This is a genomic window from Rhizobium leucaenae USDA 9039 (assembly GCF_000426285.1).
In the GTDB taxonomy this organism is placed as follows: Bacteria; Pseudomonadota; Alphaproteobacteria; order Rhizobiales; family Rhizobiaceae; genus Rhizobium; species Rhizobium leucaenae.
The window spans coordinates 54998-170340 of the sequence record NZ_AUFB01000006.1 but is presented as its reverse complement, the minus strand read 5'-3'; the positions used below and the strand labels follow the sequence as shown (position 1 = coordinate 170340).

Genomic DNA, 115343 nt, shown 5'->3' with positions numbered 1-115343 from the left:
GGCAGTGCGACGCCGAAGGCTGCATCCGCCTTGCCGCCGCGTACGATTGCACCATGCCGAGTGGGGTGCGGGATGGGAGCTTCGACTTTCTTTGCGGGGGTGATCGTCATCTCCCAGGTGTCGATGATATCGACGTCGTAATTGGTGCCATCCTTGGGCAGGCCCGTCGACCAGACCACGGGCTGGTGTTCGCCGAGATAGATATAACGAAGCTCGCCGTCCCGGGCGCCCGAGACGCGGGTCCAAGGCCATTCGCCGAATGATGCCATCGGTTCGAGGCCGTTGACGACATCCTGCTCCAGCAGATCGCGCAGGAAGCCGATGCGCTTCCACGCCTCGCCGCGCAGTTCGCCGCCCTTGGCCCACCAGATCAGATCCTGCGGGTGCGAATAGGTTTCGCCATGGCCGGCATAGCCGCCGCGCGTCACCGTGATCCAGAAACGATGCACCAGCTCCTGTGCCGTCAGATTGCCCCAGGACTGAATGATATTGCCCTCATATTCCGGCTCGTCGTTGACGATGGGCTTGCCATAGGCCTCACGCCATTCCTGCGTGCGCTTCACATCCCAGTTCTGAATGCAGGTGTGCGTCACCCAGGGCTTGCGGTGATCGAAGTTCATCGTTGGCTCGCCATTATGGATGGACTTCAGGTGACCGTAGGGATCGTTCTCTTCGAGAATGTGGAAATAGCGGTCCCATTGCTGCAGCGGCTTGGTGTCGAGGAGGAAATCATATTCGTTGGCAAGAGCCCACCAGACGTTCCGATAGGCGGCAAGCCGCGCCGCGAGATAGGCAACGTAGCGGAAATCTTGTTCGGCCGACATGTCCGCATAACCCCAGCGATCATAGGGGTGGAACATGATGATATCGGCTTCGATACCGAGATCGCAGAGCGCGGCCACCTGCTTTTCGAAATGCCGGAACAGGACCGGGTTCGGCCGATCGAAATCCTCCTTGCCGTCGGCGCCTTTTTCAAAGCAGGCATACAGCGGTTCGTTGACGTTATAGGGATAGTCCTTGGGAAATACGCCCATGCGGATCTTGTTGAAGCGCGCCTTCTTCAGCGTTTCGAGCGTCTGGGCCTGCATCTCCAGCGGCTGATGCGTCCAGGCATAGCAGGTCGTGCCGAACGACAGGAAAGGCTTGCCGTCGGCATAGGCGAAGTGGAACTTATTGTGGACGTGCACCGGGCCGTGATTGCGCTCAGACGGTTTGGTCGCGACAAACGAACCGGTCTTGCCATTCAATTCGGCCGTCTTCGAGCGCGTGCGGAAGGACCATTCGCCTTCATTGTTGGGCATGAAGCGAACGCGATAGACGCCGTCGCCATCGTAGAAGCCGGGTACACGGATTTCGCGGCTGTTTTGGCTGAACACGGCATCGAATGCCACGTCGAGATTGGGGTTGCCGCCCGAGGGGCCGTTGAAAGCCGCCTCGAAGACGCCCCATTTTTCGACGGTTGCATTGGACATGATATTCTCCTCGAAAGACTTGCCTATTGGGTTGATGATCAGCCCTTGACGGCGCCGGAGGTGAGGCCGGAGACGAAGTATCGCTGAAAGATGAGGTAGACGAGCGTCGCCGGCAGCACGGTCATGACGATCGCTGCATTGAGCTGCCCGTAATCATTGGAAAACTGCCCTTGGAAAGACATAAGGCCGAGTGGGAGCGTCCACATGTGCTGATCCTGCAGAAGCACTAGCGCCATGGCGAATTCGTTCCATGTGGAAACGAAATCCAGGATCAGCAGCGCGGCGAGCACCGGCAGGCAGACCGGCAGGAATATCCGGCGGAAGATGGTGAAATGGCTTGCTCCGTCGATCAGCGCGGCTTCCGACAGCTCCTTCGGAATGCCTCTGAAGAAACCATGCAGGATGAAGACCTGATAGGGCACGCCGAAGGCGATATAGGGCAGGATGACGCCGGGATAGGTATCGATCAGGCCGAGCGAATTGACCAGCATAAACAGCGGCGCCAGCATGACCTGAAACGGGATCATCGTGCCGAAGACGACGAGGAGCAGCAGTAGCTTGCTGAACCTCAGCCGGATCTTGGCGAGCGCATAGGCGGCCATGGCCGACAGGATGAGCCCGAGCGGCACTTTGATCACGGTGATAATGGTGCTGTTCAGGAAGGCGCTGGCGAAGTTGCCACGACCCCAGGCGCTCGAATAGTTCTCGAAGGCCGGATTGAGCGGCGGCACGAAGGCGCCCGTCGTCGTCACATCAGCCTGCGTTTTCAGCGACGTGAAGACGATGAAGACAAAAGGTGCAAGCCAGATCGCGGCGACGAGGAGCAGAGCGATCCATAAGCCGATCAGGACCGGATCCCGCTTGCGCTTTGCCGGGGTGACGGTCTCGAAGTCGTCCGACATGGATGATGCCGATGCAGCCGTCATTGTTCGGCCTCCTCATGCTGCTGCGTCCATCGCAGGTAGGGAATGACGATGGCGATGGTGATGAGCAGCAGAACGACGGAGATCGCAGCGCCGCGGCCGAAATCGAAGATCTGCATGGCCTGCGTGAAGGCCCAGAGCGCCAGCATCTGCGTGGATTGCGCCGGCCCGCCGCCCGTCAGGCCGTAGACGATGTCGAAGGCCTTCAGCGAGGAGATCACCGACAGAACCAATACGATGGTGAGCGTGGTGCGCAGTGCGGGGAGGGTGACGTATCGGAAGATGTTCCAGCGACCGGCGCCATCGATGCGTGCGGCTTCTACGAGCGTCTGCGAAACATTCTGCAGACCTGCGAGAAATAGGACCATGGAGAAGCCGACGGACTGCCAGAGATAGGCGACGAAGACCGAATAGAGTGCGATGTCCTTGTTGCCGAGCCAGTCCTGGATCCAGTCCTGCAGCCCCATCGACGTCAGGATCTCGGTGAAGAGGCCGAAGAAGGGATCATACATCCACTTCCACATGGTAGCGACTGCGATCGGAGCGATAATGACAGGGAGATAGAAGATGGCGCGGAAGGTATTGCGGGCGAAAAGCTTCTGATTGAGGCTCAGCGCCAGCAGCAGGCCGATCATTGGCGGAAAAATCACGCACATGATCGTCCAGATCACCGTGTTGCGGAAAGCGACCCAGAACACGGGATCCTGCGTGAAAATATATTGGTAGTTCGCGAGGCCCACGAACGGGCGCTGGGGATCGAGGCCGTTCCATCTCTGGAAGCTCAGCACCACCACGTTCAGCATCGGGTAAAGCGCGAAAATCGCGTAGATCAGCATGGCCGGGGCGAGCAGGATCGCTGCCTGGACGCGGGGATCATGTGTTCGATTGCGGAATGACATTCTGATTGCTCCCGGCGGCAACTGACGCGTGGGCATGAAGTCAGGGAAGCCGTCCGCCGCGATTTTGCGATCGGAGCAGCGGGCTCCCTCGAGAGATCAGGTGCGACCCGCGATGAAGGTCTGAAGCTGCTTGGCAGCATCGGCCGGCTGGATATTGCCGGAAGCAACGTCGTTGATCACCCGGAAGTATTCGGTGGTGACGTCAAGCGGAAACGCCTGGTCGCCATTCATATAGACCTTGCTATAGGTCTTGAAGATATCCAGCCATTTCGCCTCAAGCGGCTTCTGGTCGGTGTACTGGACATTCTTGTTGACCGAGATCGAGCTGATCTGGCCGACGAGGTCCTGCTGCACCTTGGTCGACAGGAAATAGTCGAGGAACTTGGCGGCGAGATCCGGATCCTTGCTCTTGGTGCTGATGTAATTGTACTCGGCAAAGCCATAGAGACGGTTGGTGTTCGTCGGGAAAGGCACGACGCCGTAGTCGTCGAGGTTGACCTTGCTGCCGCTCAACTGGCTGACCAGCCAGTCGCCTTCGAGCATCATCGCGGCGCGGCCGGCGACGAACAGCGTGTAGGACTGCTGGTTGCTGATGCCCATGAAGGGTTTCAGCGTGTAGTCCTTGGTCCACTTGGCAAATTCAGTAAAGGCGTCGGTCGCGCAGGGCTCCTTGGTCCAGTCGGTCTTCATGGCCATCAGCGCGTCGTGCTTGTCGGCGCCGCATTTGGTTTCGAGCAGCACATCCATCAGGCGCATGACGTGCCAGTTGACCGAGCCGCCGAAAGTGAAGGCCGGGATTCCAGCAGTCTTAAGCTTTTCGGCGTCTGCGAGCAGCTCTTCGTAGGTCTTCGGCTCTTGCGTGATGCCGGCCTTCTGGAAGAGCTTCTTGTTGTAATAGATCGCTTCGCCCTTGAAGGTGAAGGGAACCCCATGCTTGCCGCCCGGATAGAGATCGGCAAAGGCGGCGGCAGACGGAAGCAGCTCGTCGTTCCACTTGTACTGGGTGTAGTACTTGTCGAGCGGCAGTGAGAGACCGGCTTTCACATATTCGCCGCCGAGACCAAGCCCGGCCCAGCTAAAATAGATATCGGGGCCTTTGCTGGAGCCGGCCGCCACGCGAAGGGCGGTCTTGTGTTCATCGACGCCGCGCTGGACGATTTCGATATGGGTCCCGGGATTGGCGGCCTCGAAATCCGTCGCCACCTTCTTGAGGGCACCGTTTGCTGCGCCGTTGTCGAAGTTGAGCGTCCACAGCGTCAGGTCTTCCGCGGCGACATTCGTCGCCGAAAAGGCTGCCACAGCAATCGCAGCGGCACCGAACCAACGCGCATATTTGGAGTTGATAGCCATCTCCCGTCCTCCTCTGAGCAAAGCTGAGGTGGTTTTGACAAATCGCTATCAACATGTCAACTGGTATGATGAGGTCATCATCACTCTGATGTGAAGTGAGCCTTAAAGCAGGATATAATCACCACAGCCGAAGCCGCTCCCGGATCGATGTGCCCGAGAGCCCGCTCGCCAAGGCGCGATGACCTGCCCTTTGTTGCAATCATATTCTTCGTCGCTTCGGCTCCCGCCTCGCCAGCCTTGAGGCCAGCGGCCAGACATTCAGGCAGCGACAAGCCTTGATCCCGGGTGGCTCGGCAGGCTGCGGCCGCCGGTGCCCAGGCATCGACCATCGTCTTTTCGCCGATCTCTGCCTTGCCCCGATCCTGAATGCCCCTGGCAAAGGCTGCAAATAACTCCACCATATCATCATCGTTCAGCGATGGTTTCCCCTTGGCGACTGCGCCGGCACGCATCAGGGCCGTCGCATAGAGCGGGCCGGAAGAGGCTCCCACGGCATTGAGGAAGGACTTCGCTGCCGTGTTGAAGACCAGCGTCGGATCGGCGGTCGTCGAATCCAGTTCCGAGACCGCTTTGGCGGCGGCCGAAAAACCGAGCTCCATGGCGATGCCATGATCGGCATCACCGATTACGCCATCCAGCTCGCAGAGGCGATCCTTCTCGCGTGCCATCGCTTCGGCGATCCGGACAAAAAGGGCCTTCAGGTCTTCCGTTGAAACCGTCATCATTGCAGCGCCTGGCCTGAGCGGAACATCGCGCAATCGCAGGGATGATCGATTAGCCGCTGCAATTCGTCGTCCAAATGCATGAGCGTAATCGAGGCGCCGGCCATCTCCAGCGATGTGCAGTAATTGCCGACCAGCGACAGGTGAATGATAAGGCCTGCATCGTCGAGCGTCGCCTTGAGCTTGCGCATCATGATGTAGAGTTCCATGAGCGGCGTCGAACCCAATGAGTTGACGAGCACGGCGACCCGATCGCCACGCGCCGGCTTCATCTCGTCGAGGATCTTGCCGACCAACTCGCTCGTCACCTCATCCGCCGATCGCATCGGTCCGCGGACGACGCCCGGCTCGCCGTGGATACCCATGCCGATCTCCATCTCGTCAGGGCCAATCTCGAAATTCGGCTTCCGTGTCTGCGGCAGGGAGCAGGGCGCAAGCGCGACGCCCATCGTGTAGGTGCGCTCATTGGCGAAGCGCGCGACGCGTTCTACGTCGTCAAAGCTGTACATGAGATCGCAGGCAGCTCCCGTGGCCTTGAAGATGAAGACGTTGCCGGCAACGCCGCGACGGCGCTCCTTCTGATCGACCGGCGCGGACGCGACGTCGTCCGTCGTGAGCACGGTGCGGACCTCGATGTCATCCATGGCGAGCATGTCGGCCGCCATATCGAAATTCATGACATCGCCGGCATAATTGCCATACATGAACAGCACGCCGGCACCGCCATTAGCGGCCTTGGCGCATTCGATGATCGGATCGGGTGGCGGAGAGGCAAAGACATTGCCGATGGCTGCGGCATCGGCGAGCCCCTTGCCGACGTAACCGAGGAAGGTCGGCTCGTGCCCCGAACCGCCGCCGATGACCAGGCCGACCTTGCCGGGCCTCGGCCCCTCATTTGCAACGATGGAGCGCGGCGATCCTTCGACGGCGCGGAGGTGCCGGGAATGAGCGGCCAGGACGCCCGCCAGCATCTCGTCTACAGCGGCGGCGCCGTCGTTGATAAGCTTCTTCGTCTTCACGTGAGTCCTCCCGGTCATTTCATTTCGGAAGACTAAGTTGCCCTTCTCGACTGTCAGGTCAATCCTTCAACGCGATCGAACAGACGGCAAAAGGCTGCAGTGTCACGCTGCCGCTCTCGCGTTTCTCGGCGAGGCGGAAGGATCCAAGTTCGACTTGCTGTGCCGTGGCGGTGATGTTCACCAGCAGCATTTGCGATGCCCCATCGGCAGGCTCCGCGACGAAAGAAAGGACGGCAGTCGGATCGGATGAGACGCATTCCCGCCAGTGACTGCCGGCGAGGCCGGCAAGCCTGGCGACCGTGTTGAAGATCGGGCGCTTGCGGCCGGCTGGAGACGGCTCGTCCTTGCCGGCGATCACGCCGAACGGCCCCGTCAGCGCCGAAAGCGTCAGGCATTCCAATCCGGCATCGAGCACCGCAGCCGCATAGCCAAGTGCGAAGGCTTCCGCGAAACGGCCATTATGCCGGGGGTCGCTGTTTGCCATCGGAATGCGGCCACCAGCGGCATTGTCCATGGTCCGGCTGCCATAGGGGTTCTGGCGCATCGGAATGGTGGAGGGGCCGATGCGATAGGGCTTGTCGCCGTAAATGGCGCGCACCGAGCGCGTGATAAACGGCAACGCTTCCAACGTCTGCATGACGCTGAGATCGTCGGCCGCATGGACGATCGGATTCGTGCAGTGGCTGATGAAATCGAGCGGTCCGGAAGGAACACGCTTGCGGTTGAGTTCGGTGAAATAGCTCAGCATGCCGCCGCCAAGCCGGACATCCGGAAAGGCGGAACGTGCCGCCGCATAGACCTCTTCCAGCGGCGGACATTCCGGCCATTGGCTGCCCGGAGGAGTCGATTGCCTGTCCACGGACGGAGATATGACGATCGCGTCCGGTTTGAAACCGGCCGCATTCATCCAGGCTGCGATCTCCTGTGCCTCGGCATGCGGCGACTGTTTGCACGGCAATGCGACTTCGAAGGTCGACGTGCCGGCCTGAAGCTTTGCGATAGCACCGAACGCTCCGAAGACGGTGGCGTCATGACCGGCATTCGGATCGAAATGAAAGAGCAATTCCTGCGGCCCGATCTTCGCCAGGGTGTCCCGGGCTTCAAGTGTCGCCTCCGCCTCTTCTGGCGTGATCACCAGCCCCATCGACGGCATCGTGCCGCGCTTGCTCCCTTCCGTGATCGTGACGGCTCGGCCCTCACACAGGACGGATGCAGGGGCGCTTAGCGTTTGCCGCTTATCCTGGAAACTCAGGACAATGCGCTGGCTGACGGATTGGCCGGCCGGTATCCGATATGGCCAGGGGAGGGCAAGGGGACGAACATAGGTCTTATAGGAGGCATCCGACCAATTGCGTTGGTCTTCCATCTCGAACGTATCGCCTTCCATTCGGCATTCTGCCGTCACGTCAGGCATGACGGTATGCGTGATCGCACGCATATCCTTGAAGGGCTGCCAGGGCTCGATGAGATCGGGAAAGCGCGTACCCTCGCGGCGACCGTCGACATGTTCCACCGAGACCGGTGTTCCGGCAACGCCGACGATCGGATGGAGTATGCAGAATCCGCAACGGTTCGTCTCGAAGCCGGTCTTTGACATCGCTTCCGCTTCGAAGACCACAGCACCTCCGGCTTCGGCGGAGATATGCACACGGATTTCGAGGTCCGTATCGTCCGGGCCGGTGCAATGCGCAAGATAACCGATCGAAAATCCATCCTGACCCTGATCGATCTTCAAGTCCGATATTCGCGGGGCGTAAGTCCCCCAATCGCGGTCGCGCACGAGATAGGATACGGCGCGGAGCACTTCGGTTCCGTCGTAGGTGATGGCGCGGAGATTGCCGTCCTTGAAGTCGACAGCCAGCCTGCCGGCGGCGAGCCGCTGCGGCGGTACTTCGGTTTCGCGCGTACCATAAAGTTGAAAAGGGTCGATTTCAGCGGTCATCGCAGCAGTACCCCAATATCGACTGTCCTCCCATGAGCGGCACTGTCATAGGCTGCTTCGACAAGCGCGAAAGTCTTCAGATTGTCCGCACCGGACGTGGACGTTTCGCCGCCCGATGCGAGACGGTCCGTCCAATGCTGCTGGATGGCGAGGACGCTTTCCTGAATGTTGTGCCATGGGCGGGAAGCCCAGGGGAGAAGCTTGGGCGAGGCATCCGAAACGGTGGTGCCCTCTGCGCTGTTGACCTCTAGGCGATAGCCCTGCGAAAGCCGTATCGTTCCCAGCGTTCCGTCGATCTCGATCAGCGTTTCGGGAAAAGGCTCTGTCCCAAGCTTGGTCGCATAGCTGACGTCGACGATCGATGTCGCGCCATTTTGATGGTCGAGCATGATCGTGGCAACGTCTTCGCCCTTGATCTTCGGATTGACCCGTTTGGTGCGCGCGGTGAGCGTCGTCACATCGCCGAGGATGAAGCGTGCTATATCGAGCGTGTGGATAGCGAGATCTTCGATAATGAAGCGCTCGCCTTCGGCAAGATAGGGCTGGCCGGAAAAGACGTCGTAGCCGGAGCGGAAGGAAAAGCGGCCCCAGAACGGCTCGCCGATTACCCCTGATTGGAGCATAGACTTCACCGCCTGTATCGGCGTTTGCCAGCGGAAATTCTCGTGAACCATCAGGGGGATTGCCGCGTCGGCGCAAGCTTTGACCATCGCTTTGGCGTCGCTCAACGTCTTCGCAAAAGGCTTTTGGCAGATGGCCGGAATTTTATGGGCGGCTGCCATTTCCACCAAAGCGCGGTGGCTTTGCACTGTCGTCGCGATATCGACGAAGTCAAAGCCGCCATCGGCGAAGAGGGCCGCCGCATCGCTGTAACGGCGTTCAATGCCGAATTGGTCGCCGACAATCTTCAACCGCTGGGGATCACGATCGCAGATCGCGACGACCTCCGCGCCTTTGACGTCCTTCCACGCATGCATCTGGTTTATCGCGAAGAAGCCGCAGCCGATGAGCGCACCCTTGAGTTCCGTCATTCTCAACCTGCCTTTGCCATTTGCATGAGTGTGACACGCTGCTGGAGACGGCGCTGCGCCTGGTCGACGACCACCGCAATGATGATGACCAGCCCTTTGATGACCATCTGCCAGAAGGACGAAACGCCCATCATCACCAATCCGTCGGACAGGATACCGATGACGAAAGCGCCGATGATCGTGCCGCCGATCGTCCCCCGCCCGCCGGACATGGAGGTGCCGCCGAGGACGGCCGCGGCGATGGCGTTGAGTTCGAAACTCTCGCCGGTCGCCGGATGCGCGGCCATCAGCTCCGACGAAATGACGATGCCGACGATGGCAGCGCACAATCCGGAGAACATGTAGACAAAGATCTTCACCAGATCGACGCGAATGCCCGACATGCGCGCCGCGCGCTCGTTGCCGCCGACGGCAAAGATATGCCGGCCGATCGGCGTCGAGCGGGCGACATAAGCGGCAAGCAGCGCCAGAACGATGAGGATCCAGATGGAGACCGGAAGGCCGAGCAGCCTTCCGGCGCCGAAGACATCGAAGCCGGTCGTGTCGAATTCTGGCCTGCCGACGAGGTTCGGAAAGGTCTGGCCGTCGGAAGACAGCAATGCCATGCCGCGTGCGATGTAGAGCGTTCCCAGCGTCGCGATGAAGGGCGCAACGTTGAGTTTGGTGATGAGCAGTCCGTTGATCAGCCCGATGACGATACCGACGGCAAGGGTGATCAGCACGATTTCATAGAGGTTGAAGTAGACGGTATATCCGATCGGCAATTCGACTCCGTTGAGGATCAAGGCGCCAGTGACCATTCCGCATAGGCCGACGATCGAACCGACCGAAAGGTCGATGCCGCCGGTGATGATGACGAAGGTCATGCCCATTGCCAGGAAGGCGTTGAGCGCAACGTGTTTCGACATCAGGATCATGTTAGCCGTCGAGGTGAAGTTCGGCGCAAAGACGGCGAAGAAGATGATCACGGCAAAGAGGGCGATGAAGGTCCTGAGCTTCATCAACGTCAGGAGGATAGAGCCGTTCGACCGCTTGGCCGCAAATGAAGAAGATGTATCCGCGGTCATGAGGCGAGTTTCCTTGTATGTCCGTGTCCCTTGGCCGATGCGGCGACGATGGCCTCTTCCGTCGCATCCTTTCTGTCGAAGACGGCGATCAACTGGCCGTTGCTCAAAACAGCGATGCGGTCGGAAAGCGCCATGACCTCTTCAAGGTCCGAGGTTGAAAACAGGATTGCGAGACCCTTGCCGGCGAGCTTACGCATGGTGCGGAAGACATCGGCCTTGGCGCCGACGTCGATGCCCCGGCTCGGCTCGTCCATCAGAAGGACCTTGGGATCGGTCATCAGCGCCTTGCCGATGACGACCTTCTGCTGGTTGCCGCCCGACATCGATGTCACTTCGAAATCGGGATTGGGCGCCTTGATCGAGAGATCGCGGATCATGTCGCGAATGGCACGCTTTTCGGCGCCGGCATCGATATGAAAGAAGCTGGCGAAGCGGCCAAGGCTTGCAAGCGTCAGATTGCTGGCGATGGAGAGCACCTGCACCAGACCCTCGCGTTGCCGATCCTCCGGGATCAGTGCTAGGCCGCGCCGGATTCGGCGGGTCGTGTCACGTTCACGGACCTCGACGCCGTCGATGAAGATCTTGCCGGTCGAATGCATATGCCGGCCCATGATGCATTCGAAAAACTCGCTGCGGCCGGCGCCCATCAAACCGTATATGCCCAGGATTTCGCCGGCGCGAACCGAGAGCGAAACGTGGTCTACGGCAAGGCCGCCGGTCGGCCGCGGCAGGCTGATGTCCTCGGCGCGGAAAGCTTCCTTGCCGATTGTATGGCCGCCGTCCCTTGCAAAATCCTTGGCATCCGATCCGATCATGGAGCGGACAATCCATTTCGTGTCGATATCGCGAACCATCGCCTGGCCAGTGATCTGCCCGTCGCGCAGCACGGTGATGTAATCGCCGATGCGCATCAGTTCTTCCAGCCGGTGGGAGATATAGACGAGCGCCACACCCTGCGCCTTCAGTTCGGCGATTACCTTGAAAAGAATGTCGACCTCCGCCGCTGAAAGCGCCGAAGTCGGCTCGTCCATGATCAGGATACGGGCATTCAGCGAAATGGCCTTCGCGATTTCGACAAGCTGTTGCTGCCCAATCGGCAGATCCTCCACCATGGTCTCGGCATTGATGCCCGCGTCCAGCTTCTTCAGAAATTCGTTGGCCTTGGCGATCTGCGCCTTGTGGTCGATGCCGAAAACGCCGCGCGTGATTTCGCGTGTCGCAAAAATATTTTCGGCGACAGTCATATTGGCGAAAAGATTGAGCTCCTGGAAAATCATGCCGATGCCCCGCGCTTGCGCGTCAGCGGGGCTGTCGAAATGAACGGCTTCGCCCTCTAGAAGGATGCGGCCGGCGGTCGGACGCTCGACTCCGGCAATGATCTTCATCAGTGTCGATTTGCCGGCGCCATTTTCCCCAACCAGCACATTGACCGCGCCACGCCGTAGTTCGAGGTTGGCGCGCTTGACCGCGACGATGCCCGAATAAACCTTGGACACGTCCTCGAGACGAAGGATGATGTCTTCCTGGGTCGTATCGCTCATTGTCATTGTCCCAACGTCAGCGCCGACGGGGTAATCAGGGGAAGCTGGCCGGATGTGGGCAGCGGAAACGCGCCGGTTACATCGACTGTCTTTCCCGTCAGGCCATCTCTCGGCAAAGCGGCGAGAAAGGAGGTGTTCACCTTCTCATTGAACGCCTTGCCGAATTGCGCCCATTCGATCTGGTTCTTGAATTCGTTGAAGTCCACGAAATCCAAAGCGTCGCGCAATGCCGTGCCGCGGATTGCCGGGCCGATCTGAACCTTCGCATCTGCCTTGCCATCGCCGTCGACATCGACGTCGAGCGTTGCGGCACGGGATGCTGTGTCAGCGGCGACGATCTTGCCCTTGAACTTCACTGCATAGGTCCAGGGCGACGTGCTCTGCTTGCGCGGATTGCCGTATTTTGCGCCGGCCTCGTCCGGGTTCGACGCCGCCGCCTGCATCACCGTCTTGAGATCGCCGGCACGCTTTTCAAGATCGGGTACCGCCTGCGATTGCCAGATCGCATCCACCTTTGCCGCGGGATCGAAGGCGCTCTTTGCCGCCAGCGCCGCCTTCTCCTCGGCCGTCGGCGTCTTGATGATCTTACAGCCGGGCAGTGCTGCGGCCAACATGAGGGCCACAACGGCGCCTCTGATCCTCAACATGCAATGCACCTCATCTCGCAGAAAATGTCAGGAGAGCGTGGCTTTGCCACGCCCTCCGCAGTGCTTGGTCCGCCGTTAATTTTTCAGCGCAAAGGTCTCAAGCTTGTCGGCGTTCGCCGCCGTGATGAGAACGCAGTCCATGAGCTGCTTCTCTTCCTTCGGGGTCGTCTTGTTCTTGATATACGCATCGGCCTGCTGAACAGCCATCTGGGCTTGGGCATAGGCAGGCTGCAGCACGGTCGCTTTGATGCCGCCCGCCTTGATCGAGTCGCGCACATCGTTGGAGCCATCGAAGCCGACGACGATCACATCCTTGCGTCCGGCGGCCTGAAGTGCCGCGATCGCACCCATCGCCATCGTATCGTTACCCGAGATCACGCCTTTGATGTCCGGGTTGGCCTGCAGGATGGTTTCCATCTTCGCATAGGCTTCGGTCTGGCTCCAGTTCGCCGATTGCTTGGCAACCAGTTTCAGGTCCGGATAATCATCGATGACGTCGTGATAGCCCTGCGAGCGGATGCCGGCATTGGTGTCGGATTCCTTGCCGACGAGCTCGACATAATTGCCCTTTTCGCCCATTTGCTTGACGAATTCCTGCGCGCCGAGTTGCGCACCCTGATAGTTGTTGGAGACGATCTGGGCGGCGGCGACACCGGTCGCATTGATTTCGCGGTCGATGAGGAAGGAGGGGATGCCGGCATCCTTGGCCTTCTTGACCGCGGCCACGGTCGCATCGGCACCGGCATTGTCGAGGATGATGGCCTTGGCGCCGCGGCCGATCGCGGTGTCGATCACTTCCGACTGCTTATTGGCGTCATCGTCATGCGTCATGACCAGCGCTTCATAGCCCAACTCCTTTGCCTTGGCTTCGGCGCCGACAGCTTCAGCCTTGAAGAACGGATTATCATGTGCGGGCGTGATGATGGCGATCAGATCTGCCGAGAAGGCAGGCATTGCGGTGCCCAATGCAAGGGCGCCGGCAAAGGCGGCAAGAGTCAATCTGCGTGTCAGTTTCATGGTTTCCTCCCAATTGTGAAACGGGCCCTATTCCCAGCAGGGCTAAGAAGGGAGGGGCCAGCCCTCCCGGGATTTCGGTCAGGTGATGCGGCGGATGCTCTCGGCGATCTCCTGGGGCTCAAAGACATTCTTCCAGTCGTCGCGCATCAGAGCTGGGATGCCGAATTCGATCGCCTTGTTGCAGGCATCCGAAAACACACCCTCGACCTGGTTGAAGATCACGGCGCCGAGGACGTTCATGTGGCCGAGCAGGAAATCGCGGGCAGCCTGTTCCGGCACGCCGCGCGCCACGCACTCGTCCATCGCCTGCCGCATCACGACGAGCAGCGATGCGCAGACAGTCTCCGAGAGCCCCGGTTCGAGCATCGCCATCTGCTCGACGGTGACCCGATGCGAGCGCATGACCGGCGCCCAGATGAGCTTGGCGATCTCCTCCCCGAGCGCATAGGCAGCTTCCGGCCCCTGCATCAGCGCGGACACGATGTGCTGCTTGGCGAACAGGCCACCGAAGTGGTCGTTCTTCGCCTGCATATCGGTTTCGTCATTGAAGATCGGCGGATGGCAGGGATGGGTGACGAAATAAGTCAGGTCATCGCGCTTCGGCAGGTGGCCCGCAAAGGGCGCGGCGGCGTCGAGAGCGACCACCATCGTCCCCGGCTTCAGCTTGTCGACGATCCCGGCGGCGACCTTGCCGATGGCTGTGTCCGGAACGGCCAGAATGACGACTTCGGCGCCATTAAGGGCTTCGTCGGCGGGGACGCATGACAGACCGAGGTCGTTCTTCAGGCGGGCTTTACCAGCATCGCTTACCTCGACATGACGAACATCGAAACGCGAACCTTTGAGGTTTTTGGCGAGCCGGTACCCCATTTTTCCACCGGCACCGAAAAGAGCAATTCCAGTCATGTTTTTCACCTCGTCGATTTCGAATTGTGGTATAGCAAGTGGTATGATGAGTCAATAAGCACACCATTACTCTGAAGGACTTAAGCTCATTTTTCTAAGCGCTTCTTCCGTCGCGGATCTGCGGAAAATAGCCGTCGGTTCCGACTTGCCCGCCTTTCAGCGCGATCTGCAGTCCATTGGTCGGAGCGTAGCTACCGTGAGCCACACAGAGCGGCGAACCCGGCGTCTGCGGGAGAGGGAGCAGCGTCGTCAGGGCTTCGACGCGTAATTCCTTCAGCGCGTGGCTCGACGTATCGCCGCCGGCGATGACCGCACGGCTGAGCTTTTCGCCTTCGACGAGCCGACGCAGGATGATGCCGAGGGCTTGCCCAAGCCGATGCCGGGCGTCCGGAACACGGTCGATGGCGCTGCCACGATCAGCCGAGGGGCCGAGGGCCGTGTGCAGGATGACGCTGCGGCCCGTCTTCAGCCTGCCAATGCCGGCATTGACGGCATCTTCGATCGCGCGGTCAGCGCTTTCGCCGGTAAGTGCCAGGGGATCGAGATCGATGCCATCGAAACCATCAGTCATCGCATGACGTATCTGCCGTTCCGTCGTCGGCGAGACGCTGCCCGAGACGACTGCCAGGCGTTCGACCTTTCCCGGCAGCGCGAAATCGGGGCACTCGCCAATCAGTCCCTCACGGCGCCAGGCATTCAGCAGCGCGTATTCGACGCCGGAGGAGCCGGCGACGAAGGAACCGTCTTTGGCGGCGCGCCGCCAAAGCTGCGTCCCCGCCGCAGCCTGCGTTTCGGCGCTGTCGACGTCGATCAGCATGATTCCTGCCGTGGCGGCGTGTTCGTCGACCCGATCGTCCGCATCCGTGGCCGCAAGGGTTACAAGATCGACGAGGCTGACGGGGAGGGAGGTCTGCTTGCCGAGATGCAGCGCCAGATCGGCTTCGTCCATCGGCGTGACCGGATGGCGGCTCATCACCGGATGGCGGTCGATGCGGTAGACCCGGCCTTGATAGGCCGCGAAAAGGTGACCGAAAGCCGTGTAGCGTTTAAGCTGCGGCGCCCCCACGACGACCGGCACCGAGGATTGCGAAAAAAGCTCCCTGCCGATCTCGATTGCCTTGCCGATATTGCCGATCCGCGGACTGGAATCGAAGGTGGAGCAGACCTTGTAATGGCATATCTGCGCTTTGAGCCCCTTCAGCCATCGCAATGCCGGAACGAGATGCTGCTGCATCCATTCCGGGGTCTCGCTGCGGCTTGTGCCGGCAATGCCGATCGCCCGGCATTGGCTGAAGCGCTCCAGCAGCACAGCATCCGGAATACCGAGAAAAAGCGCCGTCGGAACGCCGTTCGACGCCAAAGCCTCCATCACGTCGGTGGAGCCGGTGAAATCGTCGCCATAATAGCTGATCAGAAGATTGCCCGTCGCCATCATGCACCCTTGCCGTCACTGAATTTTGTGATCGAGGCGGCGAGTTCCGGATGGTCTTTCGCATAGTCCTCGAGCGGGATGTCTGCGACCGCGGCCTGCCACGCCTGTTGGATCGCCCGGACACCGGCGGCCGGTCCGAAGGGATGGCTGACGATGCCGCCTCCGCAGAGATAGAGCAAATCGGTGGTGCGGCCGGTGCGCTGGTAAGTCTCCGGCGCTTGGCCGCCCCATTGACCCGAGCCGGCAACAGGGAGCGGGCAATCGGACGGATCGAACAGCGGTGTCCTGAGAGCCTTGAAGGACTCGACGAAACTTTCGTCCGGCTCCCAATATTTTACGCGGATGCCGTTGATCTGGAACTGGTCGACGCCGAGCAGACGCCAGAACTGTTGATAAACCTTGAAATCCATGCCGGCGCCGGGATGACGTGTCAGTATATCCCAGCCGTTGCGGTGGGCGTGCAGCACCAGTCCCGAGCGCTTGCGAAGGAAGCTCATGCCGCCGAAGCCGATGGAATTGATATTGACGACGGCACAGTTGCCGCCGGCCTTCAGGACAAGGTCGTGGTTGCGCATCATCTCATCGGGATCGGCATGGGTAATGCCGAAGGCATACATCACCTTCTTCCCGGTCTTCTGTTCGTGGTCGTGGATCAGCGGCATGATCGCCTCGACACGTTCCTTGAGCGGCGAATAGGCAGGGCTCATCAGCTTTTCATCGTCCTTGATGAAATCGACGCCGGAGCTGATGAGCTCGCCGACCAATTCCGCGGTCTCTACGGGACGAAGGCCGAGAGCCGGCTTGACAATCGTGCCGATGATGGGGCGTCCTTCGACGCCCGTCAGACACTTGCTGCCGGCAATGCCGAATTGCGGACCCGGATGCACCCCGTAAAAATCCCCGGGCAGCTTCATATCGACGATGCGAATGCCCGTCATGCCTTTGATCGAGTAGACGCCGCCGATCGCAATCGTCATGAGGGCTGAAAGATCGGTGCCAATCGCTTCGAGCGGAAAGGCAATATCGACATCGGCGCGATGAAGAGGACCATGACCGGTCGCAACTTCGGGCCATGTCGGCCGCCCTGCATCCTCCAGCCGCCGAATGCCCAGAACCCGCGCGGCGACACGTGATTTCAACTCTTCCGTTTCACCGGGAACCGGCACGAAGGTGCCCGTCGACTGATCGCTGGCGATCTTGTCGGCCATCGCTTCGATGTGGCCGGGCGTCTCAATGCGGTAGGTAATGATAATGCTCATAAGCAGGCGTTGCTCCGTTCGCCGGCGATTTTGTCGTGGCGTCAACTTGTGATCTGGTATAATGAGTATTCCAATTTGTGCAACGATTTTTTTGTTCAGGAGGCCCTGTGTCGTTCCGAACGGGCTTTCTCGACGCTGTCTGACATTGCATAAGGGAGAAAAGCTTTGAGCCAGCGAGATGCCATGAGCCAGCCAGTCGAGCAGATTGTACGTCGGAAACTCTCCGACGAGGTATTCGACCGATTAGAGCGTTTGATCACGTCCGGAGAACTCAAGCCCGGCGATGAGATGCCGTCCGAACGTGTTCTCATGGAGCGCTTCGGCGTCGGGCGTCCGGCAATTCGTGAAGCGATGCAATCGCTCGCCAATATGGGATTGGTCAGCATCTCGCATGGGGAGCGGGCGAAGGTGCTGCAACTGACGGCGAAGTCGATTTTCCGGCAGGTCGATTTGACCGCGAAGATCATGCTATCGCAGTCGTCGGACACCCTCGAACATCTGAAGAGCGCGCGCATATTCTTCGAGCGAGGCATGGCCCGGGAGGCCGCACCGCGCGCAACGGAAAAAGATATTGCCGACCTCAGAGATATTATCGAACGCCAGCGAACTTCCTTAGGGCATGCCGAAGAATTCATTTCGGCCGACATGCAGTTTCATACCCGGATTGCCCAGATTTCCGGAAACCCGATCTTTGTCGCAGTCAGCGAGGCGATGCTGGCGTGGCTGAAGACCTACCACACGGACATGCTCATCTGGACCGGCAAGGAAAAGTTCACGCTGGTCGAGCATGAGGAGATATTGGAGCGGCTTTCCGACCACGATGCCGACGGTACGGAAGCTGCGGTCCTGAAGCATCTGGAGCGGTCGAGGGCCCTCTACACCAAATAGACGGCAATCGATTTTCCGTCCGAGCCGGTTGCTCGGCCCAATGCGTATGCCGAAGCCGCGAATAGCGTTGCATAACCAACGCAATATTTGTGGCTGGAATGAAGAGCGTCACCTCTGGAACACGCCCTCCCTAATGAAGTTAGGGATATCGTTTCACGGAGGAGCAAATGATGTCTCCACTTGATCACGATCAAAACATCGGCAATTTGCAATTTCGCGGCGAGACACCTTTCCGCGACCCTCTTATGGGCAGCATCAGCAACGAGCTTGCCGATAAAGGGTTTCTTGTCACAAGCACCGGATGAACTCATCACCTGGGCGCGAACGGGATCTCTGATGTGGATGACGTTCGGGCTCGCCTGTTGCGCAATCGAGATGATGCAGATGTCGATGCCGCGCTACGATGTCGAGCGCTTCGGCACTGCGCCACGCGGCAGTCCCAGACAATCGGATCTGATGATTGTGGCGGGGACCCTATGCAACAAGATGGCCCCGGCCCTTCGCAAGGTCTATGACCAGATGCCTGAACCCCGCTATGTGATCTCGATGGGTTCATGCGCCAATGGCGGCGGCTATTATCATTACTCCTATTCCGTTGTTCGCGGCTGCGACCGGGTCGTGCCGGTCGATATCTATGTACCCGGATGCCCTCCGACGGCAGAAGCGCTGCTCTATGGCATCCTGCTCCTGCAGCGCAAAATCCGCCGCACCGGCACGATCGAACGGTAGTCAACACCGGACGGGCTGGGGGATCGGCCCGGAAAGTCGCGTCGACCAGGCCCATCAACGGCTGGCCATCCAATCGCACAAGTCTATCAGGTTTTACGTTTTCGCCTGCCGAACAGCGCCTTGGCAATATGTTCGATCTCAGCGGCTTTTTCACACAGGATGAAGCCGGGAAATCCGGCGGGAACGAGAGGTGGTCCATCTCCCTTTGCGAATATGTAGGGAAGCTTCAACCTCTCAAGCGTTTCCGCCATCGAAAAAGCAAGTCGAGCGTTGAGACGAAGATCAAGGATCACCGCATCTACTTTCTTGCTTTTGATGAGTTCGAGAGCTTCTTCGGCCTTGCGAACCGGGCCGATCAGGATAGCGCCAAGTTCCCGCAATTTTTGGCTCGTCTTTTCAGAGAGGAAATATCCATCCTCGACGATCAAGAGCCGCTTGCCCGAAAACATCTGGCTATATGTCACCGTCGAGTCGCTCATTTTCGATCCAGAAACTGCCCCGCACACCCACGAACATTCAAAGGCAACGGTTGTTCCCGAGCCGGGAAGACGATCTCAACGGCGCTGCGGGACGTAGTGCCTCGGCTTGCGCGCCGCGGGGACACGCCAGCGCCGCGGATGCGATGTCGTATCCCTCAAATAGCGCTCCATCCTGCGGGAACAATCATCCCGAGGCACGGTTTGGTGGCCGATAGGCAGAGCAAACGATAGGCGGAGCAAAATGAACGAGATCATCGACGTCAAATTCAAAATGCTCTGGAATGCACCGGTTTGCGTGGCTGTAGGCGGTCGCTTCACCTCACTCGTGAACGGGCCGGAAGACGCGATCCATTTCCTATCCGTCAGATGGCCGTCCGAAAGAGGTTCATATTATGTGGAGGCCAAGGAAAAGTGCCTCGCAGCCGTTTCACACCGCGCCACCCTGGAGGCTGCGCGCGAAGCTTTTGTTATGGCCTGCCTCGAAGCGCGCCTGATACCGGATGATGGATACGTCTGGTGAGGACCGCCGATTGCGTCCGATCGACACGGAACAAAGAGAGCGGGGATCGGTTGACGAGGGTGTGACGTTCAAATTGCAGCGAGCCTCCCATGCTCGATAAACACTCTTCGCCCGATACCGGTCCTTCTCTTAAGCCCGATCACGCCGATGCGGCGACGCTTGGCGAACTCCGCCACCAGGCCGAATCCTGCACGCGCTGCGACCTCTATCGCAATGCGACGCATCTCGTCTTCGGTGAAGGCCCTGAAACCGCGGAGGTGGTACTGGTTGGCGAACAGCCCGGCGATAAAGAGGATCTGTCAGGCAGGCCGTTCGTCGGGCCGGCGGGCCGTCTGTTGGATGCATGTCTCAATGAGGCGGGTGTCGATCGCGACCGCTGTTACGTCACCAATGCGGTCAAGCATTTCAAATATCAGATGCGCGGTAAGAAGCGGCTGCATTCCAGGCCCAATGCCGGTGAGATACAACGCTGCGCCTGGTGGCTCGGCGCCGAACTTGAGCTATTGAAACCGAAACTCGTCGTAGCGCTCGGTGCGACGGCCGTATCCTCACTGCTCGGATCGAAGGTGCGGGTGATGCGCGACCGCGGCAGCATTCTTCATCCACTCGGCGAACTCGACATTCTCGTCACCATTCATCCGTCTGCGCTTCTGAGGATCAGGGAAGCGGACGAAAAGGAACGGAGCCGATTGGCCTTCATCCAGGATCTGAAAAAAATCCGGAATTTCCTGCGGCATTGACTCCGATTCCTTAGCCAACTTGGCGCTATTCGTCGCCCGGAATGTGCGCGTCGACGCCCGTCGTCCGAAGGTTATTTTGAACCTCCACAACTCCGGGGATGGACCGAACGATGGCTTCGAGATGACGAGCCAATGGGATCGTCTCGACGCTACCCTCCAACGTCACAACGCCATCATTGGCGCGCACGTCGATGCTGTCGATGTCGACTCCGCTCTGTTCAAGCCGCTCGGTTATGACTGCTTCCAGCTCGTCGCTGTCAATACGGTCGGTCGGAAGAGGTCCGGCCGTATGATCCTCGGCGCGCTCGAGGCCAGTCTGATCGGCTGTATCTATGATGAAATCGCCATTTGATTCCTCGTCGAAATTGGCGGCGGTATCGCCATATCCCCTGTTCTCGGGGCTCTGCGAGGCACTTCCACTTCCGTCCGAGTACGGCCAACCGTCACGAAGATTGCGATCCTCATAATCGCGATAGTCTTCTTCGCGCGATAGTGTTTTGGGCTTTCGAGGCTGCGTCATGTCGAGCTCCTTTCCTATCAAAGGTCAAACAAGACAAAGCCGATTTTGTTTCATCGATACTCCGGCTTAACCTCGAAGCAATTGCGACAAGAGGGGCGCTCAGGCCCTGCGGCGTTTGAGCATTCCCGGATGAATATATTTTTGATTGTTTCGCTCTGTCTGGAACCAAGGCGAAGAGTGTCCGTTTTCCGGGCGGAGGAAACAATTACATGTCCAAATATTTGTGGAATCGTTCGGTGACGGTCGTCACCGGAGAGAACAGCCACCACGTCACGATCAATAACACCGAACAGGCCTTGAAATTTCTTCTTCGCGAATGGCCAACAGGCAAAGCCGATCGTGTTCATGCCATGGCCAAAAAAACCTTAATCAGCACCTACCATAGTCAAGGGTCGGTAGACGAAGCGTGCGATGCTTTTTTGGCGGCCGCCGTTTCGGCCGGCATTGTGGTAAGGGATTGATACATCGTCAAAATACGCTCGTCGCGACCGGGCCGTCCCGGCAACTTTGCACCAAGGTCGCGCGCTGGATTTTTAGCCTACCTGGCAATCCATTCATGCCGTTCCACTTGAAATCGGAAGCGCTCGACCGCATCTAAGCGTCACTTCCCGTGTTGATGGTCTGCTGCTCGACGCCAGTCGCGGCGTTTCAGGCTGTCCGGGTTGGAAAGGGCGCTCCCCGAATGGGTTGAGCGCCCTTTCTCGTTTTATGCTTGGAATCGAGCCGAAGGCCGGCTTGCTCGCAACAACATTGCAGGCTTCTTATTCTCTCGCTCTAGATTGCTATCCGCGATGGTCCTCCGCCAAGCGTCGGGCAAGGCGATCCTTGAGGATCTCTGCCTCAGGGATTGCCAAGCCAACGCTCGACTGCCGGTGTCTTACCTTTGCGATGCAGCCAAGTTGGACACATCGCCAAGTCCGTCAGCCGGAGCCGGTATTGCCGAAGGTATAGTCTATATCGACAATGCCTTCCGCAAACGGGCAAACAGGCTCGGTGGCCGCCCGGCGACCAACGGACGGATGGAGCGTGCGACTACGGCAGAACTGACCGTCTCGCCGAAATGGCAGTAGCAGACAATTCCGTGCAGCTCATGGTCCGTGAGTTCAAAGAAGCGCTTGGCTTCTCCGTAGCTGTCGTTTTCCAAACCAGCGGCGCGAAGAACCGGATCTGCAAAGGCGACGGAGATTGGGGAGCTATCCGTCCGCATTGCCGCCCTGGTTTCGCTAGGCTGAAATTCGGTTTCGCGCAAAGTGGAAAGAAACTGTCGGGGACTCCGCTCGAGAAGATCTATCCAACGTTCGAGCCGTTGGCTTCGCGACATCTCTCGATTAAGGAAATCCTGATCGACTTTTGCAATTTTCTGCAAGTCATCGCGTGCATGCTGCTTCATCTCGGCCTCCTATTTGGCGATAGTTGGTCCCCTTCGATGTCACTTCAGCCCGCATCAATGGTGATCCCAAAGAGACGAGATGTCCAGTCATCTTGGGGTGCGAGACGATCTGTGGAACGAGAAAAATTATGTCCCGGGCTTCTTGTCCCTCTGTCGGCCGGACATAGACACCATGGAAAGTTTGCATTTCGGAGCCGATGCCTGTCTTTCGACGGAGGCATTCTGCCCTTTTGCAGGCGATCTTGTTCGATCGTTTAGCGGCGATCGCCTTATCCGAAATGATCGCGAAAGGCCTGCGGCGTGGTTCCGAATGCCCTGAGAAAACTCCGCCGCATGGTCTCTTCCGAACCGAAGCCGCAGCGCGTACGTGCCTGACGAACAGACAAGCCCTGCTCCAGGAGACGCCGCACGGCCTCGACACGGATATCCTCGACTGCCCGGGCCGGGGTGCGCCCCGTCGTCTGGTGATAATGCCGCGAAAAGCTGCGGGCACTCATGTTCGCCTGCTCGGCGAGCGCCGGCAGCGAAAGGTCGGCGCGCAAATTGTCGATGATCCATCCGTGCAGCCGGTCGAAACGATCGCCGCTCTCCCGCAGCGAGAGCATGGTGCTGAATTGCGCCTGACCGCCCGGCCGCTTCAGGAAAACGACGAGTTCGCGTGCAACGGCGAGCGTCAGTTTTCGGCCGAGATCCGCCTCCACCAGCGCGAGCGCAAGATCGATGCCGGCGGTAACGCCTGCCGACGTCCATGTGTTGCCGTCCTGGATAAAGATCGGATCGGGTTCCAGTCGGACCTTTGGGAAACGCTTGGAAAACTCCTTGCATCGGTGCCAATGCGTTACCGCCCGTCGGCCATCCAAAAGTCCGGCTTCGGCGAGAAGAAAGGCGCCGCTGCAAACCGAGGCGGTCCGTCGCGCCTTGGCTGAACGCCGGCGGATCCAGTCGACAAGGCTCCGATCCTCGCACGCTTTATTGACGCCGATGCCACCGGCGACAATCAACGTATCGATCGTCTCATCGTCACGAGACAGCAGTGCTGTCGCAAGCGTCAATCCCGAAGTTGTTGCCGTCTGCGTGCTTGTTGCAACAGCAATCGCGTCATAGGGCCTCGGCTGGCCGGCCGCGAGTGCCTCCTCGTTGGCGCTGGTGAATACCTGCAAGGGCCCGGTGATATCGAGCAGTTGGGCATCTTCGAAGGCAAGAATTTCAATGCGGCGCATAGATTGGCTCAAAATGAAGGGACTTTGGCAAATACGCCAGATAGTGATCGCGTAAGTTCGCCGGAGTCAACCAATGGAGAACGCATTATGACCATTCGCTTTGGATTGCTTGTCTTTCCTGGCATTCAACAGCTCGATCTGACGGCCCCCTATGAGATCTTTGCCTCGACGGAAGGTGCGGAGGTCCATCTGATCTGGAAAGACACCTCGCCGGTCATCTCGGCGACGAAATTGCCGCTTCAGCCGACGACCACGTTCGCTGAGTGCCCGCAGCTCGATGTTCTCTGCGTGCCCGGCGGTGGCGGCATCAATGCACTGCTCGAAGATGAGATCGTGCTGTCCTTTATTCGTGCGCGGGCAGAACAGGTGCGTTTCATCACCTCGGTCTGCACCGGTTCTCTTGCGCTCGGTGCCGCCGGTCTGCTCAAAGGCAGGAAGGCGACGACGCACTGGAATGCCCTGGATTTTCTTCCAAGCTTCGGCGCCGTCCCGACCGCCGGACGCATCGTCCGCGACGGTAATCTCATCACGGCGGGCGGAGTTACCGCCGGGATCGACTTCGGGCTGGCGGTCGTTGCGGCCCTTATCAGCCAGGAAGAAGCGGAGACGGTTCAGCTATCGCTGGAATACGCGCCCGCACCGCCATTCCATTCGGGCACCCCTGAGGAGGCGACAGCCGATGTGATCGCGAGGACGAAGTGGCGCCTTGCCGGCACACGGGCGGCGCGAGAGGCCATCATCGCCCGATGGACGGCGTCTCAGCGCGAACTGGCTTAGGCGGGCATCTGGGAACCTACCGAGAGCGATCTCGGCTGCTGCATCGCCGGCGGTTGCTTCCTCTCGATTGGAAGGTTCGCAACCGCTGGCGATGTCACTTCGGTGCAATCGATTGCAGATAATAACGGACTGGGTAGGCGATTCACCAAGGCATCTATCGAGGTTGCGATGAGTAATCGGGCAAATAGGATACTTCCCCACCATCGGTTTTCACATTCTCTCGGCGCGCCGCTGGCTCGGGTCCAGGGCACGATAGCACATGTATTCGAGGCTCCAGAGAACCACCACGGTGCAAACCACCAGCATTTCACGGTGAAGATCGAAATGGTTCTGAAGTTTGACGGCGGCGATGACGATATCACCGGCCAGATCGTCTTCGTTGCCGTGCGTTTCGGCGACAATGAAGGGCTCGACCACGAGATTCCCGATTTGAGGGCAGGGGAAGCAATCGAGCTGCAGGGCGAATATATTTCCATTGCGTCGGCCTACCCCACGGAAGATAACAGCAATCCAGTATTGCGGTTCTCCACTTTACGCACCACCCTGTCGGTTACGTGCTGTATGAAGGGGTGCACTATAGCTGAGTTTCGCGTTGCGTGATTCCACGGGCATTCTTAGGCCCGTACGCCTTGTCGGGATCGTGCAAGGAAGAGGCCATAGTTATTGCTGGTGGCCTGTTGGCCGGCTCTCTGACCGCGCCCGTCAGGCTTGACTCAGACATCAATTCTGCGACCGTGGGATCGTAATACTGCGCCGGGTCTTCATGGCAGAAAGGCTAATCGTATGAACGGATTTTGGTTTTTTCGCTTCATGCGCCTTTTTGTGGCTGTATTGATCGCCACCGTCGCGATGATCCTTTTACCGGTGCTGCCGACGTCAACGGCCTATGCGCTTGACGCCGCTTCACAGACGAAAGCGTCGAACAATCAGATCGACAAACTCACCGAGGCCTTGCGTCAAACCTATGCCGCTCAGGACCTTCGCCAAAGGCGTGCCGCCTTCGAAAGGCTTATGGCGTCCACGCCGGATCCGACGCGTGTGCAGATCCGCCATGTCGATGCTAACGGGGTCGACGCCGACCTAATATGGCCCGCACGGCTGCACCATCCGATTGGCCGGCGCGCTATCCTTTATCTCCATGGAGGAGGGTTCTACAGCGGCTCCCTAAGGACGCATCGGAATATAGCGGGTTCGCTTGCCAAGGCTGCGTCCGCCGATGTTCTCCTGGTCGGCTACCGTCTGTTGCCGGAGAATAGGTTCCCGGCCCAGGTCGATGACACGCTGGCCGCCTATCGTTGGCTTCTAGCCTCAGGATACAGGCCGGAAAATGTGGTGATTGCCGGAGAGTCCGTTGGCGGCACTTTGGCAATCGAGGCGACCCTTTACCAGCTTCGGATCAAGGCACCTTTGCCGGCGGCGGTGGTCGCCATGAGCCCCGTCACCGATTTCGCCGCAACCGGTGAATCCATGACCGCCAATGCCGAAAATGATCCGTTCATGGGCAAAGCCGAGCTGGAGATCATCCGCAACGCCTATATCGGCGACAAATCTCCGGTCGCTCCTGAGCGATCGCCGCTCTATGCCGATATGACTGGTTTTCCGCCCCTCCTCTTGCAGGTCGGCTCGCGTGAGACGTTGCTCGACGACACGCGCCGGCTGGAAGACAAGGCACGCAAGGCCGGCGTTGATGTTACCGCGGAGGTTTGGCCGGGCATGATCCATCAGTGGCAGATCTTCCCATTCTGGATAGAGGATGCGCGCAAATCGAACAGAAAAGTCGCCGAGTTTGCCGTCTCTCACTTTGCCGACGGGTCCGAAGAATAAGCATTTCTCCGCGGCAGGCCGGTGTGGTCTGCCGTGTCCATAAGAGCGATCAGAGGGGTGTCGTTTCAACCCGGCGGCTTGTGGTCGCTTCTTATCTTCTGCGCATCCAGATAGCCATGCTCATATGCCTTTGCGCGACTGCTTTCCTCTGGATAGGGATTTTTCTCGGTCTCCGCCTCTCTTCTGCCGGCCTCGGCTCCGCGCGCATACGCGGCTTCATCATCGTCGTCTGCGCCAGCATCATTTGCTGCAGTATCTATCTTAGGCGGCTCTACCGATTGGGGCTGGATAGGATTTGGGAGCCCCGCTTCCGGAGCTGGGCCCGGGGGTGACGTTGGATCATATTTTGCCATGGCGTTGTCCTCCTCTAAGAAAACGCCATCGCTCCGTTGCGGTTCCTTAAGAGACCCAAGAGCGACCATTCCGCTTCGTTGTACACGCCGCTTGTTCGCAGAGCCTCATGGGCCGCATCACCGATCCAACTTGAGAGAAAGCTGCAAGCCGCGTGGCAACGGTGGCAGCGGCCGGCTGATATCGACGCGGCGTTTCCAGGCGGCACGCCGTTCCTGCTCGCGTTCCCGCAGCGCTTTCGAGACGGCGACAAAGGTCATGGCGCGTTCTATGACTTGCTCAGTTTTCGTCATGGATACCTCCATTTGTTCACTATATGTTCTCACGATGCCCTGCGTTCGTCAAGACGGTTACGAAGTCTTGCGTAAATGGAGTCCCCGCTTGTTGATTGGACTCTACTGCCTTTGCCTCCAATCTTTTTGAAGGAAAGGGGCCGGTTAACAAAACTGGCTCTAGTGCCGGAACAAAGCCCGCAAGATATCGTTCAATTCCATTGGGTTCACCGGAGATTTGTCGGATGTCGCCGCGTGCGCAGTGGAAAGGTTATTTGCAATTCGGTCTGGTGACTTGTCCGGTGGCGCTTTATACTGCGGCGTCCACGTCCGAGCGCATCTCTTTTCACACCATCAATCGTGCGACGGGCAATCGTGTCCGGCGCGAATTCGTGGACAGCAGCAGCGGGAAACCCGTAGCGCGCGAGGATCAGGTCAAAGGCTACGAAGTCGGCAAGGACGATTATGTGATCTTGGAGCCCGATGAAATCGCCTCCGTTGTCCCCGGAAGCGACAAGACCCTTCATCTCCAGGCATTCGTCGCATGCTCCGATATTGACGACGTTTACTTCGACAAGCCCTATTACCTCGCGCCGAGCGATCGGGGCAGCGAAGAAGCCTTTGCGCTGATCCGTGACGGAATGCAGAAAAAGAAGGTTGCGGCCATCGCGCGAACGGTGCTTTTCCGGCGCCTGCGGACCTTGTTGATCCGTCCCTACGACAAGGGCCTGCTCGCGACCACGCTGAACTTCGACTACGAGGTCCGCTCCGCCAACAAGGCTTTCGACGATATACCAGACATCAAGATCAAGGGCGAAATGCTCGATCTGGCAAAGCATATCATCACCACGAAAAGCGGCAGGTTCGACGCTCAGACGTTTGATGATCGCTATGAGGCGGCACTCACCGATCTGATCAAGGCGAAGCTCGAAGGGCGCAAAATTACGGTACGCAAGGAGCGCAAGCCGGAAAAGGTGGTCGATCTCATGGAGGCGCTTCGCCAGAGCGCCGGCATGAAGGGAGAAAAGAAGCAGCCGCCGAAACGAGCCGCTTCCAACGCCTCCCGGCAGCGAAAGGCAGGTTGATCCATGGCGCTTGAGACCTATCGCGAAAAGCGGGATTTCTCGAAGACATCGGAACCGAGGGGACGCACGCGTAAGAGCGCCGGCCATAACAGCTTTGTCATCCAGAAACATGCAGCGCGCCGCCTGCACTATGATTTTCGCCTGGAGCTTGACGGCGTTTTGAAGAGCTGGGCGGTTGCAAAAGGTCCGAGCCTGGTTCCAAGCGACAAACGCCTGGCTGTTCAGGTGGAGGATCACCCGCTCGACTATGGTGATTTCGAAGGCACCATTCCCAAGGGCGAATATGGCGGCGGCTCGGTGATCGTCTGGGATCGCGGCACCTGGGAGCCGGACGGCGATCCGCACAAGGGCTTGACGAAGGGTCACATCGAACTCGAGCTGCATGGCGAAAAGCTCCACGGCCGCTGGCATCTGATCCGCATGGCAAGACGCGCTCGGGAAAAGAAGGACAATTGGCTGCTCATCAAAGGCGACGATGAGGCCGCCCGTCCCGAGGGCGCCGATGACATTCTCGAAGAGCGGCCGGAATCCGTGAAGACCGGCCGCTTGATCGAAGAGCTCGAAGGAGAAAAGCCCGGATGGTCTTCGAAGACGGGCAAGATCGAGCAGCCGACCGCCAAGCGCAAGCAAACCCAACGGCCGGCAATGAAAACTGCGGCTGATCCTTCGTCTGCGAAGAAGGCTAAAAAGATGGCTTTGCCCGATTTCGTGCCGCCGACATTGGCGACGCTGACGAAAAAGCCGCCAAGTGGGAAGCAATGGCTCCACGAGATCAAGTTTGATGGCTATCGTGTGCAAGCCCGCATCGAGGACGGTCGCGTCAAGTTGCTGACGCGCAGCGGTCTCGACTGGTCGGACAAGTTTGGGAAAACGCTTCTGACCGAGCTTGCCCATCTTCCGGTCAAAACAATGCTTGCCGATGGCGAATTGGTGGTCGAGACTGGTTCCGGTGCATCGGATTTCTCGGCCCTGCAGGCCGATCTGAGCGACGGCAGGAACGATCGTTTCGTCCTCTATGTCTTCGATCTCCTCTACCTCGACGGATATGATCTGCGCGACGCCCCGCTGGTAGAACGAAAGAAAATACTGGAGAAAATCATACCCTCGGGGAATGGCAAACTCCGCTTCAGCAGCGATTTCGATGCCGATGGCGACCTGATGTTGGAACATGCATGCCGTTTGAGCCTGGAAGGCATCGTGTCGAAACGCGCCGATGAACCCTATCGCTCCGGCCGTGGCAAAGGTTGGCTGAAATCGAAGTGTTCCTTCCGGCAGGAGTTCGTGATTGCGGGCTATGTGCCGTCATCGACGGCGCGCAAGGCGATCGGCTCGCTCGTGCTTGGCATTTACGACAAAGATAAGCTGCAGCATGTCGGTCGCGTCGGCACCGGGTTTACCAACAAGGTTGCCGAGGCTCTCTATTCTCAGCTCGAGGGCATGCGCGCTGACGAAAGCCCGTTCGATAAACGCCTCAACGCCGAGGAAGCGCGCGGCGTCCGTTTCGTTCGTCCGGAACTGGTTGCCGAAATCGAGTTCCGTACCTGGACCGGAGATGGCCTGCTCCGGCATGCGGCATTCCGAGGTTTGCGCGAAGACAAGCCGGCAACCGAAATTGTCCGGGAAACTTCTGCCAATACGGCCACCGAAGCTGAGCTGCCGAAGCGGACGGTTGTTCTCACCCATGCCGACCGCATCTACTGGCCGGACGAGGGCGTCACCAAGGAAGGTCTCGCCGATTATTACACCGATGTCTGGAAATACATGGCGCCCTTCGTCGTGCAGCGGCCATTGGCGCTGCTGCGTTGCCCCGATGGGGTCAACGGCCAAAGCTTTTTCCAGAAGCATGCGTGGAAAGGCCTGAACAAGAACATCGTTCTCATCCATGACCCGAAGGAAAAGGATGAGGGCCCGCTGGTTAGCATTGATGATCTCGATGGCCTGCTTGGTCTCGTGCAGGCGGGATCGCTGGAACTCCACCCATGGGGCATCACGATTGCCGATTGGGAACATCCCGATATGATCATCATGGATCTCGATCCCGGCCCCGGCGTGCCATGGGAGCGGGTGATCGAAGCGGCGGAGGAAACGCGCGATCGAATGAAAGAGGCTGGGCTCGCCGCCTTCATCAAGACATCGGGCGGCAAGGGTCTGCATGTCGTGTCGCCGTTGAAGCCAAAGGCCGACTGGCCGGCCGTCAAAGCCTTCACGAAATCCGTTGCCGATCAGATGGCAGCCGACAGCCCCGAACGCTACGTTTCCACCATCACCAAATCGAAGCGCCAGGGCAAAATCCTGGTTGATTATCTGCGCAATCAGCGTGGTTCGACGGCAGTGGCTCCCTATTCGACGCGAGCGCGGCCGGGCGCTGCGGTCTCGATGCCACTCGCTTGGGAGGAACTCAGTCCGGCGATCGGCCCGGCCTATTTCACCGTGAACAATACGCCCAACCGGCTCGCCGCACTTCGCTCTGACCCCTGGGAAGATTTTCGGGCAGCCGCGGCACCTTTGGAACAACTGAAATCTAAAAAAGGAAGAGTTCGCTAGCGTTTGGCTTTCGAGGCGGCCGCAACGCTCTTTTTCAATGCATCCAGGATGTTGATAACATTGCTCGGCGGTGCTTCGGCCTCAGGCTTAGATTTGGCCGGCCGTTTCCGACCCTTCTTTTTCGCGGCAATCAGATCGTGCAGCTTGTCCTGCACGGGATCGCTCGCCATCGAAGGCGTCCAAGGCTTCTTTTGCTCGTCGATTAATTGCAGGACGAGCGACATCAAAGACGGATCGGGCTTGTCCGCTTTGACTGTTTCGAAATAGGAGGCCGCATCGCGAACCTCGTCGCCGTAACGCAATGTCCACAAAACAATGCCTTTGTCGCGGGGCTCGAGCATGACTGCCCGCTCGCGGCGATACATCACCAGGCGGGAGATGCCGACCGTCGCGGTTGCTTCCATGGCGTCGCGGATGACGCAGAAAGCTTCCTCGCCGACGGGGTCGTCCGGGGTCAGATAATGCGGCTGGTCGAGCCAGATCCATTCGATGGAGTCGCGCGGCGCGAAGACATCGATATCGATCGTGCGGGTGCTTTCGAGCGCGACGGAGTCCAGCTCGTCGTCTTCGATCAGCACATAGTCACCCTCGCCACGCTCATAGCCTTTGACCTCGTCGTCCTCCTTCACAGCCTTGCCGGTGACGGAGTCGACATACTGGCTGACGACGCGGTTCCGGGTCTCGCGATTGAGGGTATGAAAGCGGATTTTCTCATTCTCGGACACGGCCGGGGTCATCGCAACCGGGCAGGTCACGAGCGAGAGTTTGAGATAACCTTTCCAGAAGGAACGCGGCGCCATGTATCGATCTCCCGGTTTTCAAAACGGGAGAATCGGCGCTTTGTTCCGTGCCGCGACCAGCCTTTGCGTCGGCTATTCCGCCGCCGTCGCAAGACAGCCATCGATGATCCCGCGGATTTCGGCGCGGCAGGAACCGCAATTGGTTCCTGCGTTCAGCGCTTTGCCGACAGCCTCGACGCTATGACAACCATTGCGAACCGCACCGACGATCTGGTTGACGCCGACGCCGAAACACGAGCAGACCGTTGCACCGGGATCTGGCGTATTGGCGCCCGGCCGTCCGGCGACGAGGGCAAAGCGTTTGCGCATATTGCCGTGCGATGCGGAGAGTTGCGCGATCGCCCAGTTGCGGGCGACGGCCACCGGCTGGCGCGCCAGAAATAGCGCCGCAATCAGCCGGTCTCCGTCGAAGAAGGCCAGACGCAGATCGCCGGAGGTCTGATCGGCATAGCCGAGCGGCTCGACATCTGGAGGAATGTCGAAAGTGGTGCGGCACCATTCCGCCCAATCTTCGACGGGATCGTCGAATGCCAGTTCCATCCGCCATCCACCATTGGCCTTGGCGAGTGCCCAATAGGCGGCTTCGAGGTGCTGCGGCTTTGCGGTGGAAACAGCAAAGCCATAATGCGATGCCTTGAAAGGGCGCGCGGCAACGGCAACATTTTTCGAAGCCGGCTGACCGGAAAAGGGATCCGTCACGGGCGCGACGACGGTATCGATGCGCGCCTTTGCGGCGAAGCTGTCATTCCAATGCATCGGCACGAACAGGCTGCCGCGCGCCTGCCGTTCCGTCACCAATGCCCGAACGATGACTTTGCCTTGCGGGCTTTCGATCTTGATCAGGCTGGCGTCGCTGACGCCGATTTCGATCGCATCGCGGGGATGGATTTCGGCAAAGGGCTCGGCGATATGGGATGACAGCCGAGCGCTTTTGCCGGTACGGGTCATCGTATGCCACTGGTCGCGGATGCGGCCAGTATTGAGCGTGAACGGGAATTCCGCACTCGTGCGGTCCGAAACGGGCATCTTGACGGCCACGAAACGGGCCTTGCCGTCGGCGTGAAAGAATCCGCCTTTGGCGAAGAAGCGCGTCGTCTGCGCCGCCGCGCCCGCAGCCTGCGGCCATTGGAACGGCGAAAGCGTTTCATAGTCTTCGGCCGCTATCTGCGCGCAGGCGCCGATATCGAAATCGCGGCTGCCGTTATTCTCAAAGCTGGAAAGAGCGGCATGTTCGGCAAAAATGCCAGCCGGCGAGCGGAAGGAGAAGGCCTCAGTGAAGCCCATCCGACGACCCACTTCGGCCATCTGCCACCAGTCCGGTTTTGCCTCGCCGGGCGAGGGGAGAAAGCTGCGCTGACGGGAAATCCGGCGTTCGGAATTGGTGACGGTGCCGTCCTTCTCGGCCCAGCCGATGGAGGGCAGCAACACGTCCGCATGTCGCGTCGTATCCGTCTGCCTCAGGACGTCGGAAACGACGACGAAGGGACAGGCCTTGATCGCCGCTTCGACGGTATCCGCATCCGGCATCGAAACCACAGGATTGGTCGCCATGATCCACAGGGCTTTGACGCGGCCATCGGCAACCGCGCGAAACATGTCGACGGCCTTCAGCCCCGGCCGCTCGGCGATGACGGGGGATTTCCAGAAACGCTGCACACGATCCCGATCGTCCGCATTCTCGATCGCCATGTGGGCGGCAAGCATGTTGGCGAGCCCCCCGACCTCGCGTCCACCCATGGCATTGGGTTGGCCAGTCAAGGAGAAAGGCCCCATGCCGGGGCGGCCGATGCGTCCCGTGGCGAGATGGCAATTGAGGATGGCGTTGACCTTGTCGGTGCCGGAGGATGATTGGTTGACGCCCTGGCTATAGCAGGTCACGACCTTTTCCGTTGTCTCGAACAGGCGGAAGAACTCGCGCAATTGCATCGCCGGCAGACCGGTCTTGTCGAGCAGGTCACTGAAGCTTAGCGCCGAGGCTTCGGCGAAAACGTCCGAGAAGCCCTCTGTATGGGTCGCAATGAAATTCTGGTCGATGGCGGAGCTCTGGGCCAGACGGGCAAGCAGGCCCGTGAATAGAGCGACATCCCCATCCGGACGGATTGCCAGATGCAGGTCGGCGATATCGGAGGTCACCGTCCGGCGCGGATCGATGACGACGACCTTCATTCCCGGGCGCTCCGCCTTGGCGGCGGCAAGACGCTGATAGAGGACGGGGTGGCACCAGGCGAGATTGGAGCCGGTCAGGATCACCAGATCGGCCAATTCGATGTCCTCGTAGGTGCCGGGCACCGTGTCCGAACCGAAGGCACGGCGATGACCCGCCACCGAGGACGACATGCAAAGGCGCGAATTGGTATCGATGTTGGCCGAGCCGATAAAGCCCTTCATCAGCTTGTTGGCGAGGTAATAATCTTCGGTCAGAAGCTGACCGGAAACGTAGAAGGCGACCGAATCCGGACCATGCGCGGCCACGGTTTCGGAAAAATGGTTCGCCACAAGATCGAGGGCATCGTCCCAGCTCGCACGTTCACCGCCGACTTCCGGATAGAGAAGCCGGCCGTCAAGATCGATCGTCTCCGCCAGCGCCGACCCTTTGGAACAGAGCCGCCCGTAATTGGAGGGATGATCGGGATCGCCTTTCACGGAAACCTTGCCGTGATCATCGATGCTGGCGATGACGCCGCAGCCAACGCCGCAATAGGGGCAGGTCGTTTTGGTCTCAGCGGACATCAAGGGGTCCTCCAAGAGCCGAAGACAGAGCCGGGTGCAAAACCATCTATTCCGCCGCCATCATGAGGCTATCGAGCCTGATCGACAGCACTCCGTCCTCATTGCGTACCGGGATGGTCCGAACCGAACCTTCATCCGCCCCAAGCGCCTTGCCGGTCTCGAGCGAGATGACCCAATTGTGCAGCGGGCAGGTGACGGCTGCGCCGTGCACGATCCCTTGCGAAAGCGGTCCGCCCTTGTGCGGGCAATGATCCTCGATGGCGAAGACCTCGTTTTCTGCGGTCCGGAAGACCGCGATCTTGCCCTGTGGGGTCTTAACGCAGCGCGCGCCGCGCATGGGGATGTCCGAGATGTCGCCGATTGGATGCCAGTTTTCATTGGGCCAGTTCATGTCCATCTCCTTACTCGGCGGCCTGCGGGTAACCGATCGTCGCCATCGGCTTGAACTCATGCTTGTCCTTGCCGGAGACGCGCTCCGACCAGGGGTCGACCTGGGCGAATTTCTGGCTGAAGACGAAGCGCTCGTAAAAAGCCTTGCGCTTTTCACCGTCTTCCATGATCTGGCGGCGGATTTCGTCGAGGCCGATGCGTTTGGCCCATTTGTAGATGCGCTCGAGATAACGGGCCTGCTCGCGGTACATCTGCGTCAGCGCCACGATATGCTCCAGCGCCTCGTCCTCGGTCTTGACGAGGCCGAGCACTTCCGTGCCCTTGATGTCGAGGCCGGCAGCACCGGCGAAATGGATTTCGAAGCCGCTGTCGACGCAGACGACGCCGATGTCCTTGCAGGTCGCCTCGGCGCAATTGCGCGGACAGCCGGAAACCGCCATCTTGAGCTTGGCCGGTGTCCACGAACCCCACATGAACTTCTCGATGCGGATGCCGAGGCCGGTGGAATCCTGCGTGCCGAAGCGGCACCAGTCGGAGCCGACGCAGGTCTTCACCGTGCGCAGGCCCTTGGCATAGGCCTGGCCGGAGATGAAACCCGCCTTGCCGAGATCGGCCCAGACGGCGGGCAGGTCTTCCTTCTGCACACCGAGAAGGTCGATGCGCTGGCCGCCGGTCACCTTGACCATCGGGATCTCGAATTTGTCGACGACATCGGCGATGGCGCGCAGCTCGTTCGAACTGGTGACGCCGCCCCACATGCGCGGCACGACCGAATAGGTGCCGTCCTTCTGAATATTGGCGTGAACGCGCTCGTTGATGAACCGCGACTGATAGTCGTCGGCATATTCATCCGGCCAGTCGCAGACGAGGTAGTAGTTCAATGCCGGCCGGCATTTCGCGCAGCCGCAGGAGGTCTTCCATTCCAGCTCCTGCATGACGGCGGGGATGGTCTTCAGCCCCTTGGCCTTGATCAGCCGGCGCACATCATCGTGGCCAAGCTCGGTGCAGGCGCACATCGGCTGGACGGCGGCCGGGTTATAGCTGTCGCCAAGGGTGATGGACATCAATTGTTCGACGAGCCCCGTACAGGAGCCGCACGAGGCGGATGCCTTGGTATGGGCACGCACCTCGTCGAGGGACGTCAGACCCTTTTCAGTAATTGTCGAGGTGATTTTGCCCTTGCAAACGCCGTTGCAGCCGCAGATTTCCGCATCATCCGGCAAGGCTGCAACGGCCGCCATAGGGTCCAGCGGGGACCCTCCCTGGTAGGCCTGGCCGAAGATGAGCGTCTCGCGCATCTCCGAAATATCGGTCGCCTTCTTCTTCAGGTCGTTGAACCATGCGCCGTCGGCCGTCTCACCATAAAGCACGGTGCCGATGATGCGATTGTCCTTGAGGATCACGCGCTTGTAGACGCCGGCTGCGGCGTCGCGCAGCACGATTTCCTCGCGATCGTCGCCATCCGCAAAGTCGCCGATCGAAAAGAGGTCGATGCCGGTGACCTTGAGCTTGGTCGGCGTATCGGAATGCACGAAGCCAGCAGAGGTGTCGCCGGCAAGCTGCGCGGCGGCAACACGCGCCATCTCATAGAGCGGTGCCACCAGGCCGTAGACCTGACCGCCCACTTCGGCGCATTCGCCGAGCGCATAGATATCACCGTCTGACGTGCCCATGCCAGCATCGACGACGATGCCCCTGTTGACGGCGAGGCCGGCGTCCTTCGCAAGGCCAGCGCTCGGGCGGATGCCGACTGCCATGACCACCAGCGTCGCCGGCACGATGGTGCCGTCGGCCAATTCAACACCTTCGACTTTGCCGTTGCCGACGATCGCCTTGGTGTTGGCCTTGGTGATCACCTTAATGCCGCGCTCCTCGACGGCTTTTTGCAGAAGGTAGCCTGCAGCAGGATCGAGCTGGCGCTCCATCAGCGTCGGCATGACGTGCAGCACGGTGACGTCCATGCCGCGCGAGCTGAGGCCCGCCGCGGCTTCGAGGCCGAGCAGGCCCCCGCCGATGACCACCGCTTTGGCGCGGGATTGTGCGGCCAGCAGCATAGCGTTGACGTCGTCCAGATCGCGATAGCTCAAGACACCAGGCAAATCGTTTCCTGGAACGGGAATAATGAAGGGCACGGAACCGGTGGCGATCACCAGCTTGTCGTAGCTCTCGGTGACGCCGTGATCCGACGTGACGGTTTTGGCGGCGCGATCGATCGCGACGATCTTGTGGCCCTTGTAGAGGGTGATGTTGTTTTTGATGTACCAGCCATCGCCGTGGATGATGATCTGCTCATAATCCTTTTCGCCCGAAAGAACCGGCGACAGCATGATGCGGTCGTAATTGACGCGCGGCTCGGCGTTGAAGATCGTTACTTCATAGCGGTCGGGCACCTTTTCGAGGAGATGTTCCAGCATGCGGCCGGGCGCCATGCCGTTACCGATGATGACAAGTTTCTGGGTCATGAGGGAATTCCGATCCGAATTACTGGGCAAAAACGCTAGCGTTTGCAGTCGATGCGCTGTTCCGCCGCAATTGGCGGATGGAGAGATGCATCCATAGCAGCGAGATGGCGACGATCGCGAAGAGCAGCATGAAGCAGCTCGACCATAGGCCGGTCATGTCCTTAAGCAGGCCGAAGGCGATCGGCAGGATGAAGCCGCCAAGGCCGCCCATCATGCCGACGATACCGCCGACAGCGCCGACAGCGCCGGGATAATAGGCGGGGATGTGTTTGTAGACGGCCGCCTTGCCGAGGCTCATGAAGAAGCCAAGGATGAAGATGACGACGATGAAGATGGCCGGCGTGATGCCGAAGGCCGGGCCGGCTGCCGTGGCGGCCGGCAACGAAAGGATCAAGGTGGTAACTGCCGACACCGCCAGCATCGTGTACATGACGCTGCGTGCGCCCTTCTTGTCGGAAAGCATGCCGCCGAAGGCGCGGAAGATGCTGCCGGGGATGGAATAGGCGGCAGCGACCATGCCGGCAGTTTCGAGGTTGAAGCCGTAAACGCCGACCAGGTAACGGGGCAGCCACAGCGACAAGGCGACGAAGCCGCCGAATGCGAAGAAGTAATAAAGCGAGAAGCGCCACACCTGCACGTTCTTCAACGGTGCGAATTCCTGCAGCAGGCTCTTGGACGTGCCGCCGCCGTTGCGACGGGCGCGGAAGGCCGGATCATCGGTCGTGGTGAACCAGAAGACGACGGCCATGACTGCAAGCACCAGCGCCCAGATTTCCGCAACAGCCTGCCAGCCCCAAGCGAGGAGGACGAAGGGGGCTGCGAACTTGGTCACCGCGGCACCGACGTTGCCGGCGCCGAAGATGCCAAGCGCCGTTCCCTGCTTTTCGGCTGGGAAGAAGGGCGAGATATAGGCGACGCCGACCGCGAAGGAGCCGCCGGCAAGGCCGACGCCGAGGCCTGCGATGAGCATCTGCGTATAAGTATGGGCATAAGAGAGCAGGAAGGTCGCCAATGCAGCGGCCAGCATGGTGAGCGTGTAGACAAGCCGGCCGCCATATCGGGTGGTCCAGATGCCGAGAACGATGCGGACGATCGAACCGGTCAGGACTGGCGTCCCGACCAGCAAACCGAACTCGGCCTCGTTCAGGCCGAGCTCCTGCTTGATGCGAATGCCGATGATCGCGAAGATCGTCCAGACCGCGAAACAGAGCGTGAATGCGAGTGTCGATATCCACAGCGCACGTTGAGGTGCGTCAGAGGACGATGTCGGCGTTTGGTCAAAAGCAGGCATAGCTTCTCCGTGCGCGACAACGTCGCGCCTGATTAGGTTCGAATTGAAACAAAAAAGCTGCTGGCCAGGGTTCGCGCACGCTGGGAGCGCGTTCGTCAATCCTGATCAGCAGCTTTGCCTGGGGCGCCCCTCGTTGGACGCCAATGGGTGAGCCTTATCGGCCTCAAAAATAAGGAAGCAAGCGGCGTGCCAAATTCATGACGCCCAAAAATCTAGCAATATCAATGGGGAAGAAGTTTGGGGGCTTGGTGACGGAATGGTCAAATTGTGGGCGGCCTTTGCTGCGGTGCACATTAATCGAGCAAGGCGCTTCGGCTGAAGCCAATAAAGCAATGCCGCCGGATGGCGGCATTTTGGGCGAATTGCATTGCGTTGCTCGGCCGCTCTGGGACGAATACGTTCGATCAGTCCCACATGCCTTTTGACGGCTCACGAGGCCTTGGCTTCGAAAGTGGGTGGAAAATCACCCAGCGACTTTGCCTTCAGGATCAGTCCCTCGATATCCTGCTCGACGATCGCTTCAAGGTCGGCGAAGCTGTCGATGACATAGTAGATCGGCTGGACGATATCGATCCGGTAAGGCGTCCTGAGGACGGTCAGCAGATCGAAGGGGCGAAATTCGCAGGCCTTGCCCTCCATTGCCGCCTTGGCTTCACTCGGCGATGAGACGATGCCGGCGCCGAAGCAGCGGCGGCCCTGTGGTGTATTGATCAGGCCGAATTCTACGGTGAACCAGAAGATGCGGAACAGATGCCAGGAATAGCCTTTGCCGAGGCGCACGGCGGTTTCGCCGAAATGCCGCACGAAATTGGCATAGCTCTGGTTGGTCAGCAGCGGGCAGTGGCCGAAAACCTCGTGGAACAGATCCGGCTCCTCGATATAGTCGATATGCTCGCGACGGCGCAGAAAGGTTGCGAGCGGGAATTTGCCTTGCGACAAAAGTTCGTAAAAGCGCGAGGGCGGAATGAGCGCGGGCACGCCTTCGACGCCGAAGCCGGTGGTCTCGTTCAAGCGACGATTGACATCGCGGAGCTGCGGTACCTTATCCGGCTTGAGCCCTAGCGTTTTGACGCCGTCCAAATATTCACGGCAAGCCATACCGGCCAGCAGCTTCATCTGACGCTCATAGAGTTCGCCCCAGATCGCATCTTCTTCGGCGGTATAATCGTATAAACCGTCCGGGCCGGGCAATTTGGCGGTGTAGCTGCTTTCCTTGGTCATATTCTATTCCTCCGAGGCGCTGCGGTATTGTTGCAATTATGCTCCGGCCTTTGAGGATTTTCTTTTCTTTTATGCTGGCTAGCACCATATTGGTGAGAAATACTCTCAAATATGGCCCTGAAAATGAAAGAAAATGGGAGTTTTCATCGCAAGCTTCTGCAGCTCATCCAGGCGGATGGCAGTCTTTCGCTGGCAGAGCTGGCCGAAAAGGCCGGCATGTCGCAAAGTTCGGCCTGGCGGAAGATTCAGGAATTGGAATCTGACGGTGTCATTCGCAAACGCGTGACACTGCTGGATCCGGGGAAACTCGATCTCAAACTCTGCGTGATTGCGCATGTGACGCTCGAGGATCACCACGAAGAGGCAGTAGCATCTTTCGCTTCGGTGGTACTGGAGCGGCCGGAAATCATGGAGTGCTACGCGTTATCAGGAGCCTTCGACTATATGCTGAAGATCCGGGCGAGGGATGTGGAAAGCTATGAGGCCTTCATGACCCGATATCTCATGCGCAACCCGCATGTGCGCACGGTCGTATCGAGCTTTGTGCTGCGCGAGCTGAAGTTCTCGACCGAGCTGCCGATCTAAGACTTTTCGAGTTGCGAAAATTTCAGCGCGCACTATCGCCATGCCAACTATGCGGCATGAGGACCGGAAATCCTTCGAATGTCTTCAGCGTGTCGAGGACAATCGACGTCTTTACATGCTGCACCGACTCGTGGGGCAACAGAACGTCGTTGACGAACCTTGAGAGGTCGTTGAGCCCGCGGGTCGCGACCTTCAGGTGATAGTCCATTTCGCCCGTCAGCGCATAGGCTTCGAGAACTTCCGGCAATCCATTGATCAGTTGCGAAAATCTGCGGGCATTATCTCGATTGTGGGTTGCCAGCGTTACGGAAATAACCACCAGCATATCCAAGCCCAGCTTCTGCCTGTCCAGGTTGGCCTGGTAGCTGCGAATATATCCTTCCGCCTCCAATCTCGTCCGTCGGCGCGAGCATTGCGAGGGTGAAAGCGCGATCCGCTCGCCCAATTCGTTGTTCGTCAGCCTGCCGTCCTTTTGAAGCTCCTGGAGCAGACGCAAATCCAATTTGTCGAGCTGTTCATCCATTGCGCAAAATCTCAAAAATCCTCACGATCCGTGCATAATATCTTCCGGAAGCATGAAGAATGCAAGAACTTTGCACGCGTTTTGGGCCACACTTTGCATATCAAATTCATCTTCTCTGGAGGAGAAAGAAAATGGGTCCTTTCCCGCACGATGCGCCGCCTTCGGAAATAACCGCCGACAATCCGGCCGGCACCGACGGCTTCGAATTCGTTGAATTCGCTCATCCCGAGCCCGAAAAGCTGCGCGAGCTCTTCACGCGCATGGGTTATGCTCCAGTCGCCAAGCACAGGACGAAAGACATCACCGTCTGGCGGCAGGGCGATATCAACTATATCCTGAACGCCGAACCCGGCAGCCATGCCGCTCGCTTCGTCGCAGAACATGGCCCCTGCGCCCCGTCCATGGCCTGGCGCGTCGTGGATGCCAGGCATGCGTTCGAACACGCGGTGTCAAAAGGCGCCGTTCCCTATGAAGGGGATGACAAGGCGCTCGATGTTCCGGCGATTGTCGGCATTGGCGGTTCGCTGCTTTATTTCATCGAGACGTACGGGGAGAAAGGATCGGCTTACGACGCCGAGTTCGATTGGTTTGGCCAGCGCGATCCGCGCCCCGAAGGGGTCGGTTTCTATTATCTCGACCATCTGACGCACAATGTCTTCCGCGGCAACATGGACAAGTGGTGGGATTTCTATCGCGAGCTGTTCAATTTCAAGCAGATCCACTTCTTCGATATTGATGGTCGCATCACCGGTCTGGTGAGCCGCGCTATCACGTCGCCCTGCGGCAAAATCCGCATTCCGCTGAATGAATCGAAGGACGATACGAGCCAGATCGAGGAGTTCTTGAACAAATATAAGGGCGAGGGCATCCAGCACATCGCCGTCGGAACGGAAGACATCTACGAGGGCACCGACAGGCTTGCCGCAAACGGCCTCCGCTTCATGCCCGGTCCTCCGGAGACCTATTACGACATGTCCCATGACCGCGTGAACGGCCATGACGAACCCATCGAACGGATGAAGAAACATGGTATCCTCATCGACGGCGAAGGTGTGGTGAATGGCGGCATGACGAAAATCCTGCTCCAGATATTCTCCAAAACCGTCATTGGTCCGATCTTCTTCGAGTTCATCCAGCGCAAGGGCGATGAAGGCTTCGGGGAGGGCAACTTCCGTGCTCTTTTCGAGTCGATTGAAGCGGATCAGATCAAGCGCGGCGTCATCGGCACCGCCGCAGAGTGATCTTCCGGCGACTCTGCTCATAGGTGGGGTCGCCCAGTTTTCGGGAGGAATTGAGCGATGGACCTGACGAGAACTCGGGGTTCCGACAGCCAGGCGACGGTGGCGGAGACGCCGCAATATATGCCCGGCTTCGGCAACGACTTCGAAAGCGAGTCGCTGCCGGGCGCCCTGCCGCAGGGTCAGAACAGCCCGCAGAAATGCAACTACGGTCTTTATGCCGAACAGCTTTCCGGCTCACCGTTCACAGCCCCCCGTGGAACGAATGAACGGTCCTGGCTCTATCGTATTCGCCCAAGCGTGCGGCACACCCGCCGCTTTTCGAATGCTTCCTATCCGCTCTGGAAATCCGCACCCTGCCTCGACGAACATTCGCTTCCACTCGGCCAGCTTCGTTGGGATCCGGTGCCGGCACCGACGGAGAGACTGACCTTCCTGGAAGGGATTCGCACGATCACGACTGCAGGTGATGTCATGACCCAGACGGGCATGGCGGCGCACGCCTATGTCTTTAACGAAGACATGGTGGATGATTATTTCTTCAATGCCGATGGCGAGTTGCTGATCGTGCCCCAGGTCGGTGCTCTCAGGGTGTTCACCGAAATGGGCATCATGGACATCGAGCCCCTGGAAATCTGCGTCCTCCCCCGCGGCATGATGGTCAAGGTGCAGCGCATTGGTGACGAAAAAATCTGGCGCGGATATATATGTGAGAACTACGGCGCGAAATTTACGCTGCCGGATCGCGGGCCTATCGGTGCGAACTGTCTGGCAAATCCGCGCGACTTCAAGACCCCCGTTGCCGCCTTCGAGGACAAGGAAACGCCCTGCCGCGTGCATGTGAAATGGTGCGGAAAGTTCTATGTCACGGAAATCGGCCACTCACCTCTCGATGTGGTCGCATGGCACGGCAACTATATCCCTTATAAATACGACCTGCGGACATTTGCCCCGGTCGGCGCCATCCTGTTCGACCACCCAGATCCGTCGATCTTCACCGTATTGACCGCTCCGACCGAAAGCGCCGGCACCGCGAATGTCGATTTCGTGATCTTTCCACCGCGCTGGCTGATTGCGGAACACACCTTCCGCCCGCCCTGGTATCATCGCAACATCATGAGCGAGTTCATGGGCCTGATCCATGGCCAATATGATGCAAAGGAGCAGGGTTTCGTTCCGGGCGGCATGAGCCTGCACAATATGATGCTGCCACATGGGCCGGATGCCTCAGGTTTCGAAAAGGCATCTGATTCCGAGCTCAAGCCCGTGAAGCTGGAACAGACCATGGCTTTCATGTTCGAGACGAGGTTTCCGCAGCAGGTGACGAAATACGCGGCCGAGCTTGAAACGCGGCAGGACAACTATCTGGAGTGCTGGGACGGCCTGGAACGACGGTTCGACGGGACGCCGGGCATCAAGTGACGTTCGGCCAAGCATCCTCCGACACTGGGATTGGGACATGAAGCTTGCGACACTGAAAGACTCCACAAGGGACGGCCGGCTCGTCGTCGTCTCGCGTGACCTTACCCGCTGCTCCGAGGTCGGTCATATTGCCCGCACGCTGCAGGCAGCCCTCGACGATTGGGAGCACGTGGCACGCAGGCTTGCCTTGATCGCGGAGGGTATCGAGACCGGAGCCCAGCCGACGATCCGGTTTCACGAACATGAAGCTTCCTCGCCTTTGCCGCGGGCCTATCAGTGGGCCGACGGCTCGGCCTATGTCAACCATGTCGAACTGGTACGCAAGGCGCGCAATGCTGAGATGCCGGCGAGCTTCTGGGTCGATCCGCTGATGTATCAAGGGGGATCGGACGGCTTCCTCGCGCCCCGTGATCCAATCGTGATGGCTGACGAGGGTTATGGGATCGACATGGAAGGAGAGGTCGCCGTCATTACCGGCGATGTGACCATGGGCTCGACTCCGGAGGCTGCCCGGAGCGCCATTCGTCTGGTGACGCTCGTCAACGACGTATCGCTGCGCGGCCTCATACCGGAAGAGCTGGCAAAGGGGTTCGGTTTCTTCCAGTCCAAGCCCGCATCGGCATTTTCGCCCGTTGCGGTGACGCCGGACGAACTTGGGGAAGCGTGGGATGGCGGCAAGGTGCATCTGCCGCTGCTCGTGACTTTGAATGGCAAGAAGTTCGGCAAGGCAAATGCGGGCATCGATATGACGTTTGATTTTGGGCAACTGATCGCCCACGCCGCCAAGACCCGCAATCTCGTGGCCGGGACGATCGTCGGCTCGGGAACGGTTTCCAACAAGCTGGACGGCGGGCCGGGCAAGCCGATCGAAAGCGGCGGAGACGGCTATTCCTGCATCGCCGAGATCCGCATGATCGAGACCATTGAGACCGGATCGCCGAAAACGCCATTCCTGCGGTTCGGAGACCAGGTCCGTATCGAGATGAAGGATCGGACCGGGCATTCAATCTTCGGAGCGATCGAACAGACAGTCGAGAAATATGAAGGGTCGAAGTCGCGATGAATGAAGTCGTCCTCTACGACTACTGGAGATCATCGGCGAGCTACCGTGTCCGTATCGCGCTCAATATGCTTGGGGTCAAGTATAAAACCGTATCGATCAACTTGCTGGAAGGCGAGCAGAGGAGCAGGGATTATCTGGTGCTCAACCCGCAGGGTTTGGTGCCGACGCTGGTGATCGATGGAAGGACGCTGACGCAGTCGCTGGCCATCATCGAATATCTGGCGGAGCTTCGGCCGGATTGCGGATTGATGCCGCCGGACATCGCGGACCGGCAAAGCGTGCGGGCACTTGCCTACGCGATCGCCATGGACATCCACCCCATATGCAACATGCATGTCGCGGCACATGTCACGACCATAACGGGTAAAGCTGACGCTCGCGAAGAATGGACGAAGCACTTCATCTCGGACGGACTCCGCAAAGTCGAAGCGATGCTGAGTGATTTCAATGGAGAATTCAGCTTTGGAGATAAGCCGACGATGGCGGATCTCTGTCTTGTTCCGCAGATCTATAACGCCCGTCGTTGGGGAGTGGACGTGAGCGATTTCAAGCGCATCGTCGATATCGACGGCAAATGCGCCAAATTGCCCGCCTTTCACGCCGCGCATCCCGACCGCGCGAAACCATAACGACAGATCTCAAAACGGAATCCGAAGAGCCACTGGGGACCCTCTTGCCCGCCCCAGCAGGCCTGGGCTAACCGGCGTCGGTGAATGCCTCGATCTACTTGGTTTTGCGATAGAAAATCGTTCGGAGAGCTCCTGAAAGGGAGTTCGGCGAAAGCTGATCAACTTCAGGTTCAGGCAAGCCCCTTTTCGTACTCAGCATTGACAGGATGGCAGACTCGCATGGCCGATGCTCGTTGAGAGCTTGGGCAGGCGGACCGCCTTTCGGTCGTTGAGACGGTGGACTTCACGTTTAGGATTTGCGGGTATGACTTCGATCAGTTCTTCCCTGAGTGTCAATCAGATCAGGCTTCTGTCGACCGCGACGGTCGCGGCTTGGTCCACCGACGATGTGGCGTCGCTTTCCACAGCCCAGATCGCAGCGCTCTCTTCGGCTCAGCTCGCAGCTCTGGATACGGAAGATGTCAAAGTCCTCGACACCGAACAGTTGGGCGCCATTTCGCAAGGCGCCATCATTGGTCTGACGCTGGATCAGTTGAGCATTCTCGACAAGCTTGCCATCGAGAGCCTGAGCTCGGGCCAGGTTTCCGCCTTCACCACGACACAGCTTCATGCTCTGACGACAGATCAGGCGGAGGCGCTGACCACGTCTCAGGTCGGCGCTCTCAAAGCGGCGCAACTCTCGGCCCTGAGTGCGGGTGATATAGCGACGTTCTCGACCGCCGATATCGCGTCGATTGCCAGCAAGGCGATGTCGGGCCTGAGCACGGATGCCGTCGCGGCGCTCTCCTCCGATCAGCTCGCCGCATTGACGACGGCCCAGATCAGCGCCCTCAAAACGACGCAGCTCCAAGCTTTGGACACCGAACAGTTAGAGACCCTGTCGACCGATCAGATTGCTGCCTTGAATACCAGCGCGATCGCAGGCTTGACGACCGATCAGATCGCCGTCTTCAGCACCGATCAGGTGGAGGCCTTGACGTCGGCGCAGGTGAAGTCGCTGAGCTCGGCACAACTCGCCGTCCTCGGCTCGGATGACATAGCGACGTTTTCGACCGCCGACATCGCGGCGATCACGAATAAGGGCATTGCAGGCCTGAGTACGAAGATTCTGGCAGGGCTTAGCACTGACCAGATCGCCGCTCTGGGTACCAGTGCGCTTGCCAGCCTGTCGACGGATCAGATCGAGGCTTTGAGTGCGGATCAGGTCGGAGCCCTGTCGCCGACGCAGGTCAAAGTGTTGAGTTCGACGCAGCTTGAGGCTCTTGGTACGGATGACATAGCGACATTCTCGACCGCCGATATCGCGGCGATCACGAACAGGGCCATTCATGGTCTGAACGAGGATATGATCGCTGCCCTCACCACAGATCAGATCGCTGCGCTCAGCACCAGCGCGATTGCAAGTCTGGCGACCAATCAGATTGCGGCTCTCAGTGCCGATCAGGTCGATGCCCTGTCGTCGACGCAGATCAAGGTGTTGAGTTCAACGCAGCTCTCGGCTCTGAGTTCGGAGGATATAGCGACCTTCTCCTCCGCCGATATTGCCGCGATCACGAATAAGGCCATCCCGGGCTTAGGTACGGACATCGTCGCGGGACTCTCCACCGATCAGATCGCCGCATTGACAACGGCCCAGATCGCCAGCCTCACGACGGCGCAAGTCGCGGCCCTGAACACGGAGCAGGTCGAAACCTTGTCGCCGGCACAAGTGACGGCGCTGACGTCGACGCAACTTGCTGTCTTGGGCACGGAGGACATAGCCGTGTTCTCAACCGCCGATATCGCGGCGATCGCGAGCAAGGCGGTGCCGGGCCTGGGCACGGACATTATCGCAGCGCTCTCCTCCGATCAGATTGCCGTATTGACGACAGCTCAGATCCACGCGCTAAAAACAACGCAGCTCCAGGCGTTGGACACCGATCAGTTCGATGGCCTGTCGACCGCTCAGATTGCTGCGCTGAGCACCGGTGCGATCGCAAGCCTGACCACCGATCAGATCGCGAGCATGAGCACCGATCAGGTCGAAGCGCTGACGACGGCGCAAGTCAAAGCCCTGTCCTCGGTTCAGTTTGGTGCGCTCAGCACGGATGACATAGCGACATTCTCGACCGCCGATATGGCGGCGATCACGAGTAAGGGCATCTCGGGCCTGGGTACGGGCATTATCGGAGCCCTCTCCACCCATCAGATCGCCGCTCTAAGCACTGTCGCAATCCTGGGCCTCACGACGGATCAGATCGCAGCTTTGAGCACCGATCAGGTCAAGGCCCTCTCCTCGGCACAGGTGAAGTCACTGAGTTCGGCGCAGCTTGAGGCGATGGGCACGGATGACATAGCGACGTTCTCGACCACGGACATAGCGGCAATCACGAGCAAAGCCATACCAGGCCTGAGCGCGGATGTTATCGCAGAACTCTCCACGAAACAGATCTCCGTTTTGTCGACGCTGCAGATCGCAGCTCTCAAAACGGCGCAACTCGCGGCCATGAGCACGAGCCAGGTCGAAGCGCTGTCGTCGACACAGGTAAAGGCTCTGAGTTCGACACAACTTGCTGCCCTAAGTCCGGAGGACATAGCGACGTTCTCGACCGCCGATATCACGGCGATCGCGGGCAAAGCCATGCCGGGCCTGAGCACGGAGATTGTTGCGGCGTTTACGACAGGTCAGATCGCCTCCTTGACGACGGCCCAGCTCAGTGCCCTCACATCAGTGCAGCTCCAGGCCTTGAGCACCGATCAGGTCGAAGCTTTGTCGCCGACGCAAGTCAAGTCGCTGAGTTCGACGCAACTTGCTGCCCTGAGCGCGGAGAATATCGCAACGTTCTCCACCGCCGATATCGCGGCGATCACCACCAAAGCCCTGCCGGGCATGAGCACAGATACTATTGCGGCGCTTAGCACCGATCAGATCGCTGCGTTGACGACCCTGCAGATCGCAGTCCTCAAAACCGCGCAACTCGCGGCGTTGAGCACCAGCCAGATCGAAGCCCTGTCGTCGGTACAGGTGAAATCACTGACTTCGACGCAGCTTGGAGCCCTGAGCGGGGAGGACATAGCGACCTTCTCCACCGCGGATATCGCGGCGATCACGAGCAAAGCCGTGGCAGGCTTGAGCACCGACACCGTTGCGGCGCTTTCCGACGATCAGATTGCCGTGTTGACCACACTCCAGATCAATGCCCTCAAGACGGTGCAGCTTCAGGCCTTGAGCGCCGATCAGATCGATGCCCTGTCGACCGCTCAGATTGCTGCGCTGAGCACCAGCGCGGTTGCAAGCCTGACGGCAGATCAGATCGACGCTTTGAGCACCGATCAAGTCGCCGCCCTGTCCACAACGCAGGTCAAAGCGTTGACTTCGGTGCAACTTTCGGCCCTGAGCGCCGATGACATAGCAGCGTTCTCGACCGCCGATATCGCAGTCATCACGAACAAGGCGATGCCGGGCCTGAGCGCTGACGTTATCGGAGCTCTCACCACCGCGCAGATCGCTGCGCTGAGCACCAGCGCGGTTGCAAGCCTGACGGCCGATCAGATCGAAGCTTTGACCACCGGTCAGGTCGAAGCCCTGTCCACGGCACAGGTGACGGCGCTGAGCTCAACGCAACTTGGGGCTCTGGGCACGGATGACATCGCGACCTTTTCGTCCGCCGATATCGCGGCGATCGCGAGCAAGGGAATGTCGGGCTTAAGCGCGGATGCCATCGCCGCTCTCACCACAGATCAGCTCGCTTCGCTGAGCACCAGCGCGATTGCCAGCCTGACGACCGATCAGGTCGATGCCCTGAGTACCGTTCAGGTCGGTCTCCTGTCCGCCGCGCAGGTCAAAGCGTTGAGTTTGGCGCAAGTCGCCGCCTTGGGCGATGATGTTGCAGTCTTGTCTACCGACAAAATTGCGGTGTTGAGTACATCGGGCGTTTCGGGCCTCACAGCCGATCAGATCGCTGCCCTCAGCTCCGGTCAAATCGACGCCTTGACCAGTACCCAGATCGGCGCACTCAGCTCGACGCAGGTCGCCGCACTGACCACGGGCGACATAGCATCGCTTTCATCGACCCAGATCGCAGCCCTGAGCACCGCCGGCGTCGCTGGATTTTCGACCAGCCAGATCGCTGCTCTCAGCACCAGCCAGATTTCGCTCCTGTCGACCAAGCAGATAGCAGCGCTGAGTTCGGCGCAAGTTGCTGCCTTGAGCACAAGCGATATAGAGGCTCTTTCAACGGCGCAGATTGCCTCCCTGAGCACGGGCGGCGTTGGAGGGTTGAGCTCCAAGCAGCTAGCGGCCCTCAGCACCAGTCAGGCGGAAGCCTTGACCAGCGCCCAGGTTGGCACTCTCAATTCATCGCAGATTACCGTGCTGAGTGCTGAGGACATAGCAACCTTCTCGACGAAGGACATTGCGACGATCAGTTCGAGTGCGATCCCGGGCTTGTCGACAGCAACGATAGCCTCCCTGACCACGGCCCAGATCGCGGCCCTGAGTACGCCAGGCATCAGTGCGCTGAGCACCGCGCAGATCGCAGCCTTGAGCACGGCTCAGGTGGAGGCGTTGACGAGTACCCAGGTCGGGGCGCTGAGCTCGAGACAGATTGCCATCCTCAGCGCGGACGACATAGCAACCTTCTCGACGAAGGACATTGCAGCGATCAGTTCGAATGCCATCGCCGGCTTGTCGACGGATACGATCGTCTCACTATCGACCGCCCAGGTCGCAGCGTTGAGTACCGCAGACATCAATACGCTGAGCACCAAACAGATCGCGGCCCTGAACACTGCTCAGATGGAAGCTTTGAGCAGCACGCAGATCGGCGCCCTCAGTTCCGCGCAGCTTACGGTGCTGGGGCCTGACGACATCGCAACGTTCTCGACCAAGGACATCGCCGCGATCGGTTCGATCGCCATCCCCGGCTTGTCGACCGATGTAATCGCCGCTTTGACGATGGCTCAGATCGCGGCCCTGAGTACGCAAGGCGTTAGCGGATTGAGCACCAAGCAGATCGCGGTGCTGAGCACCGACCAGGTAGACGCTTTGACCAATATCCAGGTCGGGGCGCTCGGTTCGAGACAGATTGCAGCCCTGAGCACCGGCGAGATCGCTTCGCTTTCGGCAGGCCAGATAGCCTCTTTGAGCACCGCAGGTATGGCGGGTCTGAGCACCGATCAAATCGCAGCGCTGAGCACCGATCAGGTCGAGGCGCTAACCAGTGTGCAGGTCGGCGCCCTCAGCTCGAAGCAGATTGCCGCCTTCAGCGCGGAGGATTTGGATACTTTCACCGCCGCGGAGATGGCCGCGATCGGTTCGGTTGCGGTCTCGGGTTTGTCGACGGCAACGATCGCCTCGCTGACCCCCACCCAAATCGCAGCCTTGGGCACGGCGGGCGTAGCGGGTCTGACGACCGATCAGATCGTCGTCCTCAGCACCGATCAGTTGGATGCCCTGACGACGGCGCAGGTCGGTGCTCTCACATCGAAACAGGTTGCGGCGATGAGCACCACCGACATCGCTTCGCTTTCCGTAGAGCAAGTCGCAGCACTTGGCACGGCAGGCATCGAGGGTCTGAGCACAGATCAGATCGCGGTGCTCAGCACCGATCAGGTCGAGGCCCTGACCACTACCCAGGTCGGAGTGTTCAGCTCGAAGCAGATTGCCGCCCTCAGCGCAGATGATCTGGATACCTTCACGACTGCGGAAATGGCAGCGATCGGTTCCAGCGCGGCTTCAGGCTTGTCGACGGCAACCATCGCCTCGCTGACGCCAAGCCAGGTCGCAGCGCTGGGTACGGCAGGGATATCGGGGCTGACCACCGACCAGATCGCCGTCCTCAGCACGGATCAGGTGGATGCCTTGACGACGGCCCAGGTCGGCGCTCTGACATCGAAACAGATTGCGGCCCTGAATACCGCCGACATCGCCTCGCTCTCGCTGGAGCAGGTCGCGGCACTTGGCACGGCGGGCATCGCGGGCCTGAGCACGGCTCAGATCGCGGCACTGAACACCTATCAGGTCGAGGCACTGAACAGTACGCAGATCGGTGCGCTGAGCTCGAAGCAGATTGCCGCCCTCAGCGCGGACGATCTGGATACATTTACCCATGCCGAAATGGCCGCGATCGGTTCCAGCGCGGCCTCGGGCTTGTCCACGGCGACGATCGCCTCGCTGACGCCCACCCAGATCGCAGCGCTGGGCACGGCAGCGATATCGGGTCTGACTACCGATCAGATCGCAGTTCTGAGCACTAGTCAGATAGATGCCCTGACGACGGCACAGGTCGGTGCTCTGACCTCGAAGCAGATTGCGGCGATGAGCACCACCGACATTGCCTCGCTTTCGGTCGAGCAGGTCGCTGCACTTGGCACGGCAGGTATCGCGGGTCTGAGCACCGATCAGATCGCGGTGCTCAGCACCGATCAGGTTGAGGCGCTGACCAGTGCACAGATCGGCGCGCTCAGCTCGAAACAGGTTACTGCTCTTAGTGCGGACGATCTGGATACGTTTACGACCGCCGAGATTGCCGCCATCGGTTCGAGTGCGATCTCGGGCTTGTCGACGGCAACGGTCGCCTCGCTGACGGCGGCCCAGGTTGCAGCTTTAGGCACAGCCGCCATATCGGGCCTCACCACCGGCCAGATCGCCGTCCTCAGCACGGATCAGTTGGACGCCCTGACAACGGCGCAGGTCGGCGCTCTCACCTCGAAACAGGTAGCGGCGATGAGTACGGTCGACATCGCCTCGCTTTCGGTGGAGCAGGTCGCGGCACTTGGCACCGCAGGCATTGCGGGCCTCGGCAGCGCCCAGGCCGGCGCCTTGACCATCGAACAGGTCGAAACATTCTCGACCAGTCAGATAGCTGCATTGAGTTCGGACGCCCTGAAGGGCCTGACCACGGATATGCTGGACACCTTCTCGCAGGAAGAACTCGCTGCAATTGGTTCAAGTTCGATAAAGGGGCTGTCCACGGACTTCATTGCGACGCTTTCCACCGATGAGATTGCCGCCTTGAGTACTGCAGGCGTCTCCGGATTGACGAGCGATCAGGTCAAAGTTCTGAGTGAGGAGCAGATCGAAGCACTGTCCACCAGCCAGATTGCCGCAATGAGCTCCGCCGGGCTTGCCGGTTTGACCACCGCGGATCTGGAAACGTTCTCGACCGACGAACTTTCGGCGATCAGCTCGACGGCCATCAGGGGATTGTCCACGACCGCTATCGCGTCGCTATCTTCCAACGAAATCGCAGGCTTGACGACAAGCCAGGTTGCTTCGCTGAGCTACGTCCAGGTGGCGGCGATGGGTACAGCGCAAATCGGAGCGCTGTCGGCATCGCAGGTCAGCTCCTTTAACGTGGTACAAGCCGCCGCACTAAACGGGGATGATCTATCAGCGTTTTCCGCCGAGCAGATTGTTTCGCTGACCACGAGTGCAATCTCGGGATTGAGCACCACTGCACTCGCCGCCATGACGACATCCCAGGCCGAGGCTTTTACTCCAGGTCAGATCGCCGCCATGACATCGGCGCAGGTTGACGCATTGGCGACGTCCGATGCTGCAGCAGACGCTTTGTCTTACCTGACGGTCTGACTTTGGGTTGTGAGATCGGCCGATGAGACTTGAGCCTGCCGAGGCAGGCTCAAGCGTGATGGAGTTCCGCTCCCTGGATAGCCGAAAGCTTCCAGTCGGAACCGGGCTGGCGCACGAAGGTCCAGACCTCGGTGGTCTCGGACGCGTTGCGATCGTCGCCGTCGACAAGTCTTCCCGTCGTGCGATCGAGCAGCGCGTCGACGCTCGAATAGCGCATCGCGAGAGTGGCATACTCGGCATTGCCCTCGCGCCAGGCTTCCGAGATATCGCCCTGCAGCAGACGAACATTGGTGACGCTGTTGCGGACGCCCTTGGTTGCGTTCTCTCCAAGCTCTTCGGCAAGATAGGACATTGCCTCCGGCGTGGTGAGACGGCGTAGCGTGTTGTAATCCTCCGCGCCATATGCCGACTGGACTTCCGTCAAAAGCTGCTCGAAACGGTCGAGATCGGCTTGCGATAGCCCAATCTCGTCATTGGCATGTCTCTGTGCCGGAGCTGCAGCGCCGCCGCCTATCGAGGGAATGGAAAAGGAAGAGGGCCGCGGCGCGCCCATATTGTAAGATGTGTTCGATCCCGATGCCGAATAAGAGGTTCGCTGCCGGTTTGCGAAGAAGCGCATGGCGAAGCTGATGGCCGCAACGATCAGGCCGATCTGCAGCAGCATGCCAAGGAAACCGAAACCGCCGCCGAAGCCATGTCCAAGCAGCATGCCGAGAAGACCGCCCGCGATCAATCCGCCGATCATCGACCGGCCGAAACCGTTGAAGAGGCCGGGACGCGGCTGCGTATTGACCGGCGGTTGCGATTGCGTTTGGGGCTGCGGCCGGGGTGTCATGGTCCGGTCGATGGGCGCGGCCTGGGTCGGAGCGGTGCGCGTTATCGCCGGAGAGTCAAAGGTTCTCGTGCCGCGGCTGCCAAATCCGCCGAAACTGCCGGCACGACGGGCATCAGCATCGTCGAAGCTCGCAAGGGACGTGACGACAGCCAGAGCGACGATAACGGCAAGCTTAGTAAAACGCGGAACTGCACGTAACATTGTTTCTCTTGTCCTTAGGCAGAAACACCATTTGTCCGTATATATAGGAACGCGCTTTGCGAATAAAAGTTGTCGGGAAACTCCTCCTGGAAGACGCAAAGCCGCCGGCTCATGATCGTCTTGCCATGATTGCTCTCCGTCAGCAGCGCTTCCAACGGGAAGAGGTCGCATGCAGTATCGAGGAGATCCGAGCCTTCTGGCGTAGATTGCCTGGGTATCCCTCAAATTTGCCGCTGGCCCAAGTCCGTATTCCTTTTGAGGAGCGATGCTGACGGGTGGAATTCCCCAAAGCCATTGAACCGCATGCGTGCAAAACAGAAGTTCGGCCGCGATGCGGAGGCGGCCTTTCCTGTCGTCGGCGGCCGGCAGCCAACCTGGAGAGAATGTGTTCGGATCATGATCTTCGAGATACATTTGCGCGGCCCCGAATTGGATGTTTTCTGTCGATCAAAAGACGAATGGACCTTGGGGTGTACTGTCAATGGAACGGTACAGTCGCTCCACAGCTACCGTCCCTAGTGATACCGATGCGCAAGCTCGACGTCGAAATGTGGGGGCGCATCGGAGGTGATCGGCACAAAACGGCCCTTCACCCGGAAGACCTTTTCGATCAGCCCGGTGTCGGCCAGCACCTTTGGGTCACCGTCAAAGACCAGATTACCTTTTTCGAGCAACGAAATCTGGTCACAGACGGACATTGCCTGGTTGAGATCGTGGATCGCCATGATGATGGTGACACCTTTTTCCCGGCTCAGCCGATAGACGAGATCAAGGACCTCCACCTGATAGCCGATGTCGAGGAACGACGTCGGTTCGTCGAGAAGCAGGATTCGTGCTTCTTGCGCAATCGCTGCCGAGATCCAGGCCCGCTGGCGCTCGCCGCCGGACAGTTCCCGAAGGCTCCTGTCGGCGAAGCTGTGAAGACCGGTGCTTTCCAATGCCCAGCGAATGGCGTCTTCGTCCTGCGGACCATAGTTCCGGAACAGACCGACATGCGCGAAACGACCTTGCCGCACCAGTTGCGCCACGGTCATCTCGTCAGGTGCGGTCGGTTGTTGCGGCAGAAATGCGAGATGCTTGGCCAATTGCCGCCGCGACATGGATGCGATCGGCCTGCCATCGATTTCCGTATTGCCTCCGGCCGGCTTGATCAGACCGGAGAGGGCCTGAAGGGTCGTGCTCTTTCCGGAGCCGTTGGGTCCGATCAGCGCGCGGATCTCGCCTGGCTTGAAGGAGAGATCGAGGGCATTCAGCGCTCTTCGAGCACCATAGGCGACGGATAGACGGGAGCAGGACAGCAGCATGGCATCCTCATGGGGTTTTGCGAAGAAGCGCGATAAGCACGGGAACGCCTGAGATCGCCGTGACAATGCCGATCGGGATTTCGTCGGCCTGCCCGATGAGCCGGCCGACAAGGTCTCCCAAGGTAACGGTTACAGCGCCGAGGGCGATCGTCAGCGGCAGCACGAGCGCGATACGCTTGCCGGCAAGAAAGCGGGCAAGGTGAGGGACGATGAGCCCGATGAAGACGATCGGGCCGACCGTGCCAACCGCGCTTGCCGCAAGTGCGCAGGACAGAAGCAGCGCAAGCGAGAACTGCCGCCGGTAGCAAAGCCCGAAGGATCGGGCAGTGGACGCATCGAAGCGCAGGAGCTCCAGCGGCCTTCGGATCATCGGCAAGACGGCGAGACCGGCAATCGTATATGGAAACAGGAAGGCGGCATGTTCCCAACTGCGTGCGTAGAGGCTGCCGGAAAGCCATTCCAACAGCACTTCCATCCGCGCAGAGCCCCAGCCCGCGATCAATCCGATGGCGAGGGCCTGAAGGACGGCTCCCACGGCAATGCCGCAAAGCGTGACGCGAAGCGGCCCGAGGTCGAGGCGAAAGGCCAGCATGTAGATAATGCCGCCTGCGAGAAGACCGCCCACCGTGCCGACGGCCGGCAGCCACTCAAGGGGAAGTTCGGCGACCGTCGTCGATCCGCTATAGTGAATATAGACCGTGAAGAGCAGGAAGATGGTGACCGCAAGCGTTGCCCCCTGAGAGACGCCCATGATCGATGGGTCGGCGAGGGGGTTGCGGGTAACGCTTTGAAGAATAAGGCCGGCCACAGCGAGATGAACGCCGGCCAATATTCCCGTCACGATGCGAGGGAGGCGGATATCCATGATGACCGATTGCGCCTGCTGCGAACCGTGTCCCGTGAACACAGCAATGACGTCCGATGGCGGAATATCGGCCACGCCCACGAACACCGCCAGCACCAGTGAGAGGAGTGCGATGATGACGAAGGCGAGCAGGAGCCCGGTGCTGCCGGTGTTTCGGAGTGACAAGGAGGTGGTCATGATCACGCTTCTCCCTTGAAGGAGAAGTTGCGGCTTTGGAGGAGATAGATGAACAACGGCCCTCCTATCAGCGCCGTGACGATGCCAACCGGAAGTTCCTGGGGAGCCGCAACGCTTCGCGCAATCACGTCGGCGGCAACCACCATCAGACCGCCGATGGCTGCGGTGAGCGCAATCGTCCATCCCGGGCTCTTCGGCCCCAAAAGCCGGGCGATATGCGGTGCTGCCAACCCGACAAACGCGACAGGACCCGCCACCGGCGTAACGCCCGCTACGGGCAAAACCGCGAGAAGAAGCAGCAATGGCTTCCAAAACGAGAGCTGCAACCCCATCCCGGCCGCCGCCTGTTCGCTAAGGGCGAGAAGCCCGATCACGCGCTGGCATGCCAATGCGCCGGCGGTGCCGAGAAAAACCCATGGGGCCATGTATGCGAGCTGCGTCCACGAACGTCCCTGAAAGCCGCCGGCCAGCCAGAAAAGCAATGACGGCACCTGTGGTCCGCTTAATAGGAGGATATAGGTCGTGACTGCACTGAGGAACAAAGAGATGCTGACGCCGCCAAGGGCGAGATGCAAGGGGCGTCCTCTGCCCCCGCGCGAGACCCAGAAGGTCAACAGCGCCGCCGCTAAACCGCCCGCCAACCGACCAACGGATAATATGCGGACGAAAGCCATGGCAGGAAAACGAAACAGAAAACGATTGGGGTCACCGCTCCGGATGTCACGCCGGTCAGACCCGGTCCGGCGAGCGGATTGCGGGTCAGTGTCTGCAACAGATAACCGGAGACGCCGAGACCGGCGCCTCCGATGAAAGCCGCGAGGCTGCGCGGCAGCCGCAATGTCCATACGACAATGGAATCGATCTTCCCGTCGGGCTCGAACAGGACCGTCCAAAGAGCACGCGGCTGAAGCGGCTTTGCGCCGACCAGAAGCCCGCCGACAATCACGGTCGCGGCAACGGCCACGATCGTGATTGTCATCACCAGCGATCGAAGGTCATTGCATGGCCGCGCGGCGGCCGCGCTCCTCATCAATTTTGCAGCTCGGTCGGGATCAGCTTGGCCGCCTCCGCCTTGACATCGACGGCGGGGAAGGTGTCGGGGTAGAGGTAGTGTGCGGCCTCGCGCAACACCAGCTCACGGCCGATCGGACCGTTGGTCTCCACCCACTCGTCGCCGACATAGTGCACGCGACCGTTCTTGACGGCCGTGAGTTGTTTCCAGATGGGATTGTTCTCATGCGGACGATCCGGGCCGCTGTCATAAACGAAGATCACTTCCGGATCTTTTTCCAGCATCGTTTCCAGGCTGAGCTGTTCGCCGAACCGGCCGTCCTTCGTCATCGGACCAACGATATTGTCGCCTCCGAGCGCCGCAACGATCGATGCTGCCGTGTTTTCGGTATGGAAGGAGAAGGGAGTATCGCCCGCCCACATGATCTGGAAACGCGGGTGCGTGTTCTTCGGCGCCTTTGCGGCGAAATCCTCGAGATCCTTCTTGAAGGCGGTGTTCAGTTCCTCGCCGCGCTGCGGATTTCCGAACAGCTTCGAAAGGTCGGCGACCTCCTGGTAGCTCTGGCTCAGAAGCTCCATATTGTAGGCGATATAGGGGGCAATCTTTTCGAACTGCGGGGCATTGCCGACGGTATAGCGTTTCATGGCAATGATAACGTCAGGCCGGACTTCCGACAGCAATTCGAGATTGGGCTTCGCCCGTTGTCCGATCTGCTTCATGTCCTTTGTCAGGCCAAGAAGGAAGTCCGGCTCGCGTCCGGCCGTCATATAGGTGGTTGCAACCGGCTTGATACCGAGGGCAAGCGCGACATCGACCGCAAGGTAGGAAACCGAGGCGATCCGCTTCGGGTTGACCGGGGCCTCCACGGTCACACCACGATCATCGACGATCGAAAGCGTCTGTTTTTCCTCGGCGAAAGCGCCGCCCGAGGTCAACATGACAATAATGCTTGCAATATTAAATACGTCCAACGCGCGCCGCCTCATGGCGATACCCTCCAGTTCAATATCTGTTACAACATAACGTTTCGTTGACAGGCGCCGCCTCCTCACCGCTTTTCCCATGCAAGAAGCAGCGTCTCGACGGTCTGGTCATAAAACCTGACTCTGGTAGTCTGCTTAGCGGCAAAACATGATGAATACAATCATCTTTTATCGCGGCATGCGGGAATATTGCCCGCGCCGGACACGCTAACTCGCGCCTTGATATTCAGGGTTTTGCAGCGTAGCCGACGCCATTCTGAGATCGGCAACGAAACGCCACCACAGCAAGAAGCTGGTGGCTCCAAACCCAAGGCACAGGCCGAACCAGACGCCGTAACTGCCCCAGCCGATCCCGTATCCGAAGACCGCCATGGCCGGGATGCCGATCAGCCAGTAGCCGATCAGCGTGTTTGTCAGCCCGGCCTTCGTGTTTCCGAGCCCGCGCAGCAGTCCAATGCAAATATTTTGCGAACCCTTGAAGAATTGATGCGCTATGGCGAACCAGAGAAGCGTGGTTGCCGCGGCGAGCACGGCCGGATCGGCCTCGTCACCCAGGAAGGGGCGCAGCACTGCTTGGGGAAGCAAGACGTAGAGAAGCCCGACAGCCGTCATGATGGAGAAGCTGATCGTGAAGGTGCGCCTCGCGATCGCACCGATTTCACCGGCCTCGCCCTTTCCGGCCGTGCGGCTCACCAATATCGAGGAGCCTTGCGACAATCCGATATTGGCCTGATAGACGATGTAGGCGAGTTGGTTGACGATGTTGGAAGCGGCGAGAGCGACCGGACCGAACGCACCCATGAAAACCGTCGCGATGGAGGTGATTGCCGCTTCGGAACCATAGGTCAACGCGATCGGCGTGCCCATTTTCGCGATTTTTCTGATGGTCGCGGGCTGAGCCCGCCATCCATCCAGCGCGAGGAGGGCGTTCAGTTTTTCATCTCGCTGGACTGTCCGCAGGTAAACGAAAAACGTCCATATCTGGACAAGCGTGGTTGCCAGACCAATGCCCGCGAGGTCGAGCTTCGGCAAGCCGAGCCATCCGTAGATAAAAGCGGCATCGAGCAGAGCGTTGACGGCGATCGAGATGATCGTAACCCGCAGGAGTGAGCCGGCGCGCCGCATTCCCACCGCAAACTGACGAAGGACATTGAGCCACAGCATGGGCAGCAGGCCCGGTGCGAGGGTGAGCATGATCGGCTTCGCAAGCTCGACGACCGCGCCGCTCTGCCCGAGAAAGACCAGGCAATAGCTGAGAGCCACAAGGATGATGCCCGCGGCAATCGCAACGATCGTTGCCAGCAGCATGGCGGCCCGGAGCAGATCGCGAACTTCGTCCTGCGTGGTGGCGTCGATGGATGCGGCGCCGGTTCTCTTTTCTCCGCGGCCAACCGAGGCGGCAATCATGTTGCCGACGCCCGTCACCATGCCGACGCACATCGTGCGCAGTTGGTTGTAAAGCAGGATAGCGAGGCCGCCGGCAGCAACGGCCTGAACGCTGATGAAGCCCATCATCAGGAGGTCGGTGCTGGTAAGCGCGACCTGGGCGAACTGAATGCCGGCAATGGGGGCGGCGAGCGTGATGATATCCCGATAGTTCCGAAATTGCATTGTGGCCACGTCGTTATGCTCCCACCCCAGCTAGGGTTCGAGAGGCGAGATATATCGATTCCCGATAGGCATCGAAGAGCCGATGCAGCCGCCGATGTGCGATCTCGTCGAGCAGGTGACGTTCCCGAAGCCAGTCGTCGTCGTAAATCGTGTCGAGATATTTCTCGCCTGCGTCACAGACCAGGACCACCATCGTGCTGTTCGGTTCCACGAGGGCCAGACGTTTGAGCGCCACATGGATTCCGGCACCCGCGGTCCCGCCGACAAGCATACCCGTTCGGCGCGCGACGACGCGGGCGGCAGTGAAGGCATCGATATCGTCGACCGTCAGGCCTTCGTCGATCAGAGAATGATCGACATTGGGGCCGACGGTAAATCCGCCGGGTGCGCCGGCGCCGCTCTGCCAATATTTGCCGGGCTTGCCTCCGAAGATGATCGATCCCGTCGGTTCGACGCCGATACTCGTGACTTGCGAGCCGAGGCGGCGCAGTTCCCTGACCGTTCCGCATAGGGTGCCGCCGGTGCCGACCGCGCCGACGAGATAGTCGACATCCGTACCGATGTCGCGGAGCAGTTCAGCTGCCAGGCCGACATAGCCATTGTTGTTGTTGGGGTTGTAGTGCTGATCCGGCCAGAATGCGCCGGTTTCGGCGGCGATTTCTCCCGCGATGCGCCGCCGCTCGACAGTGCTGGGGCTGTCCCCTTTGCTCTCGGCAAAAACAAGATCGACGCCCATGGCCTGCATCGCCCGAAGCTTGTCGCGCGATGCGTGGTTGTCGACGATGGCGGTAAATTTATAGCCCCGCTCGACTGCTGCAAGCGCCAGACCCGTTCCGGTATTGCCCGAGGTTGGCTCGACGATGCGGCCGCCCGGCTTCAGCTTTCCGTCCCGCTCAGCCGCCAGGATCATTTCCCGCGCCATCCGAACCTTGCAGGTTCCGGTGGGGTTGAACTGTTCCAGCTTCAGCAGCAATCGGCTGCCGGATCCGGTTCGTGCAAGTTCCAGCAGGGGCGTATCGCCGATCAGCTCGGAGCATGTCGTTACCACGCGTTCGGCAGGCCGGCTAATGTGTCTGGTCATTGATCCATCCTCCAGGTGAAACGCTCGCCCTGCCGGGTCACAATGATTTTCGGCGGCAAGGCGAGCTGGTGAAACTCACTCTCGTTCTTGTCCATCTGATAGCCGGCTGTGTTGGGATAAATGATCAGATCGCCATACCGAGGGGTCGCGGGAAACGCGATCTTGCGCCAGGTCAGAACGTCGTATTCCATGCAACTGGAGCCGCCGATCGCGGCGCGAATGGGCTCCTGGGGACGGGCCGCTCCTCTTTGCACCAGAATAGGGGTTGGCAGAAATTCGCTGTTTTTCCACTGTTCCGACAAGCTCATACTAAGGCCGGCTACGGTTACGATGCCGTGTTCCGCATTGCGCTTGAAACCCTGCACCGGAAAGGCCGTGATCCCTGCACCGTCGAGAAGCGCCCGTCCCGGCTCGAGATACAATTGCACCTCCGCAGTGATGAGCTTCGATGCAAGCGTCCCTTCAGCGTCCGGGCTTTGCAGGATCGCGTCGAGCATGGCGGCGCCGGGGGGAGCCTGGTAGTAGGGATAGAAGTGGTTGAAGCTCTTTCCGGCATGAAACTCGGCCGGATCGATCCGTTCCTTGAAAGCCTTCCACTCCTGCTCTTCGAGATAGGCGCAGGCAAAGCCTCCGCCGATGGAAATGGCGGTGGCCGGGAAACCTTGCCGGCGTGCTTCCAGGCATTGATCGATCAATGTGGACGCCAACGCGGCGCGCGGCTCTACCGCATAACCGTCGAGGTGGAAGGAAAAGCCATCCATGATCAGGTGGCGCCTGGCCTTGGCGCAGCGCTCAAGCGCGACGCGAAGGTCATTTGAGTTCAATCCGAAGCGGCTGTTCTGCCCGGTGGGCGGCAGCACACGCAGCAGGATGCGCAAGGGAGCGGTCTCCGCCGCGATGTCGATCGCCCGTTCCAGTTCATCCAGGGCGTCGATGGCAACGGTGGCGCCGTGGCGGCAAGCCAGCCAAAGGAGATCGTTACTTTTGGCAGCGCCCGTCACGCCAATATCCTCGCCGAGAATTCCATTGGAGAGTGCATGAACAAATTCGGGCAGGCTGGCGACATCGACCGATCCGCGCAATCTTGCGACTTCACGCAGCCATGCGCCCGCCTTGTTGGCTTTCTTGCCGAAATAAACGTGTCCCGTCACGCTTCTTTCCCGCAGAACGCGCTGGAAGGCCGCCAGATTGTCGGCAAAGCTCTCTGGATGGATGATATGAAACGGGCCATCCGTCGCGTGGTGAATCTGGCTCAGCAGTTCAATGTCTTGCCTGACGGCGATCGCCCAGGCCTGTTCCCGGGCGCGCATCGAATTGATCACTAGCTCCATAGTTCCACCCGCTTGCCGCGGCCGGCGGCAATCCCTCTGGTGGCGAGTGCGTGGGCGACGGGGATATCCGTGATGATCATGCCGCTGCTGAATGCGAACACCCGGTCTTCCTGGGTATTACGTCCGGGTTTGCGGCCAGCGACGATGTCAGGCAGTTCGGCATCGATCTTGGCGACGCCCTCCGGGCCGGCAAGCCGCTTTCCGGTGACGCCCAACTGACCCTCGTTCGTGGCGATCGCATAGTCGGCATCGTGTAGTGCGCCCGCCTCGACCCCTTTGCTGGCAACGGAGATCAACAGGCCGCCGGGCTTGAGCCACTTGGTGTGGATTTTGGGGTGGGCGGCGCGGCCGGAGGCGGCCATCACGATATCGGATGCGGCGACCGCCTCCGGGACATCTTTCACCAACTCGATCTCACGATCGGGAAAATACTTGGCAAATGTGGAAAGGCTCGCAGCAAGCCCGTCGGGATGCGTACCAAAGAGGCGCAGGGTTTGCAGGCGGGGCAGGGCAGTCAGAAGATAGGGCAGCGTATTGATGCCCTGCGCGCCCGTCCCGATCATCAGCGCCGATCGAGCGTTCTCCTTGGCGCAGTATTTGGCAATGATCGCGGTCGTGGCCGGTGTCCGCGAACCGCCGACGCGATGGCAATCCATGAACGCGAAGGGAAGCCCGGTCGTGTCGTCGTAGAGATCGTCGTGTAGTATTTTTCGGCGCTTTCGCTGCCTTGACGATAGGAGGTCTTGAACCCGACTTGTTCGAGCGCGCCGTCATATCCCAGCATCGAATAGGATACCGCGTCCCGCTGCTCATTCGGGAGCGGCATCATAAGCTTGGTCGGGCAACGCGACTGTCCATTGGCATAGCACAAATAGGCATCTTCGACGAGCCGAATGACCTCCGCTGGTGGCAATTCGATATCCGATAAATCGGAACGGGTGAGGATATAAATGGCAGGCGTGTGCATGAACGTCTTGGTCATCGTCGATGCCTTTCGATGTTGCCGATGTGATGTGAGGGGCAAAGAGGTGCCGTTGAGCGAGCGCGTCGATTTCGCTCGTCCATCATCGCGGCGGAAGGATCCGCGTTGGCTGTTTGGCGCTCTGGCCTTAAGAAGGAGCTGTTGAATGTTTGGCGCTTGGGGCAGGGTCGGGATGCCGAAGCTCTCCCAGAGGAATGTCACATGCCGGAGGCGGGCCGTCGAAAATGTGGCGCGTCGTCTTGCAGGGGAATTTTCGGCCGCTGCGCGCCATCTCAAAAATCATGTCGGGCGTGATTGTTTCACCTTGCCGCCATGCCTCCACCCGAACGGTGCCGTAGTCCAAAAGAACGACCGGGAGCACTTTGAAGTCAAGGCGTTGCGCAATGGTGAGCCTGTGGTGCCCGTCCATGACGAACCAATCGCCCCGATGGACGGTGATCGGTCGCGTCCACCGACCGGATTGCACGATCTCCTGTTCGAGCTCGACGACTCTATCGCTATCGATTTCTTCGGTTGGAATAAGCTTCCGGGGGTCGAGAAGCTGGTATTGAACAATGCTCGTCTTCATTCATGCCTCCCCGAATCACGACCCGCCAAAACACGGGCCAGATCGTCTACCAGCGAGAACTTACACCCTTTTAAGCTGCAGTCAACAAAAGATGATGAAAATAATCAAGATTCGAATGGAACTAAGAATTCCTCTAAAAACAGCGTGTTAGAGTCTGGATAACAAACTAATAACAACCATAAATAGTGTATGCGGTTGTACGAAAATGAGCCATGTCGTGGTTGGTCGCAGCATACATATTGCATGGAGAAGCGGCGCCGTCGATGATCTCGGGCACGCGCGCTCACCGTCTGGCGCTTCAATGCCGGCAAGCGCTGTCCCCAACCTGACGGGAAGGTGATTGTCTTTGCTGCAGCTATGGGCCTATGTTGCCGCGTCCTTTGTCCCTTAGGAATTGCGCCATGGAATATCGTCGTCTTGGAAAATCTGGCCTGCAGGTCAGCGAGTTCTCGTTCGGATCATGGGTTACGTTCGGCCGGCAGGTCGAAGGCAGCGATGCCGTCAGTCTGATGACGCGTGCCTATGACAGCGGCATCAATTTCTTTGACAATGCCGAGGGCTACGAGAGCGGGAAGTCCGAAGTCGTCATGGGCGAAGCCCTGAAAACCCTTGGCTGGAGCCGCGACAGCTTCATCGTTTCCAGCAAGGTGTTCTGGGGCGGTCAGAAGCCGACACAGAGGGGTCTGTCACGCAAGCATGTCACCGACGCGGCTCACGCTGCGCTGAAGCGCCTGCAGGTCGATTATCTCGATCTCTATTTTTGCCACCGGCCTGACATCGATACGCCGATCGAGGAAACCGTTCGTGCCATGCACGACCTCGTCGCCCAAGGCAAAATCCTCTACTGGGGCACGTCGGAATGGTCGGCGCAGCAGTTGACCGAAGCTTATGCGGTGGCCCGTGACCTGCGCATCACGCCTCCGACGATGGAACAGCCGCAATACAATATTTTCGAACGCCAGAAGGTCGAAGGCGACTACCTGCCGCTTTACGAGCTGATGGGTTTAGGCACGACGATCTGGTCGCCGCTGGCGTCCGGCGTTCTGACCGGCAAGTACAACAAGGGAGTGCCGAACGACAGCCGCATGAACCTGCCCGGTTATGAATGGCTGAAGGAAAGATGGGCGAGCGACACCGGTCGTGCTCGGCTTGCCCAGGTGGCGGAATTGGCTGATCTCGCGGACGAGATCGGCATTTCGATCACCCATCTTGCGCTGCTGTGGTGCCTTTCGAACCGCAATGTGTCGACGGTAATCCTTGGTGCATCGCGCATGAGCCAGTTAGAGGACAATCTGGCAGCGCTAGCACACAAAGACAAGCTGACGCCCGAGGTGTTGGCTCGTATCGACGCCATCGTCGGAAACAAGCCGGCTGGCCCGCAACGGTTCTAAGCTCCGCGGGCAACCGCGAAGTTTGCGATGCCGGGAACAACCGTCATGACTCCTTCAAGATTTCGGCTGAACGAAATCGAAACGACGCGTTCACGCCATATTCAGGCGAACATTATCATGTTTGAAAGCGTTCCTTAGCTGAGTCGAAGATTTGAATCGAATGGCGTAAGGCGTCGAAGGTGGTCATGATGAAAAAGACAGTTCTCTCAATTTTCCTTGCTGCTGCGTTTGCAAGCAGCGCATTGTTCTCTGGCGGCGTCGCTCAAGCGCAGCAATATGATTGGCGCGACAGGCCGCCCCCGGAGCGGTATCACCATCATCATCACCATGATGGCAATGTCATCGCTGGCGGCGTGGCTGCCGGGCTTATTGGCGGATTGATCGGCGGCGCCATCGCCAATGGCGGAGGGTACGAGCCTGCACCGCCGCCGCCGCGATGCTGGTATGAGAGCCGCCCGGTTCAAAACGAATATGACGACGGATATCATTACGAGCGCATGCGCGTCTGCAATTGACAGCCTGCTTCGCCGTAAGGGGATGAAGGCATAACAACGGGCCTCTCAGTTGCCGAGGCCTGTTGTTGCGGCCGGATGCCGGATATTTACAATGGATGTGTATCTCAAGATCACTCCGCTTTCCGTGGGTCTACCCGAAAGCGGAGTGTTCTTGTTTGAGAACAGTCGCCTTTGCGCGCGCTGGGCGCTTTAGGCTGGGCGAGAGGCATTGGCGACGATAACGGGGGTCAGCAGATCGCCCCAGTTGCCGTTGCCGCTGTGATGGCGCGCGGAGCGGACCAGTTCGACCGACACGCCTGCCTCGACCGCATCCATAACGATCTGATTGAGACGATGCAGCTCGTTGGCCAGCATGCGGATGACGGCCTGCTGGTCGGTATTCATCGTGGAAGACTGTTCTTCGGTCCTTTCGCTGATGCGTGCGATAGATGGCATTGTCGTTCTCCTCTGATTGGCGGTTATTATTCCGCAGCCGGCTTGAATTGTGCGTGCTCGGTCGATTCATGCATGGCGGTGGTCGAAGACTGGCCGCCGGTGATGGCCAGCGACACGGCGTCGAAATAGCCGGTGCCGACCTCTCGCTGGTGCTTAGTGGCGGTGTAGCCGTTGGCTTCCGCCGCGAACTCCGCCTGCTGCAGTTCCGAATAGGCCGCCATCTGGCGTGCCTTGTAGCCGCGGGCAAGCTCGAACATGCCGTAGTTCAGTTGATGGAAGCCTGCGAGCGTGATGAACTGGAACTTGTAGCCCATCGCTCCGAGTTCACGCTGGAACTTGGCGATCGTCGCATCGTCGAGGTTTTTCCTCCAATTGAAGGACGGCGAGCAATTATAGGCGAGCAGCTTGCCCGGATGGGCGCGGTGCACGCCTTCGGCGAATTTCCGGGCCTGCTCCAGATCCGGCTTCGATGTCTCGCACCAGATGAGGTCGCAATGCGGCGCATAGGCGATAGCCCGGGCGATGCAGGGCTCGATGCCATTCCTGACCTGATAGAAGCCCTCGACGGTGCGGCCGGCGTCGTAATCGACGAAGGGACGATCGCGCTCATCGATATCGGAGGTCAGAAGCTTGGCTGCCTCGGCATCCGTGCGGGCGATGACTAGGGTCGGCACACCCATGACGTCAGCCGCCAGACGAGCGGCATCGAGATTGCGGATATGAGCGGCAGTCGGGATCAGAACCTTGCCGCCGAGATGGCCGCACTTCTTTTCCGAGGCGAGCTGGTCTTCGAAATGGACGCCGGCGGCTCCCGCTTCGATATAGGCTTTCATGATTTCGAAGGCGTTGAGCGGCCCGCCGAAACCGGCTTCGGCATCGGCAACGATCGGCGCGAACCAGGTTTCGACCGACAAGCCCTTACCCTCGGCAATCTCGATCTGATCGGCGCGCTGCAGCGTGCGGTTGATCCGCTTTGCAAGCTCCGGCCCGGCATTGGCCGGATAAAGCGACTGGTCGGGATACATGGCGGAGGCCGTGTTGGCATCGGCAGCGACCTGCCAGCCGGAAAGATAGATCGCCTTCAGGCCGGCGCGAACCATCTGCATCGCCTGGTTCCCCGAGAGAGCGCCAAGCGCGTTGATGAAATCCTCTTCGTGGATGAGTTGCCAAAGACGGTTCGCTCCCATCTCGGCCAGGGTATGGCGAATGGAAATCGATCCGCGGAGGCGGCTGACATCTTCCGTCGTATAGGGCCGCTCCACGCCGTCGAAGCGGCCGGCAGGCGCCGATGAAACGAGTTTGTAAAAATCAGTCATAGAGATTTTCCTTCTCCCAAACGTTCGCGTCGCTGATGTGACTAAATTTACATTGCAGCGCGATGTGGAGCCAACGAAAACGGCGGATTGCCGCGCGGAAAAGGGTTAGGATGTCTTGTGCTTGACAAAACCATGCAGTAAATTTGTCAAATCTGTAAATTTTGCGGTTGAGGGATTTGTAAAAGGGATGACAGATGGCTGAGCGCAAGATCTTTGCCGGACCGCGTATGCGGCGCATCCGCAATGGCCTCGGTTTGACGCAGACGGCGATGGCGCAGGCGCTGGAGATTTCCCCTTCCTATCTCAATCTGATCGAGCGCAACCAGCGGCCGCTGACGGTACAGCTTCTTTTGAAGCTATCTTCGGTTTACCGGGTCGATCTCGACGAGCTTCAGGGCGAGGCCGGCGGCAGCGCCGGACAGTTGCGCGAAGTCTTTGCAGATCCGCTATTGTCAGGCGAGATCCCAGGAGAACAGGAGCTGATCGAGGTTGCCGAAGCGGCGCCGAACGCTGCGAACGGCATGATCAAGCTCTACCGCGCCTATCGTGAGCAGGCGGCGCGGCTGTCTGATCTGGCCGAGCTTCTCGCGCGGGAGGGCCGCATTCCCGCTTTGGCCAGTCCGCGCCTGCCGCTCGACGAAGTGCATGACAGGCTGGAGCATCGTTCGAATTTTTTCGCTGGCATCGAAGATGCGGCGGAGGCCTTTCATGCGAGACTGATGCAGGGAGACGACCTGGCGGCGTCGCTGAAGGCCTGGCTTCGCAGCGAGCACGGCATTGCTGTCCGTACGCTGCCGGTTCACGCGATGCCGAACCTGCGTCGGCGCTACGACCGCCACTCGATGCGGCTTTTTCTGTCAGAGCGGTTGTCACCTTTCGATCAACTGCAGGAGATTGCGACCGAAGTCTCGCTGCTGGCGCTGCGCCAGGAAATTCGCGCCGAACTCGAGCCGCTATCGCTATCGACGCCGGAAGCGAGCCGCATTGCCCGTTTCGAACTGGGGCGCTATGCCGCGCATGCGCTGATGATGCCCTACGGAGCCTTCCACAATGCAGCGCAGCGTTTGCATTACGACATCGACGGGCTGCGTGCCCGTTTCGGTGCGTCCTATGAGCAGGTCGCCAGCCGCCTGACGACCCTGCAGCGGCCGAGTGCGGCCGGCATTCCCTTCTTTCTGATGGAGATCGACGGGGCGGGGCACCGGCTGCGCAAGGTGGGAGCGCAAGGCTTTCCGCAGGCGCGCTTCGGCGGCGGCTGTCCCAAGCTCAATGTCCATGCAGCCTTTGGGCAGCCTGGACAAATCCTGGTCGAAGCGGTCGAAATGCCCGACGGCACCGGCTTTTTGACGGTCTCGCGCACCATCGAAGGTCCGCAGGCCAATTTCGGCGAAAGGGTCCGCCGCACTGCGCTGCTCCTCGGCTGCGATCTCGGATTTCGGGAGGAGATTGTCTACGGCAAGGCTCTCTCGGCCGCTCCGATCGCAATCGGGGCGGCCTGTCGTCTCTGCGAGCGGCAGGGTTGTCTTGCAAGGGCCGAGCCGCCGGTGACGCGACCTCTCGGGCTCGATGAGATGGCTGCCGGGCTCAGCGTCTTCGATTTCCAGTGATGCCGGCAATCTCCGGCGTGGCTGCCTATGCCCGATTTAACGGAAGAGGTCCGCTCATGATTTCGTGCTCGCGTCCTGGTTTCGGAACGCTGCCTCGCCAGCATCGGATACCTCGACCCATTTCTTGTCGGGAGCTGCGTCAGCAACGTAGCTGTCGTGCCAGTTCCACCACTTGTAGGTCGGCGTCTGAGGGTAGCCCTCGGGCGAATCCTCCCAGACCTCTTGCCGGCCGAGCGGCGTAATGTCGAGGTAGTTCCAGGTGCCTCCCATCTGTTCGTCGCCGCGGTTGTTGATGAAGTAGGTGCGGAACACGCGGTTGCCGTCACGGTAGAAAACGTTGGTGCCGTGCCACTCGCCGACGCCGAAGTCGGCGTCGAAGCTGTCGGCGACGGTAAACCACGGTATCTCCTCCCAACCCATCCGCGCCTTCAGCCGCGCGATGTCAGCCTGAGGCGCGCGCGAGACGAAGACGAGGGTGGTGTCGCGCGCATTCAAATGGGCAACGTGGGCGACCTGGTCCGCCACCATGGAACAGCCCCGGCACGCGTGGTCGGGCCAGCCGAATACTCCCGGCTCGAAAAAGGCGCGATAGACGATCAATTGACGCCGGCCTTCGAAGAGATCGAGCAGGCTTACCTTGCCCGCAGGTCCCTCGAACGCATAATCCGTCTTCACGGCCATCCAGGGCATCCGGCGGCGCTCGGCGGCGAGGGCGTCACGGGCGCGGGTCTGCTCCTTTTCCTTCAAGAGCAGTTGTTGGCGGGCCGCCTCCCACTCCTGCGACGACACGACCGGTGGCGTGTGCATCGCAGACCGTGCACCATTTTGTCCGTTCTCTGCTGATGTAGTCATGGCTTGAAATCTCCTGGGCTGGGCGAATTTACGCGCCCGAGGGGCCCGTTTTCATTCGCCGGTTAACGCTCGTTGCTCGTCGTGAGATAGTCTGGCACCGGAGATCGGACAGTGTGAGTAACAAGTGTGACGGTATTCCAATGGAGCCCGCCGATTGCAGTCCGATGTGCGAAGCTCATCAAGCTGTCCGGGATTTTCGCCCGTCAGAGGCGACGAGGCGGCGCAACATTCCAGCCGCTGTCGGCGGTCTTGACCAGGATCATGGTGGAGCGCCAAAATCGGATCAAATTCGCATCGATCGGACAATTCCAATACGAGGTGTGACTATGCGAGCCAAAACCGTCTTGAGCATCATAGGCGTCAATCAAAACGACGAGGATCTGCGCTCGGCGATCGAGCTCAGCCGCGCAGCCGGGGCATATCTTTCGGTGCTGGTGACGGCGCTTGCGATCGCCCCCGTCGGCGGATACGGCGAGGTCTCTTCGTCCGCATGGGCCGAAGAACGCGAGCGCGAGTTGAAGAAGCTCGGTGAGGAGGTCGCAGCCACGAAGGCTCTGCTGCAATCGAGCGATATTTCGTTTGATGTGGACCGCCTGTTCACGGAATATGGTTGGGTCGATAATGAAATTGGCGAGCGCGCCCGCTACGCCGACGTGACACTGGTCGGCGGCGGTCTCTTGGCCCAGAATGATATGCGCTGGCGTATATTGAATGGAGCACTGTTTCACTCGCCGGCACCGATTCTCATTGTGCCGAAAGGGCGAGTGGCCTCGCTTCAGCCGCGCCGGGTGCTCGTTGCCTGGGACTCCCGTAACGAGGCAAGTCATGCCGTCCGCGCTGCAATGGAGCAACTGACGGCGGCTGAAAACGTGCATGTCGTCATCGTTGATCCACGCGCATCGACCCGCGGCACTGGCGAGGAGCCGGGCGCGGAACTGGCGGCTTTCCTTAAACGACACGGCGTCGATGTCTCGGTGGATATTCTGGCAAGCGGTGGCAGGACCACCGCCGATACCCTGCGGCAACATGCCGTGGATATTGGGGCCGACATGATGGTCATGGGGGCTTATGGGCATTCGCGCATGCGGGAGCGGATTTTCGGCGGAACGACGCGCTCCATGCTTGAGGCTGCACCCGTTCCATTGATGATGACGCGATGACAGAATATCGGAGGCGCCATGTGCTTTCCGATATCATCCATCACGCGCCTGCGCATGGAGCTATGATGAATTGTGCACTCTTCTCGTCCAGCGCTTAAGCAACAGCTTCAAAATGGATATACTGAGCGTGGGACCAATTTCTGAAACAAGCACATGCTCTGGGATTTCGATCCGAATTTCTCGGCGGAAGCGGCAGAGATCTTTTGAGGTGAAAAATGTACAAGACGATCGTCTGCGCCATAGGCCTTGGATCACGGGAAAGAGCAGAGCATCTGGTGCGCACGGCTCAGGCGCTCCTCGCTGCCGATGGAACCTTGCATGTCGTTCACGTCGTCGAACGTTTTCCTTCCGTTGTTAATCAGGAACCGGATGGCTGGGCGGTCTCGGTGATCGACGAGGCTGAGAAAAAGCTGTCACAGCTCTGCAAGCAACTTTCGGTTCCCGCACTTATCCATGTTCGCCCGGGCCGTGCCGCAGATACGATCCTGGCAATAGCAACTGAAGTCCACGCCGATTTGATCATCGTTGCGGCGCACACGCGCGACGTCCTCGATCGCGTCTTCGGATCCACCGTCGACGACATCATGCACCATGCAAAATGCTGCGTGCACATCGACCGGCTTTCCGAAGCGAAACAATGAAAAATTGGAACGCTCCGAAGCGGAATCTTGGATCAGCTTAAAATCTGGTCTTGGAAAAGTTCGCCGTAAGGATCATAGTGCCGAGGCTGGATGATGGTTACGCCTGACAAGAGAGGCGGCGGCACCCGTTGCACGCTCCGCACCAGCGCCCGTCTCGCGCCACAAGATGTCGGGCATGCGGATTGGCACAGTGATTACCAGCCTATCGGTCTTAATCTAAGGAATGCTTACAAAAGACTGCCCATTAGAAGGCACGCTCCATCAGTTTATGCGGTAAATGAGCCTTCGATGAAGTGCCGGTTAAAACAAATCCACGGGAGGAAAAACGATGCTGACAACAGATCGCGAATGCCGAAGAGGTGGACAGCGATTTGCAATGCCGACGCTCGGTGAAATTGAGGGAAAACTCATCGTTTCGGAAGTCGTCGCGGCAAATTGCCTGCGTCAACTCCTAACCACGTCAGAGACCGAACCCTTGCCTTCGATAAAGCGGGGGATCAAACAAGCGCTTCAAAATCGATGCAAAGGAGCGGGGCTTTGCGGCGAAGACACCGACGCAGCGCTGGAATACGCTTTTCAGTTACTCGATGCGGCCGTGGAGTCTGTCGGCAACCAACCTAAACAGGATGCCAGTGGACGCGAGACCGTCCATCCAATGAGCCAAATGGCGGCGCCACCGCAATAGCCGACACGAAAGCAAGGTAAACGGCAATGCAAATCCCGCGGCTCAGGCACGCGGGCCTGAAAAACACATGTTCGCCGCAGCGTAAATACAGTCGTCAGAAGGATATCCAGCCCGCATAAGCTTTGTGCAGGCTTCTGTCAGTATGCTGTCGAAGTGCGACTCCTTCATGAGTTTTGAGCTTCATCGGGGATGCTCGTTAAGCGCCCTGAAATACATCTTGCCTTAAAACACTTCCAAACTACGGGGGATATTTTGGATGTTTTCTGACAGAATAATTGCAGTTTTCTTTTCATTTGAAGGACTTAAAAGACGAAAGCCTACAGTAATACGGTCCTCGACGTTCCGAGATATAGTGAAGCCCGCTTTGATCATCGCCGCTTGTGCAGCCATTCCAATGAATATTGCCGCCGCACAATCACTCTCGGGGGAGCGGGGATATCAAAACGTTACAAAACCATTCGACACAAAAAAGAAAATCATCAAGAGCAAAAGCGCTTCGGCAAAATTCGTGAGACCGATTTATCTCGGGGGCGCGCCGTATATTTGCACGCCAAGCGGATTCGGGCACACATCGAAATGCTTCCTGAGGTGAGCGGCTTCCCCGCCCATCTGAGCACTGAACAGACTTTGCGCGAAAGTCACAGAAGCCTTCCGTTCGGCTCCTGAGCGAGCACAAGTGCGGACGGCTCCGTCAAGCAGGTCTGATGCCAGATCTATTTGTTTTGCGACAATTTGATCTGCATGCGATTGTATCCCGCTGTTGTGTAATCTCCCGGCCGCACCTTGCCGTATTCATCGTCGGCCTTGGCCGGCATTGTCTTGAACGGATACCAATCTCCGTCCGGCTCGCGCTTCTGGAATACGATATTGCCTTTCTTTCGATGACTGAAACAGGTCACGGCCAAGGCGTGTCCGGTCTTTGCGTACCATGTGGCCCTGAAGCAGAGTTTGCCTTGGTCCGTGACAAACCAACGACCGGTCCCATACGACCCCGTTCCCTCGCCAGACCAGGCCTTGAATTCGCGCGCCTTGGCCGCAAAATAGCCGGCGCCGTCCTTCCAGATCCATGTGCGATTGTAATAAAGCTGAAACACCTCCTCAGCAGTCAACGGAACTGACATGGCTGGGGGTTTTGTCTTCATATTTTGCGCGGTGTTGGCGGCAAAGGCGTAGGTGCTCATCGCAGCAAAAACGCACAATAGGAACAGCGTTCGGAATACAGTCATTGGTTTCCTCCTGTCTGTCGGTTATCGGTCGGCGAATGAATTGCGACAGATCGGCCCCGCGGGAATTGGAATTCTGGCCGGCTGTTTGCCGATTTGAGCAGCTTGCGGTTGATCTTGCAAGCTGCCCGTTCTTTCACAGAGAGCGGTTGATGCTTTCCCGCGATAATAGGTGCGTGGGTAGGGAAGACCGCCACCCCATAGAGCTTCGGGATAGCCACCCAAGGCGGTAGCCGCGAACCGGCAAGCTGGCTATTGTGGTGCCGCTGATGATTCTGAGAAAGAGGTACTGCCTTTGACGCGAATTTCCTGGGCAGCAAACAGGTGTTGGAGTTTCCCCGTTAGATTGAATAATATATGCGTCATCCATCATTAACGATTTGGTTTTAAATCATTTGCTGATAAACACTTAGAGTGGTATAAATAGCCTCCCGAAAGTTGTGAGGAAATATTGCCTGACTCACCTCAGAAAGGGCATTCGCCGGTTCCCGTCGAAAATCAAAATGACGGGCAGGCGAGCACGCACCCCCCTTTGCAAGTCGAGCGCCGGCGTTGGCCTCGGACGTCGGATGCTATCCAAGAAGCAACTCCGCCTTTGCCGCCGGCCCTGGAGCCTCTGCGGTTTTCCACCCATGATTTGCCGCCGAGTGATCAATTCGCAGCCTGGCAGGCGTATCTCGCGCCACTGATAGATATCAGGTTGCCGGACGGCTTATCGGCGGAAGCTGGCTTTCCTGCCGATCACACCGCCTGGAATCTGGGTGGCATGCTTGTCGTTCAGCAATCGGTGCCCGCCCATTCTTATTCGCGTTTAGCGCCAAAGCTGCGGTCGAATTCAATCGACCACTGGCATATCGTGCTGTTGCGCGCGGGCCAGAGCTGGACGGAGGTGGACGGAAACGTATCAAAGGGTGAGCGAGGACGAGTAGAACTGAGGTCCTTGGGCCATCCGTTCAGAGGAAGGGCTACCGAAGCGCAAAGCCTCTCCGTCTATCTGCCGCGGGAACTGTTTTTGGATGTGCCCGCTTTCAACGAGATCAAAAGCAATACGACATTTTCCGACACCTACGCTAAGCTGTTGATCGATTATCTCGACAGTGTCGAGACGAAGTTAGCGAGCATGACTGCGGCAGATCTTCCCCGCGTCGTCCAAACGACCCATGATATGCTGGTGACATGTATTTCGTCGTCGGCTGAGCATTCCGGCCCTGAAAAACACCAGAGTAACTTAGCCCTGATGGAGCGCGTACGCCGCTTCGTTCAGCGCAATTTGAGTTCGCAAGATCTCACACCGGATGCATTGTGCCGCGAGCTTGGCATTTCGCGGACCCGACTCTACCAATTGTTCGAGTCGAGCGGTGGCGTTCTCCACTATATCCAAAAGCGTCGCCTTTTTTGGGCGCATGTTGCGCTCAGCAACACCGTCAATCGAAAGCAGATCGTGGAAATCGCCACCGAGGCCGGGTTTGCCTCTGCGGCTCACTTCAGCCGAGCGTTCAGCAAGGAATTCGGTTATACGCCCCGCGAGGCCCGAAATATTGCGGCTCCGACCTTCCTTGCTCGGTCAGCTTCCCCCATGGACCCGAAGGATGGTAGTGCAAATCCATTCGGCGATTGGCTGAATTCCCTCGGACATTAATAGAAGCGCAGCTTCGGTCGATATGAGGCTGGGAATTCGTTCCCGGTAGCGTCACAGCGACTGCGATCGCCGGGCGTATCAATCTCGATTTGACCAAATCTCTCCCCGGCAGGCCACCTTGATCCCGCGTCTGTCCCGAAAATCGCGACCGCTTGTATGAGCTGTTGCAAATATGGACGCTGCGGCAAATTTCAGGATGCGCAGCTAACGACAGTTCACGGCCTCACAAGTATAAAAAACAGCAATACCAACGCCGCCTTATAACGCTTTAGCTTGAAGCAAAAACATTAAAAATGTTTTTACGTCAGCAAAAGAATAGGTGGATTTCGAGGTCAGTCCGATGAAAGTAATGCGTCCAGTAAATGATCGTTCTGAATTTAATAAGCTTCTTGGAGACATTCGTGTTCTTCACTCCAAGCAGCAACCAAGGCACATTCTTGTAGCCGGTGGCGCAGGTTTTCTTGGGTCTCATCTTTGTGAGCGTCTTCTTAAATTGGGGCACAGCATCGTTTGCGTCGACAATTTCTCGACGGGACTTGAGCGCAATATCCACCATCTGCGCAGCTACAACCGCTTCAGCGTCATCAGGCACGACGTCGTCGATCCAATCGACATCGAAGTCGATGAAATCTACAACCTTGCTTGTCCAGCATCGCCTCCGCACTATCAGGCTGACCCGGTGCACACGATGAAGACATCCGTCTTCGGTGCGCTCAATCTGCTGGAATTGGCCGCCCGTACCGGCGCTCGCATTTTCCAGGCTTCCACCTCCGAAGTCTATGGCGACCCGTTGGTGCACCCGCAGGTCGAGAATTATTGGGGCAATGTGAACCCGTTTGGCCCCCGGTCCTGCTACGACGAGGGCAAGCGCAGCGCCGAAACGTTGTTCTATGATTTTCATCAGAGGTATGACGTAGAGATCAAGATTGCGCGCATCTTCAATACATACGGGCCCCACATGCGTCCCGACGATGGCCGTGTCGTATCGAACTTCATCGTGCAAGCGCTGAAGGGGCAGGACATAACCATCTATGGCGATGGCTCGCAGACGCGTTCGTTCTGCTTCGTCGATGATCTCATCGAGGGCTTTCAGCAGTTGATGGCGACCGACCCGTCCTTCATTGGGCCCGTCAACCTCGGCAATCCAGGTGAGTTCACGATTCTCGAGCTCGCCGAACAGGTGATCAAGCTGACCGGCTCCCGCTCGAAGACTATCTGCAAGCCGTTGCCGACAGACGATCCGCGCCAGCGCCGCCCCGATATCAGCCTCGCTCAGGAGAGACTGGGATGGCAGCCGCTGGTGCCGCTCTCGACCGGCCTGGAAAAGACGATCTGCTATTTCGACCGTCTTCTCACCGAAGAAGCACATGAATGGGTGGGGACCGCGTGATGTCGCAGAGAAAAGTTCTGGTAGCCGGTGGCGCCGGATATATCGGCAGCCACACGGCGAAGCTCCTCCGTTCCAAAAATATCGAGCCGATCGTCTTCGACAATCTGGTTACGGGGCATCGTTCTTCGGTGCGTTGGGGACCATTCGTGCACGGCGATATCCTCGATACCAGCACGCTGACGCGAGCCCTCCTGCAATATAAACCGGATGCGGTCGTGCATTTTGCTGCATCCGCCTACGTCGGAGAGTCCGTAGAGGACCCCGCCAAATATTATCGCAACAATGTCAGCGGTACGCTCGCCCTCCTGGATGCATGCCGTCACGCTGCAATCGACAAAATCATTTTTTCGTCAAGCTGCGCGACCTATGGCACCCCGGAGTCTCTCCCCATCACCGAGACGACGCCGCAGGCGCCGATCAATCCATACGGCAGGACGAAGCTCATCGTTGAGCAGATCCTGAAGGATTACGCGGCAGCTTATCAACTGAAATATGTCGCGCTGCGATACTTCAATGCCTGCGGCGCCGATCCGGATGGAGAGCTCGGCGAATGGCATGAGCCGGAGACGCATCTCATTCCGAGAGCACTGCTCGCCGCCAACGGGACAATTCCGCATCTTGCCATCTTTGGCGACGACTATGAGACGGAAGATGGCACCTGCGTGCGCGACTATATCCATGTGACGGATTTGGCCCGCGCCCATGTTCTGGCACTCGAACATCTCGTCAACGGCGGTGGCAATCTTTCGGTCAATCTCGGAACCGGCTGCGGCTCGTCGATCAACGAGATTGTCAGCGCCATCGGCCGTATCATCAAACGCGACGTGCCGGTCGAGATGCATCCAAGACGGGCCGGCGATCCGCCAGCTCTCTATACTGACCCGACCTTCGCTCGCGAGACGCTTGGCTTCTCGCCCGAATATTCCGACGTCGAAACTATCATCAAAACTGCGGCTCCCTTCTTTGGCTTGGAGTCGCGGACATGACAAACACGACCAACACGACGTCCAAGGAAACGACCGAACCGCGCCTGATCCCGGTTCTTCAAGGCCGCGATCGGCTGGAATATCTCGCCGGCGCTGCAATCTGGCTGGCGATGCTTGTCTATTTCTGGGCCTGGTGGCTGAAGCCGGCGCATTATATCGGCTTTTGGCGCTTCACTCTGGTGACGGCCATACTGGCTTGGGTCACCCTTCTGCCGGCCTATTTCATCGCGATATTCTATCGTGCGCAGAAACCCAACGGGCCGCTTCAACTGCCGGCAGGCAGCCGCGTCGCCATGGTCGTCACCAAAGCGCCGTCCGAGCCTTTCTCCGTCGTGGCGACGACCATGCAGGCGATGCTCGATCAAGCATTTCCGCACGACACGTGGCTCGCCGACGAGGATCCAACTCCCGAAACGTTGAACTGGTGCCGCCGGCATGGCGTCTTCGTCTCAACACGAAAGAACAGGCCGGATTATCATCGCACGACCTGGCCACGCCGTACGCGCTGCAAGGAGGGCAATCTCGCCTTCTTCTATGATCATTACGGCTATGAGCGCTATGATTTCGTTGTGCAGCTCGATGCCGATCATGTTCCGGAACCTGGTTATCTCGTCGAAATGCTGCGTCCGTTTGGCGATCCCAAGGTTGGTTACGTCTCAGCGCCGAGCATTTGCGATAGCAACGCCTCGGAAAGCTGGTCTGCACGCGGGCGGCTCTATGCCGAGGCGAGCATGCATGGCTCCCTCCAGGCCGGCTATAATGATGGGCTCGCCCCTCTTTGCATCGGATCGCACTATGCCGTGCGCACCGTCGCCCTCAAGGAAATTGGCGGGCTCGGACCGGAGCTTGCGGAAGATCATTCGACGACGTTGATGATGAACGCCTATGGCTGGCATGGCGTGCATGCGCTTGATGCCATCGCGCATGGCGACGGCCCGCGCACCTTCGCCGATCTCGTCACCCAGGAATTTCAGTGGTCACGCAGCCTTGTCATGCTGCTGCTGCGGTATTCGCCGATCTATGTTCCGCGCTTGCCGCTGAGATTGAAGTGCCAGTTCGTGTTTTCTCAGTTGTGGTATCCGCTCTTCGCGCTGTTCATGTGCCTGATGTTCGTGATGCCAATTCTGGCGCTCGCCTTCCATCAGAACTTCGTTGCAGTCACCTATCCCGAATTTTTCGCCCATTGCGCGCCGCTCTCCATCACGCTGATGCTGCTCGCCTACCGGTGGCGAGTCAGCGGCTCATTCCGGCCGTTCGATGCCAAGATATTGAGCTGGGAGGGAGTATTTTTCCTCTTCGCCCGCTGGCCCTGGGCAGTGGCCGGAACGGTCGCTGCCATCCGGGACTGGATGACCGACTCCTATGTCGACTTTCGAATTACGCCAAAAGGCGCATCGGAAGTGAATCCCCTGCCTTGGCGCGTTCTATTACCCTACGTTTTTCTGTCGATTGCTTCCGTTCTGCCGGTTCTATTTGTCGAAAGGGCTGGTGAAACACGAGGTTTCTACATCTTCGCGATCATCAACTCCGTGCTCTACACCCTTTTGCTGCTGGTCATCGTCACCCAGCACGCCCGGGAGAATGTCGTCAGAATTCGCGCAAGAATGTATCGGCCGGCAATGGCTGCGAGCCTTCTCTGCCTCATCGCTGCTCCTGGTTTTGCGACCATCGAACGCGGATCGGAAGGGCTGGCGTCCCTGACGTGGGGTACCGGACGCTTCCGGCTCTATGAAACGCGATATGCGGTGGCCGGTGCCGGCTTCGGACGGCAGGACCTTCAAAAGCTGACGTTCAAGCCGCACTCGTTGGCCGACACGTCGAAAATCGACCTATCGCAAGATGAAACATCAGATCCCAGCTAGTCGACCAGAAACGACTAGCGGACAGACGTTGCCGGTGTGTTGTTGACAGGAGGAAAAACCATGAGCAACAGGAAAACCAAAGCAGCAATGGTCGTCTTATGTGTGACCTTGGCGACGACGGGAACAATCTTGGCGGCAAGCATACCCCGCGGGATCCCGACCGGCGAAGCGGCTCGTACAGGGCGGATTGCCGACAAGCGGCCGAAAATCGGTCCTGACTCCGTCACCTTCGGCGCATATGACCCTCACGGCGATTTCAAGGATGACCCGAACTCCAAGATCGAACATATTTTCCTTCCTTGGGAAGATGTTGATCTGGGAACGCTTTCGCTTGCCGATGACTACGCGCAGAAACGCGGGCGGAAGCTTTTGATCACCGTGGAACCGTGGTCTTGGGCGGTTGATTGGCGATCGACATCCGAGGAGCTGCTGCAAGGCATTCTGGCCGGCCGATATGACAGCAACATGGCTGCTGTCTGTGAGACTGCAGCTACCCTGAAGAGCGATGTGACCATCCGCTGGGCGCAGGAGATGGACGAAACGGACAACCAGTTCATCTGGTCCCACTGGAAGCCCAGCAGTTACGTGGCGGCCTATCGCCGGATGGTGAATGTCTGCCGCGAGCATGACAAGTCGGCGAAATATATGTGGTCGCCCAAAGGCGAGCCCAGCCTTACCGCGTTCTATCCCGGCGACGATGTTGTCGACATCATCGGCCTTTCGGTGTTTGGCCTGCAACAGTTCGACAGGGATCATTTCGGCGCGGACCGGACCTTTGCGCAATTGCTCGCGCCCAAATACAGGCTTGTCCAAGCCTTCAACAAGCCCGTCGTCGTCGCCGAACTCGGCTATGAAGGCGATTCCACCTATGTCGCCAATTGGGCTGCAAACGCTGCCAAGCAATATCCGGAATTTCCGAAGCTAACGGCGGTTGTCTACTTCAATGACAAGGAACTCTATCCTTGGCCAAAACCCTATGGTCTTCCCAATTGGCGGGTCGTCAAAGAGGCGAGCTTCTGATCGTGACCTCTTTCGATCTAACCATGCAGGATGACCTTCTACCCCAGGCACCGACGCATCATGACCGACAGGCATCGGAGCCTCCACTTTTGGTTATCTTGGTTACCGGTCTAAAATTTCGTAGAAGGTGGGTCTGATCGTTTTAACGTCGGATTGCCTGCTCGCAGTAACGGAAACTGACCCAGATGAAAATCGAGCAACTGTCCAATCGCGACGACAATTCGATTATTATATCGGACCTCGTAATCGTAGGGGGCGGCCCCACCGGGCTCACAATCGCAGCCCAATGTGCGAAGGCGGGCAGAAAAGTGCTCGTCGTCGAAAGCGGGCTGGAGTTCGAAAATCCTGAGCATTCGGCGCTCAACGAAGTCGAGAGTGTCGACCAGCCGCAGTCGGAGGCGCAGTCCCGCAAGCGGGTCCAATTTCACAGCCCGCAAGCCAAGTTCTGGTCCGAGGAGATCCAGCCCTTCGGTGTTCGTTGCCGAGCGCTTGGCGGATCGACGCACGCATGGGCCGGAAAATCGGCACCTTTCGATGGTATCGATTTTAAGGTTCGCTCCTGGGTTCCAAATTCTGGTTGGCCTGTGGATCGCGAGCAAATCGATCCTTATATCCTGCGCGCATTGGAGGTGCTGAATCTCAGCCCCAAGGAACCGCCGGCCCGCTTCGACAATGAGGGACTTCATTCCTTCTACTGGCAGTTTGCCCGTTCGCGCGTAGATCGGCTCGACGTGATGCGCTTCGGAAACGAGTTCATGGCGCAACGGCCGGAGAACATTCATGTTCTTCTGAACGCGACCGTGACACGCGTCGGTCTGAGCTCAGACGGATCACGTTTCTCACATCTCGACGTCGAAAGCATCGACGGCAAGCGCGCACGTATCCAAGCGAGACAATGCGTGCTCGCCGCGAGCGGGATTGAGAATGCCAGGCTGATGCTGGCATCCAACGATGTACATTCCAATGGGATCGGCAATTACCATGATGTCGTCGGGCGGTATCTCATGGATCATCCCGCCGCTCGTGTCGGTGCCATCCCGACCGATCAAATGGCGGTGCTCACCAAGCTCTTCGGTTTTTTCGGTGTTCATCACAACGGCCGGGCGCATATGTTTATGCATGGCCTGGCGCTGACCCCGAAGATACAGGAGCGCGAGAAGCTGCTGAATGCCGCTATCTACTTCGCCACGGCGCGCGCGCCCGACGATCCATGGGATGCTTTGAAGCGGCTGGTGCGCCGAAACAGCACAAAAGTCGGACGCGATCTGCTTTCCGTTGCGGCAGGTTCCGGACTTATCGCCAAGGGGCTCGGAATGAAGGTCCTTTCCGACGGCCGGACGCCCAAAGCCCTCAAGGATATTGTGATAAACACCGCAATCAGGATGTCCCCGAACCTGGTCGCCAACGAATTCCAGGATCACGGCGTGCCTCATAAACTGGTGGGTTTGAGGATCGAGGCGATTTCCGAGCAAATTCCCAATCCCGACAGCAGGATCAGCCTCAGTTCGCGGAGGGACCGGTTTGGCGTGCCATTGGCCAAGGTCGCCTGGCGGATCAACGATGTCGAACGTCAAACTCTGCTTAGGATTGCCGAGCTTTCACGCACAGCGCTGGTGAGCGCCGGCCTGCCTGCCCCTATACTTGAAGATTGGGCACTTGAGCGGCGGCCACAGGACATCGTGATCATCGACATGGCACATACGCTCGGCACGACGCGAATGTCTGCTGACGCGAAGACGGGTGTCGTCGACCAGAATTGCAGGGTCCACGGCTTGCCTAATCTTTATGTTGCCGGCGGATCGGTGTTCCCAACCAGCGGCCACGCAAATCCCACATTGATGATCCTGGCTTTTGCCATAAGGCTGGCCGATCATCTGAATGCAAACTGGCAGGGGTTCGCGCCTTCCGCCTCGGATTACTACAGAACGCTGGAAACGCATTAATCAGCCGTCTTCGGCTGCCTCTGCGCTTCGATATAGGCGTCGATCTTGTCCGGATCGAACAAGCCGCCATCGAAGAAACCATCTGGGCCGAGCGTCAGGCTGGCGTCGGTAGAACCGACCGGCGTTTCCACGCGAAGAGCGCCTTCGACCTTGGCGCTGGCGCCGGGCAGGGGCACGCCAAGCGGCTGCAATGCCGATCGGTAGATATCCGGCCTATAGGTGTTCCGCGCGATGGTTTCGTTGTGTTTGTCGTGGCCGACCTGCCCCCAGCGCACCATTTGCGTATAGAACCACAGCGCATGGCTTTTCCACGGGAAGGTTGCCGCCTTGGCACGCGGTACGAAGAAATCCCTGACGCTCGTGACTTGGCCAGCCCCAACCTGCAGATGGCCGGAAAGGGCTGGCAACAGCCAGTCGATGGGGCGGCCGATATAGGCGGGCTTGGCGAGGACGGACGCCAGGTTTTCCCTGTTTTCCGGATCGGAGCACCAGACGGCCGAGCGGTACAAGGCCCTGAGAAGGGCGGCCATCGCGTCGGGATGCTCACCCGCCCAGCCGGCATTGGCGCCGAGCACCTTTTCCGGGCTGGACTTCCAGATGGCGGCCTTGACCGTTGCCATACGGCCTTTACCGCTTAGGACACCGGCTGTATTCCACGGTTCGCCGACGCAATAGCCGTCGATCTGCCCTGCGCCAAGCGCATCGGCCATCTCCGGCGGCGGCAGGATGATGATTTCGACGTCGCGGTCAGGATCTATGCCGCAAGCCGCGAGCCAATAGCGCAGCTCGTAATTGTGCCCGGAATGGGGATGAACGACGGCGAAACGCAGCGGACGTTCTTGGCGGGCGAGGACGACCTTATGCAGGGCTTTGCCGTTTCGGTCTGCATCGAGGTCATCCGTCGCGCCGGCGGCGACCATATGCTCCCAAAGCGCTGACGATACCGTCACCGCGTTGCCGCCGAGGCCGAGCGCCATCGGCACGATCATCTGCGGAGCCAAGGGTGTCAGTCCGAGATTGCAGGCAATCGGCATTGGGCCGAGCATATGCGCCACGTTGTAGCGGCTGACCGCGAGCCGGTCGCGAATATTGGCCCAGGAGACCTCCCGCACGAGCTGGAGGTCGATCGCCTCTGCTTCGGCGAAGCCTTTTTCCTTGGCAATGACGAGCAGGGCGCTGTCGAGAAGGGGCAGGAACCCGGCGATGATCTCCTGTTTCTGCGTCATGCATTTTCTCCTGGATCGAGCAGGCCGATCGCCGTTACCAGACTTTGCGCAATGTCGATGATCTTGCGGTTCTGGTTCATGGCCGTCCTGCGCATCAGCGCATAGGCCTCTTCTTCCGAAATGCCTCGCGATTTCATCAGCAGGCCTTTGGCGCGGTCGATCACCTTGCGGTTTTCCAGTTCGCTCCGGGTCTCTTCCAGTTCGCGGTTGAGGCGCGCAAACGCGTTGAAGCGACTGATGGCCATCTTCAGGATCGGCCGCACACGTTCCTGCTTCAACCCGTCGACGATATAGGCTGAAACGCCGGCATCGACGGCCGCTTCGATCGAGGCTTCGTCCGACCTGTCGACGAACATGGCGATCGGCCGCTTCACTGCGCGCGAGAGCTGGAACATGTTTTCGAGCATGTCTCGGTTGGGATTTTCCAGATCGATGACGATTACATCCGGATTGATCTCGCTGATCCTGCGGGCGATGCCATTGATGTCATGGACGACCGTGACGTTCTCATACCCGGCCTCGCGCAATCCGGCCTCGATAATCGACGCGCGAATGCGGTTCTCGTCTATGACCAAAACGGCAAGGGTAGGGGATTTCATCGTCGCATATCGCCTCCGGCCCAAACTCAGAGATTGATGGTCGTTCAACCGCCAGAGCCGCCGTGTGCTTCCTTACGATCGGTTCGCGGCAATCGCAATGGCAGACGGGGGCCTAAAGATCCATTGCCGGAATTTGTAGGTCTCAAATTCTTTATCGGCGAAGTTCTTCGGCAATACGTGCCAAATGGCAGAGGTCGTCGGGGGATCTGTGACACGCAAAGCGGAATTCAAGACGCGCAGGAATATTCCCTATCGAAAAACACCCCAATTTTGAGCCTTGGGACGACCGGACTTTGTCTCGTGTTCGTAATGGCTTGCCGATAGTTTTGCCGTAGCAACGTGAGTCTCACGCCTGCCGCTGACAAAACCGCATACAAACGACGCTGATAGGACCTATCCATGCAAAAAACGCTTTTCATTGCTGCGGCATTCGCAGCGGCTTTCCCGCTTCTTGCTCACGCCGAGACCCTGCAGTTCCCAAGCGAGGAACCGATCGCCGAGGTTTCGATTCCCCATAGCTGGGGGCCGAAGGAAACGGAAACCGGCGTCGACGCAACGTCTCCGGACTCTGCGATCTACTTCTCCATAGATATCGCCAGCGACAAGACGGCTGATAAGACCCTCGACGATGTTATTGATTTTCTGTCGAAAAACGGCGTCGACATCGATGCCAAGTCCAAGCATGAATTTCCGGATTCCGTGCTCAACGGCATGAAGATGGCGCATCTCGAATGGGATGGCAAAGACAAGGACGGCCCCGTCGATGTCGAGCTCGGCCTACTCCAGCCGTCCGAGCACAAGCTTCTGATCGTCACCTACTGGGGATCGAAGGAAACTCAGGACAAGCATGACGACGCCGTGCAGAACATCATGAATTCGCTGAAGCCGATCAACGATTGAGTCGTCAGCGGCAAGGAATAGCAAAGGCAACGGCTATGGCGCTGCCTTTGCTTTTTGCATTATCGGCCTGACGCGATGGAACGAATTTCAGCCCTTCAGACGTGACGATTGCGATGAGGCGGTCGAACCTTCAGTCCGTCGAGTTGACGCCGAGCGCTTCCAGGCTTTCCAGGAAGGGGAGCTGGCTGCTGAGGATCTTCCGGCGGGCATCGGAAAGAGTGAACCATTCGGCGCGATCAACCTCGGGAAACGACTGAAGGCGCCCGCTTCTAGGTGGCCATTCGATTTCGAACAGATTGCTGCGAAGGGTGGAAATGTCGAATTCGCCTTCGAGGGCAAAGGCTACCACGTGTTTCCCGCCTTTCTGACGCAGTTCGCCCAGCGGCTGCAACATGCCGTCGGGAATATGGCCCATTTCCTCGGCGAATTCGCGTCGGGCCGCGGTTTCGGCAGGTTCGTCCTCCGGATATTCGCCTTTTGGAATGGACCAGGCGCCTTCGTCACGCTTACGCCAGAAGGGGCCGCCGGGGTGAGCGAGCAGCACCAGGACATCGCTTTGCGTCCTTCTGTACATCAGGATGCCGGCGCTCTTCTTCATGATGATCGTTCCCGCAAAAATGGAGCCGTATCCATCCTCGTCAACGAGGGGCAAAGTCTCCATGCCCCTGAAGAAAGGTCTTATTTATTCAACTTTGCAAAAGCTTCATCGCCATGTTGGAGTAACAGTTTACCAGAGTTTTGTCCCGGCCCGTCGGCCCGGCAGCGTTTAAGGTCGCTGTCAGACGGCACCGATAGATTACCGCCCATAACCAGGTAGATCGATGAAAATGGCGCACCAGATCGTCGACAGCTACGAGATGAAGACGATTGTCGTTGGACCGGATATGCGGACCATCTTGGTGGTCAACGGCGCCTTGCCGGAAGAAAGCGCGGTATTCCCTCACTGGGTGAATGAGCGGGTTGTCATCGCGCAGGTGATGATAGCCTATGTCAAAGGAAAGGCGCATCGTCTCGATATGGTCCAGGGTTATTTCGAGGATCTGGACGAGACCGGCAAGCTGATAAACACGTCGCAATTGAATCTCTTCCATACGATCGCCAAACAGTTTTTCTCGATGGTTTCGGGACGACATCAGCGGTCGGCAGCGCTCGGCGACATGCTGGAACAAGCGATGTGGCACTGTAGCCCCAGGGAGAATGCAAGTATTTATGAGCGGCTGCGAGCCTATTTCATCGACGGCCGAAAAGATCCTTTTATCAAAGAGTTTCCCCTGGAAGAGCCTACACAGCCAACATTTCACTGATCCCGGAAAAAGAGCAGACGGCCGGCGGCCGTCCAAAACCGGCGATGTGCCTGCGGGGATGGCATGGAAACCACCGGCTCTTGAATCGCCATTTTTCATTTCCTAACTCACATATGCCGAGGCTCGAAAGAGATCAGCGTCCGGATGTAACGTGAGTATGAGTGACATTGAGATGGAAGGAAATCTGAAGAATATTCGCGATCTGAGCGTCAGCGAGCGTGAAGAAGTGCTGGCCAATATTGCCGATACGCTTGAAGGAAGCGCTCAAGAAGCCCTGATGGAAGGCAATGAGAGCTTTGCGACGACATCGCGTACGATGGCCTCTGCTATCAAGGAGAATGCCGACGAACTGGCGCGTGACAATCTCGATATCGCCGATCAGGTCGTTCAGCAGGCCTTGAACGTGATCGCACAGTTCCGGATGACGCATCCATATCGCGTGGTCAATACGACGTTACACTAGGGATGCCGCATTACCGGCACATTGACCTGCAAGCTTTTTCGCTGATCCTATTGGGCAGCAAGGTTGGTCACGGATTGGGAACGGAAGTGAACAGGATCGCGAAAGCGGTCCTTTTCTTGTGGCTCCAGCTTGAATTTTTGTTCCTCTTCCGCCACCTCTTCGGCGCGACTTTCAACATTCTCAGGAGACCAGACGCATATGACGACGACCACCGCAGAAAATCCCGCTGAGAGCCACGTCTTTGAGGCCGACGTCGCCCGCCTTCTGCACATGATGGTTCACTCGGTTTATTCGGATAAGGATGTTTTCTTACGAGAACTGATTTCGAATGCGGCCGATGCCTGCGAAAAACTGCGATATGAGGCAATCGCCACGCCGGCGTTGCTGGCGAACGATCCCGACAGCCGCATTGTGTTGACGCTGGATGAGGAGGGCGGCAGGCTTCTCGTCGAGGACAACGGCATCGGCATGAGCCGCGACGAGATGATCGAAGCGCTCGGAACGATCGCTCGCTCCGGAACGAGGGCGTTCATGGAGCGCGTCGAGGCAACCAAGCAAGGTGAGGGCGCACAGCTCATCGGACAGTTCGGCGTCGGCTTCTATTCCTGCTTCATGGTCGCCGAGCGCGTTGACGTCGTATCCCGCCGTGCGGGAGCGGACGATGCTTGGCTCTGGTCTTCGGACGGCAAGGGCGGCTACAGCGTCAGCCCGATCGATGTCAGCGAGGCGCCAGCGCGCGGCACGCGCATTACCCTGCATCTGATGGACGACGCCAAGAACTTCACGTCGCGCTGGACCATCGAGCGGATCATCAAAGAGCAGTCGGGCCATGTACCGGTGCCGATCAGGATCGCAGAGAAGCCCGGTGCTGAAGCAATGCAGCTAACCGACGGGACCGCGCTCTGGACCAAATCGAAGAATGACATTACCAGCGAGGAGTACACCGACTTCTATCGCGGAATTTCCGGCCAGTACGACGAACCGGCCCTGACGGTGCATTTTCGTGCCGAAGGCCGTCACGAATATTCCGCACTCGCCTTCGTGCCCGGCACCCAGCCCTTCGACCTCTTCGATCCCGATCGAAAGGGCCGCATGAAGCTTTACGTGAAGCGGGTCTTCATTACAGACGATGCGGAATTGCTGCCCCGTTATCTCCGCTTCGTGCGCGGCCTGGTCGACACTGCCGACCTGCCGCTCAATGTCTCGCGCGAAATGATCCAGGAAAGCGCCATTCTTGCATCAATCCGGAAGGGCGTCGTCAACAGGATCATAACTGCCATCGAGAAACTTGCCGAAAGCGATAACGACGCCTTCCTCAAGCTCTGGGAAACCTTCGGAAGCCTGATCAAGGAAGGCATCTACGAAGACTTCGAGCGGCGCAGCCAGCTGATGGCGCTGTCGCGTTTTCGCACGACCGCTTCCGGCGAGGGGTATCGCTCTCTTTCCGATTACATCAAAGACATCAAGGACGGCCAGCAGGCCATTTATTATCTGGTCGGCGACAGCTTGGAGCAACTGAAGGCATCGCCGCAGCTCGAGGGTTTCCGCGCACGCGGCATCGAGGTTCTGCTGCTGACGGATTCTGTCGACAGCTTCTGGGTCACCAATGCCCCGGAATGCGAGGGTAAGAGCTTCAAGTCGATCACACAGGGTTCCGCCGACCTGACGCAATTCAGCAAGGTCGAGCAGGGCACGTCGGCAAGTGAGACGGCACCTGCGGAGGTGCAGGCGTTCATCGACTTTGCGAGGGAGAAGCTCGCCGATCAAGTATCGGACGTGCGCGCGTCTGACCGTTTGATCGAAAGTGCGGTCTGCCTGGTGGCTCCCGAACAGGGCTACGATCGGCAGCTCGAAAAAATTCTGCAGGGCGCCGGCCGCCTGCAGGGCGGCGCGAAGCCGATCCTGGAGATCAATGGCGATCACCCGGTCGTAAAAGCCGTCGCCGCCAGAAGCGATCAGCCGTCCTTGCGTGACGATGCGGCATTCCTGCTGCTCGATCAGGCACGCGTTTTGGATGGCGACAAACCGGCCGATCCACGCGCATTCGCCGAGCGGTTGGTGCGCCTGATGGAAAAAGCGCTGCAATAAGCTTCCCGTTCGCCCTCTCCGCAGCCTGTTGGCCATCGGAGAGGGCGGGCGATCTCCGCTATCTCAGGGTGCCTTGACCGGCTAACTCGATTTCAGCCCGCCGAGAAGCGTCGGAATAAGTTCGGATACCGTGGGATGGATCGGCACGGCCCATTTCAGCACCGGATAGGGCGTGCGCGCATGCATGGCGTCGATGAACCCGTGGATCGCCTCGTCGCCTTCGACGCCCAGGATTGCGGCACCCAGGATCTGTCCGGTTTCGACATCGGCGACGACCTTCATCAGGCCTTGTGTTTCGCCCTTTTCGACGGCGCGGCCGACGCGGCTCATCGGCATGGTCGATGTAGAGACTGACCGTCCTTTTGCCCGCGCTTCTTTCTCAGTCATCCCGACGCGCCCGAGCGGCGGATCGATATAGAGCGCATAGGCGGGAATGCGCTCGCTCAGCTTCCGGTCTTCGCCGTCCAGGAGATTGGCCGCGACGATCTCGAAATCGTTATAGGAAGTATGCGTGAAGGCACCGTGGCCGTTGCAATCGCCGAGGGCCCATATGCCGTCGACATTGGTGGAGAGATGATCGTCGACGACGATATAGCCTTTGCCGTCCAGTGCGACACCAGCGTTTTCGAGGCCGAGATCGTCGGTGTTGGGCCGGCGTCCCGTGGCGATGAGGAGATGGCTTGCTTCGACCTCCGGGTTGCCGTTCGCAGTCGAGATGCGGATGTTCTCGCCACGCTTCGACAGTCTGATGTCCTGCGCATTCGTATGGATCGCTATGCCTTCGGCGCTAAGAACATCACCGATCGCCTGGCAGATATCATCGTCCTCTCGCGGGGCCAGGTGCGGGCCATGTTCGATGATGCTGACCTCGGTGCCGAAGCGCCGGTACATCTGCGCGAATTCGAGGCCGATATAGCCGCCGCCGATGATGGCGAGATGGCGCGGCAGGGCCGTCAGATGGATGATGGAGGTACTTGTCAGGTACTCGATGTCCGAAAGTCCGGGGAAAGCAGGTATCGCCGGCCTGGCGCCGACGTTGAGAAAGATACGCGGCGCGGTCAGCATCTCATCGCCGACGCGGATGGTCTTCTCGCTTTCGAAGCGGGCATGTCCCCTTATCAGGGAAATTCCGTCTGTGGAGGTGAGCCAGGTCGTAAGCGAATTCCTGGCGTTGTTGATGACGGTTGCAGCACGCTTTTCGACGGCCGCCATATCCGTCAATAAACCGCCATTCGTGTGGATGCCATAATCCGCGCCTCGTCGTATCACGTGGGCGGTCCGGGCGCTGGCAACGAGGGTTTTGGTCGGCATGCAGCCGGCATTGACGCAGGTCCCGCCGACGAATTTCCGCTCTATCAGAGCCACCGTCATTCCGGCGCCCGCAAAACGCCCGGCAAGGGACGGCCCCGCTTGCCCGGCACCGACGATAATCGCGTCGAAGGTCTTCATGCTTACCCCTCCCGCAGTTTGATGTCTGTTTTTCATGCCGGGTCGAACTGGAAGCCGACGCCTTTGTCACTTTAACAGACTTGAGCGGACCCAGCTCGAAAACCTGAAGGAGTGGCAGCAGTTAGTTGTCGTAGATGCTCCTGTCTGTAAGGAAAATGGCGCAATATCAACCTCATGATCTCCGCATTGGCGATGTGCAGACTTGACGAAGAGCATTGCTAGGCCATGTCTGATCCATACCTGCCGTAAGGGAACCACGTGCGGAAGGAGAGGATTATCGGGCAGGAAAATGGCCTAGACAAACTTCCTGGCATCTCTGCCGCGTGTGACGATAACGCAAGGATTGAAGCAACGTGCCAGCGGTCCCGAAAGAACCACCACAAAAATTCATCTTGCTGATGCTGTCGTCGCTTCGAAAGGCGTTCTTCAGCATCGCTATTGCGAGCGCTGCGATAAACATGTTGGCGCTCACCGGCTCCTTTTTCATGCTGCAGGTTTACGATCGTGTCATTCCGAGCCGCAGCCTTCCGACGCTGGCTGGCCTCGCGATCATCGCCGCGACCCTGTACATATTCCAGGGAGCTCTGGAATTGTTGCGCTCGATGCTGCTTGCACGCGTGGGCGTATCTCTCGATGAAAGAATGAACCGGAAGGTCTTCGGCTCGCTCATTCTTCTGCCGACAAAAATGCAAGCGCCCGACGACGGCTTGCAGTCCGTCCGTGATCTGGAACAAATCCGATCGTTCTTATCCGGTGCTGGGTCGACGGCGTTGTTCGATCTGCCCTGGATGCCTCTCTATCTCATCCTGTGTTTTCTGTTCCATTTCTGGATCGGCTTTACAGCCCTATGCGGCGCCATTCTGCTCATCGTCCTGACGGCGCTGGCAGAGGTGCTGTCGCACAAGCCGGCCCTAGAGGCCGCAAAGTCTTCCGCGGCTCGGCTCGGCTTTGCGCAAGCGGCGCGGCGAAACTGGGAGGCCGTGGTCGCCATGGGTTTCAGTGGCCGTCTGACCGAGAAATGGACGGCGATGAACGAGGCGTATCTGGGAAATCAGCTCTCCGCGGGTAATATCGTCGGCACGCTCACCACGATCGCGAAGATATTGCGGATGATGCTGCAGTCCGCTGTGTTGGCCGTCGGCGCGATCCTCGTCATCAAGCAGGAGGCGACGGGCGGCATCATCATCGCCAGTTCGATCATGGTCACCCGTGCGCTGGCTCCCGTGGAGCTTGCAATCGGGCAATGGAAGGGCTTTGTCGCCGCCCGCCAAAGCTGGTCGCGCCTCGCCAAGCTCTTGGATCTGATCCCTAGCGAACACCGGGCCGTGGCCCTGCCGGCGCCGCAAAAAGAGCTGAGCGTCGAAAACATAAGCCTCACATCTCCCGGCAGTCGCGACTTCATCCTGCGCAATATCGCATTCAAGATCTCGGCGGGCACGGTGCTTGGCGTGATCGGCCCCAGCGCTTCGGGAAAATCGTCGCTTGCGAGAGCGATTACCGGATTGTGGCCGGTAGTGATCGGCGCGATCAGGCTCGATCAGGCAGCTCTCTCGCAATGGGAGCAAAGCGATTTGGGACGTCATATCGGATATCTGCCCCAGGATGTCGGCTTGTTCGACGGCTCGATAGCCGAAAATATTTCCCGCTTCGCGAAGGACATGCAGTCCGGACCGATTATCGCGGCGGCAAAGGCGGCTGGTGTCTACGACATGATCGTCAAGCTGCCGGAGGGGTTCGATACGATCGTCGGCGAGGGCGGTTCGCGACTTTCCGCCGGTCAGAGGCAACGCATTGCCTTGGCTCGGGCCCTTTATGGCGAGCCCTTCCTGGTGGTTCTTGACGAGCCGAACTCCAATCTGGATGCCGAGGGCGAGGCATGCTTGACCCAAGCTTTGATGGGCATCCGGGCGCGCGGCGGCATCGCCATCGTCGTCGCACACAGGCCGAGCGCTCTCGCCGCCGCGGATAAAGTCGCGATCATTGCCAACGGCCAGTTACAGGCGTTCGGAGCCAAGGAGGAGATATTGGGCACATCCACGAGGCATTCTGCCGCTGTGCCGGTGCGTTTGATGATAGCCGGCGAGGATGTGAGCGGATGAAAACCACGGGCCTGTCTTCCACTGAGCGCGCGATTCGCCGCCTTTCCATTTTCATCGTGGCGACAATTCTTCTTCTTTTCGGCGTCCTCGGCGGTCTTGCGGCAGCAACGAAGATTTCGGGGGCGGTCATTGCTTCCGGCACTTTGGTCGTCGACAGCTATGTAAAGGCCGTTCAGCACCTCAAGGGTGGGATCGTTGGCGAAATCCGTGTGAAGAATGGCGACCATGTCGATACCGACCAGATATTGATCCGCCTGGACGATACGCAGACCAGAGCCAATCTCGGCATCATCAAAAAACGTTTGAACGAGCTTTCCGCCAGAACGGCGCGTCTGGTCGCCGAGCGTGACGACAAGACTGCAATCAGCTTTCCGGAAAATCTGCTGTCCAATGCCGACGACGATAGCGTTGCGAGCATACTTGCCGGCGAGCGACAACTGTTCAGCGACCGACTGGCATCGCGACAGGGCCAGAAGTCTCAGTTGCGCGAGAGAATCCAGCAGTTGAGACAGGAAGTGGACGGCCTTGTCGCGCAGGAGAAGGGGAAGCGGATCGAGATCGAGCTCGTCAACAAGGAGCTAAGCAGTCTTCAGCGACTGTTCGACCAAGGCATTGTTCCGGTGGCAAAGGTCTATTCGCTGCAAAGAGAGAGCGCCCGCCTGACCGGAGAGCTCGGCAACCTTGTTTCCTCGATCGCCCAGACAAACGGCAAAATTACTGAAACCGAGCTTCAGATCATTCAGATCGACGAGGACCACGGCTCCGAAGTCTCCGACCAATTGCGGCAGGCCGAAAGCGATACCGGCCAGTTTTCGGAACGGTTGATCGCCGCCGAGGATGATCTCAAACGAGTGGACATCAGGGCGCCGCAGGCAGGCATTGTCGATCAATTGAATGTCCATTCGGCCGGCGCCGTGATCGGGCCGAAGGAAACCATCATGCAGATCGTCCCCGACAAGGATGCATTGGTCGCCGAACTGAAGCTTGCGCCGCAGGATATCGACCAGATCGCCGTCGGACAGGTGGTCGCATTGCGATTTTCCGCCTTCAACCAGCGCATCACGCCAGAACTGAACGGGCGCGTCGAAACCGTTTCGGCGGATCTGACGACCGACCAGCATTCGGGGCTCAGCTATTACATCGTTCGCGCCAAAGTGCCGAAGGAAGAATGGGATCGATTGGGAAAGCTGACGCCTCTTCCCGGCATGCCGGTGGAAGCCTTCATGCAGACCGGTCGAAGAAGCGTCCTTGCCTATCTGACCAAACCAATGACGGATCAGATAAAGCGTGCCTTCAGAGAGGATTAGGGCGTTTCTCGCTGAAACGCCCTATCGCTCTATCAGATATGCCAGTCCGGAGAGTGGGTAGACAGGGCGGCGGCCGTCTGGGTGGTGTGGTCGTCCAGTGAATAGGCCTTGATGTAGTCGATTTTCATCTCTGACCCGTTTTTCAAACCGTCCGCTGGAGTGCCCGCGATGCCGCCGACGGCGAGATCCACCACCATGTACATTGGGCTGTGCATATCGGCTGGCGTATCGGCGTGCGCGACAGCCACGTCGTCGAAATACCAGACGATTTGATCCTGATCCCACAGCACACCGTAGTTGTGAAAGCCATCGGTGCTGGGAACTTGCACGGGAATGGATTGCATCGTGTGCTGACCCGTCGCATTCGAATGAACAGTGACGTTGACCGTGCTCGGCTCCTGTCCGCGCATTTCCACCACATCGAGCTCAGGCGGCCAGGAACCGTCTTCCGGCAGAAGCCAGAAAGCCGGCCAGGTCCCTTGATCATGCGGCATCTCCGCCCGCATCTCGAAATAGCCGTAGGTCTGGGAGAACGTAGAATGGGTATTCAGAAGGCCCGACGTATAGTCATGGTTATCCACCAGCGACTTCAATGCATCGGGCGTCGGTTTGGCGGAAATCGTCAACACGCCATTCGAAACGGAGAAGGGATTGGCCGATGCGGTCGGGGCATAGGACGGGTTGACATACCACTGCAACTCGCCGGTCATGCTGCTGCCCTTGTCCGGCGCCCACCAGTATTTTGCATCCCACGTGCCTTGCGTTCCCTGATGCAGAGAAAGCGTATTGAAATCGTCGGAAAAGGTTTGCGTAAGATCGGAACGGTCGAGCCCAAGCTGGAATTGATCCGAATGCAGGTCGGCAGCCGTTTTGTTGGCAAAAACCAGGCTCTCCCCGCCGCCGAGATCGAGCCGCAGATTGGCGCCTTCCTGAGTCAAATGACTGACGACCTGGTCGAAGGACGTCAGCCCGTATTGGTTCAGGCGCACCTTGTCATCGCTGCCGAAGTCGGTGATCAGGTCGCTGCCATTACCCTTGGTGAAGATGAAGGTGTCGGCGCCGCCTCCGCCGATCAGGACGTCATTGCCCGCCCCGCCGTCGATGGTCTGGCTGCCCGTGCCGCCGGTGATGATGTTGTCGGCGCTGTTGCCGAAGGCATGGCGGCCATCGCCCGTCACCGTGAGATTCTCGAAATTGGCGGGCAGGGTGTAGTCCATCCACGTATTGATGGTATCTACGCCCGCACCCGGCGCCTCGGATGCGTGATTGATGCTCGAATAGAGATAATAGATATCGTCTCCGGTGCCCCCGACCATCGTCACGTTGACGGAGCCGTCACCCCATATGGAATCATTTCCAGCCGTGCCGTAAAGCGTCGGACCGGAGCCCGTGGCAGAAAACCAGCTTGTCGAAGTTCCGCTGTAGTAGAGCGTTTGGCCAAGTGCATTGACAACCGTATTGGGCATCGGAAACCTCTTCCGTTGTGCTTTGCTGTCCCCTCCACAGAGCCAACATTCCTCCGTCCTTACGTTAGAAGAATAACATTTTCCGCGCCGCAGCATAGCCCCTGGCGATGTAAATTTCAGCTTTGTGTAATGTTTTGCCGACTAATTATCTTCGAGCTCAATCTCAAGCTGTCGTGCCATGCGCGTGATTTGAAGAAAAATGGCGGCATCGCCAGGAAGGGTAGAAGCGGGATCCCGCGACTTCTTTCGGAACCTGAAACGGGCACAGAGGTTTGGACGACAGGAGGATTGATTCATGAGCGACTTCGATCATCAACCGACACCGACCGGTCCACAGCCGGAAACCCCGCCGAACTGGCGTTCACGCATGACTGGCTTGGCGATTGTCGCGGCGATCGTAATTCTCGTCGTCATCGCGGCTGTCTCGTCGAGCTACTGGCGGGGCAACCCGGCGACCACCGATCCGCAAACGACCTCGTCGACCACGCTCCCGGGTTCAGGACCGGGTGCAGGCACGGTTAACAACACTCAGCCGAACGAACAGATGCAGCCGGCCCCCGCAGATCGCAGCGAAAATAATCAGCGGGGCATTACCAGCACCCCTTCGCAGCCCAGCAGAGATGGGGTCCAACGGTAATGGTAATCCACTGCGGCTACGCGGTTTTCCCACCGGCATTGCCGGAAACTGCGACGGCAAACATTAAGGTTTTTTAATGAATGCCTTAAGAAACAGATAACGAACATGCGGCCAGACTGCCGAAGCCAAGGAGTTGCACACTCTCTTGGCTTCGGCATGTCATATGAAGAGGCAGGAAATCATGTTCGCTAGAAGACTCCCCACCGCGTTCGCGCTCGTATTGTTCGGTTTTTCCACGGCATATGCTGAGCCGCCCGCCCGCATCGGGCAATTTGACGCCTGGGGCGCCTATTCCTACCGATCCGGCGGAGAGGTGAGCTGCTACGTCCTATCGACACCCACCAGCCAGGCACCCTCGGCGGTTGACCACGGCAACAACTACTTCATCGTCGCGCGAGGTCCCGACGGTAAGGCATATATGCCTGAAGCCGCCATGGGGTACGACCTGAAGCAGGGAGCGCCGATGCAAGCCACGATCGGTGACGCCACTTTTACCATGTTTACGAAGGACAGGCATGGCTGGGTCGAAGATCAATCAAAGGAGCCCACCATGGTGGATGCCATGAAGTCGGGCAGCGAGCTTAGCTTGCAGGCCACATCGCAGCGTGGGACAGCGACGAGTTATTCCTATTCGCTCTCGGGCATCACGGCAGCCCTGAAGCGAATAAAGGTTTGCGAATGATATGGCGGGCTGTCGTTAAGTTCGGCGGCTTGCGTAAGAGCGGGCGGACATAACCAAAAGCCCGCCGCAGACCGGGAGTCGATAGTCGCGGCGGGCTCACGCTCCAGTGGCCGGCGTGGTGCACCGTGAGCTGCGGACGAAACGTCCGCTGGCATGAAACTAAGTAGAAGCGTCTAGGTTCCGTGACTTGTCCCCTCTTGCGACAAATTTGAGCAACCGGACCGATCGCCGCGCGATGCCGCAGAGCGGCGGCCTGGGAATATGCCAGGGCGGTGATCGAGCGGCAGCGCTCTCTGCAAGATGGGGAGCGGCTTACGATATCACTGCAGCAGAGATACTCCGGCTTCTTCCGCCGCCTTGATGAATGCTTCTCGCGCGGCTTCTGCACCGACAACGCCCATCATCGCATCGAGGCATATTCGTACCGCGGTCACATATTCTTCGCCGTCTGCAATCGGCCAATGTTCCAGCAGCGTCTCAGCCGCATCCTGTACCGAATTGACCCGCCGATATCCCTCCGTGCCTTCCATCACAAGTGTCACGGCGGAGAAGGGCCGCAAAGTGTTTCGTTTCAAAACGCATTACCTCCGAAACATAAAGACTTTGGTAACCTTGCAAAAAACATTCCGCAGAAAGCGGCGTGGTTAGTTGACCTTCGGACAACGGCTGAAATTGCCAAGCATGGTGCTAGGAATCGAACAGGCCCACGCCGGGTGAGGGCGGCTGCGACAGCGGCTGTCGCGGCCCAATGCCGCCGAAGCTCGCGCTATGAGGGAGAAATGTAGATGAAGCTCGAAACAGCTTGCCGTGCTCCGCGTCGTTGGCGGCGCGAGAGCGATCGGCAAATAACCTCAGCGGCGCGCCAGAAGCGCCTCGAGGGAAGCCATTTCAAAGGCATCACGCGCTTCACTCGCGGTACATTCGTGCTCGAGCGCGGCGCTGCAGACCTTCTTTGCTTCCCTCAGAAAAACGCCATCGGCGATCGGCCATTCCCTTTCCAGGCACCCGACGGCTTCGGCCGGTCCCTTGACGGCCTTTTGTTTCCCACTGCTGACAATGACGGAGACGGGTGCCTCCCATGCGAGAGCGCTCATTCTGATCCTCCTTTGTCTTTCAGGTGAAGTTAGGCAAACGATGGTTTTGCCGCTCGGTTCCAAGAGTGAGATCAAAAAGTTCCATCTCCGCACGAAAAGAAGCGCAAGTCAGCGGGGTTGTTCCCAACGATGCCATGTCAAAGAGCATGCATCATCAGACGGCGGACTTATGGCTGCTAACGTTCACATTTTCTGCGATGATACTTGCGAGCACAATTTCGGTGCTGGCGGCTGGGCTATATTACGCGCCCTCGGCCCACCTGTGAAGCTGTCAAAACTCCGCGACCTCGCCCCAGGCGGAGCCATTCAGCCGATGCGGATGATAAGGCTTCGGATCGACGATCGGTTTTGCGCCGGTGACGAGGTCGGCAACGAGATGACCGGCGCCCGGGCCGATCCCGAAGCCATGGCCGCTGAAGCCTGCCGCCAAGATCAGTCCCGGGAGAGCAGAAAATTCGCCGATCGCCGGCACGCCGTCGGGTGTGCTGTCGATATAACCGGCCCATGCGGCGGAGACGGGCGTTTGCGCGAGCGCTGGAAGCAATGCCCGCGCCCGCTCGAGGGTCAACTCAATCTGCTTGCGATCCGGACGAGGATCGAGAATGCGATTGTGCTCCATCGGCGTCGGCCGGTCGAGCCGCCAGCGCGATAGAGTTTCATGCCCGCTCTTCATACCCTCGAGACCGCCGGGAGCGAGGCTGCGCCAGCGCTTGGCGAACATCGGCACAAAATGGCGGGCGAACCGAAACTGTTGCAATGTCGGATCGATGCGGGCGCGGCCGCTGATCGCAAGCGTATAGCCGCCGTCGCCTCTCCGTGTGGCAGAGACTGCCGCAGTATGCAGCGCCGCCGGCAGACCTTTGGCGCCGGGCGCGACCGAGAGGATCGAAGCGCGGATCGACGCCTGCGGAAAACGAATGCCGAACTGCCGGCAAAAGGACGATGCCCAGGCGCCGCCCGCCATCACCACCGTGCGGGTGCGGATCGTGCCGGCCTCGGTCACGACGGCGCTGACACGACCACCTTTGGTCTCGAGGCCGCGTGCGGCGCACATCTGATGAACGCTGCCGCCGAGCGCCATGACGGCCCGGGCGACTGCAGGCGCAGCGCGAGAGGGATCGGCGGTGCCGTCGGTCGGCGAAAAGACGCCGCCCTTCCAGGACCGACCGGACGCCGATCCGAATTCGCTTGCCTGCTTCTGGTCAAGCATATGGGTGGTGACGCCGACGCCGCGGGCAAACTCACCCCAACGTGCCCAGCCGGCAAGTTCCATGTCGTCATTGCTGAGATAAAGCAGGCCGCAGCGGCTGAAGCCCGTATCCTCGCCGCTGTCCCTGCCGAAATCCTCCCATAAAGCCAGGCTCTTGGTCGCCATCGGCAGTTCGCGGGCATCCCGGTTCTGCTGCCGGCACCAGCCCCAGTTTCGGCTGGATTGCTCGGCGCCGATCCGCCCCTTTTCGAGGAGCGCGACCTTCAAGCCGCGCCGTGCGAGATAGTAGGCGGCGAAGGTCCCGACGATGCCGCCGCCGATCACCACGACATCAGCCTCTTTGGGCAGCGCGGGGGTGGTTTCAATGTGAAGAAGCGGGGCAGGCATGGCACTCTCCGGTTTACAGACGAGTATTTTAGTCGAGGTTTCCCGGCGCAAATGCTGCAGATCGCTGTCAGACAGCATTTCCTTCGGTCACGTGTGGCTATGGCGAATACTTGTGCTAAGGCGCGGATTTTACGAGATTATATTGATGCCGTTGAGCTCAATTCCTCTTGCTAAGCAAGGCTTTCCGCATAAAATGGCAAAAGATTATTCCGCCGGACGGCGCCCTGCCGCCCCGAGAATTGGAGCGCGCCGATGAAACTCGACCGGATCGACATCAAGATCCTCTACGAATTGCAGAAAAACGGCCGCATCACCAATGTGGAGCTCGCCGAACTCGTCAATCTCTCGCCCAGTCCTTGCCTGATGCGGGTCAAGAAATTGCAGGCGGAAGGATACATCGTCGGCTATTCGGCGCAGATCAACATTGCCAAGCTCGGGCAGACGCTCACGGTGTTCACCGAGGTCACGCTCAAGAACCACCGCCAGATCGATTTCGCCCGGTTCCTGGCGGCGGTCGAGAAGGTGGACTCGGTGGTGGAGTGCCATCTCGTTTCCGGCGGCTATGACTATCTGGTGAAGTTCGTGACGGCCGGGATTGCCGAATACCAGACGACCATGGAACGGCTGATCGACATGGAAATCGGCATCGACAAATATTTTAGCTTCGTCGTGCTGAAATCGCCGATCGTCAAAGCCCATATGCCGCTGACGAGCCTGTTTCCGGTCTGAGCCACCTTCGCTGTTGTCTATTCGCCATGCGGCGCCTCAGCGTTTCGCAAAGGCGCCCACCAGCTCGGCATTTTGTTCCAGGCTATCCAGCCAGCCGGTACTAAGCTTCGGCACGGAAGAGAAGAGCAGTTTGGAATAGGGGTGCTTGGCGCCGCGCGCGAGGTCGGCGGATGCGAGTTGCTCGATCTTCTCGCCGGCATACATCACCGCAATTTCGTCGCAGATCGCCTGCACGGTCGACAAATCGTGACTGATGAAGACGTAGGAAAGACCGAGTTCGCGTTGCAGTTCCTTGAGGAGGTCGAGGATGGCGGCGGCTACGACCGTGTCGAGGGCCGATGTGATTTCGTCGCAGAGGATGAGCTTCGGTTCGGCCGCAAGTGCCCGCGCAAGATTGATGCGCTGCTTTTGGCCCCCTGACAGTTCCGGCGGGCGGCGATGCTTGAGGGCTTTGGGCAGGTGGACCATGTCGAGGAGCTGTTCGATGCGCGCCTCGCGCTCCCTGCGGCCGAGATTGTGATAGAAGGCAAGCGGGCGCCCAAGTATTTCGCCGATCGACTTGGCGGGGTTGAGCGCCGTATCGGCAAATTGAAAGACGATCTGCAGCTTTTGCAGCTCTTCGCGCTGGCGATTGCGGGCGTCGGCGGCAAGCTGTTTTCCACTAAAGACAATGTTTCCGGAAACCGGCGGCAGGATGCCGGCTATGACGCGGGCGAGCGTCGATTTTCCGCAGCCGGATTCGCCGATGACGCCGAGATTGCGGCCGGCTTCGAGCCGGAGGCTCACGGATTTGAGTGCGGTCGCTGCCGGCAGACCGTCCGGCTGGATAGGGCCATAGCCCGCCACCACGTTGGTAACCTCCAGCAGAGCCGGTATCTTTTCCGGCTCTGTCGACGCCGGAGAGGCATAGAGCTTGGGTTCGAAAGCACCCAGCAACTGGCGTGTATAGGGATGCGAGGGCGCAGAGAGGATCTGTTCCGTCTTGCCGATTTCCTGAATTTCCCCGCCCTTCAGAACAACGATGCGGTCGGCGACCTGCGCCACGACGGCGAGGTCGTGAGACACGTAGACGCCAGCAATGCCGCCCTTTTTCATCACCGATTTGAAAGCTCGGAGAACCTCAATCTGCGTGGTGACGTCGAGCGCCGTCGTCGGCTCGTCGAAAATCATGAGTTTCGGATTGCCGATCAGTGCCATCGCGGCTGAAAGCCGCTGCAACTGGCCTCCGGACACCTGATGCGGATAACGCGAACCGATCGTATCCGGGTTCGGCAGGCTCAGCGCCTTGAAGAGCTCGACGGCGCGGGTCTTTGCCTCCTCGGCCGGCATCAGGCCGTGGATGCGGGTGATCTCGATCACCTGCTCCATGATCGTCTGCGCGGGATTGAAAGCTGCCGCAGCACTTTGCGGGACATAGGCGACCTCGGTTCCGCGAATGCGCGCTCGGGCCTTTTCGGGCAGGCTTGCCATATCCTTGCCGGCGAGCAGGACCTGGCCCCCGCTGATCCGACAGCCTTGCCGGGTGTAGCCCATCAGGGTCAGGGCAATCGTCGTCTTGCCTGAGCCGCTTTCGCCGATCAGAGCGACGATTTCGCCTTCCTGTATGTCGAAGCTAACGCCGCGGATGATGTCGACCTGGCGGCCCGCATCCGTCTTAGCCTCGACCTTCAGGTCGCGAATGTCGACGAGTTTGGCCATCAATTGCTCCGGTCTCGAATCTTCTGGGGGAGGTTGTCGATCAGCAGGTTGACGCTGATCGTCAGGCTGGCGATCGCGATGCTCGGGAACATCACCGCCGGCGCGCCGAAGGGCAAGCCGCCGATGTTTTCGCGCACCAGCGCACCCCAGTCCGCATTCGGCGGCTGCACGCCGAGGCCGAGGAAAGAGAGCCCCGACAGAAGCAGCACGATGAAGACGAAGCGCAGGCCGAGATCGGCCATGACGGGCCCAAGAATATTGGGCAGGATTTCCGAGCGGATGAGATAGAGCGCCCCTTCACCGCGGGCGCGGGCAACCGTGATGAAATCCATGGTGTTGATGTTGACCGAGAGCGCCCGCGAGAAGCGATAGGCGCCCGGCGTATAGATGACGGCGAGCGTCATGATCAGCACCGGGATCGACGAGCCGACGCCGGCAACGACAACAAGGCCGAACAGCTTGCTCGGGATGGAGTTCAGCGCATCGAGAAAGCGGCTGAGCACACTGTCGAACCAGCCGCCGATCACCGCTGCGATCATGCCGAGTGCGACGCCGACGAAACAGGCAATGCAGACGGCGGCAAGCGAGATGCCGACAGTGTAGCGCGCGCCCATGAGAATGCGTGAGAAGATATCCCGGCCGAGATAATCGGTGCCGAGCCAGAACTTGGCCGACATCGGACCGAAATAATCGAAATCCACGATATCGCCGATCGGATAGGGGGTCAGCAGCGGCGCGAAGATGGCGACCAATGCCCAGATGAGGATGACGGCAAGACCGAGCATGCCGACGACATTGAATCGGAAGCCGAACCGGCGAGGGGTGAGTGCGGTAAGAGCCATGGTCAGCGCAGCCTCGGATTGGACATGATGGCGATGATGTCGGCAATGGTGATCAGCAGCAGATAGACGAGGCAGAAAATCATGGCGCAGGTCTGGATCAGCGGCAGATCGCGCGTTGCGACGGCGTCCACCATCAGCTTGGCGATGCCGGGATAGTTGAAAATGGTTTCGACGATGATGACGCCGCCGAGCAGGTAGGACAGCGAAAGCGCAACGGCATTGACGATCGGGCCGAGTGCGTTCGGCAATGCGTGCTTCAGGACCATGCGCGGGCGCGAGGCGCCTTTCAGGAGCGCCATTTCCACATAGGGCGTGTTCAGCGTCTCGATGACGGCTGCGCGGGTCATGCGGATCATCTGCGCTGATATCACGAAGCTCAGCGTGATGACCGGCATCGCGAAGACACGCAGCATTTGCGAAAAGGAGTGGATCTCATTGGCGAAGGCGAGCGCGGGCAGCCATTTGAGATAGACGGCAAAGATCAGCACTGCAGATGTTGCGACCATGAATTCGGGCACTGAAATCACGCCAATAGAGATCACCGTGACAATGCGGTCGTAGAGGGAGCCGCGCAGCATGGCTGCGGTAATGCCGAGCGTCAGAGCGATCGGCACGGAAAACAGGGTCGTGGCCGCCGCAAGCTTCAGCGAGTTTCCGAGTCGGGCGCCGATCAGCTCGGCAATCGGCATGTTGTTGGCGTAGGAAATGCCGAGATTACCGGTTGCAAGGCCGGCAAGCCAGCGAACGAAACGCAGGATCGCCGGGTCGTTGAGATGCATGGCTGCGCGAAGGCCTGCGACCGCCTCGGGCGTCGCGGCTTGACCAAGAAGGATCTGGGCCACGTCGCCGGGCAGCATTTCGGTTGCTGCGAACACCGTGAACGACACGATGAGCAGCGTGATCAAGGCTATGATCACACGGCCGAGCACGAGAGAAAGAACGTGGCGGTTCATGACAGATCCCCATCGCGAGAACGGATGCGCCGACTATGCGGCACTGTACCCGACAAGTGATGCCGAGGCACCACTTGTCGGGCACGAAGGTGGGATCAGGCGTCGAGCCAGACATATTCCGCGAAGGCATAACCCATCATGCCGCCGAGCGGATTGGCCTCCAAGCCATGCAGTTTCGAAGAAATCGCGTCGACATTGGAGATATAGGCCGGAATGGCGGTGCCGGCCTCTTCCGCGATCATTGCCTGCATGTCGCCGTAGATCGCCTTGCGCTTGGCCTGGTCGAGCAAACCACGCGCCTCGATCAGCATGCTGTCGAACTTCTCCGACTTGTACTGGCTTTCGTTCCAGGGAGCCTGGGAGGCATATAGCAGCGAGAAGAGGATATCCGGCGTCGGCCGCGGATTGATATTGCCGAAATGCATCGGCGCCTTCAGCCAGTAATTCGACCAGTAGCCGTCCGAAGGCACGCGCTGGACGTCGAACTTCATGCCGATCTCGGCACCCGCCTGCTGCAGCACCATCGCCATGTCGACGGACGATGTCGCCGCGTCGGAAGCGACGACGGGAATGGACTGGCCGAGCAGACCCGACTTCTGGAAGTGGAACTTGGCCTTTTCCGGATCGAAGGCTTTCGGCTTCAGATCGGCATTGTGATAGATGTTGGAAGGCGGCACCGGCTGGTCGTTGCCGATCTCGGCAAGTCCGCGCAACGCCGACTTCTGGATGACTTCCCGGTTCAGGAGATATTTGACGCCCGTCACGAAGTCCTTGCTGCTGCCCGGGCTCATATCCAGACGCATGTTGAGGTCGGTATAGTTGCCGGAGGTGGTCTTCGACAGCGTCACGCCCTTCTGGCTGTCCAGGAGCCGCATGGAGCGCGGGTTGATGGATGCAGCGAGCTGGATATCGCCCGAAAGCAGCGCATTGACGCGTGCGGAGTCGTCCTCGATGGCGAAGAACTCGAAGGAGTCGAGGTGTGCACCGCCTGGCTTCCAATAGTTCTTGTTCTTGACGGCGACGGACCGGACGCCGGGTTCAAAGCTTTCGCAGACGAATGCGCCGGTGCCGTTGGCCTTGCTGAAATCCGTCGTGCCATCGGCGATGATCATGAAATGGTGGATGGCAAGGATGGTCGGAAGATCGGCGTTCGGGTTGGCAAGGGTGATTTCGACGGTCTGCGGATCGACAGCCTTGATGCCGGTCATCTGCTTGGCGATCGCATTGACTTTCGAGCCGACAGCCGGATCCAGATGGCGGTTCAGCGAATAGACGACGTCGGCAGAAGAAAGCGTCTTGCCGTTGTGGAATGTCACGCCCTTGCGAAGTTTGACGGTCCACACTTTGGCGTCGGAGCTTTCGATGCTTTCGGCGAGTTCCATCTGCGTGACGCCGTCCTTGTCGAGGAAGGAAAGGCGGTTGTAGAAGGCGCAGCAGCGGACATAGTCCGTCGAAAGCGATGCCTTGGCCGGATCAAGCGTGTCGGCCGTCGACGACGACCAACCGGCCGCCTTGAGCGAGCCGCCGGAGACCGGGGTTGCGGCGAAGGCGGCCGAAGCACGGCCGAAGATCGCGCCGCCGGCTGCGGCAGCGATGCCGCCGGCAAGCAGCATCTGCAGGAGATCGCGGCGGGTGGCGCCGCGGCGAATGGCATTTTCGACCATGGCATCGTCTGCGCTGGTCCAGTTCGTGATCTTGTCGTTCATTTGCGTTCCCCTTGTTAAGGTTTAATTGGCGCGCCTCGTCTTTTCACGCGAGGTCGGTACCGGATAGTCGTCGCTCAGGCGGCCCTGACTGCCTCCACCGCATCGGCAAGTCCTGCCATGGAGGTGAAATGGAAATCGGGCCTGGTGAACTCCTTGGGCTCGATCGTGCCGCCATAGCCCTTCTGGGCATGGCGTCGCTCGATCCAGCAATTGGTCATGCCGAGCCGCCGCGAAATGCCGATGTCGTGATACTGGCTCTGCGCGACATGCAGAATATCGTCCTTCGAACCGCCTTCGTTCGCGACAAAGGCGAAGACATGTTCGAAGAAAGCTGGATCGGGCTTTTCCGTGCCGGTATCGTCGGCGGTAAATGCGGCATAAAACGGATTGCCGAGCTCCCGAGAAAAGTGCTCGAACGCCCAGCGGCGTGCATTCGTCATGGCGATAAGCTTGTAACGCTGCGAAAGGCGCTGGAGAGCTGCGGCGCTGTCGGGAAAGCCTTTCCAGCCCTTGCAGGAATCACGCAGGCGCTCGCCATATGCCTGTTCAGCAGGTAGCCCCAGCTTCGGCGCGATGGCCAGATAGACACGGACCAGATCGTCGGGAAACAGATCGGCATCGTCGGAATAGCGTTCAGCGCGATAGAGGGCGAGCGCTTCCTCGCCATCGACGGAAACACGTGCTTGATCGGCGATTGCCGCCAGGCAATCCTTGATGCCGCCTTCGAAGTCGATCAGGGTTCCGACGACATCAAAGGTGAAATATTTGAAATCCGCTAGGCTCTTTGCCAAGTGTCTGCCCTCGCCAAATGTCTGTTCTTGATCGAGTGCACTCAGTTCCGATCGCGGGCTGAATGCAGAAGAAAATGCTGTCTTCATTCTAGTAGGGATTTTCTCATATCTCCCGAAAATCCCGGCTTTTCGGCCTTGGAGCACCTGCAGTCAGTTCAGTTTCGCAGTAAAGGCTCGCCGGATTCTCTGAATGGCAGAGCTGCGGCGGCACAAAATTGCGAATATGAGCGCAAAGCGGTATTTCGCCGCTCCCTGCCAAGGCCCGATTTCGCACTCAGGCGAGCACCGTGCGGACATCAGGGTCTTCCAGGGTCTGGTCCAGCGTCCTGCGCGTGCGTTCGATGATCGCATCGATTTCGCCATCGGTGCAGCAGAGCGGCGGCGCATAGCCGAGAACACCGTTGCCGAAGGCGCGAATGACGAGACCGTTGTTCCAGGCGCGATCGAAGATCCGCCGCGCCGGCTCGGCAGCAGGGGGCAGGGGCGTCTTGCGCGCCTTATCGACCACCAGCTCGACGGCAGCGAGCATGCCGCGCCCGCGCACGTCGCCGACTAGGGGATGCGAGGAGAGATCGCGAAGGCCGGCCATCAGCCGCGCTCCGGCTTTGACGCCATTCTCCAACAGCCCGCTCTCATAGAGGCGCAGCACTTCGAGACCAACCGCGGCGCTGACGGGATGCGCGGAATAGGTATAGCCGTGGCCAACCGCGGAAGCGCCGGCGCCGTCGGCAATGGTGCCATAGACCCGCTCCGACAGGAAGACGGCCCCCATCGGCACGTAGCCCGAGGTGAGCCCCTTTGCGGTGGTCATCAGGTCGGGCACGATGCCGTCATCCGAACAGGCAAACAGCGGGCCGGTGCGCCCGAAACCGGTGATCACCTCGTCGGCAACGAACAGAATGTCGAGTTCGCTGCAAAGGTCGCGCATTGCCTTCATCCAGCCGGCCGGCGGCACCAGCACGCCGCCCGAACCCTGGATCGGCTCGGCGTAGAAGGCAGCCACGCGCTCGGCGCCGAGCTCCTCGACCTTGGCGCGCAGTGCGGCAACCGAGGCGGCGATGATCGCTTGCGGATCGGTGCCTACGGGGTTGCGATAGGCATAATGCGAGGGAATCTTGTGCTGCCAGTCGAGCGGCATGCCGAAGCCGGCATGAAAAACCGGAAGCGCCGTCAGGCCGGCACCGACGGTAGAGGAACCGTGATAGCCCTGTTCGAGGGAGATGAACTGATCCTTCGTGGGCTTGCCAAGCGCGTGATAGTAATAGCGGATGAAGCGAACCGTGCTGTCGACGGCATCGGAGCCGCCGAGCGTGAAATAGACATGGTTGAGGTCGCCGGGCGCGCGATCGGCCAATTCGGCCGCAAGCCGGATGGCCGGCTCGGAGCCGAGGCTGAAATAGCCGGTGGCATAGGGCAGCTCGCGCATCTGGCGGGCGGCCGCCTCGACAATGCTGTCATGGCCATAGCCGGCATTGACGCACCAAAGACCGGCAAAGCCGTCGATCATCTGATGACCCGATGCATCGGTAACAGTCGCGCCCTTGGCGGATTTCAACACGCGGACTCCGGCCTGCTCGTGACCGCGATAAGAGGCGACGGGGTGAACCAGGTGGGCGCGATCGAGTTCGATAAGGGAATTGCTGAGCATGATGTCTCTCTTCAGCCCAGAGCCTGACTGGCCAGGGCAAATGTGTGAACGCTGGGAATGGATGAAAGGGCAGATGAAGCTGCGCGGCGCATGGTGATGCCGCCGCCGACATGGGCAAGGCCGTGTTCGAGAAGGAAGGAGGCAAGGCCGGTCTCGCTACCGGTATCGACGCGCATGAATGCGCCTGACCGAGTTGCGAACAGAAAGCTCAGAAGGTCTTCGGCATCGCCGGCGTTTTCTGCAACGACCGGCCCGCAGAGTTCACCACGGCCGAAGGACCGCAAGGCCGCGTAACCGCGGAGCGTGTCGGCTTCGCGGACAACCGCAAGCGGGCCTGCCTGAGATAAGGCTTGAACGAGTGCCGTGCGATCCGCGCCGAACGCAACGCGATCGAGGGCGACGATCTGTTCGAGATCGGCAGCCGTTGCCCAATCCACCGTCGGCGGTGCAATGCATGCTCGCAGCGGGCCTTGGTGTTGAACGATCGTGCCGGTCTTTTCGAAGCCGAGACTTTCATAAAGAGGCAGACCATCGGCGGTCGCAATGAGCCGGCACTCACGGTCACCGACGATCTCCAGAGCCGCCTGCATGATCTGGCGGCCTATGCCGCGCCCACGCATCGATTCGTCGACGATCACCATGTTGATCGTTGCGACGTCATCGCCATAGGGAGTGACGAAGATTGTCGCGACGACCTTCTCGCTCTCGACAACCACAAGGCCGCGGCTGAGCTCCAGCAGCATCTGCCACTCTTCCAGCCGGTGCGGCCAGCCGGCCTGACGCGACAGGGCCAGGGCGGATTGAAGGTGAGACTGGTCGAAGGGGCGAAGGTCGATCCCGGTTGCCTGCACAGGCTTTTTCTCCCGTCCGTTGCTTTTCTTTTTGATAGACCCGCAGCGGAAGAAGATCGTCCCGACGAAAGGGCAGCAGCGGTATCTTCCACCGTCCGTCGGCACGCACGCCGCATCTTATGCCGGGCCACTGGCGTCACAGGCTGCAATTTCGATTTTTCGACGACAACATGTTCGTGGCGACGCGCAACTCTCTGCCAAAGCGGAGCAGCGATACAAAACTTTCTGCTTCGTGACGGCTTAAATGCGGTGAACCGATGGAAGAAGGCTGCCTATGATGTTCTCATTCATCAGCGCCTGCGCGGCATTCTGCAAGGATCTAGAGACATGACGAAGTTCCGGCCGAAATACATCACCTTTGACTGCTACGGCACTCTGACGAATTTCCAGATGGCCGAGGCTGCCCAGAAGATCTATGGCGGCCAGCTCGACCCCGCGCGTATGGCGCAGTTCGTCAAGAATTTCGCCGCCTACCGGCTGGACGAGATTCTGGGAGACTGGAAACCCTATAATGAAGTGCTTCACAATGCCGTCGAGAGGACCTGCCGTAGGAATGGCGTTGCCTTTCGCGCCGAGGATGCCCGTTCGATCTACGAGACCGTGCCGAGCTGGGGTCCGCACCGGGACGTGCCGGCGGGACTTGCCAAGGTCGCCAAGGAAATCCCCCTGGTCATTCTGTCGAACGCGATGAACGAGCAGATCATGCACAATGTCGAAAAGCTCGGTGCGCCCTTCCATGCTGTCTTCACGGCGCAGCAGGCCAATGCCTATAAGCCGCGCTTCAAGGCATTCGAATATATGTTCGACATGCTCGGCTGCAATCCGGAAGACGTGCTGCACTGCTCCTCGTCCTTCCGCTATGATCTCATGTCGGCCTATGATCTCGGCATCAAGCACAAGGTCTGGGTCAACCGGGGTCATGAGCCTGCCAATCCTTATTATGAATATACCGAGATCAAGGATATTTCCGGTCTGCCCGGCGTCGTCGGGCTCTGACGGGGAGGCCGCCATGCAGTTCAAATCCTACTGGCACGACACAGCCCCGCGCTTCGCAAAGCAGAGCACCGCGCCGCTCGAAGGTCACTATGATGTCGCAGTGATCGGCGGCGGCTTTACCGGATTGGGGGCGGCGCGCCAGCTCGCCAAGGCCGGCGCCAAGGTGGTCGTGTTGGAGGCGGGCACGGTTGGCTCCGGTGCGTCCGGCCGAAATGGCGGTCATCTCAACAACGGCATCGCCCATAGTTTCATCTCGGCGAAGGAAGAACTTGGTGTCGAGCGGGCGAAGGCACTCTATCGCGCCTTCGACGATGCCGTGGACACTGTCGAGCAGATCGTTGCCGACGAGGGCATAGACTGCAATTTCCGCCGTGCGGGCAAGCTGAAGCTTGCCTCCAAACCAGCGCATTTCGACAGCATTGCCCGGAATTTCGAGGCGGTCCATCGCGAGATCGATCCGGATACGACACTGTTGACTGCTGACGATCTCAAGTCGGAAATCGGATCAGCGTCCTTTCATGGCGCCATGCTCTCCAAGAAAAGCGCCATGATGCATATGGGGCGTTATGCGGTCGGTCTTGCAGAAGCCGCCGCGCGCAGTGGCGCGGTAATCTTTGAGAATGCCGCCGTGACCGACAGGAAGGTCAATGGCGGCCGGCATGAATTGACGACTGCCCGCGGCAAGCTTTCCGCAGACAATGTCTTTGTGGCAACCGGCGCCTATACTCCCGGCATCTTCAGCTATTTCCGCCGTCGCATTGTTGCTGTCGGCAGCTTCATCATCGCGACGCGTCCGCTGACCAAGGCGGAGATCGCCGCGACCATGCCCGGCAACCGCACCTGCGTCACTTCGCTTAATATCGGCAATTATTTCCGGCTCTCACCGGACAACCGCCTGATCTTCGGCGGCCGGGCCCGGTTTTCGGCGACGTCGGATCAGCAATCCGACGCCAAGAGCGGCGAGATCCTGCGGTCCAGCCTAGCGGAAATCTTCCCGCATCTCGCCAAGATCGAAATCGACTATTGCTGGGGCGGCCTGGTCGACATGACGAAGGATCGCTTTCCGCGGGCCGGCTATGTCGATGGCCTCTGGTATGCGATGGGCTATTCCGGCCATGGCGCGCAAATGGCGACGCATATGGGCATGATGATTGCCGATGCCATCTTGGGAAAGGCCGATCGCAATCCGGTCAAAGGCCTCGAGTGGCCGGCTGTGCCGGGGCATTTCGGCAAGCCCTGGTTCCTGCCGCTGGTCGGCATCTATTACAAGACACTCGACCGGTTCCAATAGCCAAGCTTTCGAGGATCATGCCTTCGAAGGGATGCGGGCGATGACCTTGATCTCGAAGTCGAAGCCGGCGAGCCAATTCACGCCGACGGCCGTCCAGTTCGGATAAGGCGGACTGCTGAAAATCTCCTGCTTGACGGCCATGATTGTTGCGAACTGGTTTTCCGGGTCTGTGTGGAACGTCGTTATGTCCACGATATCATCGAACGTGCACCCCGCCGCGTCCAGCGTCGCCTTGAGGTTTTCGAAAGCCAAACGGACCTGATGCCCGAAATCAGGTTCCGGTGTTCCGTCGGGGCGGCTGCCGACTTGCCCTGACACGAACAGGAGGTCGCCGGAGCGAATGGCGGCCGAATAGCCGTGTTCCTCGTATAGCGCATGCCTGCCGGCGGGAAAAATTGCTTCGCGTTTGGTCATTCTCCATCCTTTTGTCATTGTCGTGGCGACAGCGAATGAGCGCAATGTAATCCGCTTCACACGCTTCCGTGTCTGATATACGGTGCGTATGTGAAATAGCCGACATACGCACCGTATGTCAAGTCTACATACGCGATGTATATGAAATTGAGGGCAGAATGGCGAAACGACGTATCGATACGATGGAGGAGAACCGTGCCAAACTGATCGCGGCGGCGCGAAAGGCCTTTGCTGAAAAAGGGTATTCGGCTGCTTCGATGGACGAGCTGACAGCCGAAGTCGGCCTGACGCGTGGGGCGCTCTATCACAATTTCGGCGACAAGCGTGGACTTCTCGCGGCAGTTGTCGATCAGATCGACTCGGAAATGGCATCGCAGGCCCAAGAGATCGGCGCACGGGAGGGTGACGATTGGAAGGGTCTGCTTGCCGAAGGCGCCGCCTATATCGAGATGGCGCTGGTTCCGGAAGTTCAACGCATCGTTCTGCTCGACGGACCGGCCGTGCTGGGCGATCCATCAAGATGGCCCAGCCAGAGCAGTTGCTTTCTGGAAACCAAGCGGACGGTAGAGCGTCTTATCGCCAAAGAGGTTTTCAAGCCTCTCGACGCGGAGGCGGCCGCTCGGCTTCTTAGCGGCGCTGCGCTCAATGCCGCTCTTTGGGTCGCAGCCAGTGACGATCCGAAGCATGTGCTGCCAAAGGCTATCGAGACCTTCCATGCCTTGGCTGCGGGTCTTCTCATGAAGCCCGCGTGAATCCCGTTCGGGCAGGAAAGCCGTCACGATGTCCGCGCTGCATGTCGGTAGGGCGCCCCTTTCGGCACGCCCTTTTTTGGCAGGCTCAGGCGAGCCCGCCGATGTGGAAGGTCTTCAGTTCGAGATATTCCTCGATGCCATGTTGGGACCCTTCACGGCCGAGCCCGGATTGCTTGACGCCGCCGAAGGGAGCAACTTCGGTCGAGATCGCGCCGGTGTTCAGCCCCACCATGCCGAATTCCAAGGCTTCGCCGACGGCCCAGGAGCGCTTGAGGCTTCCGGTATAGAAATAAGCTGCTAGCCCGAAGGGTGTGCCGTTGGCGATGGCGATCGCTTCCTCGTCGGTCTTGAAGCGGAAGAGCGGTGCGACAGGCCCGAAGGTCTCTTCGCTCGCAAGAAGCATGTCGGTGGTTGCGCCCGAGAGGACGATGGGAGCGGCATATTGCCGGCCTTCAGGGAGGTTCGAAGCTTTCGCAACGATCGTCGCGCCCTTTTCGACGGCGTCAGTGACATGGCGCTCGATCTTTTCGATGGCGGCGGCATTGATCATCGGGCCGATATCGACGCCAGCCTCTGTGCCGGGCCCGACCTTCATGGCGGAAACGCGGGCAGCGAGTTTTGCGGCAAAGGCATCGTGGACCTTATCCTGCACCAGGATGCGGTTGGAGCAGACGCAGGTCTGACCGCCATTGCGGAATTTGGAGGCGATGGCGCCTTCGACGGCGAGATCGAGATCAGCATCATCAAAGACAATGAAAGGCGCGTTGCCGCCGAGTTCGAGGCTGAGCCGCTTGATGCTATCAGCCGCGCCGCGCATCAGGAGCGCGCCGACCCGGGTCGAGCCGGTGAACGAGATCTTGCGGACCGTTTCGTTTCGCAGCAGCTCGTTGCCGATCTCGGTCGGCAGGCCGGTCACGATGTTGATGACGCCCGCGGGAATGCCAGCCCGTTCAGCAAGAACGCCAAGCGCCAGCGCCGAATAGGGGGTAAAGTCGGATGGCTTGATGACGACCGTGCAGCCGGCTGCGAGCGCCGGCGCCACCTTGCGGGTGATCATCGCGTTGGGGAAGTTCCAGGGTGTGATGATGCCGCAGACGCCGACCGGTTCCTTGAGCACAACGATGCGTCGGTCGCGGGTGGGCGAGGGGATCGTCGTGCCGCCGATGCGGCGCGCCTCTTCGGCAAACCATTTGACGAAGGAGGCGCCGTAGCGGATTTCTCCCCGCGCCTCGGCCAGCGGCTTTCCCTGCTCAGTGGTCAGGATCAGGGCGAGATCATCGCAATGTTCGGTCATCAGATCATGCCAGGCTTCCAGCAGTTGCGCCCGCTCGGCATGGGTCTTCGCCCGCCAGGCCGGGAAAGCGGCGCTGGCGGCTTCGATCGCGGCGCGGGTCTCCGTCCCGTCCATGTCGGGAACCGTGCCCATCACCGCCTGCGTCGCCGGATCGATGACGTCGACGGTCTTGCCGGAGGCGGCAGTGCGCCAGAGTCCATCGATCAAGCCCTGCTGGCGAAATAGGCTCTGGTCCTTGAGGTCGATCATTGTTGTCATTTCCTTGTCGTTCAGGCGAGTGCGTTCAGCACGGCATTGGTGATGGTGTCGGTCTTATCTTTGCCGGGAACCGTGCCGATACCGGTCTCGGTTGCCGCGGCGATGGCGTGCATGATCGCATCAGCAGCGGTCTTTTCGCCGAGATGCTCCAGCATCATGGCGGCTGACCAGATTGCCGCGATCGGATTGGCGATGCCGAGGTGGGCAATATCGGGCGCGGAGCCGTGCACCGGTTCGAACATCGACGGCGCGGTGCGGTTCGGGTTGAGATTGGCGGAGGCGGCAAAGCCGAGTCCGCCCTGGATGGCGGCTCCGAGATCAGTCAGGATATCGCCGAAGAGGTTGGAGGCGACGATGACGTCAAGGCTTTCCGGCGCCATGACCATGCGTGCCGCCATCGCGTCGATATGATAGCTCGTGACGGTGACGTCGGGATAATCGGCCGCGAGGCGCGCGGTGATCTCATCCCAGAATACCATCGAATATTTCTGCGCGTTCGACTTGGTGACGGAGGCAAGCTTCCCGCGGCGCGCCCGGGCCTGTTCGAAGCCGAAGCGCAGGATGCGTTCCACACCTGCTCTTGTGAAGATCGAGGTCTCGACCGCGACCTCGTTTGCCGTGCCCTGATGCACGCGTCCGCCTGCGCCGGAATATTCGCCCTCGGTATTCTCGCGAATGCAGAGAATATCAAATTCTTGCGCCTTCAACGGCCCTTCGACGCCCGGCAGCAGCCGGTGCGGGCGGATATTGGCATACTGCTCGAAGGCCTTGCGGATCGGCAGAAGCAGGCCGTGGAGCGAAACGGAATCGGGCACTTCGGCCGGCCAGCCGACGGCGCCAAGGAGGATGGCGTCGAAGCCGCGCAGGGTCGCAATGCCGTCGGCCGGCATCATTGCGCCCGTTTCCTTGAAATAGGCACAGGACCAGGGAAAGCTGGTCGGCTCCAACTTGAAGCCCGTCTTTCCCGCCACTTTTTCCAATACCTGCCACGCAGCGGCAGTGACGTCCTTGCCGATGCCGTCGCCGGGTATGAGAGCAATCCTATAGGTCTTCATGTCGGCTCCTCAGATGTTGATCAGCACGGATTTGCTGCGGCGATTGGCGAGATAGGCGTCCCGACCGAGATCCTTGCCGATGCCGGAACTTTTATAGCCGCCGGTCGGCAGAATATGGTCGCGGGAACGGCCATAACGGTTGACCCAGACGGTCCCGGCCTGGAGACGGCGAGTCATGCGAACGGCTCGGGAAAGATCGCGCGTGAAGAGCCCTGCCGCAAGTCCATAGGTTGGATGATCGGCAAGCTGGAGCGCTTCTTCCTCTGTCTCGAAGGTTTGCAGCGTCAACACCGGCCCGAAAATCTCTTCGGTGACCGCCGGCGAGGTCTGATCGACCCCGGCAAGAAGCGTCGGGGCATAGAAATAGCCGGACCGCTCAAGCCTTGAGCCACCCGTCATGCATTCCGCGCCGGCGTCGATCGCCGCTTGAACGATGCTGCCGATCCGCCCGATCTGGCGCTCCGAGATGATAGGCGAATATTGGCTGGTCTCATCCCAGGTGGGACCCGGTTTGATCTGATGCATATGCCTGAGGATCGCCTCGCTGAGAGCTTCGGCAATCGAGCGCTCGGCAATTAGCCGCGAACCAGCGACACAGGCCTGGCCGGCATTGGCAAGCACGTTGCGGGCAATCGCTTCGCCGGCGAGATCGAGATCTGCGTCGGCAAAGACAACTTGCGGGCTCTTGCCGCCGAGTTCCAGGGTCATCGGTTTGACGCCGGTGCGGGCGATATTCTCCATGATCGCGGAACCGGCCGATGTCGAACCGGTGAAGCTGATCTTGCCGATACCGGGATGGCCGGTGATCGCCGCGCCGGTGGTTGGGCCGTCGCCAAGAACGATGTTGATCAGGCCGGCCGGAATGCCGGCGCGCACCGACAACTCCGCCATGTAGAGCGTCGAAAACGGCGTCATCTCGGAGGGCTTCAGCACCACGGCGTTACCCGCCGCCAATGCTGGGCCTAGCTTCCAGCCGGCCATGGAGATCGGGAAGTTCCAGGGGGTGATCGCGCCGACGACACCATAGGGTTCGCTCATGATCATGC

99 protein-coding genes and 2 pseudogenes (2 of these 101 running past the window's edge) are annotated in these 115343 nt (G+C 59.2%); 40 read left to right on the top strand and 61 right to left on the bottom strand.

All coding sequences use genetic code 11. The features are described 5' to 3' along the window. From K290_RS0111730 to oiaX, 15 genes are all read right to left on the bottom strand, one after another. A protein-coding gene (locus K290_RS0111730; RefSeq protein ID WP_028752111.1) for a DUF5060 domain-containing protein crosses the window boundary here: on the bottom strand, positions 1-1472 show its 5' portion. 43 nt of this gene lie to the left of the window's left edge; 1472 of the gene's 1515 nt are visible here — the first part of the coding sequence; the start codon lies at positions 1470-1472; its stop codon lies off the left edge, out of view. 38 nt (positions 1473-1510) lie between these two features. Beyond that, positions 1511-2398 carry a carbohydrate ABC transporter permease gene (locus K290_RS0111725; protein WP_037135275.1) on the bottom strand — a complete coding sequence of 296 codons (888 nt, stop codon included), beginning with the start codon at positions 2396-2398 and terminating at the stop codon, positions 1511-1513. After that, complete coding sequence (locus K290_RS0111720) at positions 2395-3294, bottom strand: carbohydrate ABC transporter permease (RefSeq protein WP_028752109.1); 900 nt, start codon at positions 3292-3294, stop codon at positions 2395-2397. The genes K290_RS0111725 and K290_RS0111720 overlap by 4 nt, the downstream gene beginning before the upstream one ends. 96 nt (positions 3295-3390) lie before the next feature. Next, the gene (locus tag K290_RS0111715) at positions 3391-4644 is read right to left on the bottom strand and encodes an ABC transporter substrate-binding protein (protein ID WP_028752108.1); all 1254 of its coding nucleotides are present in this window, start codon (positions 4642-4644) and stop codon (positions 3391-3393) included. Positions 4645-4724: 80 nt separating this feature from the next. Continuing rightward, positions 4725-5366 carry a dihydroxyacetone kinase subunit DhaL gene (dhaL, locus tag K290_RS0111710; RefSeq protein ID WP_037135308.1) on the bottom strand — a complete coding sequence of 214 codons (642 nt, stop codon included), beginning with the start codon at positions 5364-5366 and terminating at the stop codon, positions 4725-4727. Beyond that, on the bottom strand, positions 5366-6385 hold the full coding sequence (locus K290_RS0111705) for a dihydroxyacetone kinase subunit DhaK (protein ID WP_028752106.1): 1020 nt from the start codon (positions 6383-6385) through the stop codon (positions 5366-5368). The genes dhaL and K290_RS0111705 overlap by 1 nt, the downstream gene beginning before the upstream one ends. A 58-nt stretch (positions 6386-6443) precedes the next feature. Beyond that, positions 6444-8327: a D-apionate lactonase gene (gene apnL / locus K290_RS0111700; RefSeq protein WP_028752105.1), complete on the bottom strand. Its 1884-nt coding sequence runs from the start codon at positions 8325-8327 to the stop codon at positions 6444-6446. Beyond that, the gene (locus K290_RS0111695) at positions 8324-9358 is read right to left on the bottom strand and encodes a Gfo/Idh/MocA family protein (RefSeq protein WP_028752104.1); all 1035 of its coding nucleotides are present in this window, start codon (positions 9356-9358) and stop codon (positions 8324-8326) included. Before K290_RS0111695 ends, apnL begins: the two co-directional genes overlap by 4 nt. Positions 9359-9360: 2 nt before the next feature. Beyond that, a complete protein-coding gene (locus K290_RS0111690; RefSeq protein ID WP_028752103.1) occupies positions 9361-10425 on the bottom strand; it encodes an ABC transporter permease in 1065 nt (354 codons plus the stop codon). Next, positions 10422-11972, bottom strand: coding sequence for a sugar ABC transporter ATP-binding protein (locus K290_RS0111685; protein WP_028752102.1), 1551 nt, complete (start codon positions 11970-11972; stop codon positions 10422-10424). The genes K290_RS0111690 and K290_RS0111685 overlap by 4 nt, the downstream gene beginning before the upstream one ends. Next, the gene (locus tag K290_RS0111680) at positions 11969-12613 is read right to left on the bottom strand and encodes a DUF2291 family protein (protein ID WP_028752101.1); all 645 of its coding nucleotides are present in this window, start codon (positions 12611-12613) and stop codon (positions 11969-11971) included. The genes K290_RS0111685 and K290_RS0111680 overlap by 4 nt, the downstream gene beginning before the upstream one ends. 75 nt (positions 12614-12688) lie before the next feature. Further along, the gene (locus K290_RS0111675; RefSeq protein WP_028752100.1) at positions 12689-13630 is read right to left on the bottom strand and encodes a D-ribose ABC transporter substrate-binding protein; all 942 of its coding nucleotides are present in this window, start codon (positions 13628-13630) and stop codon (positions 12689-12691) included. Positions 13631-13708: 78 nt separating this feature from the next. Continuing rightward, complete coding sequence (locus K290_RS0111670) at positions 13709-14536, bottom strand: phosphogluconate dehydrogenase C-terminal domain-containing protein (RefSeq protein ID WP_028752099.1); 828 nt, start codon at positions 14534-14536, stop codon at positions 13709-13711. A gap of 94 nt (positions 14537-14630) precedes the next feature. Further along, the gene (locus tag K290_RS0111665) at positions 14631-15971 is read right to left on the bottom strand and encodes a four-carbon acid sugar kinase family protein (RefSeq protein ID WP_028752098.1); all 1341 of its coding nucleotides are present in this window, start codon (positions 15969-15971) and stop codon (positions 14631-14633) included. Then, a complete protein-coding gene (gene oiaX, locus K290_RS0111660) occupies positions 15968-17227 on the bottom strand; it encodes a 3-oxo-isoapionate-4-phosphate decarboxylase OiaX (protein ID WP_037135272.1) in 1260 nt (419 codons plus the stop codon). Before oiaX ends, K290_RS0111665 begins: the two co-directional genes overlap by 4 nt. Before the next feature lie 183 nt (positions 17228-17410). Between oiaX and K290_RS0111655 the strand changes: the two genes are divergently transcribed. Together K290_RS0111655 and K290_RS34075 are read left to right on the top strand one after the other, a co-directional pair. Beyond that, positions 17411-18115 carry a transcriptional regulator NanR gene (locus K290_RS0111655; RefSeq protein WP_028752096.1) on the top strand — a complete coding sequence of 235 codons (705 nt, stop codon included), beginning with the start codon at positions 17411-17413 and terminating at the stop codon, positions 18113-18115. A 245-nt stretch (positions 18116-18360) separates the two neighbouring features. After that, positions 18361-18844, top strand: a pseudogene (locus K290_RS34075) (NuoB/complex I 20 kDa subunit family protein). 86 nt (positions 18845-18930) lie between these two features. On the opposite strand, the gene K290_RS0111645 reads toward K290_RS34075, so the two are convergent. After that, positions 18931-19272, bottom strand: coding sequence for a response regulator (locus K290_RS0111645; RefSeq protein ID WP_161631242.1), 342 nt, complete (start codon positions 19270-19272; stop codon positions 18931-18933). Positions 19273-19564: 292 nt separating this feature from the next. Between K290_RS0111645 and K290_RS0111640 the strand changes: the two genes are divergently transcribed. Together K290_RS0111640 and K290_RS0111635 are read left to right on the top strand one after the other, a co-directional pair. Next, positions 19565-19843, top strand: a complete 279-nt coding sequence (locus K290_RS0111640; RefSeq protein WP_028752094.1) for a DUF982 domain-containing protein — start codon at positions 19565-19567, stop codon at positions 19841-19843. Positions 19844-19932: 89 nt separating this feature from the next. Continuing rightward, positions 19933-20583 carry a UdgX family uracil-DNA binding protein gene (locus K290_RS0111635; protein ID WP_028752093.1) on the top strand — a complete coding sequence of 217 codons (651 nt, stop codon included), beginning with the start codon at positions 19933-19935 and terminating at the stop codon, positions 20581-20583. 25 nt (positions 20584-20608) lie between these two features. Here K290_RS0111635 and K290_RS0111630 read toward each other — a convergent pair whose 3' ends face one another. Beyond that, positions 20609-21103 (bottom strand): BON domain-containing protein, encoded by a 495-nt coding sequence (locus K290_RS0111630; protein WP_028752092.1) that lies wholly within the window; start codon positions 21101-21103, stop codon positions 20609-20611. Positions 21104-21312: 209 nt separating this feature from the next. Between K290_RS0111630 and K290_RS0111625 the strand changes: the two genes are divergently transcribed. Then, positions 21313-21564, top strand: a complete 252-nt coding sequence (locus K290_RS0111625; RefSeq protein ID WP_028752091.1) for a DUF982 domain-containing protein — start codon at positions 21313-21315, stop codon at positions 21562-21564. Between the two features lie 491 nt (positions 21565-22055). On the opposite strand, the gene K290_RS0111620 is transcribed toward K290_RS0111625, so the two are convergent. Next, positions 22056-22493: a hypothetical protein gene (locus tag K290_RS0111620; RefSeq protein ID WP_028752090.1), complete on the bottom strand. Its 438-nt coding sequence runs from the start codon at positions 22491-22493 to the stop codon at positions 22056-22058. 269 nt (positions 22494-22762) lie between these two features. Next, positions 22763-23713, bottom strand: a complete 951-nt coding sequence (locus K290_RS0111615; RefSeq protein ID WP_037135270.1) for a GlxA family transcriptional regulator — start codon at positions 23711-23713, stop codon at positions 22763-22765. A gap of 87 nt (positions 23714-23800) precedes the next feature. Between K290_RS0111615 and K290_RS0111610 the strand changes: the two genes are divergently transcribed. The 3 genes from K290_RS0111610 (at position 23801) to K290_RS0111600 (ending at position 26314) form a co-directional block, all read left to right on the top strand. Then, complete coding sequence (locus K290_RS0111610; protein ID WP_028752088.1) at positions 23801-24490, top strand: DJ-1/PfpI family protein; 690 nt, start codon at positions 23801-23803, stop codon at positions 24488-24490. Positions 24491-24658: 168 nt separating this feature from the next. Then, a complete protein-coding gene (locus tag K290_RS36185; RefSeq protein ID WP_202595626.1) occupies positions 24659-25090 on the top strand; it encodes a hypothetical protein in 432 nt (143 codons plus the stop codon). Positions 25091-25300: 210 nt separating this feature from the next. Continuing rightward, a complete protein-coding gene (locus K290_RS0111600; RefSeq protein WP_425337589.1) occupies positions 25301-26314 on the top strand; it encodes an alpha/beta hydrolase in 1014 nt (337 codons plus the stop codon). Positions 26315-26379: 65 nt separating this feature from the next. Here the strand turns inward: K290_RS0111600 and K290_RS0111595 are convergent, their stop codons facing one another. Together K290_RS0111595 and K290_RS37890 are read right to left on the bottom strand one after the other, a co-directional pair. Beyond that, positions 26380-26667, bottom strand: a complete 288-nt coding sequence (locus K290_RS0111595) for a hypothetical protein (protein ID WP_028752085.1) — start codon at positions 26665-26667, stop codon at positions 26380-26382. A 117-nt stretch (positions 26668-26784) separates the two neighbouring features. After that, positions 26785-26958 (bottom strand): hypothetical protein, encoded by a 174-nt coding sequence (locus K290_RS37890; RefSeq protein ID WP_172831005.1) that lies wholly within the window; start codon positions 26956-26958, stop codon positions 26785-26787. 224 nt (positions 26959-27182) lie between these two features. Between K290_RS37890 and ku (K290_RS0111585) the strand changes: the two genes are divergently transcribed. Then, the gene (ku, locus tag K290_RS0111585; protein WP_028752084.1) at positions 27183-28022 is read left to right on the top strand and encodes a non-homologous end joining protein Ku; all 840 of its coding nucleotides are present in this window, start codon (positions 27183-27185) and stop codon (positions 28020-28022) included. A gap of 3 nt (positions 28023-28025) precedes the next feature. Beyond that, a complete protein-coding gene (gene ligD / locus K290_RS0111580; RefSeq protein ID WP_028752083.1) occupies positions 28026-30566 on the top strand; it encodes a DNA ligase D in 2541 nt (846 codons plus the stop codon). Here ligD and ku (K290_RS0111575) read toward each other — a convergent pair. From ku (K290_RS0111575) to K290_RS0111550, 6 genes are all read right to left on the bottom strand, one after another. Continuing rightward, complete coding sequence (gene ku / locus K290_RS0111575) at positions 30563-31366, bottom strand: non-homologous end joining protein Ku (RefSeq protein WP_028752082.1); 804 nt, start codon at positions 31364-31366, stop codon at positions 30563-30565. The two genes, ligD and ku (K290_RS0111575), sit on opposite strands and share 4 nt — an antisense overlap. Before the next feature lie 72 nt (positions 31367-31438). Then, positions 31439-34096, bottom strand: coding sequence for a nitrate reductase (locus K290_RS0111570; RefSeq protein ID WP_028752081.1), 2658 nt, complete (start codon positions 34094-34096; stop codon positions 31439-31441). Positions 34097-34142: 46 nt separating this feature from the next. Next, positions 34143-34493, bottom strand: a complete 351-nt coding sequence (nirD, locus tag K290_RS0111565) for a nitrite reductase small subunit NirD (RefSeq protein WP_028752080.1) — start codon at positions 34491-34493, stop codon at positions 34143-34145. Positions 34494-34497: 4 nt separating this feature from the next. After that, positions 34498-36948 (bottom strand): nitrite reductase large subunit NirB, encoded by a 2451-nt coding sequence (nirB, locus tag K290_RS0111560; RefSeq protein ID WP_028752079.1) that lies wholly within the window; start codon positions 36946-36948, stop codon positions 34498-34500. 19 nt (positions 36949-36967) lie between these two features. Further along, a complete protein-coding gene (locus tag K290_RS0111555) occupies positions 36968-38239 on the bottom strand; it encodes an MFS transporter (protein ID WP_028752078.1) in 1272 nt (423 codons plus the stop codon). Positions 38240-38668: 429 nt separating this feature from the next. Next, positions 38669-39460, bottom strand: coding sequence for a phenylalanine 4-monooxygenase (locus tag K290_RS0111550; RefSeq protein WP_028752077.1), 792 nt, complete (start codon positions 39458-39460; stop codon positions 38669-38671). 123 nt (positions 39461-39583) lie between these two features. Here K290_RS0111550 and K290_RS0111545 point away from each other — a divergent pair, with 123 nt between their 5' ends. After that, positions 39584-40045 (top strand): Lrp/AsnC family transcriptional regulator, encoded by a 462-nt coding sequence (locus tag K290_RS0111545; RefSeq protein ID WP_028752076.1) that lies wholly within the window; start codon positions 39584-39586, stop codon positions 40043-40045. 22 nt (positions 40046-40067) lie between these two features. Here the strand turns inward: K290_RS0111545 and K290_RS0111540 are convergent, their stop codons facing one another. Further along, complete coding sequence (locus K290_RS0111540; protein WP_028752075.1) at positions 40068-40568, bottom strand: Lrp/AsnC family transcriptional regulator; 501 nt, start codon at positions 40566-40568, stop codon at positions 40068-40070. Positions 40569-40699: 131 nt separating this feature from the next. Here K290_RS0111540 and hppD point away from each other — a divergent pair, with 131 nt between their 5' ends. The 5 genes from hppD (at position 40700) to K290_RS37885 (ending at position 52493) form a co-directional block, all read left to right on the top strand. After that, complete coding sequence (gene hppD / locus K290_RS0111535) at positions 40700-41809, top strand: 4-hydroxyphenylpyruvate dioxygenase (RefSeq protein ID WP_028752074.1); 1110 nt, start codon at positions 40700-40702, stop codon at positions 41807-41809. A 57-nt stretch (positions 41810-41866) separates the two neighbouring features. Continuing rightward, complete coding sequence (gene hmgA / locus K290_RS0111530; protein WP_028752073.1) at positions 41867-43228, top strand: homogentisate 1,2-dioxygenase; 1362 nt, start codon at positions 41867-41869, stop codon at positions 43226-43228. A gap of 37 nt (positions 43229-43265) precedes the next feature. Then, positions 43266-44291 carry a fumarylacetoacetate hydrolase family protein gene (locus K290_RS0111525; protein ID WP_028752072.1) on the top strand — a complete coding sequence of 342 codons (1026 nt, stop codon included), beginning with the start codon at positions 43266-43268 and terminating at the stop codon, positions 44289-44291. Beyond that, on the top strand, positions 44288-44920 hold the full coding sequence (maiA, locus tag K290_RS0111520; RefSeq protein WP_028752071.1) for a maleylacetoacetate isomerase: 633 nt from the start codon (positions 44288-44290) through the stop codon (positions 44918-44920). Before K290_RS0111525 ends, maiA begins: the two co-directional genes overlap by 4 nt. A gap of 304 nt (positions 44921-45224) precedes the next feature. Next, positions 45225-52493 (top strand): hypothetical protein, encoded by a 7269-nt coding sequence (locus tag K290_RS37885; RefSeq protein WP_037135302.1) that lies wholly within the window; start codon positions 45225-45227, stop codon positions 52491-52493. 49 nt (positions 52494-52542) lie between these two features. Here K290_RS37885 and K290_RS0111510 read toward each other — a convergent pair whose 3' ends face one another. The 10 genes and pseudogenes from K290_RS0111510 to K290_RS0111460 form a co-directional block, all read right to left on the bottom strand. Continuing rightward, the gene (locus tag K290_RS0111510; RefSeq protein ID WP_028752070.1) at positions 52543-53529 is read right to left on the bottom strand and encodes a Tim44 domain-containing protein; all 987 of its coding nucleotides are present in this window, start codon (positions 53527-53529) and stop codon (positions 52543-52545) included. Positions 53530-54044: 515 nt separating this feature from the next. Next, on the bottom strand, positions 54045-54833 hold the full coding sequence (locus K290_RS0111500; RefSeq protein ID WP_028752069.1) for an ABC transporter ATP-binding protein: 789 nt from the start codon (positions 54831-54833) through the stop codon (positions 54045-54047). Between the two features lie 7 nt (positions 54834-54840). After that, positions 54841-55875, bottom strand: a complete 1035-nt coding sequence (locus K290_RS0111495; protein ID WP_028752068.1) for a FecCD family ABC transporter permease — start codon at positions 55873-55875, stop codon at positions 54841-54843. A gap of 2 nt (positions 55876-55877) precedes the next feature. Next, positions 55878-56854, bottom strand: a pseudogene (locus K290_RS34060) (FecCD family ABC transporter permease). Between the two features lie 50 nt (positions 56855-56904). Further along, on the bottom strand, positions 56905-57825 hold the full coding sequence (locus tag K290_RS0111485; protein WP_342426034.1) for an ABC transporter substrate-binding protein: 921 nt from the start codon (positions 57823-57825) through the stop codon (positions 56905-56907). A gap of 252 nt (positions 57826-58077) precedes the next feature. Continuing rightward, positions 58078-59481 carry an MATE family efflux transporter gene (locus K290_RS34055; protein WP_037135264.1) on the bottom strand — a complete coding sequence of 468 codons (1404 nt, stop codon included), beginning with the start codon at positions 59479-59481 and terminating at the stop codon, positions 58078-58080. 13 nt (positions 59482-59494) lie between these two features. After that, the gene (locus tag K290_RS0111475; protein ID WP_028752066.1) at positions 59495-60562 is read right to left on the bottom strand and encodes a PLP-dependent cysteine synthase family protein; all 1068 of its coding nucleotides are present in this window, start codon (positions 60560-60562) and stop codon (positions 59495-59497) included. Continuing rightward, positions 60559-61893, bottom strand: coding sequence for a type III PLP-dependent enzyme domain-containing protein (locus tag K290_RS0111470; protein WP_028752065.1), 1335 nt, complete (start codon positions 61891-61893; stop codon positions 60559-60561). The genes K290_RS0111475 and K290_RS0111470 overlap by 4 nt, the downstream gene beginning before the upstream one ends. After that, entirely contained in the window at positions 61884-62600 is a 717-nt protein-coding gene (locus K290_RS34050) for a hypothetical protein (RefSeq protein WP_280749439.1), read from the bottom strand. Before K290_RS34050 ends, K290_RS0111470 begins: the two co-directional genes overlap by 10 nt. A 402-nt stretch (positions 62601-63002) precedes the next feature. Next, complete coding sequence (locus K290_RS0111460) at positions 63003-63443, bottom strand: ParB N-terminal domain-containing protein (RefSeq protein ID WP_037135262.1); 441 nt, start codon at positions 63441-63443, stop codon at positions 63003-63005. Between the two features lie 401 nt (positions 63444-63844). On the opposite strand from K290_RS0111460, the gene K290_RS0111455 reads away from it, so the two are divergent. Together K290_RS0111455 and K290_RS0111450 are read left to right on the top strand one after the other, a co-directional pair. Beyond that, complete coding sequence (locus K290_RS0111455) at positions 63845-64834, top strand: potassium channel beta subunit family protein (protein WP_028752063.1); 990 nt, start codon at positions 63845-63847, stop codon at positions 64832-64834. 188 nt (positions 64835-65022) lie between these two features. Continuing rightward, on the top strand, positions 65023-65349 hold the full coding sequence (locus tag K290_RS0111450; RefSeq protein ID WP_028752062.1) for a hypothetical protein: 327 nt from the start codon (positions 65023-65025) through the stop codon (positions 65347-65349). 189 nt (positions 65350-65538) lie between these two features. Here K290_RS0111450 and K290_RS0111445 read toward each other — a convergent pair whose 3' ends face one another. Both K290_RS0111445 and aceA read right to left on the bottom strand, forming a co-directional pair. Then, complete coding sequence (locus K290_RS0111445) at positions 65539-65784, bottom strand: SMc00767 family acetate metabolism repressor (protein ID WP_028752061.1); 246 nt, start codon at positions 65782-65784, stop codon at positions 65539-65541. A gap of 26 nt (positions 65785-65810) precedes the next feature. Then, on the bottom strand, positions 65811-67100 hold the full coding sequence (gene aceA, locus K290_RS0111440) for an isocitrate lyase (RefSeq protein WP_028752060.1): 1290 nt from the start codon (positions 67098-67100) through the stop codon (positions 65811-65813). Positions 67101-67294: 194 nt separating this feature from the next. Between aceA and K290_RS0111430 the strand changes: the two genes are divergently transcribed. After that, entirely contained in the window at positions 67295-68707 is a 1413-nt protein-coding gene (locus K290_RS0111430) for a helix-turn-helix domain-containing protein (protein ID WP_028752058.1), read from the top strand. Between the two features lie 54 nt (positions 68708-68761). Here the strand turns inward: K290_RS0111430 and K290_RS0111425 are convergent, their stop codons facing one another. Then, a complete protein-coding gene (locus K290_RS0111425; RefSeq protein ID WP_051264011.1) occupies positions 68762-69559 on the bottom strand; it encodes a DUF899 domain-containing protein in 798 nt (265 codons plus the stop codon). A 326-nt stretch (positions 69560-69885) separates the two neighbouring features. Here K290_RS0111425 and K290_RS0111415 point away from each other — a divergent pair, with 326 nt between their 5' ends. The 3 genes from K290_RS0111415 to K290_RS0111405 all read left to right on the top strand — a co-directional run bounded on the left by K290_RS0111415 (position 69886) and on the right by K290_RS0111405 (position 72045). Then, positions 69886-70719, top strand: a complete 834-nt coding sequence (locus K290_RS0111415) for a universal stress protein (protein WP_028752055.1) — start codon at positions 69886-69888, stop codon at positions 70717-70719. A 215-nt stretch (positions 70720-70934) separates the two neighbouring features. Then, on the top strand, positions 70935-71360 hold the full coding sequence (locus K290_RS0111410) for a universal stress protein (protein WP_028752054.1): 426 nt from the start codon (positions 70935-70937) through the stop codon (positions 71358-71360). Positions 71361-71688: 328 nt separating this feature from the next. Continuing rightward, positions 71689-72045: a hypothetical protein gene (locus K290_RS0111405; RefSeq protein WP_028752053.1), complete on the top strand. Its 357-nt coding sequence runs from the start codon at positions 71689-71691 to the stop codon at positions 72043-72045. A 713-nt stretch (positions 72046-72758) separates the two neighbouring features. On the opposite strand, the gene K290_RS0111400 is transcribed toward K290_RS0111405, so the two are convergent. After that, positions 72759-73226: a DUF995 domain-containing protein gene (locus tag K290_RS0111400; RefSeq protein WP_245276521.1), complete on the bottom strand. Its 468-nt coding sequence runs from the start codon at positions 73224-73226 to the stop codon at positions 72759-72761. A 637-nt stretch (positions 73227-73863) separates the two neighbouring features. Here K290_RS0111400 and K290_RS0111395 point away from each other — a divergent pair. The 6 genes from K290_RS0111395 (at position 73864) to K290_RS0111370 (ending at position 82108) form a co-directional block, all read left to right on the top strand. Continuing rightward, complete coding sequence (locus K290_RS0111395) at positions 73864-74907, top strand: helix-turn-helix domain-containing protein (RefSeq protein WP_246802298.1); 1044 nt, start codon at positions 73864-73866, stop codon at positions 74905-74907. A 319-nt stretch (positions 74908-75226) separates the two neighbouring features. Next, positions 75227-76297 carry a UDP-glucuronic acid decarboxylase family protein gene (locus K290_RS0111390; RefSeq protein ID WP_245276520.1) on the top strand — a complete coding sequence of 357 codons (1071 nt, stop codon included), beginning with the start codon at positions 75227-75229 and terminating at the stop codon, positions 76295-76297. Next, positions 76297-77283, top strand: coding sequence for a UDP-glucose 4-epimerase GalE (gene galE, locus K290_RS0111385; protein ID WP_028752049.1), 987 nt, complete (start codon positions 76297-76299; stop codon positions 77281-77283). The genes K290_RS0111390 and galE overlap by 1 nt, the downstream gene beginning before the upstream one ends. After that, the gene (locus K290_RS0111380) at positions 77280-79145 is read left to right on the top strand and encodes a glycosyltransferase family 2 protein (RefSeq protein ID WP_028752048.1); all 1866 of its coding nucleotides are present in this window, start codon (positions 77280-77282) and stop codon (positions 79143-79145) included. The genes galE and K290_RS0111380 overlap by 4 nt, the downstream gene beginning before the upstream one ends. A 60-nt stretch (positions 79146-79205) precedes the next feature. Beyond that, positions 79206-80165 (top strand): glycoside hydrolase family 26 protein, encoded by a 960-nt coding sequence (locus K290_RS0111375; protein WP_154668581.1) that lies wholly within the window; start codon positions 79206-79208, stop codon positions 80163-80165. A gap of 185 nt (positions 80166-80350) precedes the next feature. Next, positions 80351-82108, top strand: a complete 1758-nt coding sequence (locus K290_RS0111370; protein ID WP_065091431.1) for a GMC oxidoreductase — start codon at positions 80351-80353, stop codon at positions 82106-82108. Here K290_RS0111370 and K290_RS0111365 read toward each other — a convergent pair. Both K290_RS0111365 and K290_RS0111360 read right to left on the bottom strand, forming a co-directional pair. Next, the gene (locus K290_RS0111365) at positions 82105-83334 is read right to left on the bottom strand and encodes a CmpA/NrtA family ABC transporter substrate-binding protein (RefSeq protein ID WP_028752045.1); all 1230 of its coding nucleotides are present in this window, start codon (positions 83332-83334) and stop codon (positions 82105-82107) included. The two genes, K290_RS0111370 and K290_RS0111365, sit on opposite strands and share 4 nt — an antisense overlap. Then, positions 83331-83933: an ANTAR domain-containing response regulator gene (locus tag K290_RS0111360; RefSeq protein ID WP_028752044.1), complete on the bottom strand. Its 603-nt coding sequence runs from the start codon at positions 83931-83933 to the stop codon at positions 83331-83333. Before K290_RS0111360 ends, K290_RS0111365 begins: the two co-directional genes overlap by 4 nt. A 399-nt stretch (positions 83934-84332) precedes the next feature. On the opposite strand from K290_RS0111360, the gene K290_RS0111355 reads away from it, so the two are divergent. Continuing rightward, on the top strand, positions 84333-84833 hold the full coding sequence (locus K290_RS0111355) for a hypothetical protein (RefSeq protein WP_028752043.1): 501 nt from the start codon (positions 84333-84335) through the stop codon (positions 84831-84833). A 130-nt stretch (positions 84834-84963) separates the two neighbouring features. Here K290_RS0111355 and K290_RS0111350 read toward each other — a convergent pair whose 3' ends face one another. Next, positions 84964-85434, bottom strand: a complete 471-nt coding sequence (locus tag K290_RS0111350; RefSeq protein ID WP_028752042.1) for an NUDIX hydrolase — start codon at positions 85432-85434, stop codon at positions 84964-84966. Positions 85435-85654: 220 nt separating this feature from the next. On the opposite strand from K290_RS0111350, the gene K290_RS0111345 reads away from it, so the two are divergent. From K290_RS0111345 to htpG, 3 genes are all read left to right on the top strand, one after another. Continuing rightward, positions 85655-86137 (top strand): hypothetical protein, encoded by a 483-nt coding sequence (locus K290_RS0111345; protein ID WP_154668580.1) that lies wholly within the window; start codon positions 85655-85657, stop codon positions 86135-86137. 172 nt (positions 86138-86309) lie between these two features. Beyond that, entirely contained in the window at positions 86310-86600 is a 291-nt protein-coding gene (locus K290_RS0111335) for a hypothetical protein (protein WP_028752040.1), read from the top strand. Positions 86601-86798: 198 nt separating this feature from the next. Next, entirely contained in the window at positions 86799-88688 is a 1890-nt protein-coding gene (gene htpG / locus K290_RS0111325; protein WP_028752038.1) for a molecular chaperone HtpG, read from the top strand. An 81-nt stretch (positions 88689-88769) separates the two neighbouring features. On the opposite strand, the gene K290_RS0111320 is transcribed toward htpG, so the two are convergent. Next, complete coding sequence (locus K290_RS0111320; RefSeq protein ID WP_028752037.1) at positions 88770-90137, bottom strand: FAD-containing oxidoreductase; 1368 nt, start codon at positions 90135-90137, stop codon at positions 88770-88772. A 398-nt stretch (positions 90138-90535) separates the two neighbouring features. Here K290_RS0111320 and K290_RS0111315 point away from each other — a divergent pair, with 398 nt between their 5' ends. Beyond that, on the top strand, positions 90536-92236 hold the full coding sequence (locus tag K290_RS0111315; RefSeq protein WP_210311491.1) for a type I secretion system permease/ATPase: 1701 nt from the start codon (positions 90536-90538) through the stop codon (positions 92234-92236). After that, positions 92233-93543, top strand: coding sequence for an HlyD family type I secretion periplasmic adaptor subunit (locus tag K290_RS0111310; RefSeq protein ID WP_028752035.1), 1311 nt, complete (start codon positions 92233-92235; stop codon positions 93541-93543). The genes K290_RS0111315 and K290_RS0111310 overlap by 4 nt, the downstream gene beginning before the upstream one ends. A gap of 32 nt (positions 93544-93575) precedes the next feature. On the opposite strand, the gene eglC is transcribed toward K290_RS0111310, so the two are convergent. Then, the gene (eglC, locus tag K290_RS0111305; protein ID WP_028752034.1) at positions 93576-95009 is read right to left on the bottom strand and encodes an endo-1,3-1,4-beta-glycanase EglC; all 1434 of its coding nucleotides are present in this window, start codon (positions 95007-95009) and stop codon (positions 93576-93578) included. A gap of 295 nt (positions 95010-95304) precedes the next feature. Between eglC and K290_RS0111300 the strand changes: the two genes are divergently transcribed. Together K290_RS0111300 and K290_RS0111295 are read left to right on the top strand one after the other, a co-directional pair. Beyond that, the gene (locus tag K290_RS0111300) at positions 95305-95646 is read left to right on the top strand and encodes a hypothetical protein (protein ID WP_028752033.1); all 342 of its coding nucleotides are present in this window, start codon (positions 95305-95307) and stop codon (positions 95644-95646) included. A 181-nt stretch (positions 95647-95827) separates the two neighbouring features. Next, on the top strand, positions 95828-96328 hold the full coding sequence (locus tag K290_RS0111295) for an invasion associated locus B family protein (protein ID WP_028752032.1): 501 nt from the start codon (positions 95828-95830) through the stop codon (positions 96326-96328). A gap of 320 nt (positions 96329-96648) precedes the next feature. Here K290_RS0111295 and K290_RS0111290 read toward each other — a convergent pair whose 3' ends face one another. The 3 genes from K290_RS0111290 to K290_RS0111280 form a co-directional block, all read right to left on the bottom strand. Further along, entirely contained in the window at positions 96649-96903 is a 255-nt protein-coding gene (locus K290_RS0111290) for a DUF982 domain-containing protein (protein ID WP_028752031.1), read from the bottom strand. Positions 96904-97179: 276 nt separating this feature from the next. After that, positions 97180-97422, bottom strand: coding sequence for a DUF982 domain-containing protein (locus K290_RS34045; protein WP_037135258.1), 243 nt, complete (start codon positions 97420-97422; stop codon positions 97180-97182). Positions 97423-97693: 271 nt separating this feature from the next. Then, complete coding sequence (locus K290_RS0111280) at positions 97694-99019, bottom strand: NAD(P)/FAD-dependent oxidoreductase (protein WP_028752030.1); 1326 nt, start codon at positions 99017-99019, stop codon at positions 97694-97696. 252 nt (positions 99020-99271) lie between these two features. On the opposite strand from K290_RS0111280, the gene K290_RS0111275 reads away from it, so the two are divergent. After that, positions 99272-99748 carry an Lrp/AsnC family transcriptional regulator gene (locus K290_RS0111275; RefSeq protein ID WP_028752029.1) on the top strand — a complete coding sequence of 159 codons (477 nt, stop codon included), beginning with the start codon at positions 99272-99274 and terminating at the stop codon, positions 99746-99748. Between the two features lie 36 nt (positions 99749-99784). Here the strand turns inward: K290_RS0111275 and K290_RS0111270 are convergent, their stop codons facing one another. From K290_RS0111270 to K290_RS0111240, 7 genes are all read right to left on the bottom strand, one after another. Then, positions 99785-101446 (bottom strand): ABC transporter ATP-binding protein, encoded by a 1662-nt coding sequence (locus tag K290_RS0111270; protein ID WP_028752028.1) that lies wholly within the window; start codon positions 101444-101446, stop codon positions 99785-99787. Then, the gene (locus tag K290_RS0111265) at positions 101446-102288 is read right to left on the bottom strand and encodes an ABC transporter permease (RefSeq protein ID WP_028752027.1); all 843 of its coding nucleotides are present in this window, start codon (positions 102286-102288) and stop codon (positions 101446-101448) included. Before K290_RS0111265 ends, K290_RS0111270 begins: the two co-directional genes overlap by 1 nt. A 2-nt stretch (positions 102289-102290) precedes the next feature. Continuing rightward, positions 102291-103241: an ABC transporter permease gene (locus tag K290_RS0111260; RefSeq protein ID WP_028752026.1), complete on the bottom strand. Its 951-nt coding sequence runs from the start codon at positions 103239-103241 to the stop codon at positions 102291-102293. Between the two features lie 95 nt (positions 103242-103336). After that, positions 103337-104947, bottom strand: a complete 1611-nt coding sequence (locus K290_RS0111255) for an ABC transporter substrate-binding protein (protein ID WP_028752025.1) — start codon at positions 104945-104947, stop codon at positions 103337-103339. Positions 104948-105021: 74 nt separating this feature from the next. After that, positions 105022-105738: an HAD-IA family hydrolase gene (locus K290_RS0111250; RefSeq protein ID WP_028752024.1), complete on the bottom strand. Its 717-nt coding sequence runs from the start codon at positions 105736-105738 to the stop codon at positions 105022-105024. A 274-nt stretch (positions 105739-106012) separates the two neighbouring features. After that, positions 106013-107386, bottom strand: a complete 1374-nt coding sequence (locus tag K290_RS0111245; protein WP_028752023.1) for an aspartate aminotransferase family protein — start codon at positions 107384-107386, stop codon at positions 106013-106015. Positions 107387-107397: 11 nt separating this feature from the next. After that, entirely contained in the window at positions 107398-108237 is an 840-nt protein-coding gene (locus tag K290_RS0111240) for a GNAT family N-acetyltransferase (RefSeq protein ID WP_028752022.1), read from the bottom strand. A 327-nt stretch (positions 108238-108564) separates the two neighbouring features. Here K290_RS0111240 and K290_RS0111235 point away from each other — a divergent pair, with 327 nt between their 5' ends. Then, positions 108565-109233, top strand: coding sequence for a haloacid dehalogenase type II (locus K290_RS0111235; RefSeq protein WP_028752021.1), 669 nt, complete (start codon positions 108565-108567; stop codon positions 109231-109233). A gap of 13 nt (positions 109234-109246) precedes the next feature. Beyond that, entirely contained in the window at positions 109247-110524 is a 1278-nt protein-coding gene (locus K290_RS0111230; RefSeq protein ID WP_028752020.1) for an NAD(P)/FAD-dependent oxidoreductase, read from the top strand. Positions 110525-110539: 15 nt separating this feature from the next. Here K290_RS0111230 and K290_RS0111225 read toward each other — a convergent pair whose 3' ends face one another. After that, complete coding sequence (locus tag K290_RS0111225) at positions 110540-110938, bottom strand: RidA family protein (RefSeq protein ID WP_028752019.1); 399 nt, start codon at positions 110936-110938, stop codon at positions 110540-110542. A 158-nt stretch (positions 110939-111096) separates the two neighbouring features. Here K290_RS0111225 and K290_RS0111220 point away from each other — a divergent pair, with 158 nt between their 5' ends. After that, positions 111097-111690 (top strand): TetR/AcrR family transcriptional regulator, encoded by a 594-nt coding sequence (locus tag K290_RS0111220; RefSeq protein WP_028752018.1) that lies wholly within the window; start codon positions 111097-111099, stop codon positions 111688-111690. Positions 111691-111775: 85 nt separating this feature from the next. On the opposite strand, the gene K290_RS0111215 is transcribed toward K290_RS0111220, so the two are convergent. The 3 genes in view from K290_RS0111215 to K290_RS0111205 are tightly spaced (at most 20 nt apart) and all read right to left on the bottom strand, a layout consistent with a single transcriptional unit that may run on beyond the window. Next, positions 111776-113233 (bottom strand): NAD-dependent succinate-semialdehyde dehydrogenase, encoded by a 1458-nt coding sequence (locus K290_RS0111215; RefSeq protein WP_028752017.1) that lies wholly within the window; start codon positions 113231-113233, stop codon positions 111776-111778. Positions 113234-113253: 20 nt separating this feature from the next. Further along, complete coding sequence (locus tag K290_RS0111210; RefSeq protein WP_028752016.1) at positions 113254-114297, bottom strand: tartrate dehydrogenase; 1044 nt, start codon at positions 114295-114297, stop codon at positions 113254-113256. Between the two features lie 9 nt (positions 114298-114306). Further along, a protein-coding gene (locus tag K290_RS0111205) for an aldehyde dehydrogenase family protein (RefSeq protein ID WP_028752015.1) crosses the window boundary here: on the bottom strand, positions 114307-115343 show its 3' portion. It continues 427 nt past the right edge of the window; 1037 of the gene's 1464 nt are visible here — the last part of the coding sequence; its start codon lies off the right edge, out of view — the gene reads right to left on this strand; its stop codon occupies positions 114307-114309.

Bases quoted from the DNA above. Each gene is read 5' to 3' on its own strand.
- K290_RS0111430 (WP_028752058.1), top strand. From the start codon at position 67,295: ATGGCTGAGCGCAAGATCTTTGCCGGACCGCGTATGCGGCGCATCCGC.
- K290_RS0111310 (WP_028752035.1), top strand. From the start codon at position 92,233: ATGAAAACCACGGGCCTGTCTTCCACTGAGCGCGCGATTCGCCGCCTT.
- K290_RS0111260 (WP_028752026.1), bottom strand. From the start codon at position 103,241: ATGAACCGCCACGTTCTTTCTCTCGTGCTCGGCCGTGTGATCATAGCC.
- K290_RS0111455 (WP_028752063.1), top strand. From the start codon at position 63,845: ATGGAATATCGTCGTCTTGGAAAATCTGGCCTGCAGGTCAGCGAGTTC.
- K290_RS0111690 (WP_028752103.1), bottom strand. From the start codon at position 10,425: ATGACCGCGGATACATCTTCTTCATTTGCGGCCAAGCGGTCGAACGGC.
- K290_RS0111245 (WP_028752023.1), bottom strand. From the start codon at position 107,386: ATGCTCAGCAATTCCCTTATCGAACTCGATCGCGCCCACCTGGTTCAC.
- nirD (WP_028752080.1), bottom strand. From the start codon at position 34,493: ATGGACATGAACTGGCCCAATGAAAACTGGCATCCAATCGGCGACATC.
- K290_RS0111630 (WP_028752092.1), bottom strand. From the start codon at position 21,103: ATGACGCAGCCTCGAAAGCCCAAAACACTATCGCGCGAAGAAGACTAT.
- nirB (WP_028752079.1), bottom strand. From the start codon at position 36,948: ATGACCCAGAAACTTGTCATCATCGGTAACGGCATGGCGCCCGGCCGC.
- K290_RS0111370 (WP_065091431.1), top strand. From the start codon at position 80,351: ATGAAAATCGAGCAACTGTCCAATCGCGACGACAATTCGATTATTATA.
- K290_RS0111450 (WP_028752062.1), top strand. From the start codon at position 65,023: ATGAAAAAGACAGTTCTCTCAATTTTCCTTGCTGCTGCGTTTGCAAGC.
- K290_RS0111230 (WP_028752020.1), top strand. From the start codon at position 109,247: ATGCAGTTCAAATCCTACTGGCACGACACAGCCCCGCGCTTCGCAAAG.
- K290_RS0111300 (WP_028752033.1), top strand. From the start codon at position 95,305: ATGAGCGACTTCGATCATCAACCGACACCGACCGGTCCACAGCCGGAA.
- apnL (WP_028752105.1), bottom strand. From the start codon at position 8,327: ATGACCGCTGAAATCGACCCTTTTCAACTTTATGGTACGCGCGAAACC.
- K290_RS0111715 (WP_028752108.1), bottom strand. From the start codon at position 4,644: ATGGCTATCAACTCCAAATATGCGCGTTGGTTCGGTGCCGCTGCGATT.
- K290_RS0111355 (WP_028752043.1), top strand. From the start codon at position 84,333: ATGCAAAAAACGCTTTTCATTGCTGCGGCATTCGCAGCGGCTTTCCCG.
- K290_RS0111635 (WP_028752093.1), top strand. From the start codon at position 19,933: ATGCTCGATAAACACTCTTCGCCCGATACCGGTCCTTCTCTTAAGCCC.
- K290_RS0111680 (WP_028752101.1), bottom strand. From the start codon at position 12,613: ATGTTGAGGATCAGAGGCGCCGTTGTGGCCCTCATGTTGGCCGCAGCA.
- K290_RS0111405 (WP_028752053.1), top strand. From the start codon at position 71,689: ATGCTGACAACAGATCGCGAATGCCGAAGAGGTGGACAGCGATTTGCA.
- K290_RS0111415 (WP_028752055.1), top strand. From the start codon at position 69,886: ATGCGAGCCAAAACCGTCTTGAGCATCATAGGCGTCAATCAAAACGAC.
- eglC (WP_028752034.1), bottom strand. From the start codon at position 95,009: ATGCCCAATACGGTTGTCAATGCACTTGGCCAAACGCTCTACTACAGC.
- K290_RS0111510 (WP_028752070.1), bottom strand. From the start codon at position 53,529: ATGTTACGTGCAGTTCCGCGTTTTACTAAGCTTGCCGTTATCGTCGCT.
- K290_RS0111615 (WP_037135270.1), bottom strand. From the start codon at position 23,713: ATGCGCCGCATTGAAATTCTTGCCTTCGAAGATGCCCAACTGCTCGAT.
- K290_RS0111460 (WP_037135262.1), bottom strand. From the start codon at position 63,443: ATGAAGACGAGCATTGTTCAATACCAGCTTCTCGACCCCCGGAAGCTT.
- K290_RS0111345 (WP_154668580.1), top strand. From the start codon at position 85,655: ATGAAAATGGCGCACCAGATCGTCGACAGCTACGAGATGAAGACGATT.
- K290_RS0111555 (WP_028752078.1), bottom strand. From the start codon at position 38,239: ATGCCTGCTTTTGACCAAACGCCGACATCGTCCTCTGACGCACCTCAA.
- K290_RS34055 (WP_037135264.1), bottom strand. From the start codon at position 59,481: ATGCAATTTCGGAACTATCGGGATATCATCACGCTCGCCGCCCCCATT.
- K290_RS0111320 (WP_028752037.1), bottom strand. From the start codon at position 90,137: ATGAAGACCTTCGACGCGATTATCGTCGGTGCCGGGCAAGCGGGGCCG.
- K290_RS0111640 (WP_028752094.1), top strand. From the start codon at position 19,565: ATGAACGAGATCATCGACGTCAAATTCAAAATGCTCTGGAATGCACCG.
- K290_RS0111280 (WP_028752030.1), bottom strand. From the start codon at position 99,019: ATGCCTGCCCCGCTTCTTCACATTGAAACCACCCCCGCGCTGCCCAAA.
- K290_RS0111410 (WP_028752054.1), top strand. From the start codon at position 70,935: ATGTACAAGACGATCGTCTGCGCCATAGGCCTTGGATCACGGGAAAGA.
- K290_RS0111720 (WP_028752109.1), bottom strand. From the start codon at position 3,294: ATGTCATTCCGCAATCGAACACATGATCCCCGCGTCCAGGCAGCGATC.
- K290_RS0111425 (WP_051264011.1), bottom strand. From the start codon at position 69,559: ATGACTACATCAGCAGAGAACGGACAAAATGGTGCACGGTCTGCGATG.
- K290_RS0111620 (WP_028752090.1), bottom strand. From the start codon at position 22,493: ATGAAGCAGCATGCACGCGATGACTTGCAGAAAATTGCAAAAGTCGAT.
- K290_RS0111595 (WP_028752085.1), bottom strand. From the start codon at position 26,667: ATGGCAAAATATGATCCAACGTCACCCCCGGGCCCAGCTCCGGAAGCG.
- K290_RS0111475 (WP_028752066.1), bottom strand. From the start codon at position 60,562: ATGACCAGACACATTAGCCGGCCTGCCGAACGCGTGGTAACGACATGC.
- K290_RS0111610 (WP_028752088.1), top strand. From the start codon at position 23,801: ATGACCATTCGCTTTGGATTGCTTGTCTTTCCTGGCATTCAACAGCTC.
- oiaX (WP_037135272.1), bottom strand. From the start codon at position 17,227: ATGAGCATTATCATTACCTACCGCATTGAGACGCCCGGCCACATCGAA.
- K290_RS0111540 (WP_028752075.1), bottom strand. From the start codon at position 40,568: ATGGATGAACAGCTCGACAAATTGGATTTGCGTCTGCTCCAGGAGCTT.
- ku (WP_028752082.1), bottom strand. From the start codon at position 31,366: ATGGCGCCGCGTTCCTTCTGGAAAGGTTATCTCAAACTCTCGCTCGTG.
- K290_RS0111265 (WP_028752027.1), bottom strand. From the start codon at position 102,288: ATGGCTCTTACCGCACTCACCCCTCGCCGGTTCGGCTTCCGATTCAAT.
- K290_RS0111215 (WP_028752017.1), bottom strand. From the start codon at position 113,233: ATGATCGACCTCAAGGACCAGAGCCTATTTCGCCAGCAGGGCTTGATC.
- K290_RS0111220 (WP_028752018.1), top strand. From the start codon at position 111,097: ATGGCGAAACGACGTATCGATACGATGGAGGAGAACCGTGCCAAACTG.
- K290_RS0111295 (WP_028752032.1), top strand. From the start codon at position 95,828: ATGTTCGCTAGAAGACTCCCCACCGCGTTCGCGCTCGTATTGTTCGGT.
- K290_RS0111360 (WP_028752044.1), bottom strand. From the start codon at position 83,933: ATGAAATCCCCTACCCTTGCCGTTTTGGTCATAGACGAGAACCGCATT.
- K290_RS0111335 (WP_028752040.1), top strand. From the start codon at position 86,310: ATGGAAGGAAATCTGAAGAATATTCGCGATCTGAGCGTCAGCGAGCGT.
- maiA (WP_028752071.1), top strand. From the start codon at position 44,288: ATGAATGAAGTCGTCCTCTACGACTACTGGAGATCATCGGCGAGCTAC.
- K290_RS0111695 (WP_028752104.1), bottom strand. From the start codon at position 9,358: ATGACGGAACTCAAGGGTGCGCTCATCGGCTGCGGCTTCTTCGCGATA.
- hppD (WP_028752074.1), top strand. From the start codon at position 40,700: ATGGGTCCTTTCCCGCACGATGCGCCGCCTTCGGAAATAACCGCCGAC.
- K290_RS0111550 (WP_028752077.1), bottom strand. From the start codon at position 39,460: ATGACCAAGGAAAGCAGCTACACCGCCAAATTGCCCGGCCCGGACGGT.
- dhaL (WP_037135308.1), bottom strand. From the start codon at position 5,366: ATGACGGTTTCAACGGAAGACCTGAAGGCCCTTTTTGTCCGGATCGCC.
- K290_RS0111685 (WP_028752102.1), bottom strand. From the start codon at position 11,972: ATGACAATGAGCGATACGACCCAGGAAGACATCATCCTTCGTCTCGAG.
- K290_RS0111235 (WP_028752021.1), top strand. From the start codon at position 108,565: ATGACGAAGTTCCGGCCGAAATACATCACCTTTGACTGCTACGGCACT.
- K290_RS0111485 (WP_342426034.1), bottom strand. From the start codon at position 57,825: ATGTTGACCTCGGGCGGCGCTTTCGCCGAGGAAAAACAGACGCTTTCG.
- K290_RS36185 (WP_202595626.1), top strand. From the start codon at position 24,659: ATGAGTAATCGGGCAAATAGGATACTTCCCCACCATCGGTTTTCACAT.
- ku (WP_028752084.1), top strand. From the start codon at position 27,183: ATGTCGCCGCGTGCGCAGTGGAAAGGTTATTTGCAATTCGGTCTGGTG.
- K290_RS0111315 (WP_210311491.1), top strand. From the start codon at position 90,536: ATGCTGTCGTCGCTTCGAAAGGCGTTCTTCAGCATCGCTATTGCGAGC.
- K290_RS0111545 (WP_028752076.1), top strand. From the start codon at position 39,584: ATGAAAGAAAATGGGAGTTTTCATCGCAAGCTTCTGCAGCTCATCCAG.
- K290_RS0111675 (WP_028752100.1), bottom strand. From the start codon at position 13,630: ATGAAACTGACACGCAGATTGACTCTTGCCGCCTTTGCCGGCGCCCTT.
- K290_RS0111725 (WP_037135275.1), bottom strand. From the start codon at position 2,398: ATGACGGCTGCATCGGCATCATCCATGTCGGACGACTTCGAGACCGTC.
- K290_RS0111375 (WP_154668581.1), top strand. From the start codon at position 79,206: ATGAGCAACAGGAAAACCAAAGCAGCAATGGTCGTCTTATGTGTGACC.
- K290_RS0111275 (WP_028752029.1), top strand. From the start codon at position 99,272: ATGAAACTCGACCGGATCGACATCAAGATCCTCTACGAATTGCAGAAA.
- K290_RS0111495 (WP_028752068.1), bottom strand. From the start codon at position 55,875: ATGACCACCTCCTTGTCACTCCGAAACACCGGCAGCACCGGGCTCCTG.
- K290_RS0111225 (WP_028752019.1), bottom strand. From the start codon at position 110,938: ATGACCAAACGCGAAGCAATTTTTCCCGCCGGCAGGCATGCGCTATAC.
- K290_RS0111570 (WP_028752081.1), bottom strand. From the start codon at position 34,096: ATGTCCGCTGAGACCAAAACGACCTGCCCCTATTGCGGCGTTGGCTGC.
- K290_RS0111445 (WP_028752061.1), bottom strand. From the start codon at position 65,784: ATGCCATCTATCGCACGCATCAGCGAAAGGACCGAAGAACAGTCTTCC.
- ligD (WP_028752083.1), top strand. From the start codon at position 28,026: ATGGCGCTTGAGACCTATCGCGAAAAGCGGGATTTCTCGAAGACATCG.
- K290_RS0111525 (WP_028752072.1), top strand. From the start codon at position 43,266: ATGAAGCTTGCGACACTGAAAGACTCCACAAGGGACGGCCGGCTCGTC.
- hmgA (WP_028752073.1), top strand. From the start codon at position 41,867: ATGGACCTGACGAGAACTCGGGGTTCCGACAGCCAGGCGACGGTGGCG.
- K290_RS0111670 (WP_028752099.1), bottom strand. From the start codon at position 14,536: ATGACTGGAATTGCTCTTTTCGGTGCCGGTGGAAAAATGGGGTACCGG.
- K290_RS34045 (WP_037135258.1), bottom strand. From the start codon at position 97,422: ATGAGCGCTCTCGCATGGGAGGCACCCGTCTCCGTCATTGTCAGCAGT.
- K290_RS37885 (WP_037135302.1), top strand. From the start codon at position 45,225: ATGACTTCGATCAGTTCTTCCCTGAGTGTCAATCAGATCAGGCTTCTG.
- K290_RS0111470 (WP_028752065.1), bottom strand. From the start codon at position 61,893: ATGGAGCTAGTGATCAATTCGATGCGCGCCCGGGAACAGGCCTGGGCG.
- K290_RS37890 (WP_172831005.1), bottom strand. From the start codon at position 26,958: ATGACGAAAACTGAGCAAGTCATAGAACGCGCCATGACCTTTGTCGCC.
- K290_RS0111210 (WP_028752016.1), bottom strand. From the start codon at position 114,297: ATGAAGACCTATAGGATTGCTCTCATACCCGGCGACGGCATCGGCAAG.
- K290_RS0111365 (WP_028752045.1), bottom strand. From the start codon at position 83,334: ATGACGCAGAAACAGGAGATCATCGCCGGGTTCCTGCCCCTTCTCGAC.
- K290_RS0111255 (WP_028752025.1), bottom strand. From the start codon at position 104,947: ATGAACGACAAGATCACGAACTGGACCAGCGCAGACGATGCCATGGTC.
- K290_RS0111625 (WP_028752091.1), top strand. From the start codon at position 21,313: ATGTCCAAATATTTGTGGAATCGTTCGGTGACGGTCGTCACCGGAGAG.
- aceA (WP_028752060.1), bottom strand. From the start codon at position 67,100: ATGACTGATTTTTACAAACTCGTTTCATCGGCGCCTGCCGGCCGCTTC.
- K290_RS0111500 (WP_028752069.1), bottom strand. From the start codon at position 54,833: ATGCTGCTGTCCTGCTCCCGTCTATCCGTCGCCTATGGTGCTCGAAGA.
- K290_RS0111270 (WP_028752028.1), bottom strand. From the start codon at position 101,446: ATGGCCAAACTCGTCGACATTCGCGACCTGAAGGTCGAGGCTAAGACG.
- K290_RS0111665 (WP_028752098.1), bottom strand. From the start codon at position 15,971: ATGATGGCGACGGGCAATCTTCTGATCAGCTATTATGGCGACGATTTC.
- htpG (WP_028752038.1), top strand. From the start codon at position 86,799: ATGACGACGACCACCGCAGAAAATCCCGCTGAGAGCCACGTCTTTGAG.
- K290_RS0111400 (WP_245276521.1), bottom strand. From the start codon at position 73,226: ATGAGCACCTACGCCTTTGCCGCCAACACCGCGCAAAATATGAAGACA.
- K290_RS0111655 (WP_028752096.1), top strand. From the start codon at position 17,411: ATGAGCCAGCCAGTCGAGCAGATTGTACGTCGGAAACTCTCCGACGAG.
- K290_RS0111600 (WP_425337589.1), top strand. From the start codon at position 25,301: ATGCGCCTTTTTGTGGCTGTATTGATCGCCACCGTCGCGATGATCCTT.
- K290_RS0111380 (WP_028752048.1), top strand. From the start codon at position 77,280: ATGACAAACACGACCAACACGACGTCCAAGGAAACGACCGAACCGCGC.
- galE (WP_028752049.1), top strand. From the start codon at position 76,297: ATGTCGCAGAGAAAAGTTCTGGTAGCCGGTGGCGCCGGATATATCGGC.